This is a genomic window from Bradyrhizobium sp. BR 10261 (assembly GCF_019455395.1).
In the GTDB taxonomy this organism is placed as follows: Bacteria; Pseudomonadota; Alphaproteobacteria; order Rhizobiales; family Xanthobacteraceae; genus Bradyrhizobium; species Bradyrhizobium manausense.
The window spans coordinates 1-91,095 of the sequence record NZ_JACOFQ010000032.1 but is presented as its reverse complement, the minus strand read 5'-3'; the positions used below and the strand labels follow the sequence as shown (position 1 = coordinate 91,095).

Sequence of the window (91,095 nt, the reverse complement as noted above, 5' to 3'; positions counted from 1 at the left end):
CGAGGCAAGCTCACGCATCGCCTTGCACATCGCGATCATCGGCCGCGAGATGCCGGTACCGAGCAGGAAGGCAAGCACCGCACCTAACAGTGTGCCGCCGACGGCCAGCATCAGCACCAATTGCTCGGTCTTTCCGATGGTCGCTTCCGATTCCGAATCCAGCCGCTGCTGTTCGGCGACCAGATCCGCCTTCATGGCTGAGGCGCCCCGCAGAATCGCACCAGCCGAGCCGCTCATCTCGGTAACGAGATCATCGACCAGCTTGGCGTTCGCGATGAGCTTCTCCAGCGCCTCGCGATAGGCGACAAGAATGGCCTTGGCATCCTTCAGGCCGGCGACGATCTTGTCGTCCATGGAATAGACCGCGCCGAGTGAGTTCTCGACGAATTTCAGCCGCGCCAGCGCGCTGGTCCCGATCGACTGGTCGGAGGTCAGCACGAAATTGGTCGCTGCGGCGCTCGCAGTCTGGAATTGGGCGTTGACCTGCTTGGTGCCGAATTCGATGGCCTGCGCCTCGGAATCGGAGGCATTGTTGCCGATATCATCGAGCTTGTATTTCAGCAGATTGGCCTGGCGCGAGAGCTGGTTCTGCACCAACAGCGCGCTGTCGCGCCTGGCCTGCAGGACCTTGGCGAAGGTCGCGGAGAAGTTCGCGAATTCCTTGGCGAGCTTGTCGAGGCTGTCCTGACGCGCCGGCGTCTTGGCGCTCTTGACCCCCTGGTCGATGGCGTTCTTCAGATTGACTTCGGCCTCCAGCGCCGCCTTGGCGTCGTCTTCCTTGCCGGTGACGACGAAGTATTTGACGGCCGAGCGGTAGGCGAGCAGTTCGCGGTCGATGTTGCGGGCGAGATCGGCCTCCGAGACGCTGCGGCGATAGGAGCCGACGCCGGATGAAACCCGCTCGAAGCCGAAATAAGCGAACGCCATGCTGCCGGCCGAGATCACCAGCACCACGGCAAAGCCGAGGATGATCTTGGCGCGGAACCGGACGGTGGGAAATATGCTGCGCTTGGACGGCGACGCGGTACGCCCGGACATTCCAACCCCCTATTCAACGGCGATCCGGAGGCGCCCCGCCCCCAGACCCGGATGCGCAAAACTAAGGCAGAAACGATAAAGGGCGGTAAATTCGTCAGGGCGGCGGGGCCAATCGCTGCGGGCCAGACCGATGCCCGCTGAGCCCGGTCGCCGAGTTGCGGCAGCCCCGAAAAGACCTTACTGTCTGGATACTTGCACTCGGCGCGAGACCGGGGCGAGCCTCGAGGGAGAAACGGAGTGGGGCAAGCCGACTTTCGGTTTAGCGACGCATCCGGCGTTGCCGTTGCGAAATCGAAGGCTGCGACCGTCGATGGAGCTGTAGCCGAGCTTGCGGCGCAGCTGCCGCCGGACGACCTGGCCCTGATCCTGGTCTTCCTCTCGCCTCACTACGACCCCCACCATTTCATCGCGGAGATCAGCCGGCAGTTCGACACCACCCCGGTCTGCGGCTGCACCACCGCCGGCGAACTCGCACCCGACGGCTGGGACGAGAACAGCGTGGTGGCGCTGGCATTCAGCCGTGCTGATTTCACCGCAGTGGTCCGGCCGATCCTCAATCTCGACGGTTTCCGGGTCGAGGACGGGCGGCGCATCGGCGGCGAGCTATGCCACGAGCTCCTGCGCGTGACCCCACAGGTGGACCGGGGCAATTCGTTCGGCCTGGTCCTGATCGACGGCCTCTGCCGCCGGGAAGAGGCGGTGATGTCCGCCATCTACGCCTCGCTCGACGACATCCCGATCGTCGGAGGGTCGGCGGGCGACGGGTTGCGCTTTGAAAAGACCTGGGTGTTCTTCGAAGGCAACGCCTATACGAATGCCGCCCTCCTGATCCTTTTGAATACGTCGCTGCCTTTCAGGGTCTTCAAGTGCGACAATTTCGAGCCGATGCCGCAGAAGATGGTGGTCACCGAGGCCGACATCGAAAACCGGACGGTGAAGGAGCTGAACGCGGAGCCCGCCGCCGAGGAATATTCCCGGATGGTCGGGATCATGGATGAGGCCAAGCTCGACCCTTTCTCGTTTGCGTCCCACCCCGTGCTGGTCCGTGTCGGCGGCTCCTACTATGCGCGATCGATCCAGCGCGTCGAGCCTGACGGCTCACTGCATTTCTTTTGCGCCATCGACGAGGGCATGGTGCTCACGGCCGCCACCTCGCGCAGTCTCGTCGGCTCGACGCAGGACGTCTTCGCGCAAATGCAGGATCAGATTGGCGAGGTGTCTCTCTATATCGGCTTCGAGTGCCTGTTGCGCCGGCTCGATGCCGAGCAGCACCAGCTCGCCCGCGACATGTCCGAGCTCTATCGACAGAACCGGGTGGTCGGTTTTCACACCTATGGTGAACAGTTCGGCTCGATGCACGTGAACCAGACATTCACGGGTGTCGCCATCGGCAGGCGGCAGGCGTGACCGAGGCGTGGCAGGACCCTGCGACGGTCGAGCAGCTGCGGCGCGAGACCGCGAAGCTGAAGAAGATCAATGCCGCGCTGATGTCGCGCGTCGAGCGCTCGATGGACCAGCAGCTCAACGCCTTTTCACTGTTCGAAACCGCCATTGCGCTCGACCACAAGGTTCGCGACCGGACGCACCAGTTGCGGGAGGCGCTGCATTCGGTCGAGCGCGCCAATGAGGGTCTCTTCCGCGCCAAGCAGCAGGCGGAGGCGGCGAGCTCGCTGAAATCCTCGGTGCTGATCTCGGTCACACACGATCTGCTGCAGCCGCTCAACGCGGCGCGGCTGACCTTGTCGGCGCTGACGGAGATGGTGGAATCGCAGGATGCCGGCCTGCTGATCGATCAGGTCGACCGCTCATTGCTGACGCTGGAAGACCTGCTCCGCTCTTTGCTTGAAATCGCCAAGCTCGATGCCGGCGCACTCAAGCCCGACGTGCGTCCGCTGGCGCTGGCACCGCTGTTCGAGCAGCTGCGCAACGAATTCGAGCCGATCGCCGCGCGGCAGCGCCTGGCTTTGCAGATCTGCACGACGGACCTCACGGTGTCCTCGGATGCGATGATGCTGCGACGGATCCTGCAGAACCTGATCGCGAATGCGATCCGCTATACGCGGGTGGGCCGCGTCACCATGGACTGCGGGCATCGCGCAAATCGGGTCTATGTCGAGGTCTCGGATACCGGGCCTGGAATTCCGCAGGCCCAGCAGGAGGCGATCTTCCGAGAATTCCAGCGCGGCGATGCCAGCGCAACCGATCAGGCCGGGTTCGGGCTCGGCCTGTCGATCGTGCGCCGTTTCGCAACCGTGCTCGGGCACGAGGTGCGCCTGTCGTCACAGATCGGCCAGGGATCGACCTTCACGGTCGAGATGGAGGTAGCCGAACGCACTGAGGTCGGCGACGAGGCCCATGCAACCAAGCTTGTGGACCGGCAATATGGCGGGCTCGAAGGCGCCAAGATCCTTCTGATCGAAAACGATCCGTCGGGCTCGGAGGCGATGGCTGCCTTGCTCGAAGGCTGGGGCTGTGACGTCGCCACCACACGATCGGGCGCGGACGCATTGCTGCGCCTCAGCGAACTCGGCGGCGCGCCGGACGCTGTGATCGCCGATCTCCACCTCGACCACGGCGAGAGCGGCCTGTCGGCCATCGCCGACGTCCGGGAGCATCTGAAGCTCGACACGCCGGCGATGATCATCACGGCCGACTACTCAGAGAAGGCCGCGAAGGAGGCGAGCCTCCACGGCCTGGAAGTGCTGAAGAAGCCGATCAAGCCCGCCGAGATGCGGGCGCTGCTGTCGTTCCTGCTGAGCTAGGGCCCCACCGCCAAGGCAAATCTCGAAAACAACCCCATGCACAGTAGCGGTACTGTATTACTGCCTGCAGCGCGCCATGATGCACAAAATGCCGAAATGACTGCCCCGAACGGGCCCAGGGCTTTTGGGACTTACAAAGTTCAGCCGCTGACAAGAATTGTGCGATGTTCGGTCAGGTAGCGAACCGGAGGTTTGCCCAGGGTCTTCCTGAACATATTCACGAAACTGCTGGCGTTTTCGTATCCGAGCTCCAGGGCGACGGTCTTTACACTTTCACCGCTTGCGATTCGTTGTACTGCGAGAATGACGTGAAGCTGGTGTCGCCAGCGTCCGAAACTCATCCCGATTTCCTGGAGAAGCAGGCGGCTTAAGGTGCGCTCGCTCATGCCAAGCGCACTTGCCCAATTCGCGAACGAGGTCTTCGCGCTCGGATCGGCTATCAGCATCTCCGCGAGGCGCCGAAGGCGCGCCTCTCTTGGCATCGGCAGGTTCAGGCTGCTGGTCGGCGCATCGGACAGCTCGTCCAACAAGGTCATCACCAGTCGATCCTCGCGACCTCCGAGCGGATAGCACTCCGGAAGTTCAGCCACTCTGAGGATCAGCTCCCGGATCAGGGGAGATATCGAGATCGTGCAGCACGTCTTGGGCAGGCTCTTGGCGGCGCTCGGTTCAATATACAGGCAGTGGCATTCGACGAGACCAGCGCCACGGGCCGAGTGCGCCAGTTGACCGGGGATCCATAACGCGCATCCGGGCGGTACTAGCCAAACGGTATTGGCCGTCTCGCAGTAAAGAATGCCTCGCTGGGAATACAGTAATTGAGATTTGCGATGCTGGTGCCGATCATAGGTCCAATCATTCGACAGGATTCCGCTTCGGAGTGCAACGACGCGGGTTACGCGGTCGATGTCGGTGTCAACAAAGCGATGAAGCATCTCGCCGCCTTCCAAAATTTTGTGTCGGCGACTTGCCTGCCGAGATGTTCGAAGCCGACCATCGCAAATCGACAGGAGAGCGGCCATCCTAAACGCGGCTTTTTTTGAGCTAATCTAAACCGGCTTTGGCTGGGCACCCCAAGCGCTGGCTCAGATATCGGATTCCTTGACAAGAGTTGCAGGCACCTCCGTAACTCGCAGCAGCCACCAGGAGGCATGAGCTGCATAAACTCCGGGCAGAGCAACAGCGATGATTGCTGTCGCTGCTATATGAAGCCCGTCACGCATGCCATCGAAGACGCCGCCTACGACGCTGGCGACCATCAGAAAGCTACCTAGCAGCAACGAACCAAGAATCGCGGCGCGCCGCGGTGTGACGAGAGGAAGTAGAGCAGGAATGATCCATATCGAACATGCGACGCCAAAGTACCAAAGAGCCGTCGCATCGAATGCCGTCGGCGCCTTGCCGGAGCTGTCGATCTGATGGTCGACCCATGTAAGGATTTGGATGACCGCGTAGATCGTGTTTCCGAGGCCACAGACCGACCACAGCAACGCCACCTTTTGACGGGCAAATCGAGCGGCGAGTTCATTCGTCAGATCAGTCATCGCCGTAATCGTCGAAGTCGACATTTTGATTTTCATCCCGGGTTCGTGCAGAGGGTCGGCCGACATCACAGCTCCGCCCATCGTCTCAGAAGATTGTGATAGACACCGGTAAGCATGAGGATGCCTTGTGCATCGCTGGACACGGATTTGCGCAAGTCAACAATGCCACGGTCGAGATCATAGAGCGTCGTGCGAAGCCCCTCGTCCTTGATCATCGATTGGGTCCAGAAGAATGATGACAAGCGCGCACCTCGGGTGATCTCGCGCACGCGATGCAGGCTCCCCGCCGGATACAGGACCATGCTCCCGGCCGCCAACTTGACGGCGTGAACGCCGTAACTGTCTTCGATGATCAGCTCGCCACCGTCGTAGTCATCGGGGGCTGTGAGGAAGAGGGTTGAAGACAGGTCGGCGCGCATGCGAGTGCCGAGTCCAGGCGCGGATCGCACTGCGCCATCGACATGGGCATCGAAGAACATCCCGGTGTCGTATCGATTGAAAAGGGGCGGCAGGACGCGCAGGGGCAGAGCGGCACTGTTGAACAGTGCATTCCGGCCGAGAGCTCTCAGGATAATGTCGCCTGCTTGGCGAGCCTGAGGCGAGTCCTCGGGGACCTGAGCATTGCGCTTTGCGCGCGATGCCAGCTCACCTGCCGTTGCCCGTCCGTCGATCCAATCCGCCCCCTCGATGATGTCGCGTACGGAGGTTATCTCTTCGGCGGATAGCAGTTGGGGGATTTCGATGAGCATTTTCTTCAGAACCTGATTGCTGCGGTGAGGGTGACGCTACGGCCCGCAACCGGAGTCGCGTAACCGCTTCCGAAAGCCGAGCTGTAGGTCAGCTTGTTCGTGAGATTCGTCACCTTGAGCGCAACATGGTGTCGCTCGTTGGGATCGTAGGAGAGCATCCCATCGATCGTGGTCGCTGCCGGGATCACCATCGAATTGAGGTTGTTGAGGTAATAGTCCGAACGATAATTGAGCCCGCCCCCGACGAGCATGTGACCCGGCACGTTTGGCAGCAGGGGAGCGATGTCGTAGGTGGTCCAGATCGCCAGGCCATGCTGAGACACGAACGGGACCCGGTTGCCTGCGGCCGAGACGGGCGTGAACGGGCTGATCGACGAGGCGATGATCTTGCTGTCCATGTAGGAATAGGACGCCTGCACATCCCAGTTGGTGGTGAGCTTGCCAGTCAATCCGAGCTCGACCCCCTGGACTTGCACCTTGTCGTCGGTCGTTGTCTGTATTCCCGACACCTGGTCAGTATAGGACGCGTTGTTCTTCTCGACGCGGAACAATGCTGCCGTCACGCCGAGCCGGTCCTCGAACAGGCCCCACTTCGCACCGACCTCGAAGGTCGTATCCGCTTCCGGTTGAAGGTTTGCGGCGTTTGGCGCCTGGGACAGGCCGAGCGATGAACTCAGCGAAGTGATGTTGTTGCCCGGCGGCGTGAATGAACGTGCATAGCTGAAGTAGTAACTTTGATGCGTGGTGGGCTCGAAGATCAGGGATGCTTTTGGGCTGGCGAACTCGGTCGTCGTCGCAAGCGGAGACGCGCCTGCCTGGCCGTCGACCCGATAGTGATCCCATCGAACACCCGCAAGGATCGAAAGCATGGGCGTCAACCATATGCGGTCGCTTACAAAGGGGCCAATATCCCAGCTCGTGGCCGACAATTGATTGCCCGGCGACACCGTCAGTGCAAAGCCGGGTGAGTTCGCAAACACGGGATCGAGAAGAGTCCCTGCCGGCTCGGGGCCGGAAGGAAGGTAAAAACCCGTCGTCGCGTGTTGGGAATAGACATCAAAGCCGGCGACGAGCTTGTGCCTGAACGGTCCGGTGTCGAAACGCATCGTGGCAGTCGTTACGTTTTCCCCGCCGTGACTGACCTGCTTCGTCCCGCCGACGGACCAGATTGTGTAAGGTGTCGCCAGATTGCCGGCGAGAACGTCCCTTGCGCAGCTGCTTGGAAAAGGGAAGCCGGGAGAGGCGCAGAGCGCGGGCGTAAACTTCAGATCACGTGTGTAGTAACCGACACGCGTGTCGTTCGTTAACGTGAGCCAATCGCCGAATTCGCCCTTGTAGAGAGCGGTTGCCACGTCGGCCGTCGCGTGGTCGCGATCACTTTCCCGGCCGAAATAGTTGGAGCGGGGAACTCCGTACTCCGTCACGGGCTTGCCGACGACGCCCGGCGCGCTGACGACCGGAACGCCGAAATCGGGGCGCTGAACGCTGTCCTGGTGCAGATAGTTGAAGATCAGGGATTGGTCGGTGCCGAGGCCAAGTCCTAGTGAGCCGAGGAAACCGCCACGGTTGGAATAGACATGGTCGCGATCGACAACATCCTGGCCGTTGCCCATGGCGATGAACCTCAGCGCCGTCGTGTCGTTGATCTGCTTGTTGATGTCCAGAATGCCACGTCCGTAAGGGCCCATCCCGGCCGACGCCTCGAACGTTGATTGGTCGCCGAGATGGGCCTTCTTGCTCTCGATCTCGATGACGCCGCCCGTCGTGCCGTTGCCGAAGCTCTGTGACGAGGGTCCCTTCAGCACCAATACGTTTTCGGTTGCAAAACTATCGCGCACATAGGAACCAAAATCGCGCAAGCCATCGACATACACGTCGCCCGATGCGTCAAAACCCCGGATGCGGAACTGATCTCCGTTGATGCCACCGCCGCCTTCTCCGGTGGCGACGGTGATTCCCGGCACATATTGGAGCACCTGATTGATGGTGGCTGCTTGCTGTTGCTCGATGACAAGGCGCGGTATGACGGTGACGGTTTGCGGCGTGCTTTGTAGAGAATCGGAAAGACGGCTGAGACCAGTGGTCCGCTGCAGCGAATTCCCGGGCGAAACAGCCGAGGACGCAGCCTGCGGACGCGGTTCGGCCGGCTTGCTCGGATGGCTGGCCGAGACAGGTCTCGAGGCCGGCTTGGCGCCGGCGCTCGACGCTCGTCGCCGCTTGGTGACAGGCGCGCCCACCTCAACCGGCGGAAGCGCTGTCGCCTTGTCCGCAGGCGCCGACGTCGGTTGATTGTTCTGGCCTTCCGCGTTGGCGGCGGTCACGAATAGAAAGCCGTTTGCAAGGCTCGCGGCTGCCCCAATTCCGGAAAGTGCCGGTCGCAAGGTTTCGATGATGGTCACAGAGCCCCCTTCGAGCAGGATGATGTTGAGTTGGATAATCTTGCGATGCGGCGTGACATCGCTGCGATACGGTCGCCGAGATAGCCAGCAAGGCGTCGGCCGATCGACGCCTGGGGACAAATCCGCCAATCCGGACGTCCATCGGTTGCCGGCAGCTCAGACAGCCTCCTGGCGTCTTCAAGGTCAGAAGGTGCGGCTGCAGCTTCGCTGGCCGCGGAGGCATACGCCTGCACATCAACGAGACTGCCGGAAGCTGCTATGCGCCGAAGTGCCTCGAGGCCATGCCGGCGTAACGCAGGTTCGCCGCGCGCCAGCAACAGCGGCGCAATGCGCCGGCGAAAGCCGTCATCGCTGCCGGAGACCGCCCGTTCCAGCCAAACATCGGCAGCGGCGAGGTCTCCGCCAGCATGCAGGATCGTGGCCAGATTGTACTGAGCCCAGTGATCGCCAAGCGCCGCCGCGCGGCTAAACCAATACAGGGCGCCTCTCGGATTGGCCGGCACGGCCCAACCTTCTTCAAGGAATCGAGCGAGAGAATTCATTGCCTTCAGGTTTGCCTTGGAGGTGCCACCTTCCGCTGCTGCCCGAAAGAGCTCGAAACTCCGCGGCCGATCCGCCGGATTTCCGCCGCGCATCAGCATCTGCGCCAGATTGACTTGCCCCCAGACGTGGCCGGCTGCTGCGGCCAGCTCGAAAAATTTCGTCGCGAGCTTCGGATCTGGCTCGACGCCCCAGCCTTGTTCGTAGCACCGGCCAACCATGTTTTGTCCGTCGAGGTCCCCGGATTGGGCGGCACGTTCGAACCAGAGGAAGGCAGCCGCCGGATCACGCGCTACCCGCGCCCCATCGAGCAGCAACTGGCCCCACACGATCTGCGCGGGAATGATATCGGCCTCGGCTGCGGCCTTGATCCACTGCGTCGCATCGTGGGGATTGCTGACGAGCAGGTCACGCAGCTGCGCCTTGGTCAAACGCTGCGCGCGAATTTGCAGGAGTGGTTGGGGCAGGGCCGCTGAGGCGTAGGGATTTGGAGGCCTCTTGGACAGGCGCTCGGGAACAGCTCTGGGCTGTGGGTGGATTGGCATCGTGCTTCGCTTCGCGCAGGCCGTGGTTTAACGGAATGGCTACCGCAGCCCGGTGCGGCGCTGCATCGTGCAATCCGGCCAGACCATTGCTCAATTCGGCCAACGGCCAAGAATTCGTCCAAAATGAACTCGTCCAAAATGCCGCCAAGACCTTAACGCAGGACCTGGCAATGCAGGACCTGGTTGCCGGGGGCAGTGATTGTCTGTTTTGGGTAACGCTTTGGCGCCTTGGATGAATGAGTTGAGGCATCATCCAAACTATCTGGTCATGCGCACGCGAACTGAACCACGCTGCGCAAACCTGACCGATAGGGGTGAAGATGCTGTTGAATACCGCGACTTTTCCGATTGTAAGGCTGTCTTACGATCAGGGCTCGGCCGGAACGGCTGACGAGGCCTTCGCCACCTTCGAAGCACTGCTCGATCGCGGCCAGCCCTTTGTCATCATAGGGCAAGGGGCAAACGCCGACCTCGACGAACACGAGCACGATCCGGGTGAGCAGAGAAGGCTTGCGCTCTGGTCAAAGAAGCACAAACCGCGATTGCGCGAATTTGTGAAAGCCCTGATCTATGTTGAGCCCTCAAAGACGAAGCGACTCGGCATGAGAGCCTTCCAGATCGTGTCAGAGAAGTTCTGGGGATACCCGATGCTGCTCGCCGCTTCGGAGGCAGAGGCGCTGGAGACGGCGCAAGCGCTGCTGAAGTCCGCTTCTCCAAGCAGTCGACCGGGCGAGGCAGGCTGAAGATCTTTCCAGACGACCTGTTGTCCTCGAAGGAGGAGGCCCTCTGAACTCTCGCTTCGACAGCGATTGCTCCCGAAAGCGACGTTGCTCAGCGCCGCGACCCGCTCTCATAAGCCATCAGGAGGCCTCGCTTCCGTTTTCTGTCCTTCCGAGCGGATAGTTGAGAATCATTGTCTATGTACGCTGTCGCTATCGATCACACGCTGGCTGGGCACCATCTTGATCTGCTGACCAAGATGTTCGAGTTGCGGCGTCGGGTTCTCGCCAATCGCCATTACGACACACAAGTCAGCGGCGATGTCGAATTCGACATCTACGATATGCTCAAGCCGACCTACTTGCTCGTCATGTCGGAAGAAGACCTCGTCGGCTGCGTACGACTGTTGCCAACCACCGGTCCGACCATGCTGCGCGATACGTTCGCGACACGTCTTGGGCCCGATCAGATCCCGAGCGGCCCCACCATCCTGGAGAGCTCGCGCTTTTGCATAGCTAGCAAATGTGCTTCGGACTTCGATCGCAATGGACTCAGTCGCGTAGCATACGTCCTGTTCGCGGCAATGATCGAGACGATGTGGAACCTGAATGCACAATCGATCGTGTTGATGACCGATCTCAGAACGGAACACGGTCTCAACCGGGCCGGCTGGCCGATGCGGCGTCTCGGATCACCGCAGATCTCCGGCGGGACGACACTGGTTCCTGGATTGCTGCAAGGATCAAGCGAAGCTCTCGAGCGCATGTACCGCCACGCGAATGTGCGGTGACCGGTTGCTCCTCTCGTCGCGCGCGGTTGCCTTGCATTAAAGTGTGATGGATCGGGACGAATCGATGCGCGCCAGGAACTCGAATCACCTCTTCCGAAGGGAGAGGTGAACCACCGACCGCCGACCAAACCCAATTTCATCACGCTTTAGGAGACCAACCCGGCGCGACAAGGCGGCAGACAATCCCGTCACGGCTGATCCGGCCGGACCCGCTCGCGCGCCGTCGCGGTCTCCTCGGCTGCCAGGGTCGCGAAATCGATCCTCGACATTTCGACGATGGCCTTGGTGCGACTGAGCACGTTGAGCTTGCGCAGGATGTCGGAGACGTGGACCTTCACCGTGGTCTCCGAGATCTTCAGCTCAAAGGCGATCTGCTTGTTCTGCAGGCCGCGCTTGAGCATCTCCAGCACGCGCAATTGCTGCGGCGTCAGCTCGTGCAGGCGCTTGATCAGATCCTGCGCGGGGCCGGAGGCGCGCTGCGGGCGGACCAGCGCGCGATAGGCGGCGGGCACACAGACCGAGCCGCGCAGCACCTCGCCGATCGACTGCGACAGATCTTGCTTGGACGATGATTTGAGGATGTAGCCGGACACGCCAAGCGACAAGGCGCCGGACATGATCTGCGGATCCTGATGCCCGGACACGATCACGACGGGAATTTTGGGAAACGCCTTGCGGATGCGGATGATGCCCGAAAGGCCTGTCGTGCCCGGTATCGACAGATCAAGCAGGATGAGGTCGAGCTCCGGGGTCGAGGCCAACAGCTCGAGTGCACCGTCGATCGATGTCGCCTGAAAGATCTCGGCCGCAGGCACGACCATCTGAAGCGCACCTTCGAGCGCTTCGCAAAACAACGGATGGTCTTCGACAATCAGAAATCGCATCACGCGTGAGCCACTCTGAAAATCTTGCTGAAGATCCGGCCCGGGACGTCGCCCGGGCCGACGTTGAATTCAATGGATCGAGAATGACTCAGAAGGGGCGGGCCGAATTGATCCAGGTCAAGAACGACACCGCGGGTCATTGCGGCTTCCCGCGATCGAGGCGCGCATGAGGACGTCCCTTGGGATCTGGCAGCTCCATCTTGCCGATCTCGATGACCGCCTTGTTGCGGCTGAACAGGCCGAGCTTGCGCAGGATCTCGGTGATGTGCGCCTTCACCGTGGACTCGGCGAGCGCAAGCTCCTGCGCGATCTGCCGGTTCGGGAGGCCGCGACGCAACAGATCAAGCACGCGAAGCTGCTGCGGCGTGAGCTCGCGCAACTTGACCTCGAGCGCCTTGCTGGCATCGGCCCGGCGCAGCCGCGGCGCCGCCACGAAATCCTTCGGCACCGACACCGACCCGCTGAGCACGCCCTCGATCGATTGCGCGAGCTCTCGCTTCGACGTCGATTTCGGCAGATAGCCGGCCGCTCCCAGCGCCAACGCCTCGCGAACGATGTGCTGATCCTCCTCGCTCGACACGATGGCGACGGGCAGGCGCGGATAAGCCTCGCGCAAACGCAGAAAGCCGGAAAAGCCCGTCGCGTCCGGCAGCGAGAGATCGAGCAGAGCGAGGTCGATGCCCCGCTCGGCGAGCAGGATATGCAGCGCATCCTCGATCGACATCGCCTCGAAGATCCGCGCCTCCGGCAAGGCCAGCCGCACCGCATTGCCGAGCGCTTCGCGAAACAGCGGATGATCGTCGATGATCAGGAAGCTGGTCATGGCGCCTTCCCAAGACTCGCCTGCATGAGATCGCGCCGCACAGGCATCCACCGCGAGAGTGGAAGCGACACATCGATGCGGCACCCGTCCGGCGCCAGGATGATGCCGGACGGAAGCTAGCACATCCTCCCGATCGCGTCTGGTCAAGATCGTTCAGTCGTCGGATTCGGACTGGACCGTCAGCAGGAAGGAATAAATGTTGTCGAACTGGTCGTCGGTGAAGACCTCCTTCCAGGCCGGCATGCCCTTGCTCGGGCGTCCTTCATGCACGGTCGTCCAGTATGTTTCGCGCATGTCGTCGCCGTAGCGGTGACGGAGCAGCCGCAGGTCGATCTTCCGCTCGCTCTGGATCGCATCGGGACCGTGACAATGCGCGCAAGTTCCATTGAAGATTTCCTTGCCCGCACCGACGGCCTCGGCCGCGGGCGCAGCCGCATCGCCCTTGACCTCGGTCGCGGCGACCTTGGCGATCTCGGTCACTTGAACTGCGGTCCGGGCTCCGCCTGCCATGCCCGTCGTTGTTCCCGCAGGCTCCGCCTGGCCCGCGCCGAAGCGAACCGGCTCGCCGCCCGGCAAGCCATATTTCACCGCGAGCTCGCCGATCGTCCGTTGCAGCTGTGGCAAGATCGCATCGACGCGATCACGAAGCTCGGTGGAGGTCTTGGCGAAGCCGATGGCCGCATCCCATGACAGGCCTTCGCCCGCGGTGAGCTCGATCTGGTAGCGATCATGGTAGCTGGTCTTGTTCAGCCAGCCGGCAACCGGCCCCCAGATGAAGGCGATGTCCGCCTTGCCCTGGTCCAGCGCCTGCATGCCCTCCTCCGGTGACAGCACGGTCACCATCTCAACGTCGTCACGGCTCGCGAGCAGGTTTTGCGGCGTGGTGGCGAACTGCACGGCGACCCGCTTGCCCCTGAGGCCGTCGATGCCGCCGATGGCCTTCCCCTTCGCGGCCACGAGGGCATAGCCTTCCTTCGCGAACGGACTCGAGAAGATCACGGCCGGTCCCATGAAGTCCTCGGAGCGCGGCAGCCCGATCATGGCGTCGCATTGCCTCCCGAGCAGCGTGACGCGCACGGTGCGCTTGCCGAAATAGGATTTGTACCAGTCATAGGCGATCGGCCGGCCGAGCGCCTGCGCCAGGGCCTGCCCGATCTCGACATAGAAGCCCGGCTGCGACGGACTATCGCTGGAGAAGGGAAGATTGGTCGGATCAGCGCAGAGACGGAACGGCTGTGCTTCATCGGCGTGAGCCGTTGCGATGGGGGCGATCATTGCGGACGCGGCCGCCCACGCGACGAGCCCTGCAATGCTACGGTTTGCAATGCTACGGTTTGGCTTCTTGCCACTTCCAAGATGATTCGGACGCATCCTCATCTCCCGCAGTTGAGATTTGTTGGGTCAAGCGCGACGTCATCGCGCTTTCAGTTATTTTTGGGCATGATCTTTTCGGAAAACCGCTGCGCACTTTTCCGGATCATGCTCCAGCGCTGCGGCACGCGCCATCAGCCGATGCCGCAACGATCGCCTGGAAAAAGCGCGCGCGTATCCCGTCACCTCTGAAAGATACGCGCGCGAGTGGTCACTGGACGGAGAACACGAAGAGCGAACCGCCCTCGGGAGCTGCGGCCGTCATCTTCTTGCCCACCTCGCCCAGGAACGCGGGCAGCGCAGCCGTGCGGCCGACAACGATGGCGACGTATTGCTTGCCGTCGACCTGGTAGGTCACCGGACCGGCGCCGATGCCGGAGCCGAGATTCTTGCTCCACAGCACCTTGCCGGATTTTGCGTCGATGGCACGGAAGTCGCCATGGATGTTGCCGGCGAACACGAGGCCGCCGCCGGTGGTCAGGGTGCCGCCATTGAACGGCAGGTCTTCCTTGATCGACCAGACCTTCTTCTGCGCCACCGGATCCCAGGCCATGAGCTCGCCGAGGAAGCCGCCGGGGCCTTCCTTGGTCGGGAATTCGGCGCCGAGATAGAACACGCCGCGCTTGTAGGCGACATCGCCGACCGACCAGTCCATGCAGACATTGTTGGACGGGATGTAGACGAGGCCGGTCTCGGGGTTGAACGACATCGGCTGCCAGTTCTTGCCGCCGACGAGATTCGGACAGATGTCCTTGGCGGGATGGCCCGGGCCCGGACGCTTGTCGGGATCCTCGACCGCGCGCAACGTGGCGGTATCCCACTTCTGCGCCCAGCTGGTGAAGACGTACTTCTCCGCCGACAGCACCTTGCCGGTCTCGCGGTTGGCGACGAAGAAGAAGCCGTTGCGATCCGCCTTCATCAACGCCGGGACGGTGCTGCCGCCGATCTTCAGATCCGCGAGCACGGCTTCGTTGACGCCGTCATAGTCCCAGGCATCCGCCGGGGTGGTCTGGATGTGCCACTTGATCTTGCCGGTGTTGGGATCGAGCGCCAGCGTCGAGGCGGTGTAGAGGTTGGTCAGCTTGCCGAAATTGCCATCGCCCGTCGAGCGCACCCCGGTGTTCCATGGACCGGGATTGCTGGTGCCCCAATAGACCGTGTCGGTCTTGGCATCGTAGGAGCCGACCAGCCAGGCGGCGCCGCCGCCATGCTGGGCGGAATCGCCCTTCCAGCTGTCGCCGCCGGGCTCATCCGGGTTCGGCACGGTGTAGGTCTGCCAGACCTGCTTGCCGGTGTTGATGTCGAAGGCCTGGAGCGACCCGCGCACGCCATATTCGCCGCCGCCGAAACCGGTGATCACCTTGTCGCGCACGACGAGCGGCGGCGACGTAATGACAGAGCCCTGCTTGTAATCGACCACCTTCGAGGTCCAGAGCGTTTTGCCGGTCGCCGCATCGAGCGCCGTCAGCTTGCCGTCGAGACGGCCGACGAAGATCTTGCCGTCGGCATACGAGACGCCGCGGCTGTTCACGTCGCAGCAGGCATATTGCAGCACATCATCGGGAATGTCGGGCTCGTAGGTCCATTTGCGCTGCCCGGTCGCCGCATCGAGCGCGTAGACGTATTTCGGACCCCACGAGCTCGAGACGTAGAGCGTGTTGCCGATCACGATCGGTGAGGATTCGTTCGAGCGTAGCGAGGCCAGCGAGAACGAATAGGCGAGCGTCAGCTTGCCTGCGTTCTCGGTGTTGATCTGCTTGAGTGGGCTGAAGCGCGTGTTTCCGTAATCGTGACCGGCAACGGCCCACTGGTTGGAATCGGACTGCGCCTTGATCAGGGAGTCGTTGGCGCGAGCGCCTGGCGTCGCGGCGGCCAGCATCGCAATCATCGAAATGCCGGCCAAGAAGCCCTTTGTTGCAAAGGTCATGTATTCCCTCCGATGTTGTTGTGTGCGCCGCGTTGGGCGCTCGTGATGCGCAGTTTGTCTGCGGCACCATCGACCGGAATTACAACATCGCCTGTTCGCGCTGAGTATGGGCGGAAGGTAGTAGTGCGAAATCACTGGCGCGTTCGTCGCCCATCTCGTTGTCGACGCTTGCGTCTTGCCCTTATTTTACAGCTCCGAAATGGACGTTGGAATTTTTGCAAATCACCGGACTTAACCGTCGTCCCGGACAAGCGGAGCGAAGCGACGCGCAGATCCGGGACGACGATTGAGCGGTAGGGTGGGCAAAGGCGCGCTTCTCGCGCGCCGTGCCCACCACCTCGCTCGATCATGAGGAGATCGTGGGCACGCTTCCGCCGTCGCTCTTCGAGCTATGGCGGACAGTCGCTTTGCCTACCCTACGGCACCCTCGAATTGGGGCAGCATCGCGCGTCAATCACGATGATGGCGCTACCACAGATGCAAAACTTTCGAAGAAGTTCGCGGCGAGCTTGCGCGACGTCGAATCGATCAGCCGCGAACCGAGCTGCGCGAGCTTGCCGCCGATCTGCGCCTCGGCCTCGTAGTGCAGGATGGTGATGCCGGGAGATTCCTCTTCCAGCCTGACCTTCGCGCCGCCCTTGGCAAAGCCGGCGACGCCGCCGGCGCCTTCGCCGATAATGCGGTAGCCATTGGGCGCATCGATATCGGTCAGCGTCACCTTGCCGCTGAACGTCGCCTTCACCGGGCCGACCTTCAGCACCACGGTCGCGACCATCTCCGTCGGCGACGCCATCTCGAGCGATTGGCAACCTGGAATGCAGCGCCTGAGAATGTCGGGATCGTTGAGCGCGGCCCACACATTGGCCTTCGACGCCGGGATACGCTGACTGTCGTTCATCTGCATCGCTTCCACCCCTTTGCTGTTGCTGTACAGCTCGACTAGGGGTGCGCGCGTGCGCAATCAATCGCCAGGAAGTACTAGGAGTGCTTTTGCTGCGGCTCATTCATCAGGTGTCATTCCGGGGCGCGACGAAGTCGCGAACCCGGAATCCATGGATCCACCAACTCTGCCGCTCAATGGATTCCGGATTCCCTCGCTCCGCTCGGGCTCCGAAATGACGCGAGCGGACTCAATCATCGGGCGTCCCGGCTGGTGCAGCTCGCAGGCAGCCGTTCGCTGCATCGCAGCGAACAAAATCAATGGCTTAGATCCCGACCGCCTACTACCAAGATCGCGGTTACAACGGCATGGGCGCGTGCTCCTATTCGCGCAACGAACAAGCCAGCAAAGGGAGAAACGAGGCGCGAGGGGCTCGACGTCAAAGGCCGGCGTTTCGAAGCAGGTGCGGCCCGCGCACAGGCCGCCGACGAAGCGAACATCGTTCGACAGCTTCTTGCGCGGCCGCGCACCGATGGCGCCGGCACGGAACATCGTGGCCGAATCGCGCGCCTGCGGCAGCCGTCACAATGACCTTTCCATGACGCGCGGTGAGCAAAATCCCAGTTGCAAAGTTCCGTTCGCGCTGTCTCTAATTGGAATAATGACAAACATTCGGGAGGTATCACGTGTCTACAGTCAAACTGACGGTGAACGGCAAGGCCGTTGCCGTCGATGTCGAGGACCGCACGCTGCTGGTCCATCTCTTGCGCGACCATCTCAACCTCACCGGCACCCATGTCGGCTGCGACACCAGCCAATGCGGCGCCTGTGTCGTCCACATGGACGGCCGTGCAGTGAAGTCCTGCACCATGCTCGCCGGCCAGGCCGACGGCACCAATGTCACCACCATCGAAGGCATCGCCAAGGGCGACGAGCTGCACCCGATGCAGGCCGCCTTCCGCGACAATCACGGCCTGCAATGCGGCTATTGCACGCCGGGCATGATCATGTCGGCGATCGACATCGTGCAACGCCATGGTGGCCAGCTTGACGAGAGCACGGTCCGTCAGGAGCTCGAAGGCAATATCTGCCGCTGCACCGGCTACCACAACATCGTGCAAGCCGTGCTGGATGCGGCCGGACGCATGAAGGTCTCGCAGGCGGCCGAGTAAGGGCCCGCCTCGAACGAACAATCACCACTGCAGCTTTCGGTGGAAAGCGCAGGCACAGCAATTCCGGTCGGGAGGACCAGACATGGGTGTTGAAGGCATCGGCGCGCGCGTCGTGCGCAAGGAAGACAAGCGTTTCATCACCGGCAAGGGCCGGTACGTCGACGACATCAAATTGCTGGGCATGACCTATGCCCATTTCATCCGCAGCCCGCACGCGCACGCCAAGGTGAAGAAGATCGACTCGTCCGCCGCGCTGAAGCTGCCGGGCGTGGTTGCCGTTCTCACCGGACAAGAGCTCGTCGACGACAAGGTCGGCAACCTCATCTGCGGCTGGGCCATCACCTCGAAGGACGGCAGCCCGATGAAGATGGGCGCATGGCCGGCGATGGCGCCGGAGACGGTGCGCTTCGTCGGCCAGGCCGTCGCGGTCGTGATCGCCGACAGCAAGAACCTCGCGCGCGACGCGGCGGAAGCCGTCGTCGTCGATTACGAGGAACTCCCTGTCGTCGCCGACGTCCGTGCCGCCATCAAGGCCGGCGCGCCGCAGCTCCACCCCGAGGCGCCCGGCAACCAGGTCTATGACTGGGTGATCGGTGACGAGGCCGCGACGGATGCGGCCTTCGCCAAGGCCGCGAATGTGGTGAAGATGGACCTCACCAACAATCGCCTGGCGCCGAACCCGATGGAGCCGCGCTCGGCGGTCGCCAGCTACGACGCCGCGGAGGAGCATTTCACGCTCTATACGACATCGCAGAACCCGCATGTCGCCCGGCTCGTGCTGTCCGCGTTCTACAACATTGCGCCCGAGCACAAGCTGCGCGTCATCGCGCCGGACGTCGGCGGCGGCTTCGGCTCCAAGATCTACATCTATCCGGAAGAGATGGTGGCGCTCTGGGCCTCCAAGAAGACCGGCCGCCCCGTGAAGTGGACCAGCGACCGCACCGAGGCCTTCCTCACCGACGCGCATGGCCGCGACCACGTCACCCATGCCGAGATGGCGTTCGACGCCAACAACAAGATCACCGGCTTGAAGGTGAAGACCTACGCCAATTTCGGCGCCTACATGTCGCTGTTCTCGTCAGCCGTGCCGACCTATCTCTACGCGACGCTGCTGTCGGGCCAGTACAACATCCCGCAGATCCATGCCGAGGTGATCGGCGTCTACACCAACACCACGCCGGTCGACGCCTATCGCGGCGCGGGCCGTCCCGAGGCCAGCTATCTGGTCGAGCGCATGATGGAGACGGCGGCGCGGCAGCTGAACGTCGATCCGGCGGCGCTGCGCAAGCACAACTTCATCACCCAGTTCCCGCACCAGACGCCCGTGATCATGGCCTATGACACCGGCGACTTCAACGCCTCGCTCGACGCCGCGATGAAGGCGATCGACTATGCCGGCTTCCCCGCGCGCAAGGCCAAGGCGAAAGCCGACGGCAAGCTGCGCGGCATCGGCCTGTCCTGCTACATCGAGGCCTGCGGCATCGCGCCGTCAAAGGCGGTCGGCAGCCTTGGCGCCGGCGTCGGCCTGTGGGAATCGGCCGAGGTGCGCGTCAACCCGGTCGGCACCATCGAGATCCTGACCGGCTCGCACAGCCACGGCCAGGGCCACGAGACGACATTCTGCCAGCTCGTCGCCGACCGCCTCGGCATTCCCATCAGCCAGGTCTCGATCGTCCACGGCGATACCGACAAGGTGCAGTTCGGCATGGGCACCTATGGCTCGCGTTCCGCGGCCGTCGGTCTCACCGCGATCCTGAAGGCCATGGAGAAGATGGAAGCCAAGGCCAAGAAGATCGCCGCGCATGCGCTGGAGGCATCGGAAGCCGACATCGTCATCGAGAACGGCGAATTCAAGGTGACAGGCACCGACAAGGCGATCGCGCTGCCGATGGTCGCGCTCGCGGCCTACACCGCGCACAATCTGCCTGACGGGATGGAGCCGGGCCTGAAGGAAAGCGCCTTCTACGACCCCTCCAACTTCACCTTCCCGGCCGGCGCCTATATCTGCGAGCTCGAGGTCGATCCCGGTACGGGCAAGACCTCTTTCATCAACTTCGTCGCGGCCGACGATTTCGGCCGGCTGATCAACCCGATGATCGTCGAGGGCCAGGTCCATGGTGGCCTGGTTCAAGGCATCGGGCAGGCCTTGCTCGAACACGCCATGTACGATGCCAACGGCCAGCCGGTCACGGCCTCGTTCATGGACTACGCCATGCCGCGTGCCGACGATGTGCCCTCCTTCAACCTCTCCCACACCACGACGCTGTGCCCGGGCAATCCGCTGGGCATCAAGGGTTGCGGTGAGGCCGGAGCGATCGGCGCCTCCGCGGCCGTGATCAACGCGATCACGGATGCGATCGGCAAGAACAACCTGGAAATGCCCGCAACCCCTGATCGGGTGTGGCGCACGATCCATTCGGCTTAAGAGGGAGGACCGAAGATGTATCAGACAACCTATCATCGCGCTTCCTCGGTGGATGAGGCCGCCAGCCTGTTCGGCAAGAGCAGCGAGGCGAAATTCCTTGCCGGCGGCCAGACGCTGCTGCCTGTCATGAAGCAGCGCCTCGCGGGGCCTTCCGATGTCATCGACGTCGCCAGGATCAAGGAATTGATCGGCGTCGAGGCCTCGGGCGACACCCTGACCATCAAGGCCGCCACGCCGCATTACGACGTGGCGACCAGCGAGGCCGCCAAGAAGGCGATCCCCGCGCTCGCCTATCTGGCCTCGCAGATCGGCGACCCCGCGGTGCGCTATCGCGGCACGATCGGCGGCTCGATCGCCAACAACGATCCGGCCGCGGATTACCCGGCCGCCCTGCTCGCGCTCGGCGCCACCGTGAAGACCAACAAGCGGTCGATCGCGGCGGAGGACTTCTTCAAGGGCCTGTTCACGACCGCGCTTGAAGACGGCGAGATCATCACCGCCGTGTCGTTCCCGGTTCCGGCCAAAGCAGGCTATGCCAAGATGCGGCATCCCGCCTCGCGCTTCGCGCTGACCGCCGTCTTCGTCGCACAGACGAAGGCGGGCGAGATCCGCGTCGCCGCGACCGGCGCCTCGCAAAGCGGCGTGATGCGGGTTGGCGCGATCGAGTCCGCGCTGAAGGCGAATTGGTCGCCGTCGGCGATCGACAGCGTCAGCATTCCCGCGAGCGGGCTGCTGGCCGACATCCATGGCACGGCGGAGTACCGCGCCAACCTCGTCAAGGTGATGGCGCAGCGCGCGGTGACTGCCGCGGGCTGACAATCCCGCGCCAGCGTCTCGACACAAATTTTCCGCGGCGCGCACTTCCGTGCGCGCCGTTTTATTTTGCCCATGCGGAATGAAAACCGCTTGCCTCGCTGGCGGGAAGGCGAGAAAAGTTAATCAGCCGATTAACTCGCCACCAAGAGCAACGTCGGAGGCGTTTGCCGGATCACCGGCATTGGCCCGTGACCCGAGGAAACAACAACGTGCTCGACAAACCAGCTCCCAGCTCATCCGTCCGCGCCACCGGCCCGCTCGCGGGCTTCCGCATCGTCGAATTCGCCGGCATCGGACCCGGCCCGTTCGCCTGCATGATGCTGGCCGACATGGGCGCCGAAATCGTCACGCTCGACCGCGTCGGCGCCAAGAAGAGCATGAAGTCGGTGGCGGGGCGCGGCCGCAAGCTGATCGAGCTCGACCTCAAGAACAAGGCGGCGATCGCTGAGGTGCTCGACCTGCTTGCCAGCGCCGACGCGCTGGTCGAAGGGTTTCGTCCTGGCGTGATGGAGCGGCTCGGGCTCGGTCCTGACATCGTGCTCGCGCGCAATCCAAGGCTCGTCTACGGCCGCATGACCGGCTGGGGCCAGGAAGGCCCGCTGGCGAACGCGGCCGGCCACGACATCAACTACATCTCGATCACCGGCGCGCTCGCCGCGATCGGCACTGACGAGGCGCCGGTGCCGCCGCTCAACCTGGTCGGCGATTTCGGCGGCGGCGCGCTCTATCTCGTGGTCGGCGTGCTCGCCGCACTGCTGGAAGCATCAAGATCCGGCAAGGGCCAGGTGGTCGACGCCGCGATGTGCGATGGCGCGGCCTCGCTGATGTCGTTCTTCTTCGACATGAAGACACTGGGACGCTGGACCGAAGGCCGCAACCGCAATTTCCTCGACGGCGGCGCGCACTTCTACGGCGTCTATGAATGCGCCTGCGGCCATTTCGTCTCGATCGGCTCGATCGAGCCGCAATTCTACGCGCTGCTGCGCCAGCATGCGGGCCTCAACGATGCCGATTTCGACGCGCAGATGGACCCCAAGGCCTGGCCCGCGCTGAAGGAGAAGCTGAAAGCCGTGTTCAAGAGCAAGACGCGCGAGGACTGGTGCAAGATCATGGAAGGCACCGACATCTGCTTTGCGCCTGTGCTGACCATGTCGGAAGCAACCGCGCATCCGCACATGGTCGCCCGCAACGTCTTCATCGAGCGCCATGGCGTGAAACAGCCGGCGCCCGCGCCGCGCTTCTCGCGTACGCCGTCGGCGGTGCGCGAGCCGGAGGTAGCGGAGATCGGGGCGGTGACGAGGGCGTGGAAGGCAGCGAAGTAGCCCAAGCGCGGGAATCCGTAGGGTGGGCAAAGGCGCGTAGCGCCGTGCCCACGTCCTTCCGCAATTCGAGAAAGTGGTGGGCACGCTTCGCTTTGCCCACCCTACGGCAGCGTGCCTGACAGCGGCAGTCTACGCCGCGTTCCCCACCTTCAGCACGCCGCGGCGGATCTGATCTTCCTCGATCGACTCGAACAGGGCCTTGAAATTGCCTTCGCCAAAGCCGTCGTCGCCCTTGCGCTGGATGAACTCGAAGAAGATCGGGCCGATCGCGTTGGCCGAGAAGATCTGCAGCAGCACCTTGGTCTGGCCGCCGTCGACCACGCCTTCGCCGTCGATCAGGATGCCGTTCTTCTGCAAGCGCGCGACGTCCTCACCGTGCTTCGGCAGACGCGCATCGATCCGCTCGAAATAGGTCGCGGGCGGCGACGGCATGAAGGGCAGGCCGGCTTCGCGCAGGCCTTCGATGGTTTTGTAGATGTCGCGGCAACCGCAGGCGATGTGCTGGATGCCTTCGCCGCGATAAGTCTTCAGATATTCCTCGATCTGGCCGGAATCGCCGGCGTCCTCGTTGATCGGAATCCGGATCTTGCCGTCCGGGCTGGTCAGAGCGCGCGAGAACAGGCCGGAGGCGCGGCCCTCGATGTCGAAGAAGCGGATCTGGCGGAAGTTGAACAGTTTTTCGTAGAAGCCGGCCCAGACATCCATGCGGCCGCGATGGACGTTATGGGTGAGGTGATCGAGATAGAACAGGCCGGCACCATGGGGCCGCGGATCGCGCGCACCCAGCCATTCGAACTCGGCATCATAGGCCGAGCCCTTGGCGCCGTAGCGATCGACGAAATAAAGCAGGCTGCCGCCAATGCCCTTGATCGCGGGCACATCCAGCGTCTTCTGCGCCGATGTCACGCCGGCCGGCTCGGCGCCGAGCGCTATCGCGCGGTCATAGGCCGCCTTGGCATCGACCACGCGAAACGCCATCGACGGCGCGCAGGGGCCGTGGGCGGCCACGAACTCGTAACCGTGGGTGCCGGGCTCCTCATTGACGAGATAGTTGATGTCGCCCTGGCGATAGACGGTGATCTTCCTGGTCTTGTGGCGCGCGACCGGCGCATAGCCCATCAGCTTGAACAGATCGTGCAGCTGCTCGGGATCGGGATGTGCATATTCGACGAACTCGAACCCGTCGGTGCCCATCGGATTGTCTGATGTGATCGTGGCCGGCGGTGCATCGTGCGGAAACGGACCCATTGCGGTTCTCCCAATTGCTGCTGGGTAGAACTATCCTTCATGGGGCGCGCAATGAGCGTGCAAACGGGACGCGTTTTCGCTACCTTATGCACGATCCGTGCATGAACTGGACAAATGACGCATGATCCCGGTGGATGCCTTCGACCTCAAGATCCTGGGCGCGCTCCAGGATGACGGCCGCCTCACCAACCAGGAGCTCGCCGAGCTGGCCGGCCTCTCGGCCTCGCAATGCTCGCGGCGGCGGATGCGGCTGGAAGAGGAGAAGGTGATCGCGGGCTATCACGCCGACCTCTCCAGCGAGGCGCTCGGCTTCGGCGTGATCGCCTTCATCCAGGTCGGGCTTGCGACCCACTCGCCTGATAATTCCAAGCGCTTCCGCGCGCTGGTGAACCGGATCGACGAGATCCAGGAGGCCTATTCGCTCACGGGCGATGCCGATTACGTGCTGAAAGCCGTGCTGCGCGACCTCAAGGGCCTCTCCAATCTCGTCAATGACGTCCTGATGCCGCACCAGAGCGTGGCGCATGTGCGCTCCTCGATCGTGCTCGACCGGCTGAAAGAGAGCTCAAAGCTGCCGCTGAAGGATTTGAAGGCTGGCTGAAATCGAGGGAACTACGCCATTCGCGCTGCCCGCGCAGTCTGCGATGATCGAGACCGATCCGGGAGACTTTAGCCATGGCCCTTCAGCTGCGACCGAACTGCGAATATTGCGACCGCGACCTGCCGCCATCAGCCACCGACGCGCGGATCTGCTCCTATGAATGCACATTTTGCGCGGATTGCGTCGAGACAAAGCTGTTCAACGTCTGTCCGAACTGCGGCGGCGGCTTTGCCCCACGCCCGATCCGCCCCACCCAGGAATGGCGGCCGGGCGTCTGCACGAGCAAGCAGGCGCCATCAGACAAGCGGGTGCATTTGAAGTACAGCCTGGAGGACGTCGCGGCGCATTGCGCGCGGGTGCGCAACTTGCCGCCGGAGAAACGGTAGGTCTCGTAGGGTGGGCAAAGGCGCTCTTGCGCCGTGCCCACCATATGCTTGCGGTGGGCACGCTTCGCTTTGCCCACCCTATGGGACCGAACGCGCGGCTATTCCGCCGGCAAAATCGTCCCCTCGACCTCACCGAAACCGATGCGATAGCCGTTGCCCTGGCACCAGCCGCGCATCACGAGGCTGTCGCCATCTTCCAGGAACGCGCGCCTGGCGCCGCCGGGCAATTCCACCGGCTCGGTACCGTTCCAGCTGATCTCCAGAAGGCTGCCGCGCTGGTTCTTCTCCGGGCCCGAGATGGTGCCGCTGCCGAGGAGATCGCCGACATTCATCGCGCAACCGCCGGAGGCGTGGTGCATCAATTGCTGCACCGAGGACCAGTACATGTATTTGAAACTGGTGCGGCTGATGCTCGCCGGCGCATTGCTGCCTGCCGCGCGCAAGGAGACGTCGAGCGCGATATCGTAGTTCTGCGGCCTCACCTGCTTGAGATAATCCAGCGGCACCGGTTGCTGCTCCGGCCCCTTCAGCCGGAACGGCTCCAGCGCCTCGCGCGTCACCACCCAAGGGCTGATCGAGGTCGCAAACGCTTTCGCCAGGAACGGCCCGAGCGGCACGTATTCCCATTGCTGGATATCGCGCGCGCTCCAGTCGTTGAGCAGCACGAAGCCAAAGATCATCTCCTCGGCCTGACTCTCGGTCAGCATGCCGCCCATCGGAGACGGCTGGCCGATCACGACGCCCATTTCCAGCTCGAAATCGAGCCGCTTGCAGGGTGCGAAGCTCGGCACCTCCACGTTCGGCGGCTTCAACTGCCCGCGCGGCCGCTTCACCCTGGTGCCTGACACCACCACGGTGGAGGCGCGGCCATTATAAGCGATCGGCATGTACAGCCAGTTCGGCTGCAGTGCATTGTCCTTGCCGCGGAACATCACGCCGACATTGGTGGCGTGCTCCTTCGAGGAATAGAAATCGGTGTAGCCGGAGACCGCGAAAGGCAGATGCAGCTTTGCCTCGCGCATCGGCACCAGCGCTCGGCTGCGCAGCTCCTCGTTGTCGCGCAACTCCGGATGATCGTGACGGAGCAGCTCGCTGATGCGCGCGCGAGTCTTCGTCCAGATCCTTGGTCCCAGCGCCATAAATGCATTGAGCGAGGGTCCGGAGAAGACGCCAAGCGCTCCGACATCGAGCCCCGAATCCTGCTCGAGCTCCCAGAGGTCGAGCACGTAATCGCCGATGGCGACGCCAACGCGCGGCGTTGGATTGCCAGCGGTCGAGAACACGCCATAGGGCAGGTTCTGGATCGGGAAGTCGGAGGTGGGATCGATTTCGATGAAGGAGCGGAGGGTGGGGTCATTGGGGTGGGGCACGCGAATTCTCCAATCGGAAAATCGTCATGCCCGGGCTTGACCCGGGCATCCATCATTTCAGGGAGGGATGGATCGCCGGGTCAAGCCCGGCGATGACGAACAACAAAACTTACGGCCTATTCGGATCGAACCGCTTTTCCAGGCCCTTCCAGCAATCGGCGTAATCGTCCTGGAGGGTCGACGACTTCGCGGCATGGGCCGTGACGCGCTGCGGGTAGCGGGTCTCGAACATGAACGCCATCGTGCCGGTGAGCTTCACCGGTTTCAGCTCGCCATTGCTGGCGTGCTCGAAGGCGTCGCGATCGGGGCCGTGCGGCAGCATGCAATTGTGCAGGCTCATGCCGCCGGGGACGAAGCCCTGCGGCTTGGCGTCGTAGATGCCGTAGATCAGGCCCATGAACTCGCTCATGATGTTCATGTGATACCAGGGCGGACGGAAGGTGTTGTCGGCGACCATCCAGCGCTCCGGGAAGATGACGAAATCGATGTTCGCGGTGCCCGCGGTCTCCGATGGCGAGGTCAGCACCGTGAAGATCGAGGGATCGGGATGATCGAAGCTGATCGCGCCGACCGGCGAGAAGGCGCGCAGATCGTATTTGTACGGCGCGTAATTGCCGTGCCAGGCGACGACGTCGATCGGCGAATGGGCGAGCTGCGTCTTGAACAGCGAGCCGCCCCATTTCACGTAAAGCTCGGTCGGCGTCTCCTTGTCCTCGTAATTTGCGACCGGCGTGAGGAAGTCGCGCGCATTGGCGAGGCAATTGGCGCCGATCGGCCCGCGCTCCGGCAGCGTGAACGCGCCGCCGTAGTTTTCGCAGAGATAGCCGCGCGCAGGACCGTTCGGAATCTCGACGCGGAATTTGACGCCGCGGGGTATCACCACGATCTCGCCGGGCTCGGCATCGATGCGGCCGAACTCGGTGACGAGGCGCAGGTTTCCCTGCTGGAGCACGAACATCAGCTCGCCGTCGGCATTATAGAAGTGCTGGTCCACCATCGACTTGGTGATGAGATAGACATGCGCGGCCATGCCGGCCTGCGTATCGACGTCGCCGGCCGTGGTCATGGTCTGCACGCCCTGGAGGAAGGTGACCTCCTCCTTCGGCAGCGGCGTCGGATCCCAGCGCAATTGCGCGATCGGCAGATCGTATTCATGGCACGGCGCCGAGCGCCACAGGCCGGCGTCGACCTTTTCGAAGCGGCCGGAATGCTTCACCGAGGGGCGGATGCGATAGAGCCAGGACCGCTCATTGCTGCCGCGCGGCGCGGTGAAGGGTGAGCCCGAAAGCTGCTCGGCGTAGAGCCCGTAGGCGCAGCGCTGCGGCGAATTGCGCCCGATCGGCAACGCGCCCGGCAGCGCCTCGGTCTCAAAACTGTTGCCGAACCCGGACATGTAGCCCGGCGTCACCTGCGCCGAGCTGCGGACGATCTGATCAGGCGAGGTATTGATGTTCATGACTATCCTCCTCCTTGCAGGGCGGCCCACATTTCCTGGTCGCGCTTGTCGGTCCAGATCACGGGATCGTCGATCCCGGATGCTTCATCATAGGCGCGCGACACATTGAACGGCAGGCAGTGCTCGTAGATGGCGAAGCTGGAAAATTTCGGATCCATCACCTCGCGCGTCGCCGCCATCGTCTCCTTCAGCGTGCGGCCCTTGGCGACCGAGATCTCGGCGGCGCCATAGAGCGAGGTGACGAAATCGCGCGTCATCGCGATGGCTTCGCGCACGGTGGCGGTGCCCTTCAGCGCATCGCCGCGGCCGGGCGCAATCGCCTTGGGATTGAAGTTGCGGATCTCGTTCAGCGTCAGCGGCCATTCGCGCAAATGCGCATCGCCGCAATAGCAGGCCGAGTGATATTCGATAAGGTCGCCGGAGAACATCACCTCGGCATCCGGCACCCAGGCGACGATGTCGCCGGAGGTATGGCCGGCCCCGAGCTGCATCAGCCGCACCTCGCGCTTGCCGAGATAGATCGACATCTCGCCTTCGAAGGTCAGCGTCGGCCAGGTCAGGCCGGGAATGCTGGCCGCGTCCTGGAACAGGCGTGGGAAGCGGCCGTATTCGGAATCCCAATCCTGCTGGCCGCGCTCCTCGATCAGCCGATAGGTCTCCTGCGAGGCGACGATGCCCTGCGCGTGATAGGCGGAGGCGCCGAGCACGCGCACGGCGTGATAGTGCGACAGCACGACATATTTGATCGGCTTGTCGGTCACCTTGCGCACGCGTTCGATCACCTTGTTCGCCATCGCCGGAGTCGCCTGCGCGTCGAACACCAGGCAGCCGTCGTCGCCGACGATCACAGCCGTGTTGGGGTCACCCTCGGCGGTGAAGGCATAGAGATCGGCGCCGATCTCGGAGAAGGTGATCTTCTTTTCGGCGAGATCGCCGGTGGATGCGAAGTTCTTCGCCATCAATTCATCCTTACGAAGTTATTGTTGTTGCTGTTGCTGGTGCTGGCCATCGATCATGCGGCGTTTCGCCAACACCAGCGCTTCCCGCAGCACGTCGATGTCGCCGATATGGTTGGCGAGGATCAGCACCAGCGCCGCGTCGAAATCCGCGCTCTGCTCTTCGGTGAGGCCGCGATGCGCTTCGACGATGGCGCGAAAGGCATCGTCAGGCCGCGCGAAGTTGGAGCTGGTTGATAGCGGCATGCCAAACCTCAATTCAAGCCTTGAGCCCGCGACAATGCCGCCGCTACGCCAGCGCGCGTCGGATGGCGGAAGCGTGCCGCGACATAGCCATCGGGCCTGAGCAGATAGGCCGTTTCAGGCGCGGCGTCATAGCGGCTGGCGACGAGGCCCGCGGGATCGGCCAATCCGCCCACCCCGCCGATGCGGATGTCCTTGACGCCGGCGGGCGCATCGAACGCTGCGCCATTGCTGAACGACAGCAAGGCGAAGTCCGTTCCACCTTTCCGGAACGCATCCGTCAGATAGGCCTTCTCGCCCGCGCGCGTCGCAATGGGTGCATCGAGCATGGAACAGCCGGGACGAGGTCCACCGGCCCACGCATCCACATCCGGCGATGACAGCGGCGAGTCGTAGCTGCACGGCACCGAGAGCCGGCCGCCATTGACCATGCGCTTGCCGAACTCGGTCTCCTTGGCCAGCGCCAGCACCGCCTTGCGCAGCCGCGCTTCCTGATGCGAGTTCGGCGCCATGAAATCGGTCGAGCGGGTGGATTCGCGGATGTTCTCGTCGGCCGCCAGGCTGCGCTCGATATGATAGCTCTCGAGCAGGCTCGCCGGCGAAACACCACGCAGCACACGATCGAGCTTCCAGGAAAGATTCTCGGCGTCTTCAAGTCCGGAATTCGCGCCGCGCGCGCCAAAGGGCGAGACCTGATGTGCGGAATCACCGGCAAAGATCACGCGGCCATGAATGAAGCGGTCCATCCGCCGGCACTGGAATTTGTAGAGCGAGATCCATTCGAACTCGAACTTGTCGTGGCCGAGCATGCGCGCGATCCGCGGCCGCACGTTCTCAGGCTTCTTCTCGACGACAGGATCGGCGTAGCGATTGAGCTGGAGATCGATGCGCCAGACATCGTCGGGCTGCCGGTGCAGCAGCGCCGAGCGGCCGGCATGGAACGGCGGATCGAACCAGAACCAGCGCTCGGTCGGGAATTCCGCGGTCATCTTGACGTCGGCGATCAGGAACTGGTCCTCGAACACCTGTCCGGCGAACTCGGCACCAACCATCTGCCGCAGCGAGGAGCGCGCACCATCGCAGGCGACGACATATCGCGCCTGCAGGCGATACGTGCCTTCAGGCGTCTCGATCGTCAGCAAGGCAGAATCATTGCGCTGCTCGAGCGCGCTCACCTTGTTGCGCCAGCGCAGGTCGATCGCAGGCAGATCGCTGATGCGATCGACCAGATAAGCCTCGGCGTAATATTGCTGAAGGTTGATGAAGGCCGGCCGCTTGTGGCCGTCCTCCGGCAACAGGTTGAACTGATAGAGCTGGGACTCGCCATGAAAGATGCGGCCGACGCTCCACACCACGCCCTTGTCGACCATCCGGTCGGCGACGCCAAGCCGGTCCCAATATTCCAGCGAACGCTTCGAGAAGCAGATCGCGCGCGAGCCTTCGCCGATGCGGTCGGCATCGTCCAGAAGAACGACGCGCTGGCCGCGCTGCGCAAGATCAATGGCGAGCGACAGCCCGACCGGGCCAGCACCGACGATCACGACGGGATGCTCGGCCGGACTTTGGCTGGGACGATCCTGGTCGGGGTGGCGGCGATAGCCGAACTGGGTCTTGGCCTTTTGCGTATTGGCCGGCGCCATACACGAACCTCGGCTCTGGTCAGGACAGGACTGATCTGCTAGATAGTCTCACGTGCAACTATTTTGGACCGGAGCCGGCCGGCCGTCAACTGGAATTCGGAGCGCTCTCCTTGGCGAGGACATCAAGCGACATCGCGCTGAAGACGAGAGAAGCAGGCGAGGCTTCCCCACGGCCGAGATCCCGGCTCGATCTGTTCAAGTTCGTGCCGTTCCGCCTCAACCGGCTTGCCGCGGAGGTCAGCTCCGCGCTCGCGGTGGAATATCAGGAACGTCACGGCCTCGACATTCCGGCCTGGCGCGTGATTGCCACGCTCGGCTTCCGCAACGATGCCTGCAGCGCGCAATTTATCTCGCAATGCACCCGCACGCATAAGTCGACCATCAGCCGCGCGGTGACCACGCTCTTGCAAGACGGCCTGATCGAGCGGGTCGAGAACGAGGCCGACCGCCGCGAATTTCGCCTGCAACTGACCAGGAAGGGCCGTGCGCTCTACGAAGAACTGTTCCCGCAATTGCTCCGGCGGGAGGACGAGATCCTCGCCTGCCTGTCGGCGCAGGAACGCAAGCAGCTCTCGACCCTGCTAGGCAAGATCGAGCAAAGCCTCGACCTGATCCAGACCAGCGAAGAGGCCGACGCCAAGCAGGCGTATTAGTGCGCGTACGCGTAGAGGCGCAGACGCCTCAGCCGGTTGAGAAAGCTTGGTGGGCTCGTGAAGGCACTGGCTTATTTCGCGACGCTCCTTGTGGCATTTGCCGCAGCGCGCGCCTACGCCGCTGACATTGGTTATCTGGCTTCGCCCGGAATCGCTGCAAGCGAGTTTCCCTCACCGCAGCGCCCCGTTGCACGGATCGTCAGCCCACGCCGCGCCGCCGAAGAGCGCCGCGACGCCCTCAATGAGGCCGGCCAGATCGCACGCGCCCTCGAACTGAAACCGGGCATGACGGTCGGCGACATCGGAGCAGGCAGCGGCTACCACACGGTCAGGCTCTCGCGCCTCGTCGGACCCGCCGGCTCTGTCATTGCCCAGGACGTCACGCGGGACTACCTCGTCGAACTGGCAAGGCGAACAGAGCTTATGAAGCTGACGAACGTGCAATTCGCGCTCGGCGAACCACACGACCCGCGCCTGCCCGCGTCCTCGCTGGATGCCGCAATCCTCGTGCACATGTATCACGAGATCACCCAGCCCTATGCCTTCCTCTACAATCTCGCGCCCGCCTTGAAGCAGGGTGCGAGGGTCGGCATTGTCGATCTCGAACTTCCGACATCGAAGCATGGCACGCCGATCGCGCTGTTGCGCTGCGAATTGACCGCCGTCGGCTATCGGGAGGTCGCTGCCTATCAGCTCGCAGGAGACACAGGATATCTGGCGATATTCTCCCCGCCGGAGCCAGCGGCGCGAACATCTCCCCGCGATATCGTTGCTTGCGGCGATCCTGCCGTCACGCGGTGACATCGCGCCTGCCGGCGGCTCGTCTCGAAGTCTGAACACGTACGAAGAAGTGGTGCGGCCGGAAGTTATCGGCCGAGGCTCAAACCGGAGAGGGCGCAGCAGCGCAAGTAGCTCTCGGCGCTGCTCGACAAGATCGAGGCGAGCCTCGATCTGATCCGGACCGATGAAGAGGCGGACGCGAAGCAGGGGTATTAGCCCGCTCTGTCATTCCGGGGCGCCGCAAAGCGGCGAGCCCGGATTCGATCTGGCCACAGGTTGCGAGGATGTATGGATTCCGGGCTCGCGCTACGCACGCCCCGGAATGACGCTGCCGCACTATTTCGCAAACGACCGCGTCGGCGGCAGATGCAGCGCCCAGGCGTCGAGCTTGTCGCTGGCGCGCGGATAGATTTCCGTCACAACAGGATCGTGACCGGGAATGTAGCGATCGGGATGCCCGGCGAGGCGTTCGATCGTCTCCCAGCCGGCCGCCATGTCGCCGACATTGTAGACGATCGGGAATGGGCTCCTGCGCTGCAGATTGGCGTAATAATGCGCTGCATCGGACGCCAGCACCACCGGGCCGCGCGCGGTCTCGACCTTGACCACCTGCAAGCCGTCGGAATGGCCGCCGACGCGGTGCACGGTCACGCCGGGCGCGACCTCGCCATCGCCGGAATGGAATGTGACGCGCTCCCCATAGACATGGCGCACCATCTGGGTGACGTGCTCGACCGAGAACGGATGACGCAGCAGTCCGTTACACATGCAGCGGCCGGTCGCATAAGCCATCTCGCGCTCCTGGAGGTGGAAGCGTGCGTTTGGAAAGCGATCGAGATTGCCGGCATGGTCGTAATGCAGATGCGTCACGATGATGTCGCGGATGCTCGATGCGGCGACGCCGAAGCGCTCCAGCGCATCGACCGGATCGAGCGTCAGTTTTCGCGCGCGCAGGCGCGCCTCTTCGGCATTGAAGCCGGTATCGACCAGGATATCGCGGCCCGGCCCGCGGATCAGCCAAACGAAGTAGTCGAGGTCCTGTGCCGCGCTGTCGTGCGGATCCGGCGCCAGAAAATTCATGCTGGGGGTGCGCGGCGACATCGTCGCATAGCGCAAGGCGTAGATTTCGTAGGCGTTTCCCATGACCTTGATCCCGGCTTTTGCTTTTCTGAGTGGACCTTGGCGCACCAAGCCATCGCCGGCCGCAAAGGTCAAACCGCGCGGTTGCAGCGACCCCGGCAGCAATGTGAGACCGATCACATTTTCGTCGCGAGTGCCGGCCTAACATGGCATTCGGAACCCTGAACGAGCTTGCGTCGAGGAGAGCCCTGATCGTCGATCTATTCCCCTCGCCGCCGGCCTGCGCCTCGCGCTCAATTGTCGCGATAGTGCAGAAACTCCAAGCGGTTGACGCCCCCGCTCCCCGGTTTGATAATGCCCTTTGCGTAAGTTAAGGTCGCCGCGGCGCAAGCTGGGAACGGCGCCTTTTTGGCTGGACCGCGCTGATTATGAAAACTCGCTTCCTTTTTCTTCTGCCATTGCTTGTCTTGCTGGTCCCGACCGCTGCGTCGCATGCGGCCGGCGACCGCTTCGCGCTGGTGATCGGCAATGCCAAATATCCCGATGCCGACAGCCCGCTGAAGGAGCCGATCAACGATGCCCGTGACGTCGCCGACGAGCTCAAGCGTGACGGTTTTACGGTCGAGGTCGGCGAGAACCTCACCGGCGACGCCATGCGCCGCGCCTTCGACAAGCTCTATGGCAAGATCAAGCCGGGCGCGGTGGCGCTGGTATTCTACAGCGGGTTCGGCATCCAGTCGGCGCGCCAGAGCTACCTGATCCCGGTCGATGCACAGATCTGGACCGAGTCCGATGTCCGCCGCGACGGGTTTAGCATCGAGGCCATCCTGGGCGAGCTCAACACCCGCGGCGCCGGCGTCAAGATCGCGCTGATCGATGCCTCCAGGCGCAACCCGTTCGAGCGCCGCTTCCGCAGCTTTTCGGCCGGCCTGACGCCGGTGATCGCGCCGAACGGCACGCTCGTGATGTATTCGGCCGCACTGGCGTCCGTGGTGTCGGATGCCGGCGGCGACCACAGCCTGTTCGTCCAGGAGCTGCTCAAGGAAATCCGCGTCCCCGACCTGATGGCCGAGGAAACGCTGAACCGCACCAAGATGGGCGTCACCCGCGCCTCACGCGGCGAGCAGGTGCCCTGGATCTCGTCCTCGCTTGCCGAGGATTTCTCGTTCATTCCGGGGGCGAGCGGATCGCGCCCGGCGGAAACGCCGCCGGCGCCTCCCGCACCGCCGCCGGCCCCTGTTGCCAGCAATCCGCCTCCGTCTCCGCCCGCTCCGCCTGCCCCTGTGGCTGCGAATAATCCGCCGGCGCCGCCGGCACCTCCATCACCGCCGCCGCCCTCGCCGAAGCCGCAGGTGGACGCCGCGCTGCCTCCGCCACCACCGCCGGTCAAACCGGCCGAGCCCGCTCCGCCGGCAAATGCGGACGGCGGCCCGAGCGCGGCCGCACTGCAGGAAGATCCCACCATCAAGAGCCTGACGGCCAAGATCGCCGCCAATCCTGACGACGTGAATGCGCTGTACCGGCGCGGCCAGGTCTATGCAAGCAAGGGAGCCTACACCCTCGCCATCAAGGATTTCGACGACACGCTGCGGATCAATTCGAAGGACGTCGAGGCCCTGAACAATCGCTGCTGGACCCGCACCGTGGTCGGCGATCTCCAGGGCGCGCTGAAGGACTGCAACGAGGCGCTGCGGCTGCGGCCGAATTTCGTCGATGCACTGGATAGCCGCGGGCTGGTGAACCTCAAATCGGGCGCGGTGAAGAACGCCATCGCCGATTTCGACGCCGCCTTGAAGATCAACCCGCGCCTGACCTCCTCGCTTTACGGCCGCGGCGTGGCCAAGCAGCGCAACGGCTCGACCCAGGAAGGCTCGCTCGACATCGCCAATGCCAAGGCGATGGATCCGAACATCGTGCAGGAATTCGCAAGTTACGGAGTGCGTTGATATTTTTTTGATTTCGGACGGACGGCGCCTCGAACCCTGGCGCCCCGGCCAAGACTAACCGAATGGATGCCGCAGGCGACCTGGCCGTGGGCCACTTGCAGAAATTTTGGAACCGCGCGGGCTCGCGCAGGAGGGACAGATAATGAATTTGGCCGCAAGAGGACTGACCGCAATCCTGTCCATCGTCGCCCTCGGTGCCGTGCTATCGCTCCCGCCCGCCTTCGCCGGCGACGACGGCAACAGCAAGAACGTCACCGAGGACGAGATTGTCCGGGCCCTGGCGCCGCCGCCGAAAAAGCCCCTGACCCGCGGCCTTTCGATCGGCCCGCAGGCGGATCCCGTCCCGACCGCGGCGGAGACCAAGTTGATCCAGTCCGTCCGCGGCCGCGCCACGCGCTCGCTCTCCTCGACCGAGCGCGAGGAGATCGCGACCGCCGCCAAGGACAAGCCGAATATCGATCTCGAAATCACCTTCGACTACAACTCGGCCGATATCAGCGCCAAGTCGCTGCCTTCGGTGCAGGCGCTCGGCCGTGCGCTGACCAGCCCCGAGCTCAAGGGCTCGACCTTCGTGGTGGCAGGCCACACCGACGCCGCCGGCGGCGAAGCCTACAATCAGGATCTGTCGGAACGCCGCGCGGATTCGATCAAGCGCTATCTGGTCGAGAAGTACAGCATCGCCGCCACCGACCTCGTCACCGTCGGCTATGGCAAGAGCAAGCTGAAGGATCCGAGTCAGCCGCTGGCCGAGGTGAACCGGCGCGTGCAGGTCGTCAATATGGAAAACAAGACCACCGCATCGAAGTGACGCAATCGGTTGAAGGCGACAAGTCCTGATGTGGTGTAAACTATTGGTCCCAGCGCGCGTCCCGCAGCCCTGCGGGACGCCGCTTCGTTTCAGGGATTCGTTCCCGACAACCCCGAACCAGGCCAGGATGATCCGGCGATGAACATCTCCGAATATCTCAAGCCTGCAGGAACCGCGGCGTTCATTCTTGTGCTCGGCGTCGGCTATTACTGGTTCGAGCATCGGCATCGCCCCGAGGCGAAGGAGACGCCGGGCGAGGCGCTCGTCATCGTCACGAAGTCGACCAATGCCTGCTTCTCCGACCTCGTGCGCGTGACCGGCTTCTTCGTGCCGCGGCGCGAGGCCGTGGTCATGGCCGATCAGGAGGGATCGAAGGTCACCGACCTGTTCGTCACCGAAGGCACCATCGTCACCGAAAATCAGGAGCTGGCGCGGCTGACGGCGCCGCCGCAGATCCCCGGCCAGCCGCAACGGCCGGGGCCGCAGGGTCCAATCTCCCTGAAGGCGCCGGCGCCGGGTCTCATCACGGAAGTGCGCACCATCGTGGGTGCGCCGGCCTCGCCGCAGGCGGGACCGATGTTCCGTATCGCCGTCAACAATGAGATCGAGCTGGACGCGCAGGTCCCGGCCGTGCACATGCCCAAGCTCAGCACCGGCGCGACGGTGCGGATCAGCCGGGACGACGCTGCCGATCTGATCGGCCGGGTCCGCCTGGTCGCGCCCGAGATCGACCGCGCCACGCAGCTCGGCCGCGTCCGCATCAGCGTCGCCAACAATCCCTCGCTGAAGGTCGGCGTGTTTGCCCGCGCCTCCATCGACGCCAAGCGAAGCTGCGGCGTCGCGGTTCCCAAGACCGCGATCGACCATCTCACCGTGCAGGTGGTCAAAGGCAATGTCGTCGAGACGCGAAGGGTGCGCGTCGGGCTGACATCCGACAGCCAAACGGAAATCCTCGACGGGGTCGAGGTCGGCGAGATCGTCGTCGCCGACGCCGGCTCTTCGCTGCATGACGGCGACCAGATCAAGACCATGTTCGCCGATGAACTCGATCGCACGCGGGTACGCTAATGGCTCTCAATATCTCGGCATGGTCGATCCGCAATCCGCTGCCGTCGGTGGTCTTCTCGATCATCCTTCTGATCCTCGGCTGGACCTCCTTCACCAAGCTCGCCATCACCCGGCTGCCTTCCGCCGACATTCCCGTCATCTCGGTCGCCGTCTCGCAGTTCGGCGCCGCACCGGCAGAGCTCGAATCCCAGGTTACCAAGACGGTTGAAGACGCCGTCTCCGGCGTCGAGGGCGTCAGGCACATCACCTCCTCGATTACCGACGGCGTGTCGGTCACCACCATCCAGTTCGCGCTGGAAACCAACACTGATCGCGCCCTCAACGACGTCAAGGACGCGGTGACTCGCGTGCGCTCGAACCTGCCGCAGAACGTCACCGAGCCGCTGATCCAGCGCGTCGACGTGATCGGCCTGCCGATCGTCACCTACGCCGCCATCTCGCCGGGCAAGACGCCGGAGCAGCTGTCTTATTTCGTCGATGACGTGGTCAAGCGCGCGCTGCAAGGCGTGCGCGGGGTCGCGCAGGTCGAGCGCATCGGCGGCGTCGAGCGCGAGATCCTGGTCTCGCTCGATCCCGATCGCCTGCAGGCGATGGGGCTGACGGCCGTCAATGTCAGCCAGAGCCTGCGCGGCACCAATGTCGACGTTGCCGGCGGCCGCGCCGAGATCGGCAAGAACGACCAGGCGATCCGCACCCTGGCCGGCGCCAAGACGCTCAGCGACCTCACCGGCACCATGGTCCCGCTGTTCGGCGGCGGCGAGGTGCGCCTGGACGATCTCGGCACCGTGACCGACACCATCGCGGATCGTCGCACCTTCGCCCGCTTCAACGGCGAGCCGGTGGTCGCGCTCGGCATCAAGCGCTCCAAGGGCGCCAGCGACGTGAAGGTCGCCGAGGCCGTGCAGAAGCGCATCGACGCGCTCAAGGCCGCCTATCCCGATGTCGATCTCAAGCTGATCGACACCTCCGTCGACTACACCAACGGCAATTACGAAGCGGCGATCTCGACCTTGTTCGAGGGCGCCATCCTCGCCGTCGTCATCGTGCTGCTGTTCTTGCGCGATTTGCGCGCCACCATCATCGCGGCGGTCTCGCTGCCACTGTCGATCTTCCCGGCGTTCTGGGCGATGGACATCCTCGGCTTCTCGCTCAACCTCGTCAGCTTCCTCGCCATCACGCTGTCGACAGGCATCCTGGTCGACGACGCCATCGTCGAGATCGAGAATATCGTGCGGCACATGAACATGGGCAAATCGCCCTACCGCGCCGCGCTGGAAGCCGCCGACGAGATCGGCCTCGCCGTGATCGCGATCTCGCTGACCATTATCGCCATCTTCGCGCCCGCGAGCTTCATGTCCGGTATCGCCGGGCAGTTCTTCAAGCAGTTCGGCATCACCGTCTCGGTGCAGGTGTTCTTCTCGCTGCTCGCGGCACGCTTCGTCACGCCGATGCTGGCGGCCTACTTCCTCAAGCACCATGCGCACGAAGAGCCGCCGCCCGGCCGCATCCTGCGCACTTATCACAGCATCGTCTCGTGGTCCGTGAAGCACTATTTCATCACCGTGCTGATCGGCTTCGGCATCTTCGCGGCCTCGATCTGGAGCATCACGCTGCTGCCGCAGGGCTTCCTGCCGGCGCAGGACAGCGCCCGCTCGCTGCTGGCCCTCGAACTGCCTCCGGGCACGCAGCTCGCCTATACCGAGAAAGTCACCGAGGACATCGTCGCGCGTCTGCGCCAGCGGCCCGAGGTGAAGAGCATCTTCGTTGACGGCGGACGCGTTCCACCGGGCACGCAGGAAGTCCGGCGCGCCTCTCTGATCATCAATTACACACCGAAGAACGACCGCAAGATCACCCAGCGCGAGCTCGAATTTTCGATCAGCCAGGAGCTGGAGAACGTCCCTGATATCCGCTTCTGGTTCCTGGACGAGAACGGCCTGCGCGCGATCTCGCTGGTGGTGACCGGTGTCGACCCAAATATCGTCAACAACGTCGCCAGCGAGCTTGCGACGCAGATGAAGCGGATTCCGACCATCTCCGACGTGATCTCGGAAACCTCGCTGGAACGTCCCGAGCTGCGCATCGAGCCGCGTGCCGATCTTGCCGCGCGGCTCGGCGTCTCGACCGAAAGCCTGTCGCAGACCATCCGTGTCGCGACCATCGGCGACGTCGGTCCGGCGCTTGCCAAGTTCGACGTCGGCGACCGCCTGGTGCCGATCCGCGTGCAGCTCGAGGATGCCGCCCGCGGCAATCTCAAGACGCTCGAGCAGCTGCGTGTTCCGCTCGGTGAGCACGGCGAGAAGGGCGGCGTGCCGCTCGCTGTCATCGCCGACGTCAAGCTCGACCAGGGCCCGACCAGCATCAACCGCTACGACCGCGAGCGGCAGGCCACCGTCGCCGCCGACCTCGTCGGCTCCGCAGCGCTCGGCGATGCCACCAAGAAGATCTACGAACTGCCTGTCATGAAGAGCCTGCCGAAGGGCGTGAAGGTCTCGCCCTCCGGCGATGCCGAAAGCCTCAACGAGCTCTCCGACGGCTTTGCCACCGCCATCACCGCAGGCCTGATGATGGTCTATGCGGTGCTGGTGCTGTTGTTCGGCACCTTCCTGCAGCCGATCACCATCCTGTTCTCGCTTCCGCTCTCGATCGGCGGCGCGATCGCAGCGCTGCTCGTCACCGGCAAGCAGCTCACGACGCCGGTCTGGATCGGCATCCTGATGCTGATGGGAATCGTCACCAAGAACGCGATCATGCTGGTGGAATTCGCCATCGAATCCATCCATGCCGGCAAGCCGCGCGAAGAGGCGATGATCGACGCCGGCATGAAGCGAGCCCGTCCGATCGTGATGACCACGATCGCGATGGCCGCCGGCATGATGCCGAGCGCGCTCGCGGTCGGCGCCGGCGGCGAGTTCCGCTCGCCGATGGCGCTCGCTGTGATCGGCGGCCTGATCTTTTCGACCATCCTGTCGCTGGTGTTCGTCCCCGCGATGTTCATGGTGATGGACGACATCGGCGCGCTGATCTGGCGCTTCGGCAAGCGGATGATCGTGCACAGCGCGGATGCAGAGACGGGGGATCATCATGGCGCTGCGACGCCGGAAGCGCCGCCGATGCCGAAGAGCGTTGTGCATCCGGCCGCTGAGTAGCGGCGGCTCCAACGAGGAGCGGCGTCGCCAGGCCCCTACTCGTTCCGGGCGATCGCGGTCAGCTTGGTCATGTTCCGCAGCAGGATGCGGCCACGCTGCAGGTCCAGGATCGCTTCCTTGCGCCAAGCCTGAAGCTGGCGGTTGACGCTCTCGCGCGCGGCACCGACGAAGACACCGAGCTGCTCCTGCGAGATGTGCACCTCGGAGCCGAAATCGGCGGCCAGCGCGCAGAGCCGTCGCGCCAGCCGCACCGGCAACGGCTGCAACATCGACTCTTCCATGCGCTCGCTCTGCCAGCGGATCCGCTGGCACAGCAGTGCGATGATTTTGATCGCGACCTTCGGCTCCCGCTCGAGGAAGGCGAGGAAATCTTCGCGCCGCAACACGAACAATTCGCTGGTCTCGCCCGCGGTCGCATCCGCAGTGCGACTCTGGCCGTCCAGCACCGCGACTTCGCCGAACAGATCGCCCGGACCCATGAAATTCAGCGTCAGCCGGCTGCCGTCGGAGGCGCCGGTCTCGATGCGGACCTGGCCGCGGCGCACGCCGAACAGCGCGTTACCCGGGTCACCCTTCTGGAACAGCACCTCGCCGCTCGCCAGATGCTGGGTGTGGCAGAGATTGGACAAACGCTGGAGTTCGTCCGCGCCAAGATCGGCGAACATGGCATTCATTTTCAGAATGACCGCAAATTCGGCCTGCTTGCTCATTTCAGCGTCCTTGTGAATTCACTCGTCAATTTCCGGGGCAAATCGCTTGGAAGCATGAACGTCAGAATCGCGTAATACCGCGCCGGAGAAGTGTGTCATAAGTCACATAACTTTGCAGCACCTCCCGATTATTTTTAGTCGCTTGGAGCGGCTTCCCGTCCCGGGATAAGCTTGGCGCAAAGGACGGGTCATCCGCCTGATGCGACGCCGCCCGTCCGTCGTTGGAAAGTCGATATGAGAGCAGTGAAATTCGCCGGCGCGGCGGTGGCCGCGATCATCATCGTAATCGTTCTGCTGCTGGTGATCGGGGTTCCCTCGGGCTTTTTGGCTGCGACGATCGCCTCGCGCGTCGAGCAGGCGACCGGGTATCGCCTCTCGATCGACGGAACCACGAAGATCAGCCTGTGGCCGACGCTGAACGTCACGCTGAACGACCTCACGCTTGCCGATCCCAAAGACCGCAGCGGCGTGACACGCGTGACCATCGACACGGTGCAGGCCGACATGTCGCTCGCAAGCGTGTGGTCGGGCCATCCCGAGATCAGCGAGATCATCGTCAGCCATCCCGTGCTGTACCAGCCGCTGCTGCGTGAGCGCCTGCCCAACGCAGACGCGTCGCCAAAACCGCTCGCGCTCAACATGGACGACGCAACCATAGACCGCGTCAGGATCAGCAATGGCGAAGTCGCATTCGCGCGCGCACGCGATCGCGTCGAAGGCCGCGTCAGCGCGATCAATGCGGACGTCGTCAACGGCCGGGATCGCAAGCTGAACATTGTCGGCACCGCGCGCATCGGCGAACACCCGACCAAGTTCGACATCAAGGCGACCAGCCCGGCGCCGCCGATCGAGCGGCAGACCGTCCCGGTGGATTTCGCCGTCGACATGCCCGACGTGCTGAAGTCGCAGCTCGCCGGCCATGCCGAGCTGCGGCTGAACGGCACGGTCGTGATGATCAACGGCGTCAACGGCACCCTCGGCGACGGCGCCTTCAACGGTTGGGCTTCGGTCGATATCGCGAGCAAGCCGCTGGTGAAGCTCGATCTCGACTTCCAGCGCCTCACAATCCCGCTGGCCAGATCGCCTGACGGCGCGGCCGCACAGGCCTGGAGCGATGCAGCCATCGACGTATCCGGGCTCAACTATGTCGACGCGCAGGTCAGGATCTCGGCCAACGAAGCCGTCATCGGTGAGGCCCGTCTTGCGCCACTGGCGCTCGATGCAAAGCTCGCCGGCGGCATCTTGAAGGCCGGCACCGCCAATCTCGGCGCCTATGGCGGCCAGGTCTCGGGCGAGGTGATCCTCGATGCAACCAGCGGCGCGCCGAGCTTCGCGATGCATTCCGACCTGGTCGGCGTGCGCGCGCTGCCGCTGCTCCAGGGCCTTGCCGAATTCGACCGGATCGACGGCAAGCTGCAGGCCAAGCTCGCCCTGCGCAGCGCCGGCACCAGCCAGCGCGCGCTGATGGCGAACATGCAAGGCAACGCCTTCGTCAATTTCCAGGACGGCGCCATCCGCGGCATCAATATCGCGCAGATGATCCGCTCGCTGACCTCGGGCACGCTGAGCGGCTGGCAGGACAACCTGAACCCCAACCAAAGCTCCAGCCAGGAGCAGAGCACGGATCTGTCGCAACTCTCCGCCTCGTTCCGCATCGACAAGGGCCAGGCGGTGACGACCGATCTCAATCTGATCGGGCCGCTGGTACGCGTCACCGGCGCCGGCACCATCGCGCTCGACACCAAGATGATGGGCTTCCGCGTCGAACCGAAGCTGGTGATGACGACGGAAGGCCAGGGCCGCACCTCCGAGCCTGTCGGCTTCGGCATTCCCGTGATGATCACGGGCGCCTGGTCGCAGCCGCGGATCTATCCCGACATGGCCGGCGTGCTCGACAATCCTGAGGCCGCCTATGCCAAGCTTCGCGAAATGGGCAAGGGCCTGTTCGGCCCCGACGGCGCCGGGCTTGGCAACATCCTGAACAGCTTTGGTCTTGGCAGCGCCGCTCCGGGTGGCGGCAATGCCAATCCGCAAGTCCAGCAGCCGGGGCAAGGACAGGGGCAGAACAATCTGCTCGGCGGCCAGCTGGGCGAGGCGATCGGCAATCTGATCCAGCAGGGGCTCTCGAGCGGCGCCGCTAACGGCACCGGCCGAAGCCGCGGCCTGCCAGGCAACTCGACCACCCCGGCGCCGCAGGCTTCGCCCGCCCCGCCGATCCAGGATCCGCCCCAGGCCCAGCAGGACAGCCAGCCGATGAACGACGTGATGCGGCAGCTGTTCAATCGGTGATGGGCGGATCAAGGCGTCGAACTTCGCCCGCAACCAGCTGCGACAATTCACCGCCCGGTCGGCCCGGCATTCCCCGATAGGTAACCACACCAGCCCGTTCCTCGCCCCTTGCCGGTCCAAGCACCCAAATTGTGCTAGAAGGGCGATAGGGCCCGTACGGCCCTTAGCGCCGGCGTCGGTCACGGCGCGAGAGGATCCGGATGGCGGGAGCGAAAGACAAGACCTGGGTTCTGCGCGAGGGCCTGTTCGCCAAATACGTCGTCTCCCTCGTCGGCCTCGTCGTGTTCGTGCTCGCGGTCAACGGCGCGATGGAGACCTGGATCTCCTATCGCGCCACCAGGACCCAGCTGACCGGCGGGCTCGAGGACAAGGCGCAGGCCGCCGCCCGCCGTATGGAGCAGTCGATCTCCGAGCTCGAGCGCCAGATCAGCTGGGTCACGGCGGCAAGCCAGGACACGCTCGAGAAGCGCCGCACCGGCTATGCCCAGCTGCTGCATCAGGTCTCGGTCGTCACCCAGCTGTACCAGCTCAATGGCGAGGGCCGCGAGGTGCTGCGCGTCTCGCGCCAGTCGACCACATCAGGCGGCAACGCCGACCTCTCCCGCGACATGCGCTTCACCGACACGGTGGCGCGCGGGGTGAGCTTCTCGCCGGCCAGTTTCGTCGATGGCAGGCCGATGATGTCGATTTCGGTGGCACATTCCGGCTTCAACGCCGGCGTCACCGTGGCCGAGGTCGATCTCAGCTTCCTCTCCGACTACCTGTCGGACAACCAGGTCGGCAAGGCCGCCTTCGCCTATGTCGTCGATCCGCGCGGCCGCGTGCTGGCGACATCGTCGAAGGGGCCCGATGTCGGCACGGATCTGTCGAAGCTGCCGCAAGTCGCAGCTGCGATTGCGCCCGGCGGCGAGGGCGATATGTCTGGCACGGACTTCAACGGCCATTCGGTGCTGTCAGCTGCGAGCACGGTGCCGAAGCTCGGCTGGAGCGTGCTGTTCGAGCAGCCGACCGCGCAGGCCTTGATGCCGATCCGCGACCAGCTCGTGCGCATCGCGCTCTTGATCGGCATGGGGCTCCTGGTCGCGATCCTCGCCGGCACGCTGCTGGCGCGCCGCATGATCATCCCGATCACGGCGCTGCGCGACGGCGCGCACAAGCTCGGCGAGGGCGACTTCAGCCACCGCATCGACGTGCACACCTCTGACGAGCTGGAAGATCTCGCCGGCCAGTTCAACCGCATGGCCGGCCAGCTCCAGGAGACCTATACGGACCTCGAAACCAAGGTCGAGGCGCGCACCCGCGACCTCGCGCAGTCGATCAACGAGCTGAGAGTGCTGGAAGAGGTCGGCCGCGCGCTGTCGTCCTCGCTCGACCTCAACGCCGTGCTGCCGACGATCGCCGCCCGCGCGCTGGAGATCAGCCATGCCGATGCGGTGCTGATCTACGGCTATGAGGCCGAGCCGCGCCGCTTCAACCTGGTCGAGGCCAACGGCATCGACAAATCGGCCACCGGCGGCCATGTCACCATCGACGAGGGCGAGAATGTTCTGAGCGATGCCGCCAGGAGCGGCGAGCCGATCGCGATTGCCGATCTCGATCACGCCGCCGAGCAGCCGCTGCGCGAGGTCGCGGTCGCCGCCGGCTTCCACTCCGTGCTGGTGGTGCCGCTGGTCGACCAGCAGGGCACGCTCGGCGCGCTGGTGGTGCTGCGCCGTGCCGGCGGCGCATTCGAAGGCAGCCTCACCGGCCTGATGCGCACCTTCGCCAACCAGGCCGTGCTGGCGATGCGCAATGCGCGCCTGTTCACCGAGGTCGCCCACAAGAGCCACGCGCTGGAGACCGCGAACGAGACCGTGCGCGCCCAGGCCGACAAGCTGCGCGAGCAGACGGAGCAGCTGAGGAACTGGAACAAGTCGCTGGAAGAGCGCGTCGCAACACAACTCGGCGAGATCGAGCGCATTCGCAAGCTCGAGCGTTTCCTGGCGCCGCAGGTGGCGCAGCTGATCGCCTCGTCCGACAGCCCGGAGGGCCTGCTCACCAGCCAGCGCCGCGAGGTCACCGTGGTGTTCTGCGATTTGCGCGGCTTCACCGCGTTCACGGAAGCGACCGAGCCGGAAGAGGCGATGAACGTGCTGCGCGAATATCACGCCGCGCTCGGCCAGCTGATCTTCAAATATGAGGGCACGCTGGACAAATATGCCGGCGACGGCGTGATGATCCTGTTCAATGCGCCGATCCAGTTCGAGGACCACACAAAGCGCGCCGTGAAAATGGCGGTGGAGATGCGCGACACGATCGGTCCCTTGACCGAGCGCTGGCGCAACCGCGGGCACAGCCTCGGCTTCGGCATCGGCATCGCGCTCGGCTATGCCACGCTCGGCCAGGTCGGCTTCGAGCAGCGGCTGGAATATGCCGCGATCGGCAGCGTCACCAACCTCGCCTCGCGCCTCTGCGCCGAGGCCAAGCCCAACCAGATCGTGGTGAGCCGCCGCGTCTACGGCATGGTCGAGCCATGGGTCGAGGCGCGCGCGCTCGACGATCTCCAGCTCAAGGGGTTCAATCATCCCGTGCTGGCGATGGAGATTTTGTCGTGGCGCGAGGAGGTGGACAGCGTCGTCGATGCGACGGCTGCGCGACGACGAGGGTAGTCGTCGTCACAGACGTCGAAAACAACCCCATGCACAGTAGCCAAGGTTCGGGCGAGACAGCGCATTTTCGATGCGAATGCTGATTTTACGAAATTTGCCTTGAGGCGTCGGGCAAAACAGTGGTAGGGTGGCATCATCGGGCGTTGCGCCTGATCTCCCCAAGCGCAGATGTGATTGCCGGCGGGTCGGTCGATCCGCTCAGGCAACTGCGCTGTCGTTGATCTCACGAATCGTACTGACAAGACGAACCACCTTGGCTTCATCGAACAGATGTTCCGGCCCTGTCGGCGCAATCCCAGTGAAAGGAGGCTCGTACAGCAACGACGGGTCCATCATGCCTTGATCGGTCAAATGCTCGATCACCATGTTGATGAATTCAATCTGCGCCGCGGTCGCCGTGCCGGCGGAAATGAATCCGCCGAATGCCTCGCTGACGGCGGCACGATCGAGCCCGACGAGTGAGCGAACGAAGCGTCCAAAGCCGTGGCTCGTCTCACGCGCGCGCTCGATATCACCGGCTTCGCCGACGCCAGCGTCCAGAAGCAGCTTTTCAAGTTCGCTGAGATCAGACGGCGTCAGAGGTTTGCCCTGTCTCAGCTTGTGCAGGACGATGTTGTCCTGATGCGCTCGCAGGAAATGCCGCGCCTTGGTCTTGAAGCGGGCGAAGTCGGCCTCACCGACTTGCGGCAATTGCAGCTCGATGCCCTCTCCGATCTCGTCGGCAAAGTTCGAATAGACCAGAGCCTTCCTGCCCTTCTCGATGTGCTGGACGAGGTCGCGGAGGCGCAGGCGCACGAGTTCCAGGAGCGGCACGGTGACGCCTTCCCACCACTGATCGGTTTGGATGTCCTCGATCAGCTCGGCATGCTGCGCGATGGCAGGAATGGCGGTTTGTTCTTCCAAGGCGGAAGCGATCTCGAGCAATTGCTTCCGTAGCGTGTCGAAGCGCTTGGAGCCTTTGAGCAGAGCCAGCTCAAGCTGGAACATCAGAAGGTCAAAGCGTTTGGCGTCCTCGGTGCCGAGCATGTGGCTTGAGGGAAGCGGCGCGACTTCGTCGACCAGTTCCTTGCGCTTCTCGTCGTCGATTTTCTCCCATGCCTCTGGCTCGCGGAACTTCTCCACGGAGCGGCGATGCTGGCGCACGATGAAATTATCTTCATTCATGCCACCGACGATGTCTTGCAGCGTCTTGGCGGCCGATGCGCGAATGTCCGGTTCGCTCGGCGGCGGGTCGCCGCCCGGCTCATAGGGGGTCTGCTCGCCGGCAGCGAAGCCGCCCGCCCTGTCGTGCTTCTCGTCGAGCGCCCGCACCAGATCGACCCTCCCGGCGAACAGGCGCTCGGAGAGCGAGCGCGCGGCGCTTGCCTCCTTCAATTCAGGATTGGCACCGAAGAACTCGATGTTCTGGCAATAGTCGAAGACCCGAAAGAATTCCTTGTCCTGTCCCGGACCGAACAGATCCGGGCAGAGCCGCGTGCCGCGGCCGATCATCTGCCAGAATTTGGTCTTCGACCGGACCGGCTTGAAGAAAACAAGATTGACGACCTCGGGCACGTCGATGCCGGTGTCGAGCATATCGACCGAGATTGCAATGTGCGGGGCCTTGGCCTTTGCGGAGAAATCGTCAATCAAGGTTTGGGCATAAGCCCCGGTCTGGTGCGTGATGACTCGGGCGAAATGGCCGGCCAGCGCCGGATAGGCCACATTAAATCGGTCATAGATGAACTTCGCGTGCGCCTCGTTCTTGGCAAAGATGATGGTCTTGCCGAGCCGGTCTCCGCCCTCGACCTTGAGGCCGTTCTGCATGAGGTGAGCGATGACGAGATCGACCGTCTCCTCGTTGAAGAGACGCTTGTTCACCTCGGCAGCTTCGACGGTATCAGGGACATCGTCCTCGCCCCATTCCAGCATGTCCCACTGGTCTTTCTCCTCCGGCGAGAGGTCGTCATAGCGAAGGCCAGAGCGGACGATCTTCAACGGGACAGAGATCGTCTTGGGCGGCACGAGGTGCCCTTCGGCAACGGCCTCCTCCAGCGAATAGGCGTCGGTCGGCACCCCGTCTTCGAGGTCGAACAGCGAATAGGTGTTGCGGTCGATCTCGTCCTTCGGCGTCGCGGTGAGGCCAACCAGGAAGGAATCGAAATATTCGAAGATGGCGCGGTAGCGCTGGTAGACCGAGCGATGCGCCTCGTCGATGACGATAAGATCGAAATGCCCGGGGCCGAACTTGGCCTTTCCTTCCTGCTTGCCGTCGATCAGGCCCATCATGGTCGGATAGGTCGAGATGAAGACGCGGCCTTCGCTGGTCCGCTCGGTCACGAGATTGACTGGGGCCGAGTCCGGCAAATGCGCCTTGAAGGCACCGGCCGCTTGGTTCACCAGCGCGATCCGGTCGGCCAGGAACAGCACGCGCTTGACCCAGCCGGCTCGTATCAGGAGATCGACCAATGCGATCACGGTGCGCGTCTTGCCGGAACCGGTGGCCATGACGAGCAGCGCCTTGCGCTCCCCGTCTTCCTCGAAATGTTTTGCGATGGAGCGGATGGCGCGGTGCTGGTAAGGCCGCTCGACGATCTTGCGGTTGATCGCCTCGGCTGCGAGCGACCGGCGGCTGACCCGGCGCTGGATCAGAAGCTCCAGCTCGTCGCGCTTGTAGAAGCCGCCGATCTGGCGCGGCGGATAACGCGTGTCGTCCCAGATCCAGTGCTCGTAGCCGTTGGAATAGAAGATCACCGGCCGTTGGCCGTAACGCGCCTCCAGCCTATCGGCATAGAGCTTAGCCTGCTGCTGCCCGATGCGGGCATCCTTGCGGGTGCGCTTGGCCTCGACCAGGCCCAGCGGCTTGCCGTCGGCGCCCCAGAGCACGTAGTCGACGAAGCCGATGCCCTCATTGTTCGGCATGCCCTCGACGCGGAACTCGGTATCATCAGGCCTGTCCAGCGCCCAGCCGGCCTCGCGCAGCAGGAGGTCGATATAGCGATCCCGTGTCTCGGCCTCGTTGTAATCGTGGCGATCGGGCTTCGCTTCCGCCGCCTTGCGGGCGGCGGCGACCTCGGCGCGGACTTTCTTCAGTTCCTCATCGAGGTTCTGCTTGTCGAGCAGCAACTTCGTGAGCTCGCCATTCTTGGCATCGAGCTCGGCCTGCTGCGCCTTGAGCTGGACGAAAGCCTTCTTCAGGACATCGTCGCGCCGCGACAGCACGGAGGGATCGAAGGCGAGGCCATCCGCCGGCTTGGCCTTGGCGTAGGTGCGCGCAAACCAGAAGCAGACGTGGAACAGCTCCTTGACCGCGCCCGTGGCGTCGCCGGAGCTGATGCGGCGCTCTTCGTGGACCGCTCGATTACGAAGGGTATTGATGTATTTCGCCTTGGCGAAGACGGCCTCTCCCGCGGCGCGGCGAAAGCTCGGCTCGTGCAGCAGCGCGGAAATATTGTCCTGATAGGGCAGCTTGAGGCCGGGGTCGTTGCGAAACGCCCATTTCACCGCGACCTCGACCGTCTTGCCGGCAAAGAACGCCGCGGCGGTGGGCGACACCCCCGCCTGACGCTCGGCCTCCACCGCGGCCTCGTGGACCGCAGGGAATTCAGCAGCAAGGAAGGCGAAGTTCGACATCGGCAGGCTCAGGCGGCGTTTGCCGGCGCAAGAGCCCGAACAATCCGACGAGGCGTTTGGAGCAATTCTTCCCCCTGCATCCGCCTGCCCTTCCCGGCAGGTCCCAATCGCAGGATCGTCCCATCTGGGAGAACCTGATGCAACCCCTACGGGTTGCCTACTTGCCTGCCCGCGTCAGGACGGGAGGGCGGCCCCTATTTGGCGGCGTCGATCCGCTCGATGTCCTCCTTCAGGAGGGTGTTCACGAGGTCATTCAGCGAGGTGCCCTGGGTCTCGGCGAGGCCTGAGAGGTAGGCCAGAACCTCGGGCTCCAGATGAACAGGCGGCACGAGGCGCGCACCGGCCTTGAAGAACTTGCCGCGCTGGGCAGTCGAAAAATCGTATTCGTCCTTCATGGGATTACCGATCACCCTCTTCATAGGACTTGATCTCGCGGCGGGTCGGGTGGCGCGCCGAGATGATACGGATCGCAGCCCTGTCCGCGGATAGCTCCGCATAGGTATGCACGACCAGGAGCAGGTTGCCAGCCGGGTTCCGGCCCATGGTAACCCATCGCTCCTCCCCTTCGCCAGACTCTTTGTCGAGCAGCGACAGCGCCAGCGGATCGCCGAAAACGCCCATCGCCGCCTCGAAGGCGACCCCATGCTTGCGCCGATTGCTCTCCGCCTTGACCGGGTCCCAATCGAACTCGAACTGCATGGTTAGAGCTGCCCGGAGAAGGCGCGGTACTGGAGGGAGGAGAAGAGATCGTCGAGAGCCGATTCTGCGTTTCGAAGACTAATCTCAAGCTGCCTTTGCCGCTTCAACCGGGCGTCAAATTGATCCAGTAGTTCCATTGGCGGCAACGCAATGGGCAGATTTCTAAGAATTTCCAGATTGATGTTCTTTTGCGCGACAGCAGGAGCTTTCCTTTCAAGAGTCTGCTGGAGAAACGACAACCAAACCCGCACATATTGAACGAGTCCCTCGCTTGAATGGCTAAAGCCGACAACGCTATCGGGAAAGCACGCGGGGAAAGTCAAAATTCCTGTTCGAGCAATGTTTGCAGCGATTGTTATGCAAAGAGTGCCGGTGGGCCACTTCCTGCTCTGACGAAGTCCCAGGTCTGAATAGGTCGATGAGTATGAGGTAATGTACCCGCCGCTGTTTGCCACTTCGCCAGTCTGGATGAGAGGATGCTCTCCTCCAAGCAATGCAGGGTCATTGCGTGGCCGATGTTTCGAAACACCTCTATCCAGCTGCCCAATCTCTCCCAGCGTCTTCCATGGGAATAGATTCTCGTTCTGAACAGGATCGCCAAACATTTCCAGAAACATCGCTTTGGTTAGGCTCTCCGATAGCTCAAGCGATCGCTGGCGCTTGCAGCGCAGCGCATACACATTGTCCAAAATGGCCGAGATTCTCTGCTGCTCCTGAAGCGGCGGTAAATCAACCTCCCATGCCTCCATCCCGGCCTTGGTGATGTGAATCATAGAGATGCCGCGGCCTGACGCCTTCAAACGCTCAGTGATATATTGCAATAGGTAGTACGCGAAACGCTTATCAAGCCGGTCGGAAGGGATCACTTTCCAAATGTGGTAATGATAGATCGCCTTTTCGCCGCTCCAAAAATATGGCCCGAAGGTTGCGGACCACGCAAAAAGCAAATCGCCGTCTTGGCAATACTTCTCCTCAGGCAAGCTGAGATTTGAATAGTACCATCTATCGCCACCATTTAGGTTTTGAATCCGTATCACTTGAGTGCCCACTTCCAGCAACTCATTTTGTTTATAGGCTCGCCCGTTAACTAGAGTCAGAATATCGCCGAGAGCGACCCGCGTCCAAGATCTCGCCCGTTGGTACACTGCTGCCAGATTCAAAGCATTTTCTCCAGCTCAACCAACCCGAGGGCTATCTCCTTCTCCAGCTTCCTTAGGTCCGCGATAATCTCGTTCGGAGAACGATGCGCGGTCGCCTCATGCACCACTTCTTTGTAGTGATTGAGCGAGAGATCGTAGCCAGAGGCAACGATCTCGGCCTTTGGCACGCAAAAGCTTTGCATCGTACGTGAACGCTTACGCTCCGGGCCAGTGCGCTCCTTCCAGCGAGCTGCAATATCTGGAAGATTGTTCTTCGATTGTTCGTCTCCGTCGAGCGTTGCTTTCGGTCCGATCTTGTCTGGCGGCAGTAATGGTGCACGTTTATCGTCCAAGGACATTCCATCAGCCTGGCAATCGTAGAACCAGACCTGATCGGTGCCGCCCGAATTGGTCTTGGTAAACAACACGATCGCCGTCGACACGCCGGCATATGGCTTGAACACGCCAGACGGCAGCTTCACTATCCCGTCGAGCTTGTGATCCTCAACGAGCATCCTTCGAATTGCCTTATGCGCCGTGGAAGAACCGAACAACACGCCGTCCGGCACGATCACGGCGGCCCGGCCGCCAGGCTTCAGCAGCTTCAGGAACAGCGCCATGAACAGAAGCTCGGTCTTCTTTGTCTTGACGATCGTGAGAAGGTCCTTGGCTGTCGTCTCGTAGTCGAGCGAACCAGCGAAGGGCGGATTGGCGAGCACGAGCGAGTACCGATCCTCGTCGCCGGCATGCTCTTGCGACAGCGAATCCTTGTAGCGGATGTCCGGGTCGTCGACGCCGTGCAGCGTCATGTTCATCGAGCCGATGCGCAGCATCGTGCCGTCAAAATCGAAGCCGTGGAACATCTCCTCGTTGAAATGGTCGCGGCTTTCCTTGTCGTGAAACAGTTTTGGATGATTGTCGCGCAGGTATTGGCCCGCCGCGACCAGGAAGCCACAGGTGCCGCAGGCGGGGTCGCAGATCACGTCCTTCGGCGTCGGCGCGGTCATCTCCACCATCAGCGCGATGATGTGGCGCGGCGTGCGGAACTGGCCGTTCTGGCCGGCGGTCGCGATTTTGCCGAGCATGTATTCGTAGAGGTCGCCCTTGGTGTCGCGGTCCTCCATCGGGATATCAGCGAGGAGATCGACGACCTTGGCGAGCAGTGCCGGTGTCGGAATGGTGAAGCGCGCGCCCTTCATATGGGTCGCGTGCGCGGTGCCCTCTTCCGCCATGGTGCGCAGGAAGGGGAATACGTGCTCGGAGACGATGGCGAACATCGTCGCGGGGTCCTTGTTCTTCAGCCGCGACCAGCGCATCTCCTCGTAGGCGACGCCGCCGCTCTTGCCGATATCATCCTTGCCTTTCGGGAAGATGCGCCGCTCCATTGGCTTGCCGAGACGGTTGGCCCTGTTCTCCTCGCGGGTGTGCGCCTCGTCGAGGCCGCGAATGAAGAGCAGATAGGTGATCTGCTCGATCACCTCGATCGGATTGGCGATGCCACCCGCCCAGAAGGCGTTCCAGACGTTGTCGATCTTGGAACGAAGTTCACCCGTGAGCATTCCCTGCCTCGATTTGCGCTTGCCGGAGGTTGCATTAGCAAATGGGACGGGGGAAGCGAAGCGCGGCTTTGGTGGGAGGGCTGAGGCTGTGGAGGACTCGTGGAGATTGTCGGACGAAACTCTGATACCGCCTTTGCGGCTACCCCTCTCCCCCGCCCTCCCCCACAAGGGGGGAGGGAGCGCAGCGGCGCAAGTCTCGCAACCATCGCATACTCACAAGGAGATCACGAACCACATCGCTGCTCACCGCGACTAACCCAGGCCTCAACGACGAGGCTCAAGTTCGGACGGGAGACGGCCTGTGGTGTTTGCCATGCCTTCGCGTGCCTATGATCTGCAGATGCAGGACCGTCCCAGTGAGCGTGCGCGCGACCATGGCTGGGTGTTTGGCCTGCCGCCGGGCATTGCGAGCGAGCAATGGCCACTCGATCCCGTCACCGGCTATCCGCTGATGCATGGCTTTACGCTGCTGCTGCCGGAGGATTACCGGGTGCATGGCGCTGACATCGTTGCGGTGTCGTTCTTTGCAACCGCGCCTGACCACAATGACGGCGGTGCGCCTGATGATCCTGAAATCCGCGAGGCGGTGGCGGCGCGCCCCGCGCATCCGCGCCTGTCGCGCCTGACGGACATCCTCGATTACGAATATGCCGCGATCCTTCTGACCAAGGCCGAATATGACGACGCCTTCGCAACGCCTCCGGCGCCGCTCGCACTTGCGACCGCGGAGCGGCCGCGCTGGCTCGATGTCGGCGGTGCCACCGCCTTCCACGAATCCGCGCCTGCTTACGCGAAAAAGCTGCTGCCGACGACGCCGCGCACTGATCTCGCCGAGAACCGCGCCATCGTGCTGACGCCCCGCGCGGAGGATCCCAATGCCGGCAAGGGCCCGCAGGATACACATGTGAAGCGAGGGCCACCGACCGGGTATCAGCCCTTTTACTACTATGTCGATGGTGTCGCGAGCCGCGACAATTTCCGCCTGCACGATTGGGCCAAGGACCATGCGCCAAACCATCTCGGCGGCACGATGCGGCCCTGCCAGGCGGTGCCCGAGATGAGCCCGTTCTACATCGAGTTCGAGGAATATTTCGGCGGTTACAATTTCGGCGGCGGCAACGCGCAGCTCGATTTTGGGGATATGAAGTTCGATTGGGCGTGCGGGTGAGGCAACAAAATCTGAGCCCGATATTTCGCCGTCATCGCCCGGCTCGACCGGGGCATCCAGTACGCCGCAGCTTCTCGATTTAATTACTACTGTCTCGGAGGACTGGATCGCCCGGTCAAGCCGGGCGATGACGGGAGTGTGTGGTAAGACAGCGAGGCTCTCACGACGCTCGCCGCTTACATCCCCCGCTTCGGCCCCATCGCCTCAAACGCTGCCTTCTGCTCGTCGCTGAGATCCGCTTCGAAGTCGTCGAGCGCATCAGTGACGCCACCCACGGCCTGCTGCATCGTCTGCAGCCGCGTCTTCACGGCGGCGAGGCGGGCTTGCGGGGTTGCTTCCGGCTTCATCGGGCAAGAGCTCAGCGTCTGCATGGTGCGCAGCGTGGTGTCCTGGAGGACGTCGAGACGGGCGCTGCCGGTGTCGTCGAGCCTCAAGGTGGACACGATGTCGGAGGCGGGCCATTGCTGTTGCACGAGCTGCTGGTACTGGCGCTGGGCCTGCACATCATAGCGGGGATCATAGTTGGGATCGCAGGCCTTGGCCTCCTGCGCTGCTTGGGCCGCCTGCGCATCCTTGTGCTGAGCCGAGGCCAGCGCGGCGCGGCGTTCGTTCGCAAGGGATTCGAGCTTTGCTTTCTGGCCGCCATCGAGGAGGCCAACGAACTTGTTCAGCGGCGCTGCCAGCGCGTCCGTGGCCTTGATCATCGCATCCAGCCGCGTCTGCATCACGCCGAGGCGTTCCGCGGCAGTCATCGGCGCCTGCGCCGGGCACGCGGCGCGGATGGTGTCGCGCGCGCCATTCCAGGCGGCTGCGAGCTCATCGAGCGCGGCGCGCTGCATCTCGTTCGGCTGCACGAGGCCAGCGATGCGGTCGACGGGCAAGCCCCCGGTGTCGCTGCTGTCGCAGACCGTCTCCGCCGATGGGATTCGTCGCCCGCGGCGACCTTGCGGCGCGGTGTAGGCGGCGAGCTCCGGCGCCGCGTAGGGGGCGAAGATCGCGGCATAGATGTCGCCATAGCCATAGAGCGACAGGCTGGTCGTATCGCCGAAGATGATCGCCGTGGTGAGATCGTCATGCGCGAACGGCCAGAACACCGGGCCGATCCAGCCATAGCTGCCATCAGGATGACGCCACCAGCCCTGCGGCCGGCGGCCGCCGTGCCAGCCCGACAGCGCGGCCTGCGCCGTGAGCGCGGCGCGCAAGACGTAGGGATTGGCAGGCTGGCCGCGCTCGCTACCGCGCGGATCCTGCGAGCTCATGGCCGCGGAGCGATAGCGGCTGCCTCGCGCCGCCATGCGGGCATGGCGCAGCCGCGACAGGCCGATGACGTGACCGACGGCGAAGCGGGCAATGCCGAGCGGACCGCCGCGCAATCCGAACTGCGCTTCCGCCGTGTTGGGCAGCAGCACTGTCAGAACGACAAGAGCAGCGCCGGCAAGCACCAGTCCCAAGCGCGATCTCGACAAGACCACTGACCTGACCACCGCGTTGTCCTCCCAAACACGCATCGCGTCGTAGGAGAAGACGCGCCGGGGAACCAAATGTTCCGCAGGGGGACGGTCAAGCGTATGGCAGATTGAGGAGCTGTGGCGGCAGCGGCACTCGCCTCCCTGGTTGGGGAGAGGGTGTCACCGCAACGGGACAATCCAAAGCGGAAGAACCCTCACCCGCCACGCGCGGGACGATGCTTCGCATCTCCCGGGGCGGGAAGCCTCACTGCGGCTTTTGCGGCACCGTGACGGTCTGGCCGGGATAGATCAGATTCGGATTGTGGATCTTTTCGCGGTTGGCATTGAAGATCACCGCGTAGCGGGCGCCGTCGCCATAAGCGTGACGGCTCAGGGCCCAGAGGCTGTCGCCCTTGGAAATCACCCTTGTGCCGCTGGTCTCTGCCGGTGTGGTGTTGAGCACCTCCGCGGGCGAGGCCGCTGCAACCGTCGCACCTGCCGCCGGCACGCGCGCCATGGACTTCGGTTTGGCCGTGCCCATCATCCGCGGCCGCGCCGAGGACCGGTCCGGGGTCGAAGCCAGATGCGGCGCCGGGAGCGAGGCGACGACGTCCGACTTGTCGACGGGTTTTGCATCTTGCGGCTTGGCCTCGGGCTTCGCGGCCACAGCGACACGCACCGGCGGCGGCGCGGCTTCGGCAATCGTCACCGGCATGGTGCGGCTGGATTGCATGATGGTGCCGTCGGGCGCCTTCGCACGCAGCGCCAGCTCGTAGCTGCCGGCGGGAAGCTTTGGCGGGGTCATCACGAACTGGCCCGACGCATCGGCCACGACACTGTCGAGCGGCTGGCCGTCACGCAGCAGCTCGACCCTGGCGCCCGGCGCGGCCTGGCCCGCGATCACGGCGGCCTCGCCCTGAGCGTCGACGCGGGCGACGTCGAAACGGGGACCGCTTTCCGCAGCTGAAGGCTGCGGCTTGGCCGGTGCGAGGTCAGCGAGCGCGGCGACCTGCTTCTGGGTCTCGGCCAGCGCGCCCGCCTTCGGCGCATCAGCCGGTACAGGCGAGGCGGACTGCGCGGGTGCAACCGCGGCCAGCTTCGGTTCGTCCGTCTTCGGCTCGGTCTTCGGCTCGATCTTGGCCTCAACCTTGGTTTCGGTCTTGGTTTCGGCCTTGGTTTCGACCTTGGTTTCGACCTTGGCCTCGAGCTTGGGCTGGATTTTGCCCTCAGCCTTCGCCTCGGGTTTCGCGACCCCTGCCATTTCGGTGTTCGCGCCATCAGGCAGCATGTGGCGCAGCTCGGTCGGGCCGATCACCAGCACGGTGCCGACCACGGCAAGCAGACAGAATGCGATGAAGGCCTTGGTTGCGGTGATCATCAGTCCTCAAGCCTTGATCAAAAATCTCTGAGTCGCAAATCAGCCCCGGCAAATTGCGCCGTTTTGGCTGCGGCAGCAAGACGTTCGAAGGGATGAACCGAGCCGGCCGTCTCGGCGTCAAACCAGCGAGGCCGCTCTACCTATTCTGGCGGCCATTTTTTAGGAATTTCGTCATGACCGCATTTTGCCGCGTCGCGCCATGGCTGGCGCTTGCCCTGACACTCGCTGCCACCCCGGCGCTTGCCGCCTCCGGCCCGCCGCCGGGATTTGTCCTCAGCGACGATGCCGACCTCGCCTTCACCTCGCCCGACGGCGCCACCAAGCTCGAACAGTACGTGAAGGACGCCGGCGATTGGGAGGTCAAATGGCAGGTCTGGGCCCGTCGCGGCGATCAGATGACCGAGTTGAAGCCGGAGCAGGGTTATGGTGCCGGCTTCCGCTTCACCGCGGACTCGCAATGGCTGGTAAGGATGCAGAAGACCGGTTCGGGCGAGCAGGATCTGTTTCTCTATCATGCCGAGAACGGCACCCTTGTCAGCGCGACCAGGAAATCGCTGAGCGATCTAGCCTGGGCCTATTTCTACGGCAAGCCCGAGACAAAGCACTTCGCCAAGCTCGACTTCCACATCTCGGCCAATCTGCTGAAGGGCACGGAAGAGGCCTATCGCTGGCTCGGCGTGGATTGGCCCAACAACCGCTATCTCGTGATCAGCCTCGCCGGCCAATACGACAAGCATCCGAAAAACACCATCATGAAGGGGCTGGGCGGCTGGCAATGCCGCTACGACCTCAAGACGGGGACATTCGATGTGCCTGATATCTTCGCCAAGGAGAATGCGGAAGCGCTGAAATGGGAAGTGAAGCGGGAGTGACCGCAGCTTCGTAGCTTTGTAGCGTGGGCAAAGGCGCGTCAGCGCCGTGCCCACCATCTGTCTCGATCGCGAAAATCGCGTGGGCACGCTGACGCTTTGCCCATCCTACAGGACTACAGGGCCTTATCTGCCGTCCGCCGCGCCAAGCCTCTGATTTTGTTCCAGTTCACACTTCACTAACCCTCAATGGTAACCGGGTCTTGTCGGTTTTGCTGCATCCTGCATCCCAAGGGAGAGCTGGGATGGGCGCATCAATCCGATGGACCGCGCGACTGCGCGTGCTGCTTCGCCATTGGCGCGGCGCGCCGCTGACGTGGCTGATCGTCGGCGGCTTCGTGCTGATGGCCGCGACCGCTGTCGGCACCGCGCTCACCGTCGACCGCTTCCGCCAGAACGCCATCGAGAGCGGTCGGGACAGCCTGGAAAGCTCCGTCCGCCTGCTGGCCCGCCATTTCGACCGCGAGTTCGAGGATTTCGCGGTGCTCCAGAAGAGCATCATCGCGGAACTCGAGAGCCACGGCATCGAATCCGCCGATGTCTTCCGCAGCGAGATGGGCACGCTCGCCGTGCACGAGATGCTGCGCACCAAGGCCAGCGGCTGGTCCGACATTGCCGGCGCCAATGTGTTCGATGCGCGCGGCGTATTGATCAACTCGACGAAGCGCTGGCCCGTCGCCGACATCTCGGTATCGGATCGCGGCTATTTCATCAGGCTCAAGAATGATCCTGCGGCGCAGGAAGAGGTCGAGGTCGTACCCGGCCGGTTCGGCATTGGTCCGGCAATCGTGCTGGCGCGGCGCGTGTCGGGTCCGCATGGTGAATTCCTCGGCATCGTCACGCGCGCGATCGCGCCGGAGCAGATCGAATCCTTCTTCGCCTCGACCGGGCTCGGCGAGGATTCCTCGGTCGCGATGTACCACCAGAGCGGCCAGCTGCTCGCGCGCATTCCGCATGTCGACGCGATGATCGGGCAGAACTATCGCATCGGCTCGACGGAGCAGAGGGCCGTGTTCCAGCGCACCTCCATCTCGACCAGGCTCACCAGCCCGATCGACGGCAAGGACCGCATTGTCGCCTCGCGCCTCCTAAGCGGCGAGCCGCTCGTGATCATCGCAACCAGGTCGCTGAACGCAACGCTCGCCACCTGGCGCACCCAAACCAAGTTCTTCGTCACCGTGGCCGTGCTGTCGATCGGCCTGCTCGTGCTCACCCTGTTCCTGATCTTCCGCCAGGTGACCAACCGCCTCTCGCTGGAGAAGCAGCGGCTCGACACCGCCATGAACACGATGACGCAGGGCCTCCTGATGTTCGACCAGGACGAACGGCTCATCGTCTGCAACCGCCGCTACATCGACATGTACCGCCTCTCGACCAATTTGGTGAAGCCCGGGGTCCATTTCCGCGACGTGATCCGGCATCGCGCCGACACCGGCTCGTTCGAGGGCGACGTTGATGAATATTGTGACAGGATCCTGAGCCAGGTGCGGCTGACGCAGAGCAGCATCGTCGAGACCTCCGATGGCCGCCTGATCGAAGTCAAGAACCATCCCGGCGCGGCCGGCGGCTGGCTCGCCACTCATGACGACGTCACCGAGCGTATCCGGGCCGACGAGCGCATCGCCCATATGGCGCATTACGATGCGCTGACCGACCTGCCCAACCGCGTGCTGATGCGCGGCCATCTGGAGCGCCGCGTCGCGGAGCTGGCCCAAGGCAAGCCGTTTGCGATCCTGTATATCGACGTCGACGAGTTCAAGGGCGTCAATGATTCGCTGGGACACGAGGTCGGCGACGAATTGCTGCGCCAGGTCGCAAGCCGCCTGCGCGCCTGCGTCAGCGGCAACGATCTGGTGGCGCGGTTAGGGGGCGACGAGTTCGCGATCGTCAAGGCCGGCACCTCCGACCAGGCCGGGCTGAGCACGCTGGCCGAACAGATCCTGACATCGCTGCGCATGCCGGTCGATTGCAAGGGCCAGGAGATCACGACCGATGCCAGCATCGGCATCGCGGTCGCGCCCGACCATGGCGACATCGTCGACGAGCTGCTCAAACGCGCCGATCTCGCAATGTATGCGGCGAAGTCGGAAGGGCGCGGCACCTTCCGCATCTTCGTTCCCGAATACGACGTCAAGGCGCGACAGCGCCGCCAGCTCGAGCTCGATTTGCGCCAGGCGCTGGCCCGCTGCGAGTTCGAGGTGCATTACCAGCCGCTGGTCGATCTCTCCGCCAATGTCGTCACCGGCTGCGAAGCACTGCTGCGCTGGCATCATCCGGAGCGCGGCATGGTCTCGCCCGCAGACTTCATTCCGGTCGCTGAGGACACCGGCCTGATCGGCGAGATCGGCGAATGGGTCTTGAAGCAGGCCTGCCTTGAGGCCGCATCATGGCCCGGCGACATCCACATTGCGGTCAACGTCTCCCCGGTCCAGTTCCGCTCCAAGACGCTGGCGCTGAAGGTTGCGGCTGCGCTCGCCGAGTCGGGCCTGACGCCGGAACGGCTCGAGCTGGAGATCACCGAGACTGTGCTGATCCGCGACGACGAGGAGGCGCTGACCGTCCTGCAGCAGCTGCGCGAGCTCGGCGTGCGCATCGCGCTCGACGATTTCGGCACCGGCTATTCGTCGCTGAGCTATCTGCACCGCTTCCCTTTCGACAAGATCAAGATCGACCGCAGCTTCATCAGCGATATCGGCGAACCAGAAGATTCCTCCCCGATCGTGCAGGCCGTGGTGCACATGGCCGCCGCCCGCCACATGGCGACGACGGCCGAGGGCGTCGAGACCGAAGCCCAGCGCGAGGTGCTGCGGCAGCTCGGCTGCAGCCAGATGCAGGGCTGGCTGTTCAGCCCGGCGGTCCCGGCGGCGAAGCTGAAGCAATTGCTGTCGAAGCAGGCGGCCGCGGCTTGAGCCTATTGCCTCGCCTGCGGTTTTCGGACCATCGCCGCCCCCGTTCCGAAAATAGGATCAAACCTCGCACATTGCCGTTATCGCGCTGCTGAGGCGACCGGGAACTCCGGCCGATCGGGAATTAGTCAACATTGCATCACGCGCATCGCAGGCGGCTTGTCGTCTGCGAACGGGCGCGCGTGCACATCGAGCGAGGCGATATGGCGATCGTGACTTTCAGGATGATTCCTCTCATAGCAGCGGCAGCCATGGTCGGCCTCGCCGCGCAGGCGCGCGACGACGGTCGCTTTGCGAACTCCCCCCTCAAGGGCTGGTTCGAGAGCCTGCGCAGCAAGGGCGGCGGCCCCTGCTGCGCCGATGCCGACGGCACGGCGCTCGACGACGTCGATTGGGAGACGCGCGGCGGGCACTATCGCGTGAGGATTCTCGGCGACTGGATCGAGGTGCCCGATGACACCGTGATCACCGAGCCGAACCGCGTCGGGCGCACCATGGTCTGGCCTTATTACGTCGGCGGTCGCACCTTGATCCGTTGCTTCATGCCCGGCAGCATGACGTGAGGTTTTCAGCGCGGCGTAACCCACCTCTCTCATCGCCACGGAGACAAAAGTGGCGGGTTACGCCAGCGACTGCGCTTTGCGCAGCCGCCGTCTAACCCACCCTACGGACTGGGCGCAACGGCTGTCACCGCACCTTGTATTCGCGCGGCGCTGCCATATCTCATCGGCATGATGAAGCTCACACGCGTTCAGGACCACGCCATTCAGGCGCTGATGGCCGGCATTGTCGGCGCCGAGGCGTTCGACCACGTCTTCGCGGGCATCCGCTTCGACGAAATCGAGGGCACGATGCTCTATGCTTTCGCCAGGAACGAGGACGTCGCCTCCGATATCGAGGACAGCTACTCGCCGCTCATCGCCGCCGTGGCCTCGCGCGTGCTGAACAAGCAGGTCGATGTCGTCGTCGTGATGCCGAAGGTCTTGCAATAGAGGGCTTGCAATAGAGGGCTTGCAATAGAGGTTTTGCAATAGCGTCTTGACGCAGCCCCCGCCTGCATCGGCCGGAGCGTGACCTCGCGATATTTCCACGCTACCCTCTTGTCTCAAGAGCAAGAGGAAACGCCAATCGTGTACGACTACATTATCGTGGGCGGCGGCTCGGCGGGGTCCGTGCTGGCCCACCGGCTCTCCGCTGGGAGCGCCAACAAGGTCCTGCTGTGCGAAGCCGGACAGGACACGCCACCCGGCAACGAGCCGGCCGAAATCAGGGACAGCTATCCGGGCACGGTCTATTTCGATCCGCGCTTTCACTGGACCGAGCTCAAGGTCACGACCCAGGTCGTCAGCCACAACAATCCGCACGAAGCGCGTCCGCCCATGCGCAGATACGAGCAGGCGCGCGTGCTCGGCGGCGGCTCGTCGATCAACGGCCAGATGGCCAATCGCGGCGCGCCGACCGACTACGACGAATGGCAGACGCGCGGCGCGGAGGGCTGGGCGTGGAATGACGTGCTGCCCTTCTTCAAGAAGGTGGAGCGCGACCTCGATTTCGACGGGCCGTATCACGGCAAGGACGGCCGGATTCCGGTGCGCCGCATTCCCAGGGAGCACTGGACCAAGCATTCGCAAGCGGTCGCCGATGCTTTCGATCAAGCCGGCCATCCCTATGTGGCCGACCAGAACGGCGAGTTCGTCGACGGCTATTTCGCGGTGACGCATTCCAACGAGGCCGAGCAGCGCGTCTCGGCCGCGATGGGCTATCTCGACCGCGACACCCGCAAGCGCGCCAATCTCACGATCTCCACCAACACCGAGGTGAGAGAGCTGCTGTTCGAAGGCACGGCCTGCGTCGGCGTGAAAGCCATGATCGATGGCCGCGAGCAGGAATTCCGTGGCCGCGAGATCATTCTGTCCGCGGGCGCGATCCATTCGCCCGCGCATCTGTTGCGCGCGGGCATCGGCCCGATCGGCCACCTCAAGGACATGGGCATTCCGGTGCGGATGGGGCTCGCCGGCGTCGGCCAGCGCCTGATGGACCATCCCTCGATCTCGCTGTCGTCCTTCGTTCGCCGCGGCGCGCGCATGAACGAGCACACCAGGCGGCAGGTGCAGCTCGGCCTGCGCTATTCGTCGGGGCTTGCGGGCGTACCGAAGGGCGACATGTTCGTCATCGTGCTCTCCAAATCGGCCTGGCACGCGGTCGGCGAGCAGATCGGCTCGCTGCTCACCTTCGTCAACAAGACCTATTCGGAGACGGGGCAGGTCAAGCTCGCCTCGCGCGATCCCACGGTCGAGCCGATCGTCGAGTTCAATCTGCTGTCGGACCGGCGCGACCTCGACCGCCTGATGAGCGGCTTCCGCAAGATGGCGGCCATTCAGATGAGCGATATCGTCAGGCAGGTGACGGACAAGCCGTTTCCGGCCGCTTACACCGACAGGGTCCGCAAGATCGGCGTGGTCAACACCAAGAACAAGATCCTGACCAGGATCGCCGCGACCCTGATGGATGGGCCGGCGGCGCTGCGTCACTATCTGATCGACAATTTCGTGGTCGAGGGCTTCACCTTCGATGACGTGATCAACAATGACGAGGCGCTGGAAGCTTTCGTGCGCAAGGCCGCCATCGGCGTGTGGCACGCCTCCTGCTCGTGCCGCATGGGCCGGGCCGACGACCCCATGGCGGTGGTGGACACGCAAGGCCGCGTCAAAGGCATCCAGGGCCTGCGCGTCGTCGACGCCTCGATCTTCCCGGTGGTGCCGTGCGCCAACACCAATTTTCCGGTGCTGATGTCGGCGGAGAAGATTGCGGCGGCCATGCTGCAGTGATGTGCGGCGCCCTCTGTTGCAGACCGGGGACAGGGAAGCGAACTACTGGACCTCGGCGACCTTCGGTCCAGGTGACGGCGCGGTTGCCGGCAGCACGATCACTTTTGCTCCGACTTTTACCCGCTCATAGAGGTCCACGACGTCGTCATTGGTCAACCGGATACAGCCGGACGAGACCCGCTTGCCGATCGTATCGGGCTTGTTGGTGCCGTGGATTCTGAATTCGGTCTCGCCGAGATACATCGCCCGCGCGCCGAGCGGGTTGCCGGGACCGCCTGCCATGAATCGCGGCAGATAAGGCTGACGCACCAGCATCTCTGCAGGCGGACGCCAATCCGGCCATTCCGTCTTCCGGGCCACCGTCTGTTCGCCGGACCAGGTGAAACCTTCGCGGCCAACACCGATGCCGTAGCGCAGGGCCTGGGTGTCGTTCAGCACGAAATAGAGGAATGTGTTCTTGGTATCGACGATCACCGTGCCCGGCGTCTGGTGGCTGGCGTAGTCAACCACCTGCCGGACGAATGCGCCGGGACCGTCAGCGGCTTTTGGTGGCTCGACCAGAGGCGCCGGGGTCGGAACCGGAGCGGGAGCTGGCGCCGCGGCCGGCGCCGGCGCGGATGCATGAGCTGGCGCTGCCACGTAGACGGGCGTCGACGACGCGAGGGCCTGGTGCGCGACCGGCTTCCGTATCGGCTGAACGCTCTCCGGGCCGGACAGCAAGCCGTAGCCCAATGCGGCGAGAGCTACGGCGCCGATTGCGACTCGCGCGGCCATGGGGAGTGCGATCGTCTCCGCTTTTCCACGCTTGGCCCGTTTACCCATGACTCTCCCCGGATCACGCTACGAGGGGAGAGGTACCCAGCAAAATTTAACAAACTTCAAAGCGATTTCGCCTCGGACCGGAAGCGTTAACGGCTGATAACCACGAACCTATGCCGCCCGGAGATCGCCGACAAAGCGGTCGACGTCGCGCTTGAGATCGTCAGACAGGCGCGCCAGCATCTTGGCGGAATCGAGCACCTCGCCGGCGGCGGCGCCGGTCTGCCCGGCCGCCTGCGACACGCCCGAGATATGCCGCGAGACTTCGTTGGTGCCTTGCGAGGCCTGCTGCACGTTGCGCGCGATCTCGCGCGTCGCGGCGCCCTGCTCCTCGACGGCCGCCGCGATCGCGGCTGCGATCTCGTTGACGCGCTGGATGGTGGTGCCGATCGACTGGATCGCGGTCACCGACAATTTGGTGGCGCCCTGGATCGCGGCGACCTGGCCGGTGATCTCTTCCGTCGCCTTCGCGGTCTGCGTGGCCAGGTTCTTCACTTCGGACGCGACCACCGCGAAGCCGCGGCCGGCCTCGCCGGCGCGCGCGGCCTCGATGGTGGCGTTGAGCGCGAGCAAATTGGTCTGCTCGGCAATGCCCGTGATCAGCGCGACGACATCGCCGATGCGCTGGGCGGCGTCGGCCAGCGCCTGCACCTCGGTGTTGGTGCGCTCGGCTTCGCTGGCGGCGGCGCCCGCGATGCTGGAGGATTCGGCGACCTGGCGGCTGATCTCGCTGATCGAAGCCGACAGCTCTTCCGTCGCCGCCGCCACCGTCTGCACGTTGGAGGAGGCATCGCCCGACAGGCTGGCGACCGAGGCGGCCTGGGACGAGCCCTGCTCGGCGGTCGAGGACATCGACTGCGCCGTGGCATTGAGCTCGCCCGAGGCCGAGGCCAGCGTGTGCAGCGATTCCGTGACAGTCTTTTCGAACTGCTCGATCAGCCGGTCGATGGCGAGCTGGCGCCGCTCCTTCTTGGCCTGCTCGGCCGCCTTTTCCTCGCCGAGGCGGTCGCCCGTGATCATGTTCTCCCTGAACACCGACACCGCACGCGACATCTCGCCGATCTCGTCGCCGCGCTCGATGCCTGCGAGCTCGATCTCATAGTCGCGCTCGGCGAGCTTTTGCATCGCCTGCGTCAGCTTGCGGATCGGCGTCGAGACGCGGCTCCGAACCAGGATGAAGCCAAACCCCGTGATGGCGAGCGCCACCAGCATCATCGCGCCGTTGAAGGCGAGGCTCCATATCGCGGCCGTCTTCTGCTGCCCGGCGCGGGCGACCATTTCGGCAAGCGCCGCCTGACCGGCCTCGACGTAGAAATTGAGGATGGCGGTGTTGAGCTTGGCAAGCTCGACGCCCTTGATGTCGATGGTCTGGTTGTTGCTCAGCGCCTTGATGAGCCCCTGCTGGCGCTCGACCATGGCAACGGCATCGCCAGCCTTCGAACGCGCAATGACCTCGGTGAGGCTCGCCGGGGCGTCAGCGCGGCTGGCCGCATCCTGCACCTGGCTCCAGGCCTGCTTGGCACGGCCGCCGTCCTCGGCCGCCCCGACGATGTCTTGGGCGGTCCAGGGCTTTGCGGCGGCACCCGCGGCCTCGAGACGGATCGCGATAAGGCCGCCGAAATTGCGTGCGGCCCAGGCCGACTGCTTGACGCCCAGCAAATGATCGACGACGGGGTCGGTGAGCTTGAGCGCGTTCTCGAGATCGACGGTCAGCGCGAGGATGGCGTCGAGATAGTCCGCCGCTGTTTTCCGGAACTCGTCGGCCAGCTTGCTGTCGCGCGCCGCCTTCGGCTGATGGATCAGCCCTTCGGCCTTGGTCCGCAGCGGCATCAAGGCATCATGGAGTGCAACGAGCTTGCCCAGCAGGCCGGCAAGGCGGGAATCGGACACGCCGTCGAGGCGTTCGAGCACGCTCTTGTAGGCCGCTTCCGACGTCTGCCGGTTGGCCGCAATTCGGTCATCGGCAGCGGAATTGGCCGGCTCTTCGGCAACCAGCGCCGACAGGAAGGTGCCGCGCTCGATCCGGAAGCCGAGCAGAGCCGTGAAGAGCTGCTGGTCAGTGCCGGCATAGCGCTCGACCTTTTGCGCGGCGCTGTTGCGCTCGATCGCACCGAACAGCCCGCTTGCGAGCTGCCCGACCAGGAATAGGCCGAGGACACCGATGATGGCGCCGAGAACAGAACGAATCGAAGGATTGCCGAACAATGCCATAGGGAGCGCCGGGCCTCTGAATCAGAAAATGATGCAGAAAAATACCGCGCCGCCCCTAAGATTTGGTTCACCAGCTTACCCACGCGCGGGACGCGTTGAATGGCACCCGCGCGGATGGATGTTTCAGACGTTATTCAGGCTCTCGCCTGGATGTCACTGTCGTCCGGCCCGGATCTCGGCGAACTCGGCATCCGGGTGGGTCACGATCGTGGTGAACATGATACCGCTGATGATCAGCGACCAAGCGGTGTCCCAATAGATCCAAAACACTTCCAGCCTCCGTTTTACCAGCCTCCGTTGTGTCCTCGGCCTGCAGGACCGGGGTAACGGCGCCAAGGGGCTGCCGTTCCCTGACGATCGCGCGGCCGGGGCCCGCGACTTAAGCAATAGCAGGCAAAGCTTAGCGCTTTGATGTGTTAGTCGGCGAGACCTTGCGGCCGGTTTGGTCGGCTTGACCGGTGTGGCGCTTTGCCACGACATCTCCATCGCGGGCGCCTTCGCGCGGACGCGGCGGCGGCTTGGGCTGGCCGGCCTGTCCGCCGTGCTTGCCGCCCATGTCGGGCTTGCCTTCGAGGTCGTTTTCGCGGGGCATGCCGGGTCAATGCACACCGCCGGCAATGGTTCGTAGTTGGCTCGCGCTATTTGCGCTGTGAACGAGTTCACAGCCGCGTGGCTTTTTGCGGTGCAGGATGGCCAGCGCGCACCGATCTTTCGACCGACGGATTGGGCCTGATGCGGAAGCAACTCGTCGCCTGGACCATCCTGACCTCCGCCATTGTGGCGGTCGCCGTGTGGGCCGTGCTCGGACCGCCTGACCATGTGGCGGGCCCGCATCTGCACCCACACGGCCTGACGGCATCGGTGCACTAGCGGCGAGCAAAACAAGCGATACAATTTCGGTATCGATCGATCCCATCTGGATTTTGGTGCAAGGGAATACGACCCGCTATCCTGCCGCAAAACGAAAACACCGCTTCGGCAGGAGGACGCGCCCTTGAGTAAACCGACACGCCAAATCACGTCGAAATCGCCGCGCGCTGCGATCGCGACCACGCTCTTCACTACTCTTGTCACCACTCTTGCCCTCGTCTTGGGAGCCCGTGCCGGCATGGCCGAAACCTTCGCCTATGTCGGCAATGCCGACAGCAACGACATCAGCGTGTTCAAGATCGCCGACAACGGCGAGATGACGCTGGTAGAGACCGCCGCCTTCACCGGCATCGAAAAGCCCGGCGCCTCGACGCCGCTCGCGATCACGCCTGACCACCGCGTGCTGATCGCGGGCGTCCGTTCGCAGCCGTTCCAGGCGGTGAGCTTTGCGATCGACCCGAAGACCGGCCTCCTCAGCCATATCGGCAACGGGCCGCTCGCCGACAGCATGGCCAACATCGCGACCGACCGCGGCGGCAAGGTGCTGTTCAGCGCCTCATATGGCGGCAACAAGGTCGCGTTGAATCCGCTCCAGGCGAACGGCGTCGTCGCCGAGCCGAAGCAAGTGATCCCGACCGGGCCAAACGCACACGCCTTCCTGCCCTCGCCCGACAACCGTTTTGTGTTCGCAACCAATCTCGGTTCGGACCAGGTGCTGCGCTTTGCGTTCGATGCCAGCGCCGGCGCGCTGATGCCGGGCGAGCCTGCTGTCAAGACGCCCGAGAAATCGGGGCCGCGGCACTTCGTGTTCCACCCGGATGGCAAGTTCGTCTATCTCATCCACGAGCTGAACGGCGACGTCGCGGCGTACAGCTATGAAGCCAGGAGCGGGGTCTGGAGCGAGATCCAGCGCACCACCGCGCTGCCGGAAGGCTTCAACGGAAAAGACTCTGGTCAGAAACCTTGGGCCGCCGACATCCACATCACCCCGGACGGTCGCTTCCTCTATGCCTCCGAGCGCACCACCAACACGCTGACCGCCTACAAGGTCGATGCGACATCGGGCAAGCTGACCACCGTCGGCAGCGTGCCGACCGAGAGGCAGCCGCGCGGCTTCAACATCGATCCGACCGGCCGCTACCTCGCCGCGGTTGGCGAACTCTCCGACGCCATGACGGTCTACACCATCGATCAGAGCAGCGGCGCGCTCAGCAAGCTGAAGTCCTACGCCACCGGCAAGAAGCCGAACTGGGTGGAGTTTTTGACGTTGCAGTGAGGGGGTGAGCTCCGCGGGCTTGCTCCGCCTCTCCTGCCTGCGGGAGAGCATAGGCCGCCTTCGGCGGCCGTCCTTAAAGGACGCCGAGGCGGAGCCTCGGCTATCCACGCTCGCAGAGCGGCGCGGGTGAGGGTTCTTTCCTCTTGGGGATTGTCCCTTCGCGGTGACACCCTCTCCCCAGCCCTCCCCCGCAAGCGGGAGAGGGGCGCAGACAGCGAACCTCTTCGCTCTTGCCGCGACCCATTCAACGGGCGGCATCGCGCCGCCTGCGCTGCGGCAATTCTGATCCGGTCAGCCCATGGCCCAGTGCTGCCGCTTCTGCTATCGATGCAAGCCTCCTTGCGGCCAACCGGAATGACCGATGCGTTCATTGCCTGCGCGTTCCCTGTCCCAGACCTTCCTTGCCTTTGCCGGCCTGGCGCTGATTTCTGTCCAGCCCGTGCGCGCGGCTGATGACGACGCGCCCAAGGGGCCGGCGGTCACGGTGTTGAAAGCGGCCAAATCCTGTTTCTCCGACATCGTCGAGGCCACCGGCACGATCATCGCGCGCGAGGAGACCTCGGTGCGGCCCGAGCGTCCGGGGCTGAAGGTGACGGAGGTGCTGGCCGAGGCCGGCGACACCACGACGGCCGGCCAGGTGATGGCGCGGCTGGCGCTGCCCGAAGGCGGCACGCTCCAGGTCACCGCGCCCGTGGCCGGCGTGATCGCCACCTCGACCGCACAGATCGGCAACCTCGCCTCGGCCAAGGGCGAGGCGCTGTTCACGATCGTGGCGCGCAGCGAATACGATCTCGTCGGCCTGGTCGCGACCACCGACATGCGCAAGCTCGCGGTCAGTCAGCCTGTCAGCGTGCGCATTGCCGGCGCCGGCGATATCGACGGCAAGGTGCGCCGCATCGGGCCGACCGTCGAGCCGAACATCCAGCAGGGCATGGTCTATATCGGCATCTCGTCCCCACAGAAGCGGCTGCTGCTGAATGCGAGCGGCCGCGCGCTGATCAAGACCGGTCAGAGTTGCAATGTCGCGGTGCCGCTGACGGCGGTGCAATATTCATCCGCCGGCACCGTGGTGCAGGTGATCCGCCGCAACCGCGTCGAGACCAAGCGCGTCGAGATCGGATTGATGTCGGGCGGCAATATCGAGGTCCGCGACGGCCTCGTCGAAGGCGACATCGTCGTCGCCCGCGCCGGCGCGCTTCTGCGCGAAGGCGATCCGGTGCGGCCGGTGATGGCGAGCGAGGCGGCGAAGTAGGGGCGCGCGTCATCCGTCATTGCGAGCGTAGCGAAGTAATCCAGAATCTCTCCGGGGAAAGATCCTGGATTGCTTCGTCGCAAGAGCTCCTCGCAATGACGGTGGAGAGGCAGAGGTGCGTCACACACGCATGTCGTAGGGTGGGCAAAGCGGAGCGTGCCCACGTCTTTCTCGCGAAATATTGGAAAGATGGTGGGCACGGCGCGTTGCGCCTTTGCCCACCCTACGAGAGCGGAGAAAAACTAACCGCCGGCCTGGTCGAAATGCACGTCCTCGAGCAGCGAGGATGACACGGTCGGGACCTGATCGCCTTCGGAAGCGCGGGAGATGGCGACGCGGGTCTTGTTGAAGACGCTTTCGGCGGTGCCCTGCGCATTGAGGTTATTGAGCAGCTCGCTGACCAGCGTCGAGTGCTCGCCCTTGCCGTCGTCGGCGACCTTGCCAGGCGAGGCCGAAGTCAGGATCAGCGCATTGTCGGGCGTGCCGATCGGCGCGAGACCGTGCGAGTAGGACCGGAAGCGACGCTCGTAAGGGTTACGGCGCGAGGCATCGACGACGACGAGCTTGGCCTTGGCACCCTGCTCCTTCATCATCTCGAGCACGCCCTCGATCGAGACGCCCTGGCGGCGGACGTCGCTTTCCTTCCAGATCACGGCATCGACCGGCAGCATGTAGCTCTCGCGGCCGGCCTGCACGCCATAGCCGCCGAAGAACAGCATGACGGTGGTGTCGCGCTTGATCCGGGACTTCAGGCGATTGACGGCGCGGACCATGTCGTCCTTGCTGGCGTCTTCCACCATGTCGACGTCGAAACCGTTCTTGCGCAGACTGGAGGAGAGTGCGCGCGCGTCGTTGATCGACTGCGTCAGCGGCGCGCTGGCGTCGGGGTAATGACCATTGCCGATGACGAGCGCGAGACGCGAGGTCTGGCCGACCGAGCCGGTGACCTCGGTGGAAACGGCCTTGGCGGCGTCGAGCGCACGCATGTTGAGGGCAGCATGGGCGCCGATCGCCAGCGACACGGTGCCGATCAGGGCCGCGGCGAACGCAATCGAGCGTCTGGAAATGTCGAGCTGCCTAAGATTCATCTCGCTTCATTCCTGTCAGTGCCAAAGACCTGCCAAGCGCGCGCACACTGTTTGAGTAGCGCGATGGCGTCTTTAGGTTTGAGGGATTGGCCGGGGGAGTGCCCCCGAATTGCGCGCAATTTGCGGCGCCGCACCAAACAAACCCTTAACCCGAGATCGCCAGCCCGGCAATAGACCATCCAAAATTTGACCTAAGCCGCTGGAAATATTGGATTATTTCTCTAACGAGATTCCCGCTTTTTGGTTCCCCCGTAGCCTTCCGGGGACTGATCATGCAGCTCCTGTGCCGCCTTTTCGTGACGCTGGTCACATTTGTATTTCCTGCGAATCCGGGTAGCTTTTTCAACGACTTGCGGGGGCGGGTCGTCGACCCTGGCCTCCGGATAAGTCCCCCGCGACCAGGTATTTCATGAGCTTTCATTATTTCGCAGGTGCCGCGTGCCGGGCGCTGACAGCCCGCAAGGACGGCCCCTCGCTTTACGACGTCTGCGATCCAGTATTGTCGGATCCTGCCAAGGGCGATCCGCATCTGGCAAAATTCTACAAGACTGCGCTCGGCAATCCCGCGCTGCGCCTGCTGCTGCGCCGTGCCGGCCTCCCCGAGCTGCGCGGCGAGGCGAAGCTCGCCCGGTTGCGCGAGGCTCTGGTCCGCGCCCGCGACGATGCCGAGCCCGACTGGACGGCGGTCAGCGCGCCCATCGCCGAGCTGGTCGACACCATCGCGCTCGACCATCCCAAACCGCCGCCGGCCGCGTTCGTCGGCGCGATGCCTGCCCCGGCACAGATCGACGGCATCATCCGCGATTGCGCCCAGCATCTGCTCGGCTCTTACCGCAAGAACGGCTTCCTGCCGACCTATGCCGCCTTCAACCTGATCGGCGATCCTGACTTTCGCGGGCGCGAGCTGACCATGGCGCTCACCGGATTGAATGCGCGCGGCTACAAGAACTCCTCGCTGCTGTTCAACCTCGCTCGCGTCTTCATCGCGCGCTCGCCCGCGCGCGCCGTGGTCAATCCGCCCTGGCGAGGGGTCGCCGAGCCGATGTGGGAGCCGGTGCAGATCCGCCACCGCTCGGCCTATTACGATGCGTTCTTCATCGAGGCGCTGCTCAGCTATTTCGAGAGCGGGCTCGCCGCACCGGCGGACAAGATCGCGGCCGAGCGCGCCATCGCCGACATGGTCGATTTCTGCGTCAATATCAGCCGCGAGGAAGTCGAGGGCGCAGGCGGCGCGCGCTTCAACGTCATCACCGCGCTGGCCCCGGCGCCGCATCCGCGCTTTTCGCGCTATTTCGCCCAGATCAAGCAGGACCTCGGCTTCGGCGTCTATGTGCCTGACTGCGACACCACGGCGTGCTCGATCTCGGCAGCGACGCAGGCCGGCTGCCTTGATGCGATCATCGACCAGCCGCTCCTGGATTTTTACGCCACCTACCAGGTGCATACGGGCGTCAACGAGCCGCGCGTGACGGTGCCGCTCAACGATAACATCGACTACGAAGGCGGCGTTGTCACCTGGATCGACAATCTCAAAGGCGAGCGTCCCTACGGCAACGATCTCGATCCGACGCTCAATCTCGACATTCTCGAGGTGAGCTTCCGCAACCTCGAACGCTGGAAGATTCTGGAGACGCCGGCGCGGCTCGCGACCGTGCATCGCATCATCGGTTTCCAGAAGCGCCTGGCTGCGAGCGGCGCCTTTTCCAATCCGCGCTCGCACATCTATTATCTGCCTGAACTCTACAGCGCCTATTTCGGCCGCTGCTATGCGGCCTTCCTGGCGTTGCCGCTGGCAGCGCAGGCCGCAATCGACCCCGCCGGCGATTTCGACTTCATCCGCCATCGCGTGCTCTCCTACGTCAAGGGCGAGCTGATGGCCGCAGAGATGAACGTGTTCGACGCCGCGCTGGCGCTGATCGCGCTCGGCCATCTCGGTGCCGATCCGCGCGCCTTCGCGCCGGCGCTGAACGTGATCGTCAACGCCGTCGGCGAGGGCGGCCGCCGCGGCCCGTTCCGCGCCTATGAATGGAACAAGATGAAGACCCCGACCCGGATTCTGGTCGGGGGGCCCGAGGTGACGTCGGCGTTTGTGCTGATGGGGCTGGCAGTGGCGAAGCGGGCGATGGCGCGGGGATAGGTCTTGCAAATGCAGGATTGTAGGGTGGGTTAGCCCTGCGGACTGCGCGAAGCGCAGTTCGTTGGGCGTAACCCACCACTTCTGTCTGCGTGGAAACGAAAGAGGTGGGTTACGGCTTCGCCTAACCCCACCCTACGAGACCTCACCCTACGAGACCTCCCGTGCAATGACGGGAAATTGAAAGCCTCGCTGTTCGGCATAGGCTGGCTGTGTGGCCCAAAGCCGACCACAATTGCGCGGCTTATCAAGGTGCTCTTGAGACAATGCGGACTGGCACGTTGCGAAAATTCCTGATTGCGCTGTTTTTGCTCGGCTTGCCTTCGCTGGCGCTGGCCGCCGACATCACCGGCACCGCGAAGGTTCGCGATGGCGATTCCGTCGTGATCGGCACCACGCGGATCCGGCTCGGCGGCATCGACGCGCCCTCAGCGGACCAGCTCTGCCTCAACACCAAGAGCGAGCGCTGGACTTGCGGCGTCGCCGCGCGCGACGAGCTCGCCAAATACACCGAGGGCAAGACCTGGGTCTGCCATGCCCGCTCGATCGACCGGCGCGGCCGCACCGTGGCGCGCTGCGAGGTCGGCGGCGAGGACATCCAGAAATGGCTGGTGCGCAACGGCTGGGCGCTGGCCTATGTTCGCGTCTCGAAGGACTACGAGGCGGACGAAGCGGCCGCGCGTGAAGCCAAGGCCGGGATGTGGCAGGGCGCCTTCATCGCGCCCTGGGACTGGCGCGTGCGCAACAAGAAGACTGCGATCCTGGGCGCCACCAAGCCGCCCGAGGGCGCCCATGCGGTGCTGCTCGCCTCGGCCTCCGGGCCGGTCGCGCCCTCGCCTGACTGCACCATCAAGGGCAACGTCAATTCGTCGGGCGAGTGCATTTACCATCAGCCCACCAGCCGCTGGTACGCCCAGATCAAGATGAAGATCAGCAAGGGCACCCGCTGGTTCTGCTCGGTCGAGGAGGCGGAGGCCGCCGGCTGCCGGGAGACTAAACGATAGAGCATGGTCCGGACCCGAAGGGCCGCGTTAGCGCAAAGTGTGATGCGGTTTTCCGGCAAGACCATGCTCACAACAAAAAGCCGCCCCAGACCTGCGTTTTGCGTACTTTTCTCAAGGCCCCCGGCCGCGTAGAAGAACAAATCAGCGACCCACCAGACAGTCTTCATGACACAAGGAAGATAGCAATGACCGTTCGCGCGGGCCGGGAGTTTCTGGCCATCCCCGGACCCACCACGATGCCCGACGCGGTGCTGCAGGCGATGCATCGTCCGGCGATCGACATCTACTCCAGGGAGATGCTCGAGCTGACCGAAAGCCTGCTCCGCGACATCTCTGGTCTGTTCGCAACCAAGGGCAAGTCCTACATCTACATCGCCAACGGTCACGGCGCCTGGGAGGCCGCACTGAGCAACGTGCTGTCGCGAGGCGACAAGGTGCTGGTGCTGGAGAGCGGACGCTTTGCCATCGGCTGGGGCAATGCGGCAGCGCTGATGGGCGCCGAGGTCGAGGTGCTCAAGGGCGACTGGCGCCGCGCGGTGCGCCCGCACGAGGTCGAGGAGCGGCTGCGCCGCGACACCGAGCACAAGATCAAGGCTGTCGTCGTTGTCCAGATCGACACCGCCTCCGGCGTGCAGAACGACATCGAGGCGATCGGCAAGGCGATCAAGGCGGCCGGCCATCCGGCGCTGTACATGGTCGACACCGTGGCCTCGCTCGGCTGCATGCCGTTCGAGATGGACAAATGGGGCGTCGACGTCGCGATGTCCGGCTCGCAGAAGGGCCTGATGACGCCGCCCGGCCTCGGCTTCGTCGCTGCCAGCGCCCGCGCGCAGGAGGTCCACAAGAAGGCCAACATGTCCACGCCCTATTGGAGCTGGAGCGAGCGCGAGGGCACCGAGAACTACCGCAAATATGCCGGTACCGCACCGGTGCATTTGCTGTTCGCGCTGCGCAAGGCGATCGACATGCTGCACGAGGAAGGGCTGGAGAACGCCTTCCGTCGCCACGCCTTGCTCGGCGAAGCCGCGCGCCGCGCGGTCGGCGCATGGACGGAAGGCCAGGTGCTCGGTTTCAATGTTGCCGAACCGCATGAGCGCTCCAACACCGTGACGACGGTGACCATGACCACCGGCCACGACCCCGCGGTGTTGCAACGCTATTGCAAGGAGAAGTGCGGCGTCGTGCTCGGCACCGGCATCGGCGACCTCTCCGGCCAGGCCTTCCGCATCGCCCATATGGGCCATGTCAACGCGCCGATGCTGCTCGGCACGCTCGGGGTCATCGAGGTCGGGTTGAATGCGCTGAAGATCCCGCATGGCAAGGGCGGGCTCGAGGCCGCGGTGTCGTATCTTGGCGAGCAGGTGGGGGCGTAGGAGCAGGCGCAGCTACAAACTCAGTGTCGTCCCGGCGAAGGCCGGGGACCCGTACCGCGTGATCTATCGGTAAGGCGTGGTCGTAGTACCGCTGCCTAAACCTTTCTCTCCAAGTCTTCGCCAAACTCCTCCCTGTGGTTAAGGGTCCCGGATCTGCGCTTCGCTTGTCCGGGACGACATCGGAGTTTGTCGCTGGTACTGCGGCACACGATAGGCCTCCACCTGCGCCTTCAGCTCATCCAGCGACGTCAGCGGCTTGTTCGGATCGATGCGATATTCCCCGCTCGCCAGCCACGACAGCACCTTCGCATCCACCACCGGCGAATGGTGAATGACGTCGCCGTAATTGCTCAAATCGTGCGTCACCGCCTTGATCGCGCGGAAATCGTGCAGGCGCACATTTGGCAGCTGCGTCAGGCGCTGCGCGATCACCGCGGTGAGATCCAAGACGATCTTCAACGTCCCGGGCGAGGCATCGCGCATCGCGACGAATTGCAGGATGGAGTATGGCGGGAAATAGACGTCAAACGTCACGTCGGGATGACGCGTGATCAGGCCCACGGCATCCTGCTCGAAATGCCTGATCATGGCCTCATAGCCATAGCCCTCGCCGAGGAAACGGCTGCGCGAGGGTGCGGTGATGTAGGCGAAGGAAGCTAGCGCCTTACTCCCGTTGTAGTCATGCGCGATGTCGAAATCCTGCGGCAGCGCGTAGATGTCGTCGACATCTGATAGCCCGAACTTGACAGGCAGATAAGGTGCCGCCCGCGTCAGCGGCTGCTGTAACGGTGGGATCGACCGCAGCAGGGTGAACAGCGATTCCTTCGCCATCGCCGCGCTGAACAGATAGGACGCGATGCCTTTGGTCGTGCTGCGGTAGAGATCGACGGGGAGATATGGATCGGCCTCGATGTCGGCGGCATCGACGAAGATGAAATCATCCATCTCCCAGATCACGCGCCTGGCACCGCGGGCGATCGCCTGGTCCAGCACGAAGCTTTGCTGGCGCGAATTGGATCCGGTCATCGCCAGCTTCAGCGAATGCACGCCGAGCGCACGATCGATGTCGCTCTGGCGGAAATGGATGGCGAGCGAGGTGCCGATGAAGGCGGTGTCGAATGCCTGGCTGCGGATCAGCCCGGCGTTCTGCACGCGCGTGTCGTCGGAGTAGAAGGCCAGCCGCGAGGGGCGGAACAGTTGCAGGGGATCGACGAGATAGGTGAGCAATGCCGCGCCCAGCACGCAGGCGATGCTCGCGAGCAGAAGACGCCGTAAATGTGTGGACGGCATGCGCATCAGAACCGGAAATAGATGAATTCGCTGTGGCTCTGGATGCCCAGAATGCCGAAGGCCAGCACCAGCGATGCACCATAGAGCAGCAGCGGCCGCACGCGCCCCGCCCGCAACGCCTCGCCCACCCGACGGTTGCCGTGATCATAGCCCATGATGGCTTGCGTGTTCGGCGCCAGCCAGATCAGAGCGGCATAGATGGCAATCAGCACCATCGCCGCGACCTCGTCGCGGCCGAAGACGATATTCGAGGGATCGGCCATGGCGCGGAGCACGCGCAGCGCCCAGTCAATGCTCACGGCGCGGAAGAACACCCAGGCGATGACGACGGCCAGGAACGTCAGCACGGCGCCGGCTATGCGGGCCGGGCGCGCAAGGGCCGATGGGATGCCTGGCACCAGCGCGTTGAAGGCGTGATTGACGCAGAGATAGGCGCCGTGCAGCGCGCCCCACGCCACGAAGGTCCAGGCCGCACCGTGCCAGAGGCCGCCGAGCAGCATCGTGATCATCAAATTGACGTAGCGCAGCAGAGGGCCGCGCCTGTTGCCCCCGAGCGGGATGTAGAGGTAGTCGCGCAGGAATTGCGACAGCGTCATGTGCCAGCGGCGCCAGAACTCGACGATGCTGGCGGCCTTGTAGGGCGAGTTGAAATTCACCGGCAAGAAGATGCCGAACATCAGCGAGATGCCGATCGCCATGTCGGAATAGCCGGAGAAGTCGAAATAGAGCTGGAAGGTGTAAGCGAGCGCGCCAAGCCAGGCCTGGTCAAAGCTCGGCGAGCGCGCCTCGAAGGCGAGCGCGACCAGCGGCTGGATGCCGTCGGCAAGGCAGGTCTTCTTGAACAGGCCGATCGCGAAGACGATGATGCCGCACAGGATCAGATGCGCGTCGGGATGCTTGGTCTCCTTCCGCTCGAATTGCGGGATCATGTCCTTGTGGTGGAGGATCGGCCCCGCGATCAGATGCGGAAAGTAGGTCACGAACAACGCGTAATGCGGCAGCGCGCAGGCCGCGACGTGCCTGCGATAGGCGTCCACGAGGAACGCAATCTGCGTGAACGTGTAGAAGGAGATGCCGACAGGCAGCAGGATGTGGACCGCAAAATGCGTGCCGAGCAGTGCGTTGACGTTCTCGGTGGCGAAGCCGGCATATTTGAAGATGCCGAGCGCGAGGAGGTCGCCGGCAACGCCGAGAGTGACCGCGGCTCTTCGTTGCGAGGGGCCGAGCTTCGCCACGATGAGGAGATGGCCAATGCCGTAGTTGAAGGCGATCGAGAGCAGCAACAGGGCCACGAATTGCCAGTTGCCGATGGCATAGAAGGCCAGCGAGGCCAGCGCCAGCCAGATCACCGGAACAAGATTGCTGCGCCGCCCCAGCCAGAAATAACCGGCCAGCGCGATCGGCAGGAACAGCAGGATGAACGGGTAGGAGTTGAAAAGCATCAGGCTGAACCGGCGGCGGGATATTGAGCCTAAAGCATAGAAGGGACCGGTCAACAACCCGGCGCGGTGAAGCAGCGGCGCTGGCAATTGGTGAATTCAGGACGATATAAGGTGGAACACACTTCTCAATGAGGATCGAGTGACCCAGGCCAAGACAGCTTCCCAGCCCCCCGTCGCCCCGCGCCGGCCGCATTCCTTCACCCGGCACGGCATCACCGTGAGCGACGACTATGCCTGGCTGAAGGACGCGAAATGGCAGGAGGTGCTGCGTGACCCCAGCGTGCTCGATCCTGACATCCGCAAATATCTCGACGAGGAGAACGGCTACACCGAGAGCCTGCTCGGCCATACCGCACCTTTGCAGAAGACGCTGGTGCGCGAGATGCGCGGGCGGATCAAGGAGGACGATTCCAGCGTGCCGTCGCCGGACGGGCCGTTCGCCTATTTCCGCAGGTTTCGCGAAGGCGGGCAGCACGAGCTGTTCGGCCGCATGCCGCGCGATGGCGGCATTGAGCACATCGTGCTCGACGGCGACGACCTGGCAAAAGGCCACAAATATTTCAAGTTCGGCGGCAGCCGCCATTCCAACGATCACAAGCTGCAGGCCTGGAGCGCCGACACCAAGGGCTCGGAATATTTTTCGATCCGCGTCCGTGACTGGGCGACGGGGAAGGATCTCGACGATGTCGTCGAGGAGACCGACGGCGGCGTGGTCTGGGCCTCGGACTGCAAGAGCTTCTTCTATGTGAAGCTCGACGACAATCACCGGCCGATGCAGGTGTGGCGCCACAGGCTCGGCACCACGCAGTCCGACGACACGCTCGTCTATGAAGAACAGGATGCCGGCTGGTTCACCCATCTGCACGAGAGCACCAGCGGCCGCTTCTGCGTGATTGCCGGTGGCGACCACGAGACGTCGGAGCAGCGGCTGATCGATCTCGCCAACCCCGAGGCGCCGCCGCGCCTGGTCGCGGCGCGCGAAGAGGGCGTGCAATATTCGCTCGCCGATCGCGGCGACGAGCTCTTCATCCTGACCAATGCGGATGATGCCATCGATTTCAAGATCGTGACGGCGCCGCTTGGCTCGCCCGATCGCAAGAACTGGCGCGACCTCATCCCGTATCGCCCCGGCATCTACATCATCGACATCGATCTCTATGCCGGCCATCTGGTGCGGCTGGAGCGCGCCAACGCACTGCCGTCGATCGTGATCCGCGATCTCGCCACCAGGCAGGAGCACGCGATCGCCTTCGACGAGGCCGCCTATTCGCTCGACACGATGGGTTCCTACGAATTCGACACCACGAATTTGCGTTTTGCCTATTCATCGATGACGACGCCGTCGGAGGTCTACGACTACGACATGGCCAGGCGGACGCGCGTGCTTCGCAAGCGTCAGGAAATTCCGTCAGGCCATGTTGCTGCCGACTACGTCACCACGCGCATCGTGGCGAAGGCGCATGACGGCGCTGAAGTACCGGTCTCGATCCTCCATCGCCGCGGGCTCAAGCTCGACGGTACGGCGCCGCTGCTGCTCTACGGCTACGGCTCCTACGGCATGGCGATGCCGGCCTCGTTCAACGCCAACCGCCTCTCGCTGGTCGATCGCGGCTTTGTCTATGCCATCGCGCATATCCGCGGCGGCGCCGACAAGGGCTGGGGCTGGTATCTCGACGGCAAGCGCGAGAAGAAAACCAATTCGTTCGACGATTTCGCCGCCAGCGCCGGCGCGCTGATCGATGCGAAATACACCAGCGCCAAGCGCATTGTCGGCCATGGCGGTTCGGCGGGCGGCATGCTGATGGGCGCGGTCGCCAACCGCGCCGGCGAATTGTTCGCGGGTATCGTCGCGGAAGTGCCGTTCGTCGACGTGCTCAACACCATGCTCGACGACACGCTGCCGCTGACGCCGCCGGAATGGCCCGAGTGGGGCAACCCGATCGAGAGCGAAAAGGATTTCCGCACCATCCTGTCCTATTCGCCCTACGACAACGTCGCGGCGCGGGAGTATCCGGCGATTTTGGCGATGGGCGGATTGACCGATCCGCGCGTCACCTATTGGGAGCCCGCCAAATGGATCGCGCGCTTGCGCGCCACCATGACCGGCGGCGGCCCGGTGCTCTTGCGCACCAACATGGGCGCCGGCCATGGCGGCGCATCAGGCCGGTTTGACCGGCTCGATGAAGTCGCGATCGTCTATGCGTTCGCGCTGTGGGCGACGGGAATGGCGGAGGCCGGGGTGTAGCGATGGCCGCAGCCTTGTAGGGTGGGCAAAGGCGCGTAGCGCCGTGCCCACCATCTCTAAATAATTGAGGCGAGGTGGGCACGCTTCGCTTTGCCCACCCTACGGCAGCTCAGATTGCGGGGCTTCGCCTCTTCCTGAGCGCGAGGAGAGGCGAAGAAATCAGCGACCGTTCTTCTTCCGCCATGCCGCGAAATCGGTCAGCGTCTGGGGATCGGTCGCGGGATAGAGGCCGAAAATGCCGCGGCCCTTGCCGACCTCCTCGGTGACGAAATCCTCGAACGCGGTCATCTCGAAGGTTTCGTTGGCGATCTCGTCGGCGAGATGCGCGGGGATCACGATGACGCCATCGGCATCGCCGAGGATGACGTCGCCGGGAAATACCGGCGCGTCGCCGCAGCCGATGGGAACGTTGATCTCGATCGCCTGGTGCAGCGTCAGATTGGTCGGCGCCGAGGGGCGATGGTGATAGGCGGGGATGCCGAGTTTTGCAATTTCGGCGGAATCGCGAAAGCCGCCATCAGTGACGACGCCAGCGACGCCGCGCTTCATCAAGCGCGTCAGCAGGATCGCGCCGGCCGAGACCGCCCGCGCATCCTTGCGGCTGTCCATCACCAGCACGGCGCCCGGCGGGCAATCCTCGACCGCCTTGCGCTGCGGATGGGAGCGATCCTTGAACACCTCGATGGTATTGAGGTCCTCGCGCGCCGGCATGTAGCGCAGCGTGAAGGCCTCACCGACCATGGTCGGCTTGTCAGGGCCGACGGGATGTACGTCCTGGATCATCTGGATGCGCAGGCCGCGCTTGAACAGCGCGGTGGCGACGGTGGCGGTGGAGACGGATTTGAGCTTGTTGCGGGTGGCTTCGGACAGTTTGGACATAAGGACACTCTCTGTTGTCATTCCGGGGCGCGCGTAGCGCGAACCCGGAATCCATCGAGCGGCACAGACCGCGGTACGATGGATTCCGGGCTCATCGCTTCGCGATGCCCCGGAATGACGGGGTCATCAATAAATCGACGGCTCGCCGACCGGCGCGCCGAAATCGGTCTCGAGGAAGTCGAAGTCGCAGCCCTCATTGGCCTGCTTGATGTGCTTGGTGAAAATCCAGCCATAGCCGCGCTCGAAGCGGCGCTCGGGCTGCTTCCAGGCAGCGCGGCGCTTGTCGAGCTCGGCCTCAGGTACATCGAGATTGATGGTGCGCGCGGCGACGTCGAGCGTGATGCGGTCGCCGTTCTGCACCAGCGCCAGCGGGCCGCCGATATAGGATTCCGGCGAGACGTGCAGGATGCAGGCGCCATAGCTGGTGCCGCTCATGCGCGCATCCGAGATGCGCACCATGTCGCGCACGCCCTGCTTCACCAGCCTGGTCGGGATCGGCAGCATGCCCCATTCCGGCATGCCCGGCCCGCCTTGCGGCCCCGCATTGCGCAGGATCAGGATGTGATCTTCGGTCACGTCGAGATTGGGATCGTCGACCGCCGTCTTCATCGCGGGATAATCGTCGAACACCAGCGCCGGGCCCGTATGCTTGAGGAAGCGCGGCGCGCAGGCGCTCGGCTTGATGACGCAGCCATCGGGCGCGAGATTGCCCTTGAGCACCGCAAGCGCGCCCTCCTGGTAGATGGGATTGGCGACCGAGCGGATCACGTCGGCATTGTGCACCTCGGCACCGTCGATGTTCTCGCCCAGGGTCTTGCCGGTGACCGTGATGCAATCGAGATGCAGATGCTGCTTGATCTGGCCCATCAACGCCGGCAAGCCGCCGGCATAGAAGAAATCTTCCATCAGATAGGTATCGCCACTCGGGCGGACATTGGCGATGACTGGCACCTTGCGACTCGCGATCTCGAAATCGTCGAGGCCGATATCCTGGCCGGCGCGGCGGGCCTGGGCGATCAGATGGATGATCGCGTTGGTCGAGCAGCCCATCGCCATCGCCACCGCAATGGCGTTCTCGAACGCCTTGCGGGTCTGGATTGCCTTCGGCGTCAGGTCCTCCCACACCATCTCGACGATGCGGCGGCCGCATTCAGAGGCCATCCGGATATGGTTGGCATCGGCCGCCGGAATCGAGGAGGCGCCCGGCAGCGTCATGCCGATCGCTTCGGCAATCGCGGTCATGGTCGAGGCTGTGCCCATTGTCATGCAGGTGCCGTAGCTGCGGGCGATGCCGGCTTCGATGTCGAGCCAGTCCTTGTCGGAGATCTTTCCGGCACGCCGTTCGTCCCAATATTTCCAGCCGTCGGAGCCGGAGCCGAGCGTCTTGCCCTTCCAGTTGCCGCGCAGCATCGGGCCGGCCGGCAAGTAGATCGCCGGGATGTTCATCGAGGTCGCGCCCAGCAGCAGTGCCGGCGTGGTCTTGTCACAGCCGCCCATCAGCACCACGCCATCGACCGGATGGCTGCGCAGCAGCTCCTCCGCTTCCATCGCCAGCAGATTGCGATACAGCATGGTGGTCGGCTTCAGCAGCGATTCCGACAGCGACAGCGCCGGCAATTCCACTGGCAGGCCGCCGGCCATGAGGATGCCGCGCTTGACGTCGTCGACGCGCGACTTGAAGTGCATGTGGCAGGGCTGCGCCTCCGACCAGGTGTTGATGATCGCGATGCACGGCCGATCCTTCCACTCCTCCGGGGCGTAGCCCATCTGCATGGCGCGGGAACGGTGACCGAACGAGCGAAGGTCGTCAGGTGCGAACCAGCGCGCGCTGCGGAGCTGGTCGGGTGTTTTCTTCTTGTTACTCACTTGCCTTCTCCGTCAGGGAATCCGCCCCGCTCTTCTCATGGGATGTTCACGACCCGCAAGGCACGGGACAACCGGTTTTTACCTGATATGCACGCAAACGTGCTTAGATCCAAGGTGCGCCGCAATATTGGGCGGCTGATCTCGACGAAGCCCCGAAGTGCTTGCAGGCAGATGGGAATCCGCGCAACAATTTCGCAATTGGAGCTTGGTCGGGGTCGTAGGAGGCATCCGATCCGACCCCCGGAGGGTTTCAGAGTGGCCAACATCCTGATCGTGGATGACGATCCGGCGGCTCAGCTGACAATCCGGCTGCTGTTGGAGCGGGCCGGCCACCATGTGACCGTCGCCGGCGACGGCCGCAAGGGGCTCGCTTTGTTCGAGATCAACGCGTTCGACCTGTTGTTCCTCGACATCTACATGCCGGGCATGGACGGGCTGGAGACGATGCGCCACGTCCGGGCCCTGAGACCTGCCATTCCGATCATCGTCATTTCCGGCCGCTCGATCACACCTGACTCCTATGCCGAGCCGGATTTCCTGAAGATGGCGACCAAGCTTGGCGCCGTCGCGAGTCTGCAGAAGCCGTTCCGGGCCGACGCGCTGCTGGCAGCGGTCGACAATTGCCTGAAGGCGGGCGAGTCGGAGGGGCCCGATGTCAATGCCAGCCGCCGGTGATAGGAGCATCTCCGCCGCTAAGAGCCAGAACAGGCGCGATCGTTCAGGGAGTCCCGTAGGAATTCCCATGACGCTCGCAACACGACTGGCCGTGGCGATGATTCTGCTGGTGGCGGTTACGGTGGCGGCGGTCGGTTGGCTGGGCTACCGCAACATCACCCAGGCCGTCATTCCCCGCGTCCTGGAGCGCGTCGAAGCGCAGTCGCGCCTGCTCGCCAATAATCTTGAATCCTACGTTGCCGGAGCCCGCGGCGATTTGGTCGGCTACCGCTCCGCCGCGGCTATCAACGGTCTGATCCGTGCTCACGCCGGTGGGGGAATTGACCCTGATGACGGCGTGTCCGAACAAACCTGGCGCGATCGCATCGCGACACGGCTCGCAGCCGAAATCGAGGCCAAACCCAGCTACGCGCAGTTTCGAATCATCGGTCTTGACGACGATCAGCGTGAGCTGGTTCGCGTCGATCGCTCCGGCCCGAACGGAACGGCGCGGATCATCCCCAACAGCGAGTTGGAGCGCAAGAGCGAGCGAGCCTACTTTCAGGAAACGATCCGGCTCGCGCCGGGCGAGATTTATGTTTCGCCAATCGAGCTGGCGACCCACCGCGGCGGCACCACAGACTTGCACACGCCAACTCTCCGGGTCGGGACGCCGCTGTTCACACCCGACGGCAAGCCGTTCGGCATCATCATCGCCAATATCGACATGCGTCCGCCGCTCGACCGCATCCGCTCGACAACGAGCTCAGGCGGGGAGATTTACGTCGTGGACGCGCGCGGCGACTATCTCGTTCATCCCGATCGCGCACGAGAATTCGGTTCATTGCGTGGCCACCCTGCCAACTGGCGCGATGACTTTCCCTATTTTGCAGCCTTGGCCGGCACGCGGGATGTGTCGACGCAGCTCAGCACCGATGCGGCCGGCCGGCCGAGTGGCGCGGCAATAGCGCCGGCGCTGCTCGCGAATGCGGATTGGGTTGGGATCATCGAGACGATTCCTCCGGCGGTCTTCGGCCGCGTGCCGGCCGCGATTCAAAAAACGTCCTTGCTGGTCGGCATGCTTGCGGTCTTCGCCGCAGCTTTACTCGCAGTGCTGCTCGCACGCTCATTGACGCGCCCGATCACCCGCCTGACGAGGGCCGTGGAGGCTATCGGCAACGGACAGCCAGCGGACATTCCGGTCGACGCGAGCGGCGAGACCGGCGCGCTGGCGCGGGCTTTTGCCCGGATGGTCGAGGAAACGCGCGCGAAAGCAGCCGCTCTCGAACGCGAGGTCCAGGAGCATCGCCGCACCGAGGCCGCACGAAGTCATCATGCGACGCGCGAGCTCTTGTTCAGCGCCGCCGTGGAATCGTCCGACGATGCGATCGTGATGCAATCGCTCGGTGCCATCATCACCGGCTGGAATCCCGCCGCCGAACGGCTCTATGGATATTCCGCCAGTGAAGCGATCGGGAAGTCCACCTCGATCATTGTCCCGCCCGATCGCCGCGAGCAGGGCAAGGACTATCTGGCGCGGATCTCGAGGGGCGAGACGGTCGAACGCTTCGAGACGGTCCGGCTGCGCAAGGACGGCACCCCGGTCGAGATATCGCTCGGCCTGTCGCCGATCAGGGCGCCCTCGGGCGAGATCATCGGCGCCTCCGGATCCGCGCGCAGTCTGACCGAAGCGCGGCGGGCGGAGCGGGCACTGCAGCAGCAGCTGGAGGAGCGGCGGCAGCTGTTCGACACCTCGCAGGATCTGATCATGATCATAAACTCGCGCGGCCATATCGCGCAGATCAGCCCAAGCAGCGAGACCATCCTCGGCTATCGCCCCGAGGAGATGATCGGACGCAGCGGTGAGGATTTCATCCATCCCGCCCATCTCGAGCGATCCCGCGAGGAGATGCGCGAGCTTCGGCGCGGCGGTCATCCGAAGATCGCCGACACGCGCTGCTTCCACAAGAACGGCCGCGAGGTCTGGCTGTCCTGGCTCGGCAACTGGTCGGACCAGGCCAAGCGCTTTTTCTTCGTCGGACGCGACATGACCGAGGCAAGGCTGGCAGCAGAATCCCTGCGCGACAGCGAGCAGCTTGCCCGCAATATCGTCGAGACCGCGATCGACGCTTTCACCCAGACAGACCAGAACGGTACCATCCTGATCTGGAACTCGCAGGCCGAGAAGCTCTTCGGCTGGCCGCGTGAAGAGGCGATCGGCAAGAATGCACTCGATCTCTTTATCGCCCCGAGCGAGCGGGAAGACATCCTGGCCAGAGTCCAGCTCTTTCTTGACTCCGAGGAACAAACGCTAAGCCCCCGGCGCGAACTCCTCGTGCGGCGCCGCGACGGCAAGGAGTTCACGGCCGAGCTGAGCGCCACGGCGGTCCGGCAGCGCGAAGGTGTCTTTTTCAATTCGTTTTACCGCGATCTCACCGAGAAGATCGCCGCGGAGGAGCGGGTTCGCCATGCCGAGAAGATGGAGGCGGTCGGCCAGCTCACCGGCGGCGTGGCGCACGATTTCAACAACATCCTCACCGTCATCACCGGCACGATCGAGATCCTGGCCGACGCGGTGGCCAAGGATGCGGGGCTTGCCGCGATCACGAAGATGATTGACGAAGCTGCCGGGCGCGGCGCCGAGCTGACCCAGCACCTGCTCGCCTTTGCCCGCAAGCAGCCGCTGCAGCCGCGCGAGATCGACATCAATTCGCTGATCATCGACACCGCAAAGCTGTTGCGGCCGACGCTGGGCGAGCAGATCCAGATCGAATCGGTGTTCGAGGACGAGAGCTGCGTCGCAATCGTCGATCCGAACCAGCTCACCACGGCCATCCTCAATCTCGCGCTCAACGCGCGTGACGCGATGCCCGGTGGGGGCAAGCTGATCGTGGAGACAGGCGCCGCCTATCTCGACGAGGCCTATGCCAGCGCCAATGATGCCTCGCCCGGTCACTACGTGCTGATCGCGGTGAGCGATACCGGCACCGGCATTCCGTCCCACATGCTGGCGCGCGTATTTGACCCCTTCTTCACCTCGAAGGGGCCGGGCAGGGGCACCGGCCTCGGCCTCTCCATGGTCTACGGCTTCATCAAGCAGTCCGCGGGCCACATCAAGATCTACAGCGAGGAAGGCCACGGCACGACGATCAAGATGTACCTGCCGCCGGGCAAGACACCTGCGGTGGTTGCCGAGGGCGTGACTCCGGTTACGATCGAGGGCGGGCACGAGACCATCCTGGTGGTCGAGGACGACCGCCTGGTTCGCGACTATGTGCTGGCCCAATTGCATTCGCTGGGCTACGTCACCCTGCAGGCCGCCAATGCCGCCGAGGCTCTCGCGATCGTTGCCAGCGACACACCGTTCGATCTGCTGTTCACCGACGTGATCATGCCCGGTAACATGAACGGACGGCAGCTTGCCGACGAGGTGCTGAAGACGCGGCCCGATCTCAAGGTGGTTTACACGTCAGGCTACACCGAGAACGCGATCATCCATCACGGCCGGCTGGATTCGGGTGTGCTGCTGCTAGCCAAACCCTATCGCAAATCCGACCTGGCGCGGATCATCCGCAGGGCGCTGAGCGGCTGAGGCGACTGTCCGTAGCCCGGATGGAGCGCAGCGAAATCGAGAACAGTGTTGCGGCTAGCACGAGCCTGAACTTAGCGGGGTCGCGAGCTCTCGTAGGGTGGGCAAAGGCGCACTTGCGCCGTGCCCACGATCTCTTGCTACATCACGTAAAATTCGTGGGCACGCTTCAAGTCGCTTTGCCCACCCTACGGCATCTCACATAACGCTACGACGCGCGCTGGGCTGCGGTCATCACGATGCGGATCAGGTCGGCGGCATTGCGGGCGCCGAGCTTCTTCATGATGTTGGCGCGGTGATCCTCGATGGTGCGCGGGCTGATGCCGAGCGTGCGGCCGGCTTCCTTGTTGGACGCACCGGCGGCGAATTGCTCGAGCACCTCGCGCTCCCTGCGGGTCAGCGGCTCGCGGCCGGGGAAATGCAGTGAGCCGAATTTCGGCGAGGCGTTCTCTGCCTGCCTGCGTGCATAAGCACCGATCGCCTCATCCAGCCGGCCGACGATCTCGCTGCCTCGGAACGGCTTCTCGATGAAGTCCAGCGCGCCGCTCTTGATCGCGCCCACCGCCATCGCGATGTCGCCCTGCCCGGAGATCATGAAGATCGGCGCCGGATAGTCCTCGCCGTGCAGCTCCTTCAGAATGTCGAGGCCCGACTTTCCGGGAATGTGCACGTCGAGCAGGATCGCAGCCGGTGTCCGGTTTCGCGCGACGGACAGCAGGGCCGCACCGTCCGCAAAACAGATCACCTCATAGCCCGCCGCCTTCAACACCATCGACAAAGTGTCGCGAACAGCAGGGTCGTCATCGACCACGAAGATCTCACCACGGGAGGTTTGTTCGACCATGTGCCATGTCCATTCGCCAAGCCACGCCGACATTAAAGGACTCGCGTCCGCGCCTGATGTTTACGGCTTTCGGCGCAGATTCAGCCCACCCGCATTTGTACGGGACATGAACTTAACGCACAAGTAGCGCTGAGGTGCCTTATTGCGGGTGACGGAGAATATCCATGCTAAAATACGCCGGCACACCCCCGCTCGCCGCAATGGCTGAAACGGACAGCCGTCAGTTGATCGCGGCTGAACTTCGCTCTCTGATCGCGCGCATCGAGATCGGCATGCGCCTGATCGACGCCGCCATGTCCTCGGAAGATATGGAGCCGGAGGACGATAGCGCCGATTTGGGTTCCAGCGAGATCGTCGTGCTCGACGATGTGACGCCCCGTTTTGCCAGGGCGAGCGCCGCCCTCAATGCGTGCCGGGCGGAGCTCGGTCACGCCTTGGAATTGCTGCCGGAATCCGGCAATCCTGCCTAGATGGCAGTCAGAGCGGCCGATTTGCCGCAGCCGACTGCATGGCAGCTTCGCGCCTCTAGGCGCGGTGCCGTTCCACGATTGCGTCGGTCGCAACGCCGCCCCAGGTATGGATCGTCGGCAGCCCCATCGCGGTCTTGCCGAGATTGGCCAGGCTGATGCGTAGTGCGGCAAGATCGAGCGGCTTCGGCAGGCCCTGAAGCTCGATCCCCACGGAACGGGCGAGGCTGCGGGCGGCGCTGCGGCGCTTGCCGTCCATGCCGCTGATCATGATCACCGAGCCGGTGAATTTGGCTGCCGCCATCTCGCGCAGCACGTCGACGCCGTCACCATCCTCCAGCACGAGGTCGAGCGTCACGCAGTCGAAGCGCGCGGCACGCAGCTTTTCGATGGCTTCCGCAACCGACGGCGCAACGGACACTTCATGGCCGGCCTGCTTGGCGGCGACCGTGATCAGACTGCGCTGCGTGGCGTCGTCATCGACCACCAGGAGCTGAAGCGCGCGCCGCTCGGCGACGTCGGGCAGGTTTGACGGGATGGGGGAGAGGGAGCTTCTTGGCATGGCCGGACCCTGAAATTGCGACCTGTGATGGATACAGGGACCGCGCTTAAACGACGTAAAGCCGGGACGGCGAATTCGGTCGGATGTTTTCAGAAAATGTGAAGCAACACGTCAGGAAAGGGCAGCAGGGAGCGCGTGGCGATCACGCCACTGCGTCATGGCCGTTGGCCGCGCCGCGCTTCTTGCGGTTCTTGCCGCGCAGAAACTGGATGTCCATCTCGGCGCCGTTGACGCGCACCAGCTCGCAGCGACGGTAGGCAAGGCCGGTCGACGACAGCAGCAGGAAGAACTCCTTCAGATTCAATCCCTGGATCGAGCCTTCAACCGTGAGGATGGCATCGGTGTCGGAAATTGCATTGAGCGTACAGTCGCGCCGCCACGTGCCGTCGATGGCCATGATGCAGACATCATAACCACGACTGAATGTGACGCGCTCTACGCCCTTGCCATCCTCGGCCATGCCTATCGTCCTGCCATTGCCGCCACGCGCGGCGCTGCGACACCGTCGACCGCCGGCTTTGCCGCAGCAGTGCGCGGATCGTTCGGCCGGTAGAGGCCGCGGCGATCGGCGAGCGGCCTGAACGTATCAGTCAAACCGACCACGGTCTCCGCCGCGCCGAGCACCAGGAAGCCGTCGGGCTCGATCTGTCGGGCAAGGCGGTTGAAGATGTTGATCTTGGTTTCCTGATCGAAATAGATCAGGACGTTGCGGCAGAAGATGACGTCGAACGTGCCGAGGTGAGAGAAATCCTGCAGCAGATTGAGCTGGCGGTGCTGGATCATCGCCCGCAGCTCGGGATTGATCTGCCAGGTCTCGCCGGTCTGCTTGAAATGTTTCATCAGCATCTGGATCGGCAGGCCGCGCTGCACCTCGAACTGGCTGTAGACGCCGGCTTTGGCCTTCTCCAGCACCTCCTGCGAGAGGTCGGTCGCGATGATCTCGACACGCCAGCCGGTCAGCGCCGCGCCCATTTCCTTCAGGGTCATGGCGAGCGAATAAGGCTCCTGCCCGGTCGAGCCTGCGGCGCACCAGATCCGCACGCTGCGGCGAGCCGCGCGGGCTTTGAGAACCTCGGGCATGATGGTGTCGCGGAAATGGTCGAACGGGACCTTGTCGCGAAAGAAGAAGGTCTCGTTCGTGGTCATGGCTTCGACCACGCTTGTGATCAGCGCGCTCGAGCCGCCTTGCAGCTTCTGCACGAGCTCGGGGATACCGGACAGGCCCGCCTTGCGCGCCAGCGGCAACAGGCGGCTTTCGAGCAGATATTGCTTGTCCGCGGACAGGTCGAGGCCGGAGCGCTCTTTCAGCAGCTTACGCAGATACTCGTAGTCGGGCGAGTTCACAGGATACCTCTTGACGCTACTAACCAGTGGAATTTCAGGCTGCCGTTTCTTCTTCGCGCGCGACCAGTCCGACCTCCTGGAACTTCGCCAACACGATGTCCTTGTCGAACGGCTTCATGATGTATTCGTTGGCGCCGCCGCCCATCGCCTTGGTGATGTGGTCGATGCCGTTCTCGGTGGTGCAGAACACAACCTTGGGGTCCTCGCCGCCGGGCATGCGGCGCAGCGTGCCCAGGAACTGGAAGCCGTCCATGACGGGCATATTCCAGTCCAGCAGGACGGCTTCCGGCATGGCCTTCTTGCAATGGACCAGCGCCTCGACGCCGTCTTCCGCTTCGATGACATGGAAGCCCAGCGCCTCGACGATGCGGCGCGCGACCTTGCGCACGATGCTGGAATCGTCAACCACCAAACAGGTCTTCATCTTGGATCTCCGGCTCAAATCTCTCTCGTGAAAGTTCAGGCAGCCATTTGCACTTTGGTTTCGAGCTCGAGGACGCGATCGACGTCGAGGACGACCATGAGCTGACCGTCGAGACGGT

Annotated in this window: 72 protein-coding genes and 2 pseudogenes; 34 read left to right on the top strand and 40 right to left on the bottom strand. The window is 63.7% G+C overall.

Annotation, left to right across the window (positions count from 1 at the left end; translation table 11 throughout):
* Positions 1-1,038: pseudogene (locus tag HYH07_RS29770) on the bottom strand (methyl-accepting chemotaxis protein); the annotation flags it as partial.
* A gap of 237 nt (positions 1,039-1,275) precedes the next feature.
* On the opposite strand from HYH07_RS29770, the gene HYH07_RS29765 reads away from it, so the two are divergent.
* Both HYH07_RS29765 and HYH07_RS29760 read left to right on the top strand, forming a co-directional pair.
* Entirely contained in the window at positions 1,276-2,445 is a 1,170-nt protein-coding gene (locus HYH07_RS29765; protein WP_220005806.1) for an FIST N-terminal domain-containing protein, read from the top strand.
* A complete protein-coding gene (locus HYH07_RS29760; protein ID WP_220005805.1) occupies positions 2,442-3,800 on the top strand; it encodes a hybrid sensor histidine kinase/response regulator in 1,359 nt (452 codons plus the stop codon). The genes HYH07_RS29765 and HYH07_RS29760 overlap by 4 nt, the downstream gene beginning before the upstream one ends.
* A 140-nt stretch (positions 3,801-3,940) precedes the next feature.
* Here the strand turns inward: HYH07_RS29760 and HYH07_RS29755 are convergent, their stop codons facing one another.
* From HYH07_RS29755 to HYH07_RS29735, 5 genes are all read right to left on the bottom strand, one after another.
* Positions 3,941-4,735: a helix-turn-helix domain-containing protein gene (locus HYH07_RS29755; protein WP_220005804.1), complete on the bottom strand. Its 795-nt coding sequence runs from the start codon at positions 4,733-4,735 to the stop codon at positions 3,941-3,943.
* A 150-nt stretch (positions 4,736-4,885) separates the two neighbouring features.
* Positions 4,886-5,410 carry a hypothetical protein gene (locus tag HYH07_RS29750; RefSeq protein ID WP_220005803.1) on the bottom strand — a complete coding sequence of 175 codons (525 nt, stop codon included), beginning with the start codon at positions 5,408-5,410 and terminating at the stop codon, positions 4,886-4,888.
* A complete protein-coding gene (locus HYH07_RS29745; protein WP_220005802.1) occupies positions 5,410-6,093 on the bottom strand; it encodes a Fe2+-dependent dioxygenase in 684 nt (227 codons plus the stop codon). Before HYH07_RS29745 ends, HYH07_RS29750 begins: the two co-directional genes overlap by 1 nt.
* A 5-nt stretch (positions 6,094-6,098) precedes the next feature.
* Complete coding sequence (locus HYH07_RS29740; protein ID WP_312016701.1) at positions 6,099-8,492, bottom strand: TonB-dependent siderophore receptor; 2,394 nt, start codon at positions 8,490-8,492, stop codon at positions 6,099-6,101.
* The gene (locus HYH07_RS29735) at positions 8,489-9,463 is read right to left on the bottom strand and encodes a tetratricopeptide repeat protein (RefSeq protein ID WP_220005801.1); all 975 of its coding nucleotides are present in this window, start codon (positions 9,461-9,463) and stop codon (positions 8,489-8,491) included. The genes HYH07_RS29740 and HYH07_RS29735 overlap by 4 nt, the downstream gene beginning before the upstream one ends.
* A gap of 434 nt (positions 9,464-9,897) precedes the next feature.
* Here HYH07_RS29735 and HYH07_RS29730 point away from each other — a divergent pair, with 434 nt between their 5' ends.
* Complete coding sequence (locus HYH07_RS29730) at positions 9,898-10,320, top strand: hypothetical protein (protein ID WP_220005800.1); 423 nt, start codon at positions 9,898-9,900, stop codon at positions 10,318-10,320.
* A 176-nt stretch (positions 10,321-10,496) separates the two neighbouring features.
* Positions 10,497-11,087, top strand: a complete 591-nt coding sequence (locus HYH07_RS29725) for an acyl-homoserine-lactone synthase (RefSeq protein WP_220005799.1) — start codon at positions 10,497-10,499, stop codon at positions 11,085-11,087.
* 188 nt (positions 11,088-11,275) lie between these two features.
* Here HYH07_RS29725 and HYH07_RS29720 read toward each other — a convergent pair whose 3' ends face one another.
* The 5 genes from HYH07_RS29720 to HYH07_RS29700 form a co-directional block, all read right to left on the bottom strand.
* Positions 11,276-11,971 (bottom strand): response regulator transcription factor, encoded by a 696-nt coding sequence (locus HYH07_RS29720; RefSeq protein WP_220005798.1) that lies wholly within the window; start codon positions 11,969-11,971, stop codon positions 11,276-11,278.
* A gap of 136 nt (positions 11,972-12,107) precedes the next feature.
* Entirely contained in the window at positions 12,108-12,794 is a 687-nt protein-coding gene (locus HYH07_RS29715) for a response regulator transcription factor (protein ID WP_220005797.1), read from the bottom strand.
* Between the two features lie 153 nt (positions 12,795-12,947).
* A complete protein-coding gene (locus tag HYH07_RS29710; RefSeq protein WP_228749827.1) occupies positions 12,948-14,069 on the bottom strand; it encodes a c-type cytochrome in 1,122 nt (373 codons plus the stop codon).
* A gap of 307 nt (positions 14,070-14,376) precedes the next feature.
* Entirely contained in the window at positions 14,377-16,092 is a 1,716-nt protein-coding gene (locus HYH07_RS29705) for a PQQ-dependent methanol/ethanol family dehydrogenase (protein ID WP_228749826.1), read from the bottom strand.
* Positions 16,093-16,546: 454 nt separating this feature from the next.
* On the bottom strand, positions 16,547-16,996 hold the full coding sequence (locus HYH07_RS29700) for a carbon monoxide dehydrogenase subunit G (protein ID WP_220005795.1): 450 nt from the start codon (positions 16,994-16,996) through the stop codon (positions 16,547-16,549).
* Positions 16,997-17,658: 662 nt separating this feature from the next.
* On the opposite strand from HYH07_RS29700, the gene HYH07_RS29695 reads away from it, so the two are divergent.
* From HYH07_RS29695 to HYH07_RS29680, 4 genes are all read left to right on the top strand, one after another.
* On the top strand, positions 17,659-18,144 hold the full coding sequence (locus tag HYH07_RS29695; protein ID WP_220005794.1) for a (2Fe-2S)-binding protein: 486 nt from the start codon (positions 17,659-17,661) through the stop codon (positions 18,142-18,144).
* A gap of 82 nt (positions 18,145-18,226) precedes the next feature.
* A complete protein-coding gene (locus HYH07_RS29690; RefSeq protein WP_220005793.1) occupies positions 18,227-20,569 on the top strand; it encodes a xanthine dehydrogenase family protein molybdopterin-binding subunit in 2,343 nt (780 codons plus the stop codon).
* A gap of 15 nt (positions 20,570-20,584) precedes the next feature.
* The gene (locus HYH07_RS29685; protein ID WP_220005792.1) at positions 20,585-21,385 is read left to right on the top strand and encodes a xanthine dehydrogenase family protein subunit M; all 801 of its coding nucleotides are present in this window, start codon (positions 20,585-20,587) and stop codon (positions 21,383-21,385) included.
* A 209-nt stretch (positions 21,386-21,594) separates the two neighbouring features.
* Entirely contained in the window at positions 21,595-22,707 is a 1,113-nt protein-coding gene (locus HYH07_RS29680) for a CaiB/BaiF CoA-transferase family protein (RefSeq protein ID WP_220005791.1), read from the top strand.
* 129 nt (positions 22,708-22,836) lie between these two features.
* Here the strand turns inward: HYH07_RS29680 and hppD are convergent, their stop codons facing one another.
* Positions 22,837-23,955 carry a 4-hydroxyphenylpyruvate dioxygenase gene (gene hppD, locus HYH07_RS29675; RefSeq protein ID WP_220005790.1) on the bottom strand — a complete coding sequence of 373 codons (1,119 nt, stop codon included), beginning with the start codon at positions 23,953-23,955 and terminating at the stop codon, positions 22,837-22,839.
* A 121-nt stretch (positions 23,956-24,076) separates the two neighbouring features.
* Between hppD and HYH07_RS29670 the strand changes: the two genes are divergently transcribed.
* Together HYH07_RS29670 and HYH07_RS29665 are read left to right on the top strand one after the other, a co-directional pair.
* Positions 24,077-24,556: an Lrp/AsnC family transcriptional regulator gene (locus HYH07_RS29670; protein WP_220005789.1), complete on the top strand. Its 480-nt coding sequence runs from the start codon at positions 24,077-24,079 to the stop codon at positions 24,554-24,556.
* Between the two features lie 74 nt (positions 24,557-24,630).
* Positions 24,631-24,942 carry a DUF1272 domain-containing protein gene (locus tag HYH07_RS29665; RefSeq protein ID WP_220005788.1) on the top strand — a complete coding sequence of 104 codons (312 nt, stop codon included), beginning with the start codon at positions 24,631-24,633 and terminating at the stop codon, positions 24,940-24,942.
* A gap of 98 nt (positions 24,943-25,040) precedes the next feature.
* Here the strand turns inward: HYH07_RS29665 and fahA are convergent, their stop codons facing one another.
* From fahA to HYH07_RS29640, 5 genes are all read right to left on the bottom strand, one after another.
* Positions 25,041-26,312 (bottom strand): fumarylacetoacetase, encoded by a 1,272-nt coding sequence (gene fahA / locus HYH07_RS29660; RefSeq protein ID WP_220005787.1) that lies wholly within the window; start codon positions 26,310-26,312, stop codon positions 25,041-25,043.
* A 109-nt stretch (positions 26,313-26,421) separates the two neighbouring features.
* Complete coding sequence (hmgA, locus tag HYH07_RS29655; RefSeq protein ID WP_220005786.1) at positions 26,422-27,768, bottom strand: homogentisate 1,2-dioxygenase; 1,347 nt, start codon at positions 27,766-27,768, stop codon at positions 26,422-26,424.
* 2 nt (positions 27,769-27,770) lie between these two features.
* On the bottom strand, positions 27,771-28,727 hold the full coding sequence (locus HYH07_RS29650) for an MBL fold metallo-hydrolase (RefSeq protein ID WP_220005785.1): 957 nt from the start codon (positions 28,725-28,727) through the stop codon (positions 27,771-27,773).
* Positions 28,728-28,745: 18 nt separating this feature from the next.
* Positions 28,746-28,970, bottom strand: coding sequence for a DUF2783 domain-containing protein (locus HYH07_RS29645; RefSeq protein WP_220005784.1), 225 nt, complete (start codon positions 28,968-28,970; stop codon positions 28,746-28,748).
* A gap of 8 nt (positions 28,971-28,978) precedes the next feature.
* On the bottom strand, positions 28,979-30,607 hold the full coding sequence (locus tag HYH07_RS29640; RefSeq protein ID WP_220005783.1) for an FAD-dependent oxidoreductase: 1,629 nt from the start codon (positions 30,605-30,607) through the stop codon (positions 28,979-28,981).
* Between the two features lie 110 nt (positions 30,608-30,717).
* On the opposite strand from HYH07_RS29640, the gene HYH07_RS29635 reads away from it, so the two are divergent.
* Together HYH07_RS29635 and HYH07_RS29630 are read left to right on the top strand one after the other, a co-directional pair.
* Entirely contained in the window at positions 30,718-31,260 is a 543-nt protein-coding gene (locus tag HYH07_RS29635) for a MarR family winged helix-turn-helix transcriptional regulator (RefSeq protein WP_220005782.1), read from the top strand.
* A gap of 57 nt (positions 31,261-31,317) precedes the next feature.
* Positions 31,318-32,061: a methyltransferase domain-containing protein gene (locus HYH07_RS29630; RefSeq protein WP_220005781.1), complete on the top strand. Its 744-nt coding sequence runs from the start codon at positions 31,318-31,320 to the stop codon at positions 32,059-32,061.
* Between the two features lie 315 nt (positions 32,062-32,376).
* Here the strand turns inward: HYH07_RS29630 and HYH07_RS29625 are convergent, their stop codons facing one another.
* The gene (locus HYH07_RS29625; RefSeq protein WP_220005780.1) at positions 32,377-33,183 is read right to left on the bottom strand and encodes an N-acyl homoserine lactonase family protein; all 807 of its coding nucleotides are present in this window, start codon (positions 33,181-33,183) and stop codon (positions 32,377-32,379) included.
* Between the two features lie 365 nt (positions 33,184-33,548).
* Here HYH07_RS29625 and HYH07_RS29620 point away from each other — a divergent pair, with 365 nt between their 5' ends.
* The 4 genes from HYH07_RS29620 to HYH07_RS29605 all read left to right on the top strand — a co-directional run bounded on the left by HYH07_RS29620 (position 33,549) and on the right by HYH07_RS29605 (position 40,091).
* Positions 33,549-35,066, top strand: coding sequence for a caspase family protein (locus tag HYH07_RS29620; protein ID WP_220005779.1), 1,518 nt, complete (start codon positions 33,549-33,551; stop codon positions 35,064-35,066).
* 142 nt (positions 35,067-35,208) lie between these two features.
* Positions 35,209-35,874: an OmpA family protein gene (locus tag HYH07_RS29615; RefSeq protein WP_220005778.1), complete on the top strand. Its 666-nt coding sequence runs from the start codon at positions 35,209-35,211 to the stop codon at positions 35,872-35,874.
* Between the two features lie 138 nt (positions 35,875-36,012).
* Positions 36,013-36,942 (top strand): efflux RND transporter periplasmic adaptor subunit, encoded by a 930-nt coding sequence (locus HYH07_RS29610; protein ID WP_220005777.1) that lies wholly within the window; start codon positions 36,013-36,015, stop codon positions 36,940-36,942.
* Positions 36,942-40,091 (top strand): efflux RND transporter permease subunit, encoded by a 3,150-nt coding sequence (locus HYH07_RS29605; protein ID WP_220005776.1) that lies wholly within the window; start codon positions 36,942-36,944, stop codon positions 40,089-40,091. The genes HYH07_RS29610 and HYH07_RS29605 overlap by 1 nt, the downstream gene beginning before the upstream one ends.
* A gap of 35 nt (positions 40,092-40,126) precedes the next feature.
* On the opposite strand, the gene HYH07_RS29600 is transcribed toward HYH07_RS29605, so the two are convergent.
* Positions 40,127-40,801, bottom strand: coding sequence for a Crp/Fnr family transcriptional regulator (locus tag HYH07_RS29600; RefSeq protein WP_220005775.1), 675 nt, complete (start codon positions 40,799-40,801; stop codon positions 40,127-40,129).
* Between the two features lie 234 nt (positions 40,802-41,035).
* Between HYH07_RS29600 and HYH07_RS29595 the strand changes: the two genes are divergently transcribed.
* Both HYH07_RS29595 and HYH07_RS29590 read left to right on the top strand, forming a co-directional pair.
* Positions 41,036-43,090, top strand: a complete 2,055-nt coding sequence (locus HYH07_RS29595; RefSeq protein ID WP_220005774.1) for an AsmA family protein — start codon at positions 41,036-41,038, stop codon at positions 43,088-43,090.
* Positions 43,091-43,290: 200 nt separating this feature from the next.
* Positions 43,291-45,738: an adenylate/guanylate cyclase domain-containing protein gene (locus HYH07_RS29590; protein ID WP_220005773.1), complete on the top strand. Its 2,448-nt coding sequence runs from the start codon at positions 43,291-43,293 to the stop codon at positions 45,736-45,738.
* Positions 45,739-45,936: 198 nt separating this feature from the next.
* Here HYH07_RS29590 and HYH07_RS29585 read toward each other — a convergent pair whose 3' ends face one another.
* The 5 genes from HYH07_RS29585 to HYH07_RS29565 all read right to left on the bottom strand — a co-directional run bounded on the left by HYH07_RS29585 (position 45,937) and on the right by HYH07_RS29565 (position 52,747).
* Positions 45,937-49,350: a DEAD/DEAH box helicase family protein gene (locus HYH07_RS29585; protein ID WP_220005772.1), complete on the bottom strand. Its 3,414-nt coding sequence runs from the start codon at positions 49,348-49,350 to the stop codon at positions 45,937-45,939.
* Between the two features lie 194 nt (positions 49,351-49,544).
* Entirely contained in the window at positions 49,545-49,769 is a 225-nt protein-coding gene (locus HYH07_RS29580; protein WP_220005770.1) for a hypothetical protein, read from the bottom strand.
* On the bottom strand, positions 49,750-50,049 hold the full coding sequence (locus HYH07_RS29575; protein WP_220005769.1) for a BrnT family toxin: 300 nt from the start codon (positions 50,047-50,049) through the stop codon (positions 49,750-49,752). Before HYH07_RS29575 ends, HYH07_RS29580 begins: the two co-directional genes overlap by 20 nt.
* A gap of 2 nt (positions 50,050-50,051) precedes the next feature.
* Positions 50,052-51,209: a restriction endonuclease subunit S gene (locus HYH07_RS29570; protein WP_220005767.1), complete on the bottom strand. Its 1,158-nt coding sequence runs from the start codon at positions 51,207-51,209 to the stop codon at positions 50,052-50,054.
* Positions 51,206-52,747 (bottom strand): class I SAM-dependent DNA methyltransferase, encoded by a 1,542-nt coding sequence (locus HYH07_RS29565; RefSeq protein ID WP_220005766.1) that lies wholly within the window; start codon positions 52,745-52,747, stop codon positions 51,206-51,208. The genes HYH07_RS29570 and HYH07_RS29565 overlap by 4 nt, the downstream gene beginning before the upstream one ends.
* Before the next feature lie 313 nt (positions 52,748-53,060).
* On the opposite strand from HYH07_RS29565, the gene HYH07_RS29560 reads away from it, so the two are divergent.
* Complete coding sequence (locus tag HYH07_RS29560) at positions 53,061-53,915, top strand: hypothetical protein (RefSeq protein ID WP_228749824.1); 855 nt, start codon at positions 53,061-53,063, stop codon at positions 53,913-53,915.
* 176 nt (positions 53,916-54,091) lie between these two features.
* On the opposite strand, the gene HYH07_RS29555 is transcribed toward HYH07_RS29560, so the two are convergent.
* Together HYH07_RS29555 and HYH07_RS29550 are read right to left on the bottom strand one after the other, a co-directional pair.
* Positions 54,092-55,423, bottom strand: a complete 1,332-nt coding sequence (locus HYH07_RS29555; protein WP_220005764.1) for a Spy/CpxP family protein refolding chaperone — start codon at positions 55,421-55,423, stop codon at positions 54,092-54,094.
* Positions 55,424-55,628: 205 nt separating this feature from the next.
* Entirely contained in the window at positions 55,629-56,741 is a 1,113-nt protein-coding gene (locus HYH07_RS29550) for a LysM peptidoglycan-binding domain-containing protein (protein WP_220005763.1), read from the bottom strand.
* A gap of 173 nt (positions 56,742-56,914) precedes the next feature.
* Here HYH07_RS29550 and HYH07_RS29545 point away from each other — a divergent pair, with 173 nt between their 5' ends.
* The 5 genes from HYH07_RS29545 to HYH07_RS29525 all read left to right on the top strand — a co-directional run bounded on the left by HYH07_RS29545 (position 56,915) and on the right by HYH07_RS29525 (position 63,344).
* Positions 56,915-57,613, top strand: a complete 699-nt coding sequence (locus HYH07_RS29545) for a hypothetical protein (protein ID WP_220005762.1) — start codon at positions 56,915-56,917, stop codon at positions 57,611-57,613.
* Positions 57,614-57,855: 242 nt separating this feature from the next.
* On the top strand, positions 57,856-60,519 hold the full coding sequence (locus HYH07_RS29540) for an EAL domain-containing protein (RefSeq protein WP_220005761.1): 2,664 nt from the start codon (positions 57,856-57,858) through the stop codon (positions 60,517-60,519).
* 200 nt (positions 60,520-60,719) lie between these two features.
* Positions 60,720-61,079 carry a hypothetical protein gene (locus HYH07_RS29535; protein ID WP_220005760.1) on the top strand — a complete coding sequence of 120 codons (360 nt, stop codon included), beginning with the start codon at positions 60,720-60,722 and terminating at the stop codon, positions 61,077-61,079.
* Between the two features lie 168 nt (positions 61,080-61,247).
* Entirely contained in the window at positions 61,248-61,508 is a 261-nt protein-coding gene (locus HYH07_RS29530; protein ID WP_057743561.1) for a hypothetical protein, read from the top strand.
* Positions 61,509-61,646: 138 nt separating this feature from the next.
* On the top strand, positions 61,647-63,344 hold the full coding sequence (locus HYH07_RS29525; protein ID WP_220005759.1) for a GMC oxidoreductase: 1,698 nt from the start codon (positions 61,647-61,649) through the stop codon (positions 63,342-63,344).
* A 42-nt stretch (positions 63,345-63,386) separates the two neighbouring features.
* Here HYH07_RS29525 and HYH07_RS29520 read toward each other — a convergent pair whose 3' ends face one another.
* The 3 genes from HYH07_RS29520 to HYH07_RS29510 all read right to left on the bottom strand — a co-directional run bounded on the left by HYH07_RS29520 (position 63,387) and on the right by HYH07_RS29510 (position 66,966).
* Positions 63,387-64,166, bottom strand: coding sequence for a L,D-transpeptidase (locus HYH07_RS29520; RefSeq protein WP_220005758.1), 780 nt, complete (start codon positions 64,164-64,166; stop codon positions 63,387-63,389).
* A 108-nt stretch (positions 64,167-64,274) separates the two neighbouring features.
* Positions 64,275-66,374: a methyl-accepting chemotaxis protein gene (locus HYH07_RS29515; protein WP_220005757.1), complete on the bottom strand. Its 2,100-nt coding sequence runs from the start codon at positions 66,372-66,374 to the stop codon at positions 64,275-64,277.
* A 400-nt stretch (positions 66,375-66,774) separates the two neighbouring features.
* Positions 66,775-66,966 carry a hypothetical protein gene (locus tag HYH07_RS29510; RefSeq protein ID WP_220005809.1) on the bottom strand — a complete coding sequence of 64 codons (192 nt, stop codon included), beginning with the start codon at positions 66,964-66,966 and terminating at the stop codon, positions 66,775-66,777.
* Positions 66,967-67,106: 140 nt separating this feature from the next.
* On the opposite strand from HYH07_RS29510, the gene HYH07_RS29505 reads away from it, so the two are divergent.
* The 3 genes from HYH07_RS29505 to HYH07_RS29495 all read left to right on the top strand — a co-directional run bounded on the left by HYH07_RS29505 (position 67,107) and on the right by HYH07_RS29495 (position 69,772).
* Positions 67,107-67,244, top strand: a complete 138-nt coding sequence (locus tag HYH07_RS29505; RefSeq protein WP_220005756.1) for a hypothetical protein — start codon at positions 67,107-67,109, stop codon at positions 67,242-67,244.
* A gap of 124 nt (positions 67,245-67,368) precedes the next feature.
* A complete protein-coding gene (locus HYH07_RS29500; RefSeq protein ID WP_220005755.1) occupies positions 67,369-68,520 on the top strand; it encodes a beta-propeller fold lactonase family protein in 1,152 nt (383 codons plus the stop codon).
* Between the two features lie 361 nt (positions 68,521-68,881).
* A complete protein-coding gene (locus HYH07_RS29495; protein ID WP_220005754.1) occupies positions 68,882-69,772 on the top strand; it encodes an efflux RND transporter periplasmic adaptor subunit in 891 nt (296 codons plus the stop codon).
* A 242-nt stretch (positions 69,773-70,014) separates the two neighbouring features.
* Here the strand turns inward: HYH07_RS29495 and HYH07_RS29490 are convergent, their stop codons facing one another.
* Positions 70,015-70,860 carry a caspase family protein gene (locus tag HYH07_RS29490; protein ID WP_057743589.1) on the bottom strand — a complete coding sequence of 282 codons (846 nt, stop codon included), beginning with the start codon at positions 70,858-70,860 and terminating at the stop codon, positions 70,015-70,017.
* 409 nt (positions 70,861-71,269) lie between these two features.
* Between HYH07_RS29490 and HYH07_RS29485 the strand changes: the two genes are divergently transcribed.
* The 3 genes from HYH07_RS29485 to HYH07_RS29475 all read left to right on the top strand — a co-directional run bounded on the left by HYH07_RS29485 (position 71,270) and on the right by HYH07_RS29475 (position 75,371).
* Entirely contained in the window at positions 71,270-72,997 is a 1,728-nt protein-coding gene (locus HYH07_RS29485; RefSeq protein WP_220005753.1) for a hypothetical protein, read from the top strand.
* 263 nt (positions 72,998-73,260) lie between these two features.
* Positions 73,261-73,998, top strand: coding sequence for a thermonuclease family protein (locus tag HYH07_RS29480; protein ID WP_220005752.1), 738 nt, complete (start codon positions 73,261-73,263; stop codon positions 73,996-73,998).
* Between the two features lie 185 nt (positions 73,999-74,183).
* Entirely contained in the window at positions 74,184-75,371 is a 1,188-nt protein-coding gene (locus tag HYH07_RS29475) for an alanine--glyoxylate aminotransferase family protein (protein ID WP_220005751.1), read from the top strand.
* Positions 75,372-75,509: 138 nt separating this feature from the next.
* Here HYH07_RS29475 and HYH07_RS29470 read toward each other — a convergent pair whose 3' ends face one another.
* Entirely contained in the window at positions 75,510-76,667 is a 1,158-nt protein-coding gene (locus tag HYH07_RS29470; RefSeq protein ID WP_220005750.1) for a hypothetical protein, read from the bottom strand.
* Positions 76,667-78,103, bottom strand: coding sequence for an MBOAT family protein (locus HYH07_RS29465; protein ID WP_220005749.1), 1,437 nt, complete (start codon positions 78,101-78,103; stop codon positions 76,667-76,669). The genes HYH07_RS29470 and HYH07_RS29465 overlap by 1 nt, the downstream gene beginning before the upstream one ends.
* 139 nt (positions 78,104-78,242) lie before the next feature.
* Between HYH07_RS29465 and HYH07_RS29460 the strand changes: the two genes are divergently transcribed.
* Complete coding sequence (locus HYH07_RS29460) at positions 78,243-80,348, top strand: S9 family peptidase (protein ID WP_220005748.1); 2,106 nt, start codon at positions 78,243-78,245, stop codon at positions 80,346-80,348.
* 159 nt (positions 80,349-80,507) lie between these two features.
* On the opposite strand, the gene HYH07_RS29455 is transcribed toward HYH07_RS29460, so the two are convergent.
* Together HYH07_RS29455 and araD are read right to left on the bottom strand one after the other, a co-directional pair.
* Positions 80,508-81,227 (bottom strand): ribonuclease activity regulator RraA, encoded by a 720-nt coding sequence (locus tag HYH07_RS29455; protein WP_220005747.1) that lies wholly within the window; start codon positions 81,225-81,227, stop codon positions 80,508-80,510.
* Between the two features lie 126 nt (positions 81,228-81,353).
* Positions 81,354-83,093, bottom strand: coding sequence for an L-arabinonate dehydratase (gene araD, locus HYH07_RS29450; protein ID WP_220005745.1), 1,740 nt, complete (start codon positions 83,091-83,093; stop codon positions 81,354-81,356).
* 255 nt (positions 83,094-83,348) lie between these two features.
* Here araD and HYH07_RS29445 point away from each other — a divergent pair, with 255 nt between their 5' ends.
* Positions 83,349-83,768: a response regulator gene (locus tag HYH07_RS29445; RefSeq protein WP_220005744.1), complete on the top strand. Its 420-nt coding sequence runs from the start codon at positions 83,349-83,351 to the stop codon at positions 83,766-83,768.
* Positions 83,746-87,339, top strand: a complete 3,594-nt coding sequence (locus HYH07_RS29440) for a PAS domain S-box protein (protein ID WP_220005743.1) — start codon at positions 83,746-83,748, stop codon at positions 87,337-87,339. The genes HYH07_RS29445 and HYH07_RS29440 overlap by 23 nt, the downstream gene beginning before the upstream one ends.
* A gap of 205 nt (positions 87,340-87,544) precedes the next feature.
* Here HYH07_RS29440 and HYH07_RS29435 read toward each other — a convergent pair whose 3' ends face one another.
* Entirely contained in the window at positions 87,545-88,180 is a 636-nt protein-coding gene (locus HYH07_RS29435; protein WP_057748544.1) for a response regulator transcription factor, read from the bottom strand.
* Between the two features lie 164 nt (positions 88,181-88,344).
* On the opposite strand from HYH07_RS29435, the gene HYH07_RS29430 reads away from it, so the two are divergent.
* Positions 88,345-88,650, top strand: coding sequence for a hypothetical protein (locus tag HYH07_RS29430; RefSeq protein WP_220005742.1), 306 nt, complete (start codon positions 88,345-88,347; stop codon positions 88,648-88,650).
* 55 nt (positions 88,651-88,705) lie between these two features.
* On the opposite strand, the gene HYH07_RS29425 is transcribed toward HYH07_RS29430, so the two are convergent.
* From HYH07_RS29425 to HYH07_RS36440, 5 genes and pseudogenes are all read right to left on the bottom strand, one after another.
* Positions 88,706-89,209 carry a response regulator gene (locus HYH07_RS29425; protein WP_220005741.1) on the bottom strand — a complete coding sequence of 168 codons (504 nt, stop codon included), beginning with the start codon at positions 89,207-89,209 and terminating at the stop codon, positions 88,706-88,708.
* A gap of 142 nt (positions 89,210-89,351) precedes the next feature.
* Positions 89,352-89,669 (bottom strand): hypothetical protein, encoded by a 318-nt coding sequence (locus tag HYH07_RS29420; RefSeq protein ID WP_057748535.1) that lies wholly within the window; start codon positions 89,667-89,669, stop codon positions 89,352-89,354.
* Between the two features lie 2 nt (positions 89,670-89,671).
* Positions 89,672-90,553: a protein-glutamate O-methyltransferase CheR gene (locus tag HYH07_RS29415; RefSeq protein ID WP_057748531.1), complete on the bottom strand. Its 882-nt coding sequence runs from the start codon at positions 90,551-90,553 to the stop codon at positions 89,672-89,674.
* Positions 90,554-90,587: 34 nt separating this feature from the next.
* Complete coding sequence (locus HYH07_RS29410; RefSeq protein ID WP_220005740.1) at positions 90,588-90,977, bottom strand: PleD family two-component system response regulator; 390 nt, start codon at positions 90,975-90,977, stop codon at positions 90,588-90,590.
* 35 nt (positions 90,978-91,012) lie between these two features.
* Positions 91,013-91,095 (bottom strand): annotated as a pseudogene (locus tag HYH07_RS36440) (chemotaxis protein CheW); the annotation flags it as partial.

Coding starts and splice junctions, on each gene's coding strand:
- HYH07_RS29755 (WP_220005804.1), bottom strand. CDS start 4,735: ATGCTTCATCGCTTTGTTGACACCGACATCGACCGCGTAACCCGCGTC.
- HYH07_RS29750 (WP_220005803.1), bottom strand. CDS start 5,410: ATGTCGGCCGACCCTCTGCACGAACCCGGGATGAAAATCAAAATGTCG.
- HYH07_RS29745 (WP_220005802.1), bottom strand. CDS start 6,093: ATGCTCATCGAAATCCCCCAACTGCTATCCGCCGAAGAGATAACCTCC.
- HYH07_RS29730 (WP_220005800.1), top strand. CDS start 9,898: ATGCTGTTGAATACCGCGACTTTTCCGATTGTAAGGCTGTCTTACGAT.
- HYH07_RS29725 (WP_220005799.1), top strand. CDS start 10,497: ATGTACGCTGTCGCTATCGATCACACGCTGGCTGGGCACCATCTTGAT.
- HYH07_RS29720 (WP_220005798.1), bottom strand. CDS start 11,971: ATGCGATTTCTGATTGTCGAAGACCATCCGTTGTTTTGCGAAGCGCTC.
- HYH07_RS29715 (WP_220005797.1), bottom strand. CDS start 12,794: ATGACCAGCTTCCTGATCATCGACGATCATCCGCTGTTTCGCGAAGCG.
- HYH07_RS29710 (WP_228749827.1), bottom strand. CDS start 14,069: ATGATCGCCCCCATCGCAACGGCTCACGCCGATGAAGCACAGCCGTTC.
- HYH07_RS29705 (WP_228749826.1), bottom strand. CDS start 16,092: ATGACCTTTGCAACAAAGGGCTTCTTGGCCGGCATTTCGATGATTGCG.
- HYH07_RS29700 (WP_220005795.1), bottom strand. CDS start 16,996: ATGCAGATGAACGACAGTCAGCGTATCCCGGCGTCGAAGGCCAATGTG.
- HYH07_RS29690 (WP_220005793.1), top strand. CDS start 18,227: ATGGGTGTTGAAGGCATCGGCGCGCGCGTCGTGCGCAAGGAAGACAAG.
- HYH07_RS29685 (WP_220005792.1), top strand. CDS start 20,585: ATGTATCAGACAACCTATCATCGCGCTTCCTCGGTGGATGAGGCCGCC.
- hppD (WP_220005790.1), bottom strand. CDS start 23,955: ATGGGTCCGTTTCCGCACGATGCACCGCCGGCCACGATCACATCAGAC.
- HYH07_RS29670 (WP_220005789.1), top strand. CDS start 24,077: ATGATCCCGGTGGATGCCTTCGACCTCAAGATCCTGGGCGCGCTCCAG.
- HYH07_RS29665 (WP_220005788.1), top strand. CDS start 24,631: ATGGCCCTTCAGCTGCGACCGAACTGCGAATATTGCGACCGCGACCTG.
- hmgA (WP_220005786.1), bottom strand. CDS start 27,768: ATGAACATCAATACCTCGCCTGATCAGATCGTCCGCAGCTCGGCGCAG.
- HYH07_RS29650 (WP_220005785.1), bottom strand. CDS start 28,727: ATGGCGAAGAACTTCGCATCCACCGGCGATCTCGCCGAAAAGAAGATC.
- HYH07_RS29645 (WP_220005784.1), bottom strand. CDS start 28,970: ATGCCGCTATCAACCAGCTCCAACTTCGCGCGGCCTGACGATGCCTTT.
- HYH07_RS29640 (WP_220005783.1), bottom strand. CDS start 30,607: ATGGCGCCGGCCAATACGCAAAAGGCCAAGACCCAGTTCGGCTATCGC.
- HYH07_RS29625 (WP_220005780.1), bottom strand. CDS start 33,183: ATGGGAAACGCCTACGAAATCTACGCCTTGCGCTATGCGACGATGTCG.
- HYH07_RS29620 (WP_220005779.1), top strand. CDS start 33,549: ATGAAAACTCGCTTCCTTTTTCTTCTGCCATTGCTTGTCTTGCTGGTC.
- HYH07_RS29615 (WP_220005778.1), top strand. CDS start 35,209: ATGAATTTGGCCGCAAGAGGACTGACCGCAATCCTGTCCATCGTCGCC.
- HYH07_RS29610 (WP_220005777.1), top strand. CDS start 36,013: ATGAACATCTCCGAATATCTCAAGCCTGCAGGAACCGCGGCGTTCATT.
- HYH07_RS29605 (WP_220005776.1), top strand. CDS start 36,942: ATGGCTCTCAATATCTCGGCATGGTCGATCCGCAATCCGCTGCCGTCG.
- HYH07_RS29600 (WP_220005775.1), bottom strand. CDS start 40,801: ATGAGCAAGCAGGCCGAATTTGCGGTCATTCTGAAAATGAATGCCATG.
- HYH07_RS29595 (WP_220005774.1), top strand. CDS start 41,036: ATGAGAGCAGTGAAATTCGCCGGCGCGGCGGTGGCCGCGATCATCATC.
- HYH07_RS29590 (WP_220005773.1), top strand. CDS start 43,291: ATGGCGGGAGCGAAAGACAAGACCTGGGTTCTGCGCGAGGGCCTGTTC.
- HYH07_RS29585 (WP_220005772.1), bottom strand. CDS start 49,350: ATGTCGAACTTCGCCTTCCTTGCTGCTGAATTCCCTGCGGTCCACGAG.
- HYH07_RS29580 (WP_220005770.1), bottom strand. CDS start 49,769: ATGAAGAGGGTGATCGGTAATCCCATGAAGGACGAATACGATTTTTCG.
- HYH07_RS29575 (WP_220005769.1), bottom strand. CDS start 50,049: ATGCAGTTCGAGTTCGATTGGGACCCGGTCAAGGCGGAGAGCAATCGG.
- HYH07_RS29565 (WP_220005766.1), bottom strand. CDS start 52,747: ATGCTCACGGGTGAACTTCGTTCCAAGATCGACAACGTCTGGAACGCC.
- HYH07_RS29560 (WP_228749824.1), top strand. CDS start 53,061: ATGCCTTCGCGTGCCTATGATCTGCAGATGCAGGACCGTCCCAGTGAG.
- HYH07_RS29555 (WP_220005764.1), bottom strand. CDS start 55,423: ATGCGTGTTTGGGAGGACAACGCGGTGGTCAGGTCAGTGGTCTTGTCG.
- HYH07_RS29550 (WP_220005763.1), bottom strand. CDS start 56,741: ATGATCACCGCAACCAAGGCCTTCATCGCATTCTGTCTGCTTGCCGTG.
- HYH07_RS29545 (WP_220005762.1), top strand. CDS start 56,915: ATGACCGCATTTTGCCGCGTCGCGCCATGGCTGGCGCTTGCCCTGACA.
- HYH07_RS29540 (WP_220005761.1), top strand. CDS start 57,856: ATGGGCGCATCAATCCGATGGACCGCGCGACTGCGCGTGCTGCTTCGC.
- HYH07_RS29535 (WP_220005760.1), top strand. CDS start 60,720: ATGGCGATCGTGACTTTCAGGATGATTCCTCTCATAGCAGCGGCAGCC.
- HYH07_RS29530 (WP_057743561.1), top strand. CDS start 61,248: ATGATGAAGCTCACACGCGTTCAGGACCACGCCATTCAGGCGCTGATG.
- HYH07_RS29520 (WP_220005758.1), bottom strand. CDS start 64,166: ATGGGTAAACGGGCCAAGCGTGGAAAAGCGGAGACGATCGCACTCCCC.
- HYH07_RS29515 (WP_220005757.1), bottom strand. CDS start 66,374: ATGGCATTGTTCGGCAATCCTTCGATTCGTTCTGTTCTCGGCGCCATC.
- HYH07_RS29510 (WP_220005809.1), bottom strand. CDS start 66,966: ATGCCCCGCGAAAACGACCTCGAAGGCAAGCCCGACATGGGCGGCAAG.
- HYH07_RS29505 (WP_220005756.1), top strand. CDS start 67,107: ATGCGGAAGCAACTCGTCGCCTGGACCATCCTGACCTCCGCCATTGTG.
- HYH07_RS29495 (WP_220005754.1), top strand. CDS start 68,882: ATGCGTTCATTGCCTGCGCGTTCCCTGTCCCAGACCTTCCTTGCCTTT.
- HYH07_RS29490 (WP_057743589.1), bottom strand. CDS start 70,860: ATGAATCTTAGGCAGCTCGACATTTCCAGACGCTCGATTGCGTTCGCC.
- HYH07_RS29485 (WP_220005753.1), top strand. CDS start 71,270: ATGAGCTTTCATTATTTCGCAGGTGCCGCGTGCCGGGCGCTGACAGCC.
- HYH07_RS29480 (WP_220005752.1), top strand. CDS start 73,261: ATGCGGACTGGCACGTTGCGAAAATTCCTGATTGCGCTGTTTTTGCTC.
- HYH07_RS29475 (WP_220005751.1), top strand. CDS start 74,184: ATGACCGTTCGCGCGGGCCGGGAGTTTCTGGCCATCCCCGGACCCACC.
- HYH07_RS29470 (WP_220005750.1), bottom strand. CDS start 76,667: ATGCGCATGCCGTCCACACATTTACGGCGTCTTCTGCTCGCGAGCATC.
- HYH07_RS29465 (WP_220005749.1), bottom strand. CDS start 78,103: ATGCTTTTCAACTCCTACCCGTTCATCCTGCTGTTCCTGCCGATCGCG.
- HYH07_RS29455 (WP_220005747.1), bottom strand. CDS start 81,227: ATGTCCAAACTGTCCGAAGCCACCCGCAACAAGCTCAAATCCGTCTCC.
- HYH07_RS29440 (WP_220005743.1), top strand. CDS start 83,746: ATGTCAATGCCAGCCGCCGGTGATAGGAGCATCTCCGCCGCTAAGAGC.
- HYH07_RS29435 (WP_057748544.1), bottom strand. CDS start 88,180: ATGGTCGAACAAACCTCCCGTGGTGAGATCTTCGTGGTCGATGACGAC.
- HYH07_RS29430 (WP_220005742.1), top strand. CDS start 88,345: ATGCTAAAATACGCCGGCACACCCCCGCTCGCCGCAATGGCTGAAACG.
- HYH07_RS29425 (WP_220005741.1), bottom strand. CDS start 89,209: ATGCCAAGAAGCTCCCTCTCCCCCATCCCGTCAAACCTGCCCGACGTC.
- HYH07_RS29420 (WP_057748535.1), bottom strand. CDS start 89,669: ATGGCCGAGGATGGCAAGGGCGTAGAGCGCGTCACATTCAGTCGTGGT.
- HYH07_RS29410 (WP_220005740.1), bottom strand. CDS start 90,977: ATGAAGACCTGTTTGGTGGTTGACGATTCCAGCATCGTGCGCAAGGTC.